Annotated in this window: 84 protein-coding genes, 7 tRNA genes, 1 rRNA gene and 2 pseudogenes (1 of these 94 only partly in view); 33 read left to right on the plus strand and 61 right to left on the minus strand. The window is 42.4% G+C overall.

Translation table 11 applies throughout. The annotated features are described in order from the left end of the window. The 4 genes from gucD to glnK all read right to left on the minus strand — a co-directional run. A protein-coding gene (gene gucD, locus AXI57_RS05525; RefSeq protein ID WP_061669489.1) for an alpha-ketoglutaric semialdehyde dehydrogenase GucD crosses the window boundary here: on the minus strand, nt 1-1,250 show its 5' portion. 217 nt of this gene lie to the left of the window's left edge; 1,250 of the gene's 1,467 nt are visible here — the first part of the coding sequence; its start codon is at nt 1,248-1,250; the stop codon falls past the left edge of the window. Nucleotides 1,251-1,284: 34 nt separating this feature from the next. Then, complete coding sequence (gene kdgD / locus AXI57_RS05530; protein ID WP_003327960.1) at nt 1,285-2,211, minus strand: 5-dehydro-4-deoxyglucarate dehydratase; 927 nt, start codon at nt 2,209-2,211, stop codon at nt 1,285-1,287. 241 nt (nt 2,212-2,452) lie between these two features. Further along, nucleotides 2,453-3,409 (minus strand): glutamine utilization two-component system response regulator GlnL, encoded by a 957-nt coding sequence (gene glnL, locus AXI57_RS05535; protein ID WP_010787522.1) that lies wholly within the window; start codon nt 3,407-3,409, stop codon nt 2,453-2,455. 8 nt (nt 3,410-3,417) lie between these two features. Further along, nucleotides 3,418-4,653, minus strand: a complete 1,236-nt coding sequence (gene glnK, locus AXI57_RS05540) for a two-component system sensor histidine kinase GlnK (RefSeq protein WP_061669542.1) — start codon at nt 4,651-4,653, stop codon at nt 3,418-3,420. Between the two features lie 325 nt (nt 4,654-4,978). Between glnK and AXI57_RS05545 the strand changes: the two genes are divergently transcribed. The 4 genes from AXI57_RS05545 (at nt 4,979) to mmuP (ending at nt 10,050) form a co-directional block, all read left to right on the plus strand. Continuing rightward, nucleotides 4,979-5,962 carry a glutaminase gene (locus AXI57_RS05545; protein ID WP_061669490.1) on the plus strand — a complete coding sequence of 328 codons (984 nt, stop codon included), beginning with the start codon at nt 4,979-4,981 and terminating at the stop codon, nt 5,960-5,962. 24 nt (nt 5,963-5,986) lie between these two features. After that, on the plus strand, nt 5,987-7,429 hold the full coding sequence (locus tag AXI57_RS05550; protein WP_003327954.1) for an alanine/glycine:cation symporter family protein: 1,443 nt from the start codon (nt 5,987-5,989) through the stop codon (nt 7,427-7,429). Nucleotides 7,430-7,573: 144 nt separating this feature from the next. Then, nucleotides 7,574-8,506 (plus strand): homocysteine S-methyltransferase, encoded by a 933-nt coding sequence (gene mmuM, locus AXI57_RS05555; RefSeq protein WP_061669543.1) that lies wholly within the window; start codon nt 7,574-7,576, stop codon nt 8,504-8,506. Between the two features lie 131 nt (nt 8,507-8,637). Next, nucleotides 8,638-10,050, plus strand: coding sequence for an S-methylmethionine permease (mmuP, locus tag AXI57_RS05560; RefSeq protein ID WP_061669491.1), 1,413 nt, complete (start codon nt 8,638-8,640; stop codon nt 10,048-10,050). Between the two features lie 36 nt (nt 10,051-10,086). On the opposite strand, the gene AXI57_RS05565 is transcribed toward mmuP, so the two are convergent. The 3 genes from AXI57_RS05565 to gamR form a co-directional block, all read right to left on the minus strand. Next, entirely contained in the window at nt 10,087-11,154 is a 1,068-nt protein-coding gene (locus AXI57_RS05565) for a branched-chain amino acid aminotransferase (protein WP_061669492.1), read from the minus strand. A 271-nt stretch (nt 11,155-11,425) separates the two neighbouring features. Further along, nucleotides 11,426-11,701, minus strand: coding sequence for a DUF1648 domain-containing protein (locus AXI57_RS05570; RefSeq protein WP_003327949.1), 276 nt, complete (start codon nt 11,699-11,701; stop codon nt 11,426-11,428). 158 nt (nt 11,702-11,859) lie between these two features. Then, nucleotides 11,860-12,567, minus strand: a complete 708-nt coding sequence (gene gamR / locus AXI57_RS05575; RefSeq protein ID WP_013390735.1) for a transcriptional regulator GamR — start codon at nt 12,565-12,567, stop codon at nt 11,860-11,862. Between the two features lie 219 nt (nt 12,568-12,786). On the opposite strand from gamR, the gene nagB reads away from it, so the two are divergent. The 3 genes and pseudogenes from nagB to gltP all read left to right on the plus strand — a co-directional run bounded on the left by nagB (nt 12,787) and on the right by gltP (nt 15,213). After that, nucleotides 12,787-13,542, plus strand: a complete 756-nt coding sequence (gene nagB, locus AXI57_RS05580; RefSeq protein WP_061669493.1) for a glucosamine-6-phosphate deaminase — start codon at nt 12,787-12,789, stop codon at nt 13,540-13,542. Nucleotides 13,543-13,625: 83 nt separating this feature from the next. Continuing rightward, nucleotides 13,626-13,766: pseudogene (locus AXI57_RS20665) on the plus strand (PTS glucose transporter subunit IIA); the annotation flags it as partial. 196 nt (nt 13,767-13,962) lie between these two features. Beyond that, nucleotides 13,963-15,213, plus strand: a complete 1,251-nt coding sequence (gltP, locus tag AXI57_RS05585) for a glutamate-aspartate/proton symporter GltP (protein WP_010787512.1) — start codon at nt 13,963-13,965, stop codon at nt 15,211-15,213. A 58-nt stretch (nt 15,214-15,271) separates the two neighbouring features. Here gltP and trhO read toward each other — a convergent pair whose 3' ends face one another. From trhO to AXI57_RS05610, 5 genes are all read right to left on the minus strand, one after another. Then, nucleotides 15,272-16,240, minus strand: coding sequence for an oxygen-dependent tRNA uridine(34) hydroxylase TrhO (gene trhO, locus AXI57_RS05590; RefSeq protein ID WP_061669494.1), 969 nt, complete (start codon nt 16,238-16,240; stop codon nt 15,272-15,274). Nucleotides 16,241-16,439: 199 nt separating this feature from the next. After that, complete coding sequence (locus AXI57_RS05595; protein WP_061669495.1) at nt 16,440-17,324, minus strand: helix-turn-helix domain-containing protein; 885 nt, start codon at nt 17,322-17,324, stop codon at nt 16,440-16,442. A gap of 130 nt (nt 17,325-17,454) precedes the next feature. Continuing rightward, nucleotides 17,455-18,795, minus strand: coding sequence for an erythromycin esterase family protein (locus AXI57_RS05600; RefSeq protein ID WP_061669544.1), 1,341 nt, complete (start codon nt 18,793-18,795; stop codon nt 17,455-17,457). Nucleotides 18,796-18,936: 141 nt separating this feature from the next. After that, nucleotides 18,937-21,618, minus strand: a complete 2,682-nt coding sequence (locus tag AXI57_RS05605; RefSeq protein WP_061669496.1) for a S8 family peptidase — start codon at nt 21,616-21,618, stop codon at nt 18,937-18,939. A gap of 248 nt (nt 21,619-21,866) precedes the next feature. Further along, nucleotides 21,867-22,148 carry a hypothetical protein gene (locus tag AXI57_RS05610; RefSeq protein ID WP_061669497.1) on the minus strand — a complete coding sequence of 94 codons (282 nt, stop codon included), beginning with the start codon at nt 22,146-22,148 and terminating at the stop codon, nt 21,867-21,869. 312 nt (nt 22,149-22,460) lie between these two features. Between AXI57_RS05610 and gdhA the strand changes: the two genes are divergently transcribed. Next, nucleotides 22,461-23,843, plus strand: coding sequence for an NADP-specific glutamate dehydrogenase (gene gdhA, locus AXI57_RS05615; RefSeq protein ID WP_061669498.1), 1,383 nt, complete (start codon nt 22,461-22,463; stop codon nt 23,841-23,843). Nucleotides 23,844-23,887: 44 nt separating this feature from the next. On the opposite strand, the gene AXI57_RS05620 is transcribed toward gdhA, so the two are convergent. From AXI57_RS05620 to AXI57_RS05635, 4 genes are all read right to left on the minus strand, one after another. Next, entirely contained in the window at nt 23,888-24,682 is a 795-nt protein-coding gene (locus tag AXI57_RS05620) for a phosphatidylserine decarboxylase (protein ID WP_061571006.1), read from the minus strand. Continuing rightward, nucleotides 24,675-25,163: a DedA family protein gene (locus AXI57_RS05625; RefSeq protein WP_003327936.1), complete on the minus strand. Its 489-nt coding sequence runs from the start codon at nt 25,161-25,163 to the stop codon at nt 24,675-24,677. Before AXI57_RS05625 ends, AXI57_RS05620 begins: the two co-directional genes overlap by 8 nt. Further along, the gene (pssA, locus tag AXI57_RS05630; RefSeq protein WP_003327934.1) at nt 25,154-25,687 is read right to left on the minus strand and encodes a CDP-diacylglycerol--serine O-phosphatidyltransferase; all 534 of its coding nucleotides are present in this window, start codon (nt 25,685-25,687) and stop codon (nt 25,154-25,156) included. Before pssA ends, AXI57_RS05625 begins: the two co-directional genes overlap by 10 nt. Before the next feature lie 265 nt (nt 25,688-25,952). Continuing rightward, complete coding sequence (locus AXI57_RS05635; protein WP_061669499.1) at nt 25,953-26,825, minus strand: alpha/beta fold hydrolase; 873 nt, start codon at nt 26,823-26,825, stop codon at nt 25,953-25,955. 436 nt (nt 26,826-27,261) lie between these two features. Here AXI57_RS05635 and AXI57_RS05640 point away from each other — a divergent pair, with 436 nt between their 5' ends. Beyond that, nucleotides 27,262-28,035 (plus strand): SurA N-terminal domain-containing protein, encoded by a 774-nt coding sequence (locus tag AXI57_RS05640; RefSeq protein WP_061669500.1) that lies wholly within the window; start codon nt 27,262-27,264, stop codon nt 28,033-28,035. A 39-nt stretch (nt 28,036-28,074) separates the two neighbouring features. Here the strand turns inward: AXI57_RS05640 and purT are convergent, their stop codons facing one another. Both purT and AXI57_RS05650 read right to left on the minus strand, forming a co-directional pair. Beyond that, a complete protein-coding gene (gene purT / locus AXI57_RS05645; protein WP_061669501.1) occupies nt 28,075-29,229 on the minus strand; it encodes a phosphoribosylglycinamide formyltransferase 2 in 1,155 nt (384 codons plus the stop codon). Nucleotides 29,230-29,343: 114 nt separating this feature from the next. Further along, on the minus strand, nt 29,344-30,399 hold the full coding sequence (locus tag AXI57_RS05650; protein WP_061669502.1) for an iron-containing alcohol dehydrogenase family protein: 1,056 nt from the start codon (nt 30,397-30,399) through the stop codon (nt 29,344-29,346). Between the two features lie 182 nt (nt 30,400-30,581). On the opposite strand from AXI57_RS05650, the pseudogene AXI57_RS21920 reads away from it, so the two are divergent. The 3 genes and pseudogenes from AXI57_RS21920 to AXI57_RS05665 all read left to right on the plus strand — a co-directional run. After that, a pseudogene (locus AXI57_RS21920) lies at nt 30,582-30,684 on the plus strand (hypothetical protein); the annotation flags it as partial. A 108-nt stretch (nt 30,685-30,792) separates the two neighbouring features. Continuing rightward, on the plus strand, nt 30,793-32,979 hold the full coding sequence (locus tag AXI57_RS05660) for a glycoside hydrolase domain-containing protein (protein WP_061669503.1): 2,187 nt from the start codon (nt 30,793-30,795) through the stop codon (nt 32,977-32,979). A 67-nt stretch (nt 32,980-33,046) separates the two neighbouring features. Continuing rightward, nucleotides 33,047-33,475 carry a hypothetical protein gene (locus AXI57_RS05665; RefSeq protein WP_061669504.1) on the plus strand — a complete coding sequence of 143 codons (429 nt, stop codon included), beginning with the start codon at nt 33,047-33,049 and terminating at the stop codon, nt 33,473-33,475. Between the two features lie 189 nt (nt 33,476-33,664). Here AXI57_RS05665 and AXI57_RS05670 read toward each other — a convergent pair whose 3' ends face one another. Next, a complete protein-coding gene (locus tag AXI57_RS05670) occupies nt 33,665-33,904 on the minus strand; it encodes a DUF2651 family protein (RefSeq protein ID WP_003327910.1) in 240 nt (79 codons plus the stop codon). Between the two features lie 443 nt (nt 33,905-34,347). Here AXI57_RS05670 and glpT point away from each other — a divergent pair, with 443 nt between their 5' ends. Together glpT and AXI57_RS05680 are read left to right on the plus strand one after the other, a co-directional pair. Then, nucleotides 34,348-35,682 (plus strand): glycerol-3-phosphate transporter, encoded by a 1,335-nt coding sequence (gene glpT, locus AXI57_RS05675; RefSeq protein ID WP_003327909.1) that lies wholly within the window; start codon nt 34,348-34,350, stop codon nt 35,680-35,682. A 166-nt stretch (nt 35,683-35,848) separates the two neighbouring features. Continuing rightward, nucleotides 35,849-36,736 (plus strand): glycerophosphodiester phosphodiesterase, encoded by an 888-nt coding sequence (locus AXI57_RS05680; RefSeq protein WP_061669505.1) that lies wholly within the window; start codon nt 35,849-35,851, stop codon nt 36,734-36,736. A 42-nt stretch (nt 36,737-36,778) separates the two neighbouring features. Here AXI57_RS05680 and AXI57_RS05685 read toward each other — a convergent pair whose 3' ends face one another. Further along, nucleotides 36,779-38,398: an APC family permease gene (locus AXI57_RS05685; RefSeq protein ID WP_061669506.1), complete on the minus strand. Its 1,620-nt coding sequence runs from the start codon at nt 38,396-38,398 to the stop codon at nt 36,779-36,781. A 265-nt stretch (nt 38,399-38,663) separates the two neighbouring features. Here AXI57_RS05685 and AXI57_RS05690 point away from each other — a divergent pair, with 265 nt between their 5' ends. Then, nucleotides 38,664-38,924, plus strand: a complete 261-nt coding sequence (locus tag AXI57_RS05690; protein WP_061669507.1) for a hypothetical protein — start codon at nt 38,664-38,666, stop codon at nt 38,922-38,924. Nucleotides 38,925-39,011: 87 nt separating this feature from the next. Here the strand turns inward: AXI57_RS05690 and AXI57_RS05695 are convergent, their stop codons facing one another. Next, complete coding sequence (locus tag AXI57_RS05695) at nt 39,012-40,262, minus strand: CYP152 family fatty-acid peroxygenase CypC (RefSeq protein WP_061669545.1); 1,251 nt, start codon at nt 40,260-40,262, stop codon at nt 39,012-39,014. A 267-nt stretch (nt 40,263-40,529) separates the two neighbouring features. Here AXI57_RS05695 and blaOXA point away from each other — a divergent pair, with 267 nt between their 5' ends. Further along, nucleotides 40,530-41,333, plus strand: coding sequence for a class D beta-lactamase (gene blaOXA, locus AXI57_RS05700; RefSeq protein ID WP_061669546.1), 804 nt, complete (start codon nt 40,530-40,532; stop codon nt 41,331-41,333). Between the two features lie 49 nt (nt 41,334-41,382). On the opposite strand, the gene AXI57_RS05705 is transcribed toward blaOXA, so the two are convergent. The 4 genes from AXI57_RS05705 to AXI57_RS05720 form a co-directional block, all read right to left on the minus strand. Next, the gene (locus tag AXI57_RS05705) at nt 41,383-41,574 is read right to left on the minus strand and encodes a YbxH family protein (protein WP_061669508.1); all 192 of its coding nucleotides are present in this window, start codon (nt 41,572-41,574) and stop codon (nt 41,383-41,385) included. Nucleotides 41,575-41,601: 27 nt separating this feature from the next. Beyond that, nucleotides 41,602-41,850, minus strand: a complete 249-nt coding sequence (locus AXI57_RS05710; RefSeq protein ID WP_003327902.1) for a sigma-G-dependent sporulation-specific acid-soluble spore protein CsgA — start codon at nt 41,848-41,850, stop codon at nt 41,602-41,604. A 230-nt stretch (nt 41,851-42,080) separates the two neighbouring features. Next, entirely contained in the window at nt 42,081-43,469 is a 1,389-nt protein-coding gene (locus AXI57_RS05715; RefSeq protein WP_003327901.1) for an amino acid permease, read from the minus strand. A 473-nt stretch (nt 43,470-43,942) separates the two neighbouring features. Next, nucleotides 43,943-44,377: a MarR family winged helix-turn-helix transcriptional regulator gene (locus AXI57_RS05720; RefSeq protein WP_061669509.1), complete on the minus strand. Its 435-nt coding sequence runs from the start codon at nt 44,375-44,377 to the stop codon at nt 43,943-43,945. 204 nt (nt 44,378-44,581) lie between these two features. Here AXI57_RS05720 and AXI57_RS05725 point away from each other — a divergent pair, with 204 nt between their 5' ends. The 3 genes from AXI57_RS05725 (at nt 44,582) to AXI57_RS05735 (ending at nt 46,678) form a co-directional block, all read left to right on the plus strand. After that, a complete protein-coding gene (locus tag AXI57_RS05725; RefSeq protein ID WP_003327899.1) occupies nt 44,582-44,986 on the plus strand; it encodes a CidA/LrgA family protein in 405 nt (134 codons plus the stop codon). Continuing rightward, nucleotides 44,956-45,648, plus strand: a complete 693-nt coding sequence (locus AXI57_RS05730; RefSeq protein ID WP_061669510.1) for an LrgB family protein — start codon at nt 44,956-44,958, stop codon at nt 45,646-45,648. The genes AXI57_RS05725 and AXI57_RS05730 overlap by 31 nt, the downstream gene beginning before the upstream one ends. 187 nt (nt 45,649-45,835) lie before the next feature. Then, a complete protein-coding gene (locus AXI57_RS05735) occupies nt 45,836-46,678 on the plus strand; it encodes an aldo/keto reductase (RefSeq protein ID WP_061669511.1) in 843 nt (280 codons plus the stop codon). A 345-nt stretch (nt 46,679-47,023) separates the two neighbouring features. Here the strand turns inward: AXI57_RS05735 and AXI57_RS05740 are convergent, their stop codons facing one another. The 28 genes from AXI57_RS05740 to AXI57_RS05875 form a co-directional block, all read right to left on the minus strand. After that, nucleotides 47,024-48,466: a pyridoxal phosphate-dependent decarboxylase family protein gene (locus AXI57_RS05740; RefSeq protein WP_061669512.1), complete on the minus strand. Its 1,443-nt coding sequence runs from the start codon at nt 48,464-48,466 to the stop codon at nt 47,024-47,026. Between the two features lie 55 nt (nt 48,467-48,521). Further along, nucleotides 48,522-55,532 (minus strand): non-ribosomal peptide synthetase, encoded by a 7,011-nt coding sequence (locus tag AXI57_RS05745; protein WP_061669513.1) that lies wholly within the window; start codon nt 55,530-55,532, stop codon nt 48,522-48,524. A 33-nt stretch (nt 55,533-55,565) separates the two neighbouring features. Then, nucleotides 55,566-56,543 carry a SagB/ThcOx family dehydrogenase gene (locus tag AXI57_RS05750; protein WP_061669514.1) on the minus strand — a complete coding sequence of 326 codons (978 nt, stop codon included), beginning with the start codon at nt 56,541-56,543 and terminating at the stop codon, nt 55,566-55,568. Between the two features lie 442 nt (nt 56,544-56,985). Next, nucleotides 56,986-57,411, minus strand: coding sequence for a TlpA family protein disulfide reductase (locus tag AXI57_RS05755; protein WP_061669515.1), 426 nt, complete (start codon nt 57,409-57,411; stop codon nt 56,986-56,988). A 4-nt stretch (nt 57,412-57,415) separates the two neighbouring features. Continuing rightward, nucleotides 57,416-57,931 carry a HEAT repeat domain-containing protein gene (locus tag AXI57_RS05760; protein WP_061669516.1) on the minus strand — a complete coding sequence of 172 codons (516 nt, stop codon included), beginning with the start codon at nt 57,929-57,931 and terminating at the stop codon, nt 57,416-57,418. Nucleotides 57,932-57,981: 50 nt separating this feature from the next. Then, complete coding sequence (gene skfF / locus AXI57_RS05765; RefSeq protein WP_061669517.1) at nt 57,982-59,397, minus strand: sporulation killing factor system integral membrane protein; 1,416 nt, start codon at nt 59,395-59,397, stop codon at nt 57,982-57,984. Further along, nucleotides 59,390-60,112 carry a sporulation killing factor ABC transporter ATP-binding protein SkfE gene (gene skfE, locus AXI57_RS05770; RefSeq protein WP_061669518.1) on the minus strand — a complete coding sequence of 241 codons (723 nt, stop codon included), beginning with the start codon at nt 60,110-60,112 and terminating at the stop codon, nt 59,390-59,392. The genes skfF and skfE overlap by 8 nt, the downstream gene beginning before the upstream one ends. 18 nt (nt 60,113-60,130) lie before the next feature. Then, a complete protein-coding gene (gene skfC, locus AXI57_RS05775; RefSeq protein ID WP_061669519.1) occupies nt 60,131-61,621 on the minus strand; it encodes a sporulation killing factor biosynthesis protein SkfC in 1,491 nt (496 codons plus the stop codon). Next, nucleotides 61,618-62,850, minus strand: coding sequence for a sporulation killing factor system radical SAM maturase (gene skfB, locus AXI57_RS05780; protein WP_061669520.1), 1,233 nt, complete (start codon nt 62,848-62,850; stop codon nt 61,618-61,620). The genes skfC and skfB overlap by 4 nt, the downstream gene beginning before the upstream one ends. A gap of 66 nt (nt 62,851-62,916) precedes the next feature. Further along, on the minus strand, nt 62,917-63,084 hold the full coding sequence (gene skfA, locus AXI57_RS05785) for a sporulation killing factor (RefSeq protein WP_035174941.1): 168 nt from the start codon (nt 63,082-63,084) through the stop codon (nt 62,917-62,919). A gap of 544 nt (nt 63,085-63,628) precedes the next feature. Further along, a complete protein-coding gene (locus tag AXI57_RS05790) occupies nt 63,629-64,801 on the minus strand; it encodes an MFS transporter (RefSeq protein ID WP_061669521.1) in 1,173 nt (390 codons plus the stop codon). Between the two features lie 131 nt (nt 64,802-64,932). After that, a complete protein-coding gene (locus AXI57_RS05795; protein ID WP_003234907.1) occupies nt 64,933-65,235 on the minus strand; it encodes an ArsR/SmtB family transcription factor in 303 nt (100 codons plus the stop codon). Nucleotides 65,236-65,945: 710 nt separating this feature from the next. Further along, nucleotides 65,946-66,308 (minus strand): Na-translocating system protein MpsC family protein, encoded by a 363-nt coding sequence (locus AXI57_RS05800; RefSeq protein WP_010787469.1) that lies wholly within the window; start codon nt 66,306-66,308, stop codon nt 65,946-65,948. Nucleotides 66,309-66,363: 55 nt separating this feature from the next. Further along, nucleotides 66,364-66,654 carry a DUF6407 family protein gene (locus tag AXI57_RS05805; RefSeq protein ID WP_061669522.1) on the minus strand — a complete coding sequence of 97 codons (291 nt, stop codon included), beginning with the start codon at nt 66,652-66,654 and terminating at the stop codon, nt 66,364-66,366. Nucleotides 66,655-66,721: 67 nt separating this feature from the next. Continuing rightward, on the minus strand, nt 66,722-67,249 hold the full coding sequence (locus AXI57_RS05810; protein WP_003327886.1) for a carbonic anhydrase: 528 nt from the start codon (nt 67,247-67,249) through the stop codon (nt 66,722-66,724). A 75-nt stretch (nt 67,250-67,324) separates the two neighbouring features. Next, nucleotides 67,325-69,943, minus strand: coding sequence for a DUF2309 domain-containing protein (locus AXI57_RS05815; protein ID WP_061669523.1), 2,619 nt, complete (start codon nt 69,941-69,943; stop codon nt 67,325-67,327). A 14-nt stretch (nt 69,944-69,957) separates the two neighbouring features. Then, nucleotides 69,958-71,475 carry an NADH dehydrogenase subunit 5 gene (locus AXI57_RS05820; protein WP_061669524.1) on the minus strand — a complete coding sequence of 506 codons (1,518 nt, stop codon included), beginning with the start codon at nt 71,473-71,475 and terminating at the stop codon, nt 69,958-69,960. An 890-nt stretch (nt 71,476-72,365) separates the two neighbouring features. Beyond that, nucleotides 72,366-74,168 (minus strand): glutamine--fructose-6-phosphate transaminase (isomerizing), encoded by a 1,803-nt coding sequence (glmS, locus tag AXI57_RS05825; RefSeq protein WP_061669525.1) that lies wholly within the window; start codon nt 74,166-74,168, stop codon nt 72,366-72,368. 432 nt (nt 74,169-74,600) lie between these two features. After that, nucleotides 74,601-75,947 carry a phosphoglucosamine mutase gene (gene glmM / locus AXI57_RS05830; protein ID WP_003327882.1) on the minus strand — a complete coding sequence of 449 codons (1,347 nt, stop codon included), beginning with the start codon at nt 75,945-75,947 and terminating at the stop codon, nt 74,601-74,603. A 23-nt stretch (nt 75,948-75,970) separates the two neighbouring features. Next, nucleotides 75,971-77,410: a CdaR family protein gene (locus AXI57_RS05835; RefSeq protein ID WP_010787464.1), complete on the minus strand. Its 1,440-nt coding sequence runs from the start codon at nt 77,408-77,410 to the stop codon at nt 75,971-75,973. Next, nucleotides 77,403-78,224, minus strand: a complete 822-nt coding sequence (gene cdaA / locus AXI57_RS05840; RefSeq protein ID WP_003327879.1) for a diadenylate cyclase CdaA — start codon at nt 78,222-78,224, stop codon at nt 77,403-77,405. The genes AXI57_RS05835 and cdaA overlap by 8 nt, the downstream gene beginning before the upstream one ends. A 176-nt stretch (nt 78,225-78,400) precedes the next feature. Beyond that, nucleotides 78,401-79,027 (minus strand): anti-sigma-W factor RsiW, encoded by a 627-nt coding sequence (rsiW, locus tag AXI57_RS05845; RefSeq protein WP_003327878.1) that lies wholly within the window; start codon nt 79,025-79,027, stop codon nt 78,401-78,403. Between the two features lie 13 nt (nt 79,028-79,040). After that, nucleotides 79,041-79,604: an RNA polymerase sigma factor SigW gene (gene sigW, locus AXI57_RS05850; protein ID WP_003327877.1), complete on the minus strand. Its 564-nt coding sequence runs from the start codon at nt 79,602-79,604 to the stop codon at nt 79,041-79,043. A 229-nt stretch (nt 79,605-79,833) separates the two neighbouring features. Beyond that, a tRNA-Gln gene (locus AXI57_RS05855) sits at nt 79,834-79,905 on the minus strand. Nucleotides 79,906-79,909: 4 nt separating this feature from the next. Continuing rightward, nucleotides 79,910-79,994 (minus strand) — tRNA-Tyr (locus AXI57_RS05860). A gap of 19 nt (nt 79,995-80,013) precedes the next feature. Continuing rightward, nucleotides 80,014-80,086, minus strand: a tRNA-Thr gene (locus AXI57_RS05865). Between the two features lie 3 nt (nt 80,087-80,089). Next, nucleotides 80,090-80,165 (minus strand) — tRNA-Val (locus AXI57_RS05870). Between the two features lie 3 nt (nt 80,166-80,168). Continuing rightward, a tRNA-Glu gene (locus AXI57_RS05875) sits at nt 80,169-80,243 on the minus strand. 183 nt (nt 80,244-80,426) lie between these two features. Here AXI57_RS05875 and AXI57_RS05880 point away from each other — a divergent pair. The 13 genes from AXI57_RS05880 to AXI57_RS05940 all read left to right on the plus strand — a co-directional run bounded on the left by AXI57_RS05880 (nt 80,427) and on the right by AXI57_RS05940 (nt 95,043). Next, a complete protein-coding gene (locus AXI57_RS05880) occupies nt 80,427-80,882 on the plus strand; it encodes a 2-thiouracil desulfurase family protein (protein WP_061669526.1) in 456 nt (151 codons plus the stop codon). A gap of 14 nt (nt 80,883-80,896) precedes the next feature. Next, nucleotides 80,897-81,379 (plus strand): GNAT family N-acetyltransferase, encoded by a 483-nt coding sequence (locus AXI57_RS05885; RefSeq protein WP_061669527.1) that lies wholly within the window; start codon nt 80,897-80,899, stop codon nt 81,377-81,379. Nucleotides 81,380-81,486: 107 nt separating this feature from the next. Continuing rightward, nucleotides 81,487-82,404, plus strand: a complete 918-nt coding sequence (murQ, locus tag AXI57_RS05890; RefSeq protein WP_061669528.1) for an N-acetylmuramic acid 6-phosphate etherase — start codon at nt 81,487-81,489, stop codon at nt 82,402-82,404. 12 nt (nt 82,405-82,416) lie between these two features. Beyond that, complete coding sequence (locus AXI57_RS05895; RefSeq protein ID WP_061669529.1) at nt 82,417-83,268, plus strand: MurR/RpiR family transcriptional regulator; 852 nt, start codon at nt 82,417-82,419, stop codon at nt 83,266-83,268. 27 nt (nt 83,269-83,295) lie between these two features. Continuing rightward, nucleotides 83,296-84,663 carry a PTS transporter subunit EIIC gene (locus AXI57_RS05900; protein ID WP_010787458.1) on the plus strand — a complete coding sequence of 456 codons (1,368 nt, stop codon included), beginning with the start codon at nt 83,296-83,298 and terminating at the stop codon, nt 84,661-84,663. Nucleotides 84,664-84,723: 60 nt separating this feature from the next. Beyond that, on the plus strand, nt 84,724-86,061 hold the full coding sequence (gene pbp4b, locus AXI57_RS05905; protein ID WP_061669530.1) for a penicillin binding protein PBP4B: 1,338 nt from the start codon (nt 84,724-84,726) through the stop codon (nt 86,059-86,061). 45 nt (nt 86,062-86,106) lie between these two features. Beyond that, nucleotides 86,107-88,035, plus strand: coding sequence for a glycoside hydrolase family 3 protein (locus AXI57_RS05910; RefSeq protein WP_061669531.1), 1,929 nt, complete (start codon nt 86,107-86,109; stop codon nt 88,033-88,035). A 15-nt stretch (nt 88,036-88,050) separates the two neighbouring features. Next, nucleotides 88,051-89,295 carry an exo-beta-N-acetylmuramidase NamZ family protein gene (locus tag AXI57_RS05915; RefSeq protein ID WP_061669532.1) on the plus strand — a complete coding sequence of 415 codons (1,245 nt, stop codon included), beginning with the start codon at nt 88,051-88,053 and terminating at the stop codon, nt 89,293-89,295. Between the two features lie 324 nt (nt 89,296-89,619). Continuing rightward, on the plus strand, nt 89,620-91,215 hold the full coding sequence (gene btr, locus AXI57_RS05920; RefSeq protein WP_061669533.1) for a bacillibactin transport transcriptional regulator Btr: 1,596 nt from the start codon (nt 89,620-89,622) through the stop codon (nt 91,213-91,215). A gap of 87 nt (nt 91,216-91,302) precedes the next feature. Beyond that, nucleotides 91,303-92,256 carry an iron-hydroxamate ABC transporter substrate-binding protein gene (locus AXI57_RS05925; RefSeq protein ID WP_010787453.1) on the plus strand — a complete coding sequence of 318 codons (954 nt, stop codon included), beginning with the start codon at nt 91,303-91,305 and terminating at the stop codon, nt 92,254-92,256. Nucleotides 92,257-92,274: 18 nt separating this feature from the next. Beyond that, entirely contained in the window at nt 92,275-93,279 is a 1,005-nt protein-coding gene (locus tag AXI57_RS05930; RefSeq protein WP_010787452.1) for a FecCD family ABC transporter permease, read from the plus strand. A 4-nt stretch (nt 93,280-93,283) separates the two neighbouring features. Next, nucleotides 93,284-94,294 (plus strand): iron ABC transporter permease FeuC, encoded by a 1,011-nt coding sequence (gene feuC / locus AXI57_RS05935; RefSeq protein WP_061669547.1) that lies wholly within the window; start codon nt 93,284-93,286, stop codon nt 94,292-94,294. Continuing rightward, nucleotides 94,291-95,043: an alpha/beta hydrolase gene (locus AXI57_RS05940; RefSeq protein WP_061669534.1), complete on the plus strand. Its 753-nt coding sequence runs from the start codon at nt 94,291-94,293 to the stop codon at nt 95,041-95,043. Before feuC ends, AXI57_RS05940 begins: the two co-directional genes overlap by 4 nt. A 9-nt stretch (nt 95,044-95,052) precedes the next feature. On the opposite strand, the gene AXI57_RS05945 is transcribed toward AXI57_RS05940, so the two are convergent. The 5 genes from AXI57_RS05945 to AXI57_RS05965 all read right to left on the minus strand — a co-directional run bounded on the left by AXI57_RS05945 (nt 95,053) and on the right by AXI57_RS05965 (nt 101,126). Then, nucleotides 95,053-95,973, minus strand: coding sequence for a bile acid:sodium symporter family protein (locus tag AXI57_RS05945; RefSeq protein WP_094233136.1), 921 nt, complete (start codon nt 95,971-95,973; stop codon nt 95,053-95,055). A 181-nt stretch (nt 95,974-96,154) separates the two neighbouring features. Beyond that, nucleotides 96,155-97,588, minus strand: a complete 1,434-nt coding sequence (locus AXI57_RS05950; RefSeq protein ID WP_061669535.1) for a SulP family inorganic anion transporter — start codon at nt 97,586-97,588, stop codon at nt 96,155-96,157. Nucleotides 97,589-97,889: 301 nt separating this feature from the next. Further along, a complete protein-coding gene (locus tag AXI57_RS05955; RefSeq protein ID WP_003327856.1) occupies nt 97,890-98,936 on the minus strand; it encodes a zinc-dependent alcohol dehydrogenase in 1,047 nt (348 codons plus the stop codon). Then, on the minus strand, nt 98,911-99,861 hold the full coding sequence (locus tag AXI57_RS05960; RefSeq protein WP_061669536.1) for an inositol monophosphatase family protein: 951 nt from the start codon (nt 99,859-99,861) through the stop codon (nt 98,911-98,913). Before AXI57_RS05960 ends, AXI57_RS05955 begins: the two co-directional genes overlap by 26 nt. Next, complete coding sequence (locus AXI57_RS05965) at nt 99,858-101,126, minus strand: aspartate aminotransferase family protein (protein ID WP_061669537.1); 1,269 nt, start codon at nt 101,124-101,126, stop codon at nt 99,858-99,860. Before AXI57_RS05965 ends, AXI57_RS05960 begins: the two co-directional genes overlap by 4 nt. Before the next feature lie 345 nt (nt 101,127-101,471). On the opposite strand from AXI57_RS05965, the gene AXI57_RS05970 reads away from it, so the two are divergent. Next, nucleotides 101,472-102,677: an MFS transporter gene (locus AXI57_RS05970; RefSeq protein WP_061669538.1), complete on the plus strand. Its 1,206-nt coding sequence runs from the start codon at nt 101,472-101,474 to the stop codon at nt 102,675-102,677. Between the two features lie 277 nt (nt 102,678-102,954). Here AXI57_RS05970 and AXI57_RS05975 read toward each other — a convergent pair. The 3 genes from AXI57_RS05975 to rrf all read right to left on the minus strand — a co-directional run. Beyond that, a tRNA-Thr gene (locus tag AXI57_RS05975) sits at nt 102,955-103,027 on the minus strand. Between the two features lie 2 nt (nt 103,028-103,029). Further along, nucleotides 103,030-103,104 (minus strand) — tRNA-Asn (locus AXI57_RS05980). 48 nt (nt 103,105-103,152) lie between these two features. After that, nucleotides 103,153-103,255 (minus strand): 5S ribosomal RNA (gene rrf / locus AXI57_RS05985); the annotation flags it as partial.

The raw sequence follows: 103,255 nt of genomic DNA on the forward strand, positions 1-103,255 counted from the left end.
CCAAACTTCACATCATTGGCGATATCTAAAGCCTCTTCCATTGTGTCGACCTTCAATAAGGCGATGACCGGTCCGAAAATCTCTTCCTGGGCAATGGTCATGTCAGAGGTGACGTTGTCAAAAATTGCGGGCTGAACATAGTAACCATTTTGATAGTCTCCGGCCTCCAGCTTTTCTCCCCCGATCAAAAGGGAAGCGCCCTCTTGTATTCCTTTTTCGATATAGGAAAGGCAATGATCAAGCTGATTCTTGCTTGCGATCGGTCCCATCCATACGTCTTCTTTTAAGCTGTTACCGATGGTAATGTCTTTTGTGCGCTGTATTAATTTTTCTTTGAATCTGTCGTAAACCTCACTTTGTACAATGACACGGCTGGTGGCTGTGCACTTTTGGCCGGTCGAACGGAATGCGCCGGTTATCGCTGCTTCAGCGGCGGCATCAAGATCGGCTTCATTTGTTACGATGATCGGGTTTTTCCCGCCCATTTCAAGCTGGTACTTGGCTCCCCGTTCTAAAGCGGCTTGCCCGATGATTTTTCCAACCTGGTTCGATCCGGTGAATGTGATGCCGTTCACTCCATTATGCTCGGCAAGTCCTTGGCCGACGACTGACCCCGGGCCTGTCACCAAATTGATAACGCCCGCCGGAAGCCCCGCTTCTTCAAAGCATGCGATGATTTTCGCACAGGTAATAGCTGTTTCTGTCGCTGGTTTAATGACAACGGTATTGCCGTACACCAATGCCGGAGCCATTTTCCAAATCGGGATTGCGACCGGGAAGTTCCATGGAGAAATAACGCCGACCACCCCGAGAGGAACACGGGTTGTAAACATCAGCGCGTCTTTGTCAGTAGACGGGATGACATCGCCTGTTTTGCGCATGCCTTCTCCGGCGTAATATCGAAGAATGGCAATCCCTCTGGCGGTTTCCCCTTTTGCTTCCGGCAGTGTTTTACCCATCTCGCGTGTAGCGCAGGCTGCAATTTCATCCAGACGCTGTTCCATGATATCCGCTGTTTTGTACAAGTATTGGCCCCGCTCAGCGCCAGACAGCTTTCTCCATGCCGCTTTCGCTTCATTTGCAGCCGCTGCGGCCCGGTCCACATCTTCAGCCGTCGAGTTTTGCACATAGCCCACAAGATCATGGATATCAGCCGGATTCTCGACCTTTACCATATCGCCTGAATGGGATTTGACCCACGCTCCATTAATATAATTAAGGTATGTGTTTTTTTCCGTCATCACAGACATGCCAATTGCCCCTTTCCTGTTTTGAAATTGATCGTTACACCGTTGCGGCTTTTTTGGGAAATCGGTCTGCCGCTCGTTTTAAAATCGTTTCTAATTGTTGATAATGCTCTTTTTCTACCGGTCCGACTGGCGGTCTGGCTGTATTTCTTACATTCATCCCCATGATCTCCATACCGGCTTTAATCAAAGAGACAGCGTATCCATTTCTTTGTTTTCGAATATCGTTGATCGGCAGGATTACATGCTGATAAAGTTCCTTCACCAATTGCTGGTCTCCGTTTTTTAAGGCTTCAAAAAACATTCTTGAAATGTGCGGAATATAATTGGAGATTGCTGAAGAGTAGGAGTGAAAGCCGATCGGCATATAAGCCGGCATCGTCACTTCAGCCATCGGCATCCCGTTGAGCCAACCTAAACGGTCTCCTATCGTATAAGCGAGATTAATATTCAAATCTATATTTCCCAGACCGTCCTTCACGCCCACAAGCTGTTCAAGCTCCGTCAGACGTTTGACCTGCCGGAGAGAAAGCACCGCGTTATCACGCTGATAGAGAATGGCGTTAAGATCCGTGCTTTCAATAATCGTCTTCACATATTGGTATAAGCCTTCCTGCTCGCCATGCACCAGGTAAGGAGGCAGAATCAAATAGCCGTCCGCGCCTTTTTTCTGGGATATTTCCGCCCAATCCAGCGCTGTACTGAGATTGCCTCCCACTCCAGTGTATACGGGGACCTTTCCGCCGGCTGCCGAAACCGCGACTTCCACCATTTGCTCATATTCTTTCTGGCTGAGAGATTGAAATTCACCAGATCCGCAAGCGATAAAAATCGCCTCCAAACCTTCTTCTAACAAAAACTCGATATTTTGAAAAAGAGCTTCCTCCTCTAATTTGCCTTGCGTGTTAAAAGGAGCAACTGGAAAACCTAAAATTCCTGTTGGTGCTTTCCTTATACGGCTCATCATATAACCTCCTATAGTTTGTGGTGATTTGCCCCAGAAATATGAAAGCGCTTTATAAACAAACCTCTGACACTCTCTCCTTTCCTTTTAGGCTTTTGTTTTATTGTAAGACAAATAAACAATATGTCAATATTTTTATTTTCAGATTTCTTTTTTTGTAGGGAAAAGATCAGGAAAATCCTATGCTCCAGGCAAGATTCAGAACAAAAAAAGACAGCCGATCGAGACCGGCTGCCAGTGTTTACATACTTCTTTCTCTTCCGTTTCTGAAATTCTCACTCAAATACTTCGCTTCCAAAAAGAACACGTGAATGAATTTTTTTGTATTCACTCTTGCAGGTGCGACAGGTCTTTTATCGTTGGATTGCATTTCTTTCATTTTCTGGCTGACGACCGGAAAATCAAAGAATTTCGATGCGTAGTTTTCAAACTTTGGATTTGAAAAATCTGTTGTGCCTAAAGAAGCAAAATGGTGTAACGAATGGATAATGGCTCTGCGTATACGTTGTTCCGAAGCTTTCGTTTCCCGATTAATATCGGCTTGTGATGCCGCCGCCCCGAGTTTTCGTTCTGCGACATTTGTGAAGATCTGTTTTAAAGACGGCATGTTTTTTTCAAAAGGCGCGGCTTGTTCATACTCAAATAAATACTGAAGAATCGCCATTAAGTCGTGTGCTCCGCTTTCTCCCATAATGCCCAGCTCTGATAAAAGAAAGGTTCCGGTTTCTTTTACGCTTTTGCCATTCTTATTTTGAGGGCGGGCGTTTGCAGGTTCATTCCGATTAACCAGCCGGCTTAAGGAGTTTTGAATATCTCCAATTGAGTTTTCCAGCTCCACCCGTTCTCTCACCTTTCGCAGAACGCTTATCATTTCAATACGGTTAATAGGCTTATGGATAAAATATTCAATGCCGAGAGAATATGCTTCTCCCACCATTTCCTTTGCTTCCACTTGCGAAATCATCACTATTTTTCCAGAGTAGGAGTCTTTAAGGTGGCGTATCGTCTCAATGCCGTCGCGTACCGGCATTAATAAATCAATTAACAAAATATCGACCTTTTTAAAATGCAGCGTATGCCCTTCCACTTGGCATCCGTCCTCTGCTTCACCCGCCACTTCTCCCAGATCTTCATCTTCTATGATCTGTCTCAGGATGGAACGAACCGCACGGTCATCATCCGCTATAAAAAAACGCATATATGGAATCACCCTTTCTGAATCAAATGCCGGGCCGGCAGCCTGATGGTAAAAACCACACCACCGTTTTGCTTGTTTTGAAACCTGATGTCCCCGTCAAGGTCTGTCACGATTTCCTTTACATATGAGAGTCCGATTCCTGTCGAGGGAGTGCCAAATTCGTCATACTTTGAGGTGAATCCCGGATCAAATACAATTTCTCCGATTTTCTCAGGAATGCCGGGACCATTGTCTTCCACCTGAAATTCTACCATACCTCCTTCAAGCTCACGAAGCCTAAGGACGACCATTCCCTTGCCCCCCATTGCCTCAACTGCATTAGCCGTCAAGTTATTAATAATAGAAAGAATGATAAATACATGATAATCGGTATGCTCTCCCTCTATCGAATGGTGAAATGCAATATCTTTTCCCATAGACTCCGCATACTTTTCATTCATTCGAATGACAAGCTGAATCAAATCGGCGGCATTCATATAATCTCTGAAGCTTTCATTTGAAATCAGTTTTGATAGACCTGCAAATATTCGCTGATTGTCTTTTTTCACTTCATGAATCTCACCGGCCAGCCTTAAGATTCTGCTGCTGAGCAGCTCATCTTTCCCATTCAATTCCCGGTACAGCTGGTACGATTCGTTTGTCACGTGTTCTGTCGTTTTCAGCGTTTTTTTCAATTGAACCGTTTCCTCGTATAAATTCGAGACGATCATCAGCATGTGCTCATTTTGTCTTCGGGTTTGCTTTTCCCTTGATTGTGCCTCATACAGCTTCATCACATTAAAAAAGCTAAGAACGATAAACGTGTGGGAAATGGAGATCACCGCAATATCTGTTATTTTTTCCGGTGTCACAACCGTCCCATAGATGAAAAATTGCACGGCCAGCTCGATGCAATCAGATGCAATTTCGATCATAAACCCAATAAAACCAAGCATAAACGGCCGATCACGAAAACGCTTTACCTTTAAGAAATAAAACAAACATGCATATGTAAAGTAAAAGAAAAAGCTGGACGATTGGTCACTCAAAACGGAAATCAATTCGGCATGTTCTCCGCCGTATAATTCCAGGAACACACGAAATGCGACAACAGCTGTTCCTGTCAAAAGCCCCGGTAACACCGCCGGCACATGTCTTAACAGTAATAAGAAAAAGAAAAAAGCCGGTGCGCCGAAGCTGATTCGGAATTCTTCATTCAGAGGATAAAATTTCAGTTCGCCGGCAAGCGGCACGGTAATCAGCATGAGAGCCAAAATATAACCGTCTTTTTTTAGAAAATACTCAAGTTTTATCGTGATCACTTCCTCCTTTTTTATTTTGGATATTTAACTGGAAACCTGCAAATCTCTTTTGACCCAGTATGGAAGGACGGACCTCCTTTTTATAAATCCATCGGCTTATTTTAAAAATGTTTTTGTCGTATTTTGTATGATTCTGTAGTTGTCATTATACAGTAAATATACCTTTTCCATTTCATGAAAACGTTTAACACCCTTCCGCTGCTGCTTCTCTCACAATTTGATCTGCATCCCTCATGTTAATGAACACGTTATAGATAGGAGGAATTTTATGAAAGAACTCGTAAAGGAGCGTCCTGTAACAACGGACTGGGCTTCACTTCTAAATGACTGGGTAGACCATTACCGCCCCTTTGCCGCCCATGGCCGAAGCGCGAATTATATCCCCGCTTTAGGAAAAATTAATGACTCACAGCTTGGCATTTGTATAACAGAGCCCGACGGAAAGATGATACATGCCGGCGATTGGAAAGTTCCTTTCACGCTGCAAAGCATCTCAAAAGTGGTCAGCTTTATCGCCGCATGTATGAGCCGCGGTATTTCCTATGTGCTCGATCGTGTTGACGTTGAGCCGACCGGTGATGCGTTTAATTCCATCATCCGGCTGGAAATACACAAGCCGGGAAAACCATTTAATCCTATGATCAACGCAGGCGCCATTACCATCGCCTCTCTTCTTCCGGGAGAATCGGCACACGATAAATTAGAGTATCTTTACTCCGTTATCGAGAGAATGATAGGCAAACGGCCCGGGATTCATGAGGAAGTCTTCCGGTCTGAGTGGGAAACCGCCCACCGAAACCGGGCGCTGGCCTACTATTTAAAAGAAACAAACTTTTTGGAAGCGGATGTAGAAGAGACATTAGAGGTGTACCTTAAACAATGCGCCATGGAAGGCACTACGGAAGACATCGCTTTGATCGGATTGATTCTCGCCCATGACGGCTATCACCCGATCCGGCAACAGCAAGTAATTCCGAAAGACGTGGCAAAACTGGCCAAAGCATTAATGCTGACATGCGGCATGTACAATGCCTCAGGCAAATATGCGGCATTTGTCGGCGTGCCCGCCAAAAGCGGTGTATCCGGCGGAATCATGGCCTTGGTTCCCCCAAGCGCGAGAAGAGAGCAGCCCTTTCAAAATGGCTGCGGCATCGGTATTTACGGTCCGGCCATTGATGAGTACGGAAACAGCCTGACAGGCGGAATGCTCCTGAAGCATATCGCACAAGAGTGGGAGCTCAGCATTTTTTAAAAAATCGAAACAAGAGGTGATAGGATGCAGCAAATTCTTCAAGAATTCATTGGGTCAACAAATGATTTTCTTTGGTCGAAACTTTTAATTGTATTGCTTCTTTCCTTAGGGATGTACTTTACGTTCAGGCTGAGATTCTTACAAGTCCGTATGCTGAAAGAAATGGTCCGCGTTTTAAAAGAAGGCGCGGCAGCTCGGTCTAAAACCGATATTTCTCCTTTCCAAGCGTTTTGTATCAGCATGGCGGCCCGTGTCGGAACGGGAAATATCACGGGAATTGCCATTGCGATTGCCTTGGGCGGACCCGGCGCCATCTTCTGGATGTGGATCATTGCAATCATTGGTTCGGCTTCAAGCTTTGTTGAAAGTACGCTGGCGCAGGTTTATAAAGTGAAGGATCAAAACGGTTTCCGCGGCGGCCCGGCTTACTACATGGAAAAAGGGCTGAAAAAACGATGGATGGGCGCACTGTTCGCTATTTTAATCACCTTATCGTTCGGTATCGTATTTAACTCGGTCCAATCCAATACGATCAGTATTGCATTTGAAAACGCGTTCGGAACGGACCGCCTCACCTTGGGAATCATCTTAATCATTGTCTTCGGCGCTATTATTTTTGGCGGTATCAAACGGATTGCAAAACTATCTGAATATATCGTCGTTGTGTTAGCCGTGTTATATATCGGAGTTGCTTTCTTCGTTATTCTCACAAATATTACACAACTGCCCGGAGTGCTGTCACTGATCGTGAAAAATGCATTTGGATTTGAACAGGCGGCAGGCGGTGCTTTGGGCGCTGCGTTAATGCAAGGTGTCAGACGCGGAATATTTTCAAATGAAGCAGGAATGGGAAGCGCGCCGAATGCAGCCGCAACCGCAACAACAAGCCATCCTGTAAAGCAGGGCCTGATTCAGGCATTCGGTGTTCTGACAGATACGTTAATCATTTGTACAAGCACCGCTTTCATCATTTTGTTTTCCGACGCTTATCACCAGCCGGGGCTAAGCGGAATCGCATTGACCCAAGCCGCCCTTAGCTCGCACATCGGGCCGTGGGCATCAGGGTTCCTTGCCATTCTGATATTATTATTTGGATTCTGTGCGTTAATCGGAAACTACTATTACGGAGAAACCAATATTGGATTTTTAAACAAAAATAATAATAAAATGTGGTTATTTATCTATCGAATCGGCGTACTGGCAATGGTCGTATTCGGCTGTGTTTCGAAAGTCCAGCTAGTCTGGGATTTGGCTGATTTATTTATGGGCTTGATGGTGGTTGTGAATTTAATTGCCATTTTCTTATTATCAAAAGTTGTGTTTGCTGCACTGCATGACTATATGCGTCAGAAAAAAGCAGGAAAAGATCCCGTGTTCTATAAAAATGTGCTGAAAGACCATGACGGCATTGAATGCTGGGAGCACTCTGAAGCTATAATAGATCCAAAAAATAAACACATATCATAATATAAAAGGTGTTCAGATATGACCAATCTGAACACCTTTTATTACTTTAACGGGATGAAATCCGTCATTGACAAATAAGAAGCTGTCCATTACCATTTTCATATATTTTTAAAAAGTCAGAAAGGAAGCGTTCAGGTGCATACCATGAATCCTATTACACACATTTTAGATACATTTCCCATGCTCATATTAGACGGCGCAATGGCTACTGAGCTTGAACGCAAGGGCTGTGACTTGAATGACAGCCTCTGGTCTGCAAAAATCCTGATGGAGCAGCCCAATCTTATTAAACAGGTTCATACCGATTATTTCGCGGCTGGGGCGGACTGCGCGATTACCGCCAGTTATCAGTCTACGATTGAAGGCTTTGCAGCACGCGGGGTAAGCAGAGCGGAGGCATTGCGGCTTATTCAGAAGTCTGTCCATATCGCGGCGGAAGCAAGGGACGAGTTTTGGGAACAACACAAAAGCTCAGACCGGCCGAAGCCTATTGTCGCCGCGTCAGTCGGCCCTTATGGCGCCTTTCTTGCTGACGGCTCCGAATATCGAGGAGATTACCAGATGACAGAGGAAGAACTGATGGATTTTCACATGCCGCGGATGAAAGCCCTTATTGAAGCCGGAGCTGATATTTTGGCTTGTGAAACCATTCCATGCCTCTCAGAAGCAAAAGCCATTGTCAGGCTGCTGCAGAAATTTCCCGGAACGTATGCCTGGATCAGCTTCAGCGCAAAAGACGAGAAGCATATCAGCGATGGAACCCCGGTTGCCGAATGTGCAAAATGGCTCGATCAGCACGGCCAAGTGGCAGCGGCGGGTATCAACTGCACCCCGATTCAATACATTCCTTCATTAATTAAAGAATGTAAAAAGAATACAGCAAAACCGATCATCGTCTATCCGAATTCAGGCGAGCAATACGATCCGGACACCAAAACATGGAACGGAGCGGCATGTGCAGAGCCATACGAAAAAAGCGCTCAAAACTGGCATAAATGTGGTGCACAGCTCATCGGAGGCTGCTGCAGAACGACTCCTGAGGACATCAAAGCCATTGCTGACTGGGCGAGATCTTAAAATCCATTTGACTTATCGGAATAGTTTGTATATTCTATGCTAAAAGTTGTTTCACCGAAGTCTCGTGTCACCTGACATGAGATTTTTTATTAGATAGGTATAAAAATCGTTCTAAAGAAAGTTGGAAAAAGATGAAATCCGATAACAACAAGAATGAGACAAACTTTCAGAGAAGTATGAAAAGCAGACATCTCTTTATGCTATCACTGGGAGGCGTCATTGGCACCGGGCTGTTCCTAAGTTCCGGCTATACGATTCATCAAGCAGGCCCCGCGGGAACCATTCTCGCATATTTAGTCGGCGCCGGAATCGTATACCTTGTGATGCTGTGCCTTGGAGAATTATCCGTTGCCATGCCGGTTACGGGCGCATTTCATACCTACGCAGCGAAATACATAGGACCCGGAACGGGGTTCACTGTCGCATGGCTGTACTGGCTGACATGGGCCGTGGCATTAGGCTCTGAGTTCACCGCCTCCGGGTTACTGATGCAGCGATGGTTCCCCCATACCTCAGTCTGGATGTGGAGCGCTGTATTCGGCCTGTTGATCTTTTTATTAAATGCGTTTTCTGTGAAATTTTTTGCTGAATCAGAATTTTGGTTTTCAAGCATTAAGGTGTTAGCCATTTTATTATTTATCATTTTAGGCGGAGCGGCAATGTTTGGCATCATTCCGATCAAAAATTCAGAAACCGCGCCGATGCTTTCAAATTTCATGGGAGAGGGAGGACTCTTCCCGCATGGTTTTCTTCCTATTTTCATGACCATGCTCTCCGTCAATTTTGCATTTTCAGGCACGGAGCTGATCGGCATTGCCGCCGGAGAAAGCGTTGATCCTGAAAAAAACATACCGAGAGCCATTAAAACAACCATTTGGCGGCTCGCGCTTTTCTTTGTCGGAACGATATTTGTTCTTTCAGGAATGATTCCCATTAAAGAAGCGGGCGTCATCCAAAGCCCGTTTGTTGTCGTCTTTGACAGAGTCGGCGTCCCCTATGCCGCTGACATCATGAATATCGTGATTTTGACCGCACTGCTTTCCGCCGCTAATTCCGGGCTGTACGCTTCATCACGTATGCTGTGGTCACTGTCTAAAGAGAAAACACTGCACCCTTCCTTTGCGAAGCTCACCTCCAAAGGAATTCCGTTTAACGCTTTAATCTTCAGTATGATCGGCGGTATTTTATCATTGCTTTCCAGTGTGTTCGCGCCCGGCACCGTCTACCTGGTCCTGGTATCCATCTCAGGGTTTGCGGTCGTTGTGGTCTGGATAGGCATTTCTGCATCCCAATTCATGTTCAGAAAACGTTTTTTGGAAGAAGGCAACAAAGTCACTGATTTAAAATACCGCACACCTTGTTATCCCGCTGTGCCGATCGCCGCGTTCCTATTATGTCTCGCGTCCTGCATCGGCATCGCATTTGATCCGAACCAAAGAATCGCCTTATATTGCGGTGTGCCGTTTATGGCCTTGTGTTATGCGGTTTATTACGCGAAGAACCGAAAAAGCCGTTCGGCTGCCAAACTGACCCATTCAAAATAAATGAAGAACCTGTGCCGTGCAGGTTCTTCTTTTTCATCATACTTCCACTACCCAATGAAATGCGTCTTGCTCTTTGCCAAGCTGGATATCGGTAAGGGTCTGATGCAGCTTTTCTGCGATTCTTCCGAACTGGCCGTCATTGATCGAAAGCTTCTTTCCATGCCAATTCAATTCATTGACAGGCGTAATAACAGCAGCCGTTCCCGTCCCAAAAATCTCTGTTATGTCTCCCCGAACTGATGCATCGTAAATCTCTTCTATTGAGATCCGCTCTTCTCTGACGTGAATGTTCCAGCTTCGCAACAGATCAATAACGGAAGCGCGTGTGATCCCGCTCAAGATGCTCCCGCTTAACGCCGGGGTGACAACTTCCCCGTTGATAACAAAAAAGATGTTCATGCTCCCTACTTCTTCCACGTATTTCTTTTCAATAGCGTCCAGCCACAATACCTGATCGTATCCTAATTCGTTCGCTTTTTGCTGGGCCTGCAAGCTGGCGGCGTAATTTCCGGAAGTTTTGGCATTGCCCACTCCGCCGTTTACTGCTCTGACGTACTCATCTTCCACATAAATCTTAGCCGGCTCTAATTGGGATGAATAATATGAGCCGACAGGAGACAGCACGATCATAAATGTATAACTCTTTGAAGGCCTGACGCCTAAACATGGTTCTGTCGCAATAACAAAAGGCCGAATATATAGAGACGTTCCCCTTTCCCTCGGCACCCATTCTTTTTCCAAATCAATTAACTGAGTCAGCGCCTCCAGCACGACGTCCTCATCCAAAGAAGGCATACTCATTCGCCGGCATGATCTGTTTAATCTTTTTATATTTTGATCGGGCCGAAACAGCAAAATCCGGTCATCCGCCGCTCTATAGGCCTTCAACCCTTCAAAAACCGCCTGGCCGTAATGAAAGACAGAAGCAGACGGGGCTAACGTGACTGGCTCATACGGAGCGATCCTAGGACGATGCCACCCTTTCCCTTCCTCATAATCCATCACAAACATATAATCAGTGAAATACTGCCCGAATCCGAGTGAAGATGGGTCCGGTTTTTCTTTTCTTTCAGTTACCTTAACTCTTTCAATAAGCTTATTCACGACACGCACACCTTTCTGCTCATAGTTGTTTAAATTTTCAGTTAATTTAGATCAGCAGATCCTTACCGCCTCTCCTTTCAACAGGCTGCTTTATCACCCGGCAGTTTCACTAGCCTCAACCGAGAAGATGATCTTATACTGGATTGCAACAAATTATTTTCACAATATTCAGTATGATATTTGTTTATTATACAATACATGATTTGTAAGATGAAGGGCGATTAGGGAAAAGAATAAAGAAAAAACAGCCGGGCTCCCTCCGGCTATTTCATTAACGTAACGCTAACCACAAAACAACAATATGAAGGATTAGCAAAACATACACCACATAGCAAAGCCGGGCAGCCATGTTTCTTAGAAACATAAAAACAATCATAAGAACGGGCAGAACCAAGACACCGATCATCTTATTTATCGACATATCCGGTTGAATTGTTACATCATAATGAATGGGCATATCAGCCGGAAGATACGGATAAAAAGCAATCGACAGGATAAAAGCAATAACAACCGATCCCCACAGCACTCTTTTATTCATTAAAAACATACGCACACCTCTTCGTGTTAAAGATTTTATACCGTTCGTTATTTTACTTATCCACTTTTAAAACCTGCTTTAAATACAAAGCACATACTCAAGTGAGTTAAACGATTAAAAAGCTGTCGAGCACCGGCACTTAATAAGCGGTTTCTTTCTTCTGAAAATTATACGCGATACGTTTGTTCCACCATAAACTTCGTCCGGTCGCCCCTTGTGATAATTTGGGCGTATTCCACGACTTCCTCATTTTCATCATATGTAAGGGACTCTGATAAAAATGCCGGGGCTCCAACGTTGGTTAATAGATGGCCGCTGATCGTTTCATCCGTCAAAATCGGTTCAATAGACTCCGTGCCGCGGCTGATTTGTATATTGTATTTTGTCCTCAGCAAAGCAAACAGCGATCCCGTGCATTCTTCCTGACCCAATCCCGGAGCGGCTTTCCACGGTATATACGACGTGTGATATTGCAAAGGCTCATCTTCCGCATATCTTACTCTGACCAGTTTGTTAACGGGATCATTTACCTCCACTTTCAGAAGCTCCGCGATGGAGTGATCAGCGGGTATCACAACAAGCTCAAGCACCTTTGACTCTGAACGAAGCCCTTTCATTTGTTCTGCAAAACTCGTGATCTTATGCGGAATCGGCGCTTGGATTTTTGCCGCTGACACAAATGTTCCTTTTCCTTGGATTCTCTTAATATACCCCTCCAGCTCCAGCTGCTGTAAAGCCAGTCTCACAGTGGTTCTGCTGACATCATATTGCTCGCAAAACTCACTTTCTGTCGGCAGCTGATCATTTGCCTGGTATTTGCCTGACTTGATCAATTCAATGATTTTAAACTTGATAACTGAATATAGAGCCGTCATAGCGTTCCTCCCTATCCTGAATACATAACGATCTTCTATGGTTGTCCTAATAATATCATCTACAAATGATTTATAAAAGATTGGTATCATCCTTTCATAACAAATTATCTGAAAATGATATTGACAGCTTCCTGTTTAAGGTGCTAAATTCGTAGTAACAAATATTCAATTCACTAATACAAATTTCATATTTGTCTATATCAAAATAGGAGGTGCCACATGAATATTATCATTGCAGACCACTATGATAATCTTTGTGAAGTAAGCGCTGACATTGTAAAGAAGTGCGTTCGAACACAAGAGTCGGCGGTTCTCGGACTGGCAACCGGCAGCACGCCGATCGGCCTGTACAAAAAGCTCATTCTGGATTATCAATCCGGGGATGTTGATTTTTCAAATGTTATTACATTTAATCTGGATGAATATGTTGGGCTCTCTCGATCACATCCTGAAAGTTATAACAAATTTATGAATGATCATTTTTTTCAGCACGTTAATATACACCCGGACAACATTCACATTCCTCAAGGGGATCACCCTCAGCTTGAAGCTGAGTGCAAGCAGTATGAGGATCTCATCCGCCGCACAGGAGGAATTGATCTTCAAATTCTCGGGATCGGCTCTAATGGCCATATCGGCTTTAACGAACCGGGTTCTGATCCGGAAGCCAGAACACGAGTAGTCCGGCTGTCAGAAAGCACAATCGAAGCAAATGCAAGATTTTTTGGCGATACTGCGCTCGTTCCCAGACTCGCGATTTCAATGGGAATCAAAACGATTATGGAATTCAGCAAGCACATTGTCTTATTAGCAAACGGTGAAGAGAAAGCGGACGCGATTCAGCAAATGGCTGAAGGCCCCGTCACTCCGGACATGCCGGCCTCCATTCTGCAAACGCATCACAATGTAACCGTTATCGTCGATAAAAAAGCAGGGCAAAAATTAAAGAATCAATCTTTATACCGCACATCATAATTTCATGTAGAAAAGGAGGCTTCCATGTTAAAAAAGCATTCCAAATCTTACAGCAGCTTGGCCGGGTATTAATGACGCCAGTCGCCGGACAAAAAGTCAAACAAGGACAGCGGCTTTTAACGTTCAATTTGAATGGTATAAAAGAACACGCGGCTTCAGCGATTACACCGATGATCTTTACGAATAGAACCGAAGAAGAGATGAAGCGTATACGCATGAACTAATCCCCCTGTAAACGGGGGATTTTTTGGTTCCTCTGTATTCCCTATCATAATGTAAACGTTATCAAAATAAAATAGTAAAACCTTTCAACTTGTCAGAAAAGTGACACAATTTTAAACAATTAAGGAGGTGATTTCAATCAAATAACGAATGTCCCTACTATGGAAGTTAACACCAGTTTATATGAGGGGGATTGCTTTGAAAAAATTTATTGCTTTTCAGATTTTAATCGCGTTGGCTATCGGAGCAGTTATCGGACATTTTTTTCCTGATTTCGGTATGGCGTTAAGGCCGGTCGGAGACGGTTTTATCCGCCTGATTAAAATGATTGTAGTGCCGATTGTGTTTTCAACGATCGTGATAGGGGCTGCCGGAAGCGGAAGCATGAAAAAAATGGGAAGTCTCGGTGTGAAAACGATTATCTGGTTCGAAGTCATTACCACCATCGTGTTAGGTCTCGGACTTGTTTTGGCCAACGTATTAAAGCCCGGTGTCGGACTTGATCTCTCTCATCTGGCGAAAAAAGATATCGGAGAACTGTCTGGCTATACTGAAAAAGTCGTTGATTTTAAACAAATGGTCCTCGACATCATCCCCACTAACATTATTGATGTCATGGCGAGAAATGATCTGCTGGCAGTCATTTTCTTCGCGATATTATTCGGTGTGGCAGCTGCCGGGATCGGAAAAGCCTCTGAACCTGTGATGAATTTTTTTGAAGCCACAGCCCAAATTATGTTTAAGCTGACTCAAATCGTTATGGTCACAGCGCCGATCGGTGTGCTTGCCCTCATGGCCGCTTCTGTAGGCCAATTCGGAATAGAGCTTTTGCTTCCAATGCTAAAATTGGTCGGTACGGTTTTTCTCGGCCTGTTCATTATCCTCTTTGTGTTATTCCCGCTTGTCGGTCTCATCTTTAAAATCAAATATTTTGAAGTGCTGAAAATGATCTGGGATCTGTTTCTCATCGCCTTCTCCACCACCAGTACGGAAACGATCTTGCCGCAGCTCATGGATCGGATGGAGAAGTACGGATGCCCGAAAAGAGTGGTTTCATTTGTGGTTCCATCAGGATTGTCTTTAAACTGTGACGGTTCCAGTTTATATCTATCAGTTTCCTGTATATTTCTGGCTCAAGCTTTCAATGTGGATATGTCCGTCTCAGAGCAGCTGCTTATGATGCTTGTGCTTGTTATGACAAGTAAAGGCATCGCAGCCGTTCCTTCAGGCTCACTTGTTGTTCTTTTGGCCACAGCCAACGCCGTCGGGCTGCCGGCTGAAGGTGTCGCCATCATTGCGGGTGTGGACCGTATCATGGATATGGCCCGAACCGGTGTCAACGTACCCGGACACGCGGTAGCCTGCATCGTTGTCTCTAAATGGGAAAAAGTCTTCCGCGAAAAGGATTGGACACCGCCAAAAGATTACGGACAAACAGAAAGTCTCTGATACGAACGTATAAAAAAACCTCTGAGACGACCATGTCTCAGAGGTTTTAACATATATTTTATTCAGCAGACGCCTGATCTTCCGTTTCAATCGCTGCCAGTCTGGCGTTGATTTCTTCGGCAGTCATGCCGTGTTCTTTTACATATAAATTTCTCGGATTTGTGCGGCATTCGTGGCTGCAGCTGCGCATATACTTGTATTCATTTTCCGGAGTGCAGATCATTTTCTTATTGCATGACGGGTTAGCGCAGTTTACATACCGTTCGCACGGCTCGCCCGTAAAGCAGTCTTTCCCCACGATCACATGCTCCACACGGTTGACGGGCACGCTGATTCTTTCATCAAAGACGTAGCATTGACCGTCCCATAGCTTCCCTTGTACTTCAGGGTGCTTCCCGTACGTGACGATTCCGCCGTCAAGCTGGGACACATCCTCGTAGCCCTCTTTCATTAACCAGCCAGAGAACTTTTCACAGCGGACTCCGCCTGTGCAGTAGGTCAGAATTTTTTTGCCTTCGAAGATTTCTTTGTTGTCTTGAATCCAATCCGGCAATTCGCGGAAGGCTTCAATATCCGGTCTGATGGCCCCTCTAAAATGGCCTAAGTCATACTCATAATCATTACGGGCATCAATGACAACCGTATCATCTGACTGCATTTGCTCAAAGAATTCCGGCGGGCTCAAATGTTTGCCTGTGATCTCATTCGGGTCAACGTCATCTTCCAAACGAAGGCTGACAAGCTCATCCCGATGGCGGACATGCATTTTTTTGAACGCGTGGCCGCTGGCTTCGTCAATTTTAAACGGCATATCAGCAAACCGCGGGTCCGCTTTCAGCGCCTGCATATATTGCTCAGTTTGTTCGAACGTACCGGAGACTGTCCCATTAATCCCTTCTGCTGAAATAAGGATACGGCCTAACAAACCAAGTTCTTTACAAAACGACAAATGCTGAGCCGTAAATTCCTCCGGCTCTTCTATCGGAACATATTTATAATAAAGTAATACTCTGTATTTATTTTCCATTTCAAACACCCTGTTCAATTATAATTAAGTTCTTTGCATACTCTACTATATCATACAGGAAAACACCATAAAGTTGAACATATCAGCCCACGCTCTATTTTTACGCAGAATGGCTGATACATGGGGGCAGAAAAGGATTTTGACCGTTTTTATACGATTTTTCCCATTAATTTACTAATAGGTTGATTTGCTGTTTCTCTTACTCCATCTCTTCTTCAAACGATAAATTCACGGGTTCTTCCAAAAGTTCAGAAGCCATTTCCATGTTCGTAGACGGCACATGTTCATCCACTTCTTCAAAAGACACTTGATCAATCCAAATCTGGCCCGGACCGGATAATAAAACGCCAAATGAAATTACAGCGCTATTTTCCGGAACATCTAACACAACAGAATAATAATTCCAATTCGTTGTCCCGGTAATCGGCCTATTACTCATATTGTCGAATTGAAGAATATCTCCCGCTGCACTATCCACCCTCATCCAAAGTGAGGAAAATTGCTGAACCTGTTTCGTCTGAATAAACCCCGAGAGCCTGATTCTTTTTCCTATATAACGCCCAGCTTTAAACTGCTGCATCATCGTCGCAAATTCACCGGCATCCTGTACCGTTTTAGACTTTACATACCCCGATGCCTTTCCTTGATGAACATTTTCATGATCAACCCCCATTTCATAATGAAATGGGTGGCTTCCGCTTAATACCCAGCCTTTCACTGTCTTTTCCATCCATGATTCCTCCTTTTTCGATATGATACTCTTCATGATTTTTCGATATTTACCGGGCGGCAGATGATATATTTTCTTAAATGCCCTTGTGAATGCTTCTTGTGATTCAAATTGGTAAAGCAGCGCAATATCTAAGATCCGATGGTCTGTATGCAGCAAGGCAGCCGCTGCGTTTGCGAAGCGTCTTCTCTGAATGTAAGAAGTGACAGACATCCCAACCACAGATTGAAAAATCCTGTGAAAGTGGTATTTCGAAAAACCGGCGACATGCGCTATATCCTCGGCCGACATCTGCTCGTGTAAATGAGATTCAATCCACTCGATCGTCTTTTGGATGATTTGTTCATGAGACATACAGGCTCACGGCTCCTTTCTTTATTAGAATAAATGACAGCCAGAATATTTTTTTGATTATTTTTGCTGACATCATAAAAAAATCCCCTGCTATTAGACAAGGGACTTTAAATTTCTCTAGTATGCGGGACTAGATAATAACAGAAGGAGAAATATGTTCAATCCAAATCACACCGTCATACTGCTCCTTTAATATCATCTCTTCTTCATTGTTCCCCCAGTACAAAGCCGTACGCGGAGTATAGATCCATGATGTGCCTTTGCGGTTTTTCGTATGAAGGAAATCGACGAAGGTGTATGGGTGCCGGGCACTTTTGAGTAAGGCTTCCAAGCTTGTTGGCTGATGCGAGCTATTGACTGGCGCAATGGTGCCGTCATTACCTAAACTCTCACCTGAATACGCATAGATGCCAATGGTATAGGTTTGCTTTTTGATACGTTCCGGCAAATAATCACCCATATTGGGACCACTTATTTGGATCCAGTCTTTGATTACCTTTGTGTTTTGCTTGCGCAGGTGGTAGTTATGCCCCCACACCATGATTTTTTTATCAGGATATAACTCCTCTGCCACCCACTCCAATTGCTCCGCCATCATCTTGTCGCGCAAAAAGAAAGTCAAATTCTCCATCTGGTCTGGCTCTGGATATATCTCCAGCTTTTCTCTCATTTCTTGTAAAAGATACGTCTCCATAATCTCCATCCTTAATTGGAGGCTATGTTTTACGATATCAAGAGACTTTGGGTGGCGGGGATCTTTAAACGCTGAAGAATGGCTGTCAACAAACTTTAATAACTCACTATATTCCTTAACCAACGCTACTTTTTTCTTATGAAATTCTTCAAGGGTGCTGCTGTCGGAGACAAGGCTGAAATACTGGTCTTCCGCTTGAGTCAGTTCCTCTGCTTTCGCAGGATCAACTTTTTTAAACAAATCATGAACAGACTTGTTGAATTTGCCCGGCATATCTTGAATATCAAAACCGGTCAAAATGAGAGGGTCTCCTTTTTCTTTTTGTTCTTTGATATATTGAAATAATTCCAGCACATCTTCAGTGTGCCAAACACCAAAAATAGAATCCTTCATTAGGCCCCTGGCAGATAATTGATCCATATTGCGATAAGAGGCATTGGTGTCGGAAAACCCTGATTCAAATGCAATCACATCATAGCCTAAATGTTCGTGAAGATATTTGATCAGACGGACTTTTGTTTGGTTCATCTCGGCAGCGCCATGTGTGGTTTCTCCCAGTTGAACAATTCGTTTATCTTTTAAAACGTTCTTTAAAAATCGCAAATCTTTCTGTGAAGAATCTGACATTTCTATAGGATGCGCGTTTCGTTTGATCCACCGCTCCCAATGTTTGATATCCTTCTCTCCGGCAGCGGCTTGGACTGAGGCGGTCAAGGGGGTGAACAACAAACAAATACTGAGCAGCAGCATGGTCACTTTCAATAACGTGCTTTTCAATTGAAATCTCTCCTTTTTGATCACTCTATCTTCCTCTTTGTTACGAGATAGATATAACAAAAGTTTCCGTTCCCAAATAAAAAAGCTTGTTGACCTGCCTCAAAAGGCTCGATCAACAAGCTGATTCCAATCAAGCTATCTTTAACTTTCCACTACCACTTTTACCGGTTCACTTTCCTTTTTCGTGGTATCGGTTGCTGTGACGTACAGCACTGTTCCCGCTTTTTGCTTTGCTATCTTCACAGAAAATTTGCCTTTGCTGTCTGCTTTAGCTGATGCCAATCCTTTTTTCGATTTATCCATCACTTTAATATTGGCATTGGCGCTTGCTTTTCCTGTGACAGCCGTGTCATTTACCGTGACTGAGCCGACTTCCGGCTTGGCCGGGGGCTGTCCTTCTTTTACGACTGTCTTTATTGATGTTTCAGCTTTTCCTTTTGTTCCTTTCACATGAAGAACCGCGTTTTTCTTTTGCAGCGGGATTTTGACTTGATAGGTTCCGTCTGCTCCGGCAGTTGCTGTGCCCAATGTCTTGGTCCCGCTCACCACTTCGATTTTTGTGCCTTCTTTTGCAGAACCTTTGACCTTTTGCTGATTATCCTTCACCTGATTGACTGCCATATCTAATTCAACCGCGCTTACCGCATGGAACGCGTTCAGACGCCCGTTGCCTGAGTACCAGTCAATGCCGGGGATTTTCGGATCTGTCATCGGATCACCGTTTTCATCTGTCGGAGCTTCTCCGCCGCCGTCCACACTGTCAAATGTGATATTATCGGCCGTTTCATCAAGGATTTTTTCAACTTCACTTGGTGTTAAGCTTGGATTTTGAGAAAGCAGCAAACCTGCCGCGGCTGTGACATAAGGAGTGGCCATAGAAGTCCCGCTCATGTATGTCACATTTCCGTTTGGAACAAGGCTTGGAATATCTGATCCAGGCGCCGCCAAATCTAATCCTTCGCCATAATTAGAGAATTCTGATATGACATCAAGCTTGTTTGTAGCTCCGACGGAAATGGCATAGCGTGATGAAGCTGGATAACCAACTTCCGGCGCGGCTTCATTTCCGCTCGCTGCAGCCACTGTGACACCGTGAGACGCCGCATAATTCAAGGCATACTCAAGCACGCGGCTGTATCCGCCGCCAAGGCTTAGGTTAATGACTTTCGCACCTTGATCGACCGCATATTTAATTCCCAAAGCAATTTGTTCTGTATCTCCCATTCCTGTAGAATCCAACACTTTTACCGGAATGATCTGTGCATGGGCATTCAATCCTGCCATCGAGTAACCGTTATCCTGCTGTGCCGCAATAATGCCGGATACATGTGTGCCGTGCCCTTGATCGTCGAGCGCGTTATCGTTCCGGCCGACAAAGTTTTTGCCTAAATCTGTACGGACTTTTCCTTTTAAATCAGCTAAAGTGCTGTCGACTCCCGTATCGACAACCGCGATCAGCGTATCTTGTAATGTTTTCTTGCCGAGCAGATTTTGCATCGCCTCAAATTTCACATCAGATCCGCTATTTCCGCCATCTTTTCCCGAGTTATGAAGCGGCCATTGATGCGGATATTGAACATCGTTAGAAAGGCTGCGATAGGTTTGCACAGGCTCCGCAAATTCAACACCCGGCATGTTGGACAGCTTCTCCGCCGTGCTTTCTGCTTGAGCTTTAAATGTGCCGTCAGACTCTTTTTCACCTTTGATATCCAGTGAATACATATCATCAAACAGCTCATCGCTCTTATCCGGGCTGGATACCTCATTTGATTGTATGCCGTAGCCCTTCATGCTTTTTTGCAGAGAGCTCAGTCTTTTTCCATGCTTCATTTTGACAATGACTTTACTCGTTTGGCCGGCGCTTTCCGGCGCGAGCTTTTGTTTGGAAATCAAATAGCCTGACGATTTCCCTTCAAGGCTTGTTAATCCGATCTTTTCAGCCTGTTTTTCCATGTCTTCTTTTATAAAGTCAGGCACAGATTGCAGGGTCATTTTGTAGAGGCTGTTGATCGCTTTTTGTTCTTTTTCTGTTACTGTATGTGAGCTGTTTGCGCCGTTTTCCGCCACGTCTTTAAAGAGCGGCTTTAACGTCACAAGGTTCTGATAAACAGCGTTTCGGTCATCCTTGTTTGCAACCAGATGGGAGACAAGGAATGGTGCTGTTTTATAGTATAGCCCTGACAGCTTCTTGCCCTCCTCCGTCTTGTTCAGCCATTGGTCTCGAATGGTGCGCAGCTGTGACAGGATCGTCTTTCCTGACTTTTTTTGATCCACACTCAGTTCAACCGGGCACTCTTCCTGAGAAGCCGCCTCTTGATCTGATGGCTGAATTGTGATCCCGTCATAGCCGATCGTATATGTCGCTTTTCCCGGTGCTTCGGATTGCACCTCGCCTTCTGGAGGTTCTTCTTCACCGAGATATTCCACTTTTATGTAGTAAGGCCCTTCCCACGCATGGGGAACGTTGACTTCAGCCTTCTGTTCCGCGGCCGTGCTCACTCGATATTGATCAAAAGTGTCATCTTGCTTCGCCTTTTCTTTACTGGAGTAAACAGAAACTGCCAGAAGCTCATTGCTCTTTACTTTCAGCTTCATGTGAGAATCCTTGGAGATTTCCTCTTTTGAAGGAGATATTTTATACCATTGTGACTGCTCAGGTTTTTCTAGTGTTCCCTCTGCTTCTTTGCCTTTGTTCAGGCTGACTGCTTGGTCGATTCCATTTTCCGCAGCGGCTTTGCTTGCTTTAGCAGGCATAAACAAGCCGAATAGCAGCATACCTGTAAGAACCAATACCAAAAGCGGACTGATTTTCTGATTTTTCATTTGATAACCTCCTGAAAAATTGAATCTTTTAGCAGGTTATCATGAATGCAAATACGCCTTAAACAGTAAATAGGACTAGTTTCGAATTGAAGAATAGAGCAGTTTTTTCAAGAGAATCGGGATTCTATGATGGTTTTGTAATCTAATCAGTCTATAATTTATACTGAAAGATAGATAGAAAAAAACACGTTTATAGGACCTGAGAAATCCGAATCTTACATAAAAATTTATGTAAAAAGCGCCTCGTTTTATTTTTCTCGCATAACCTGCTGAAAATAAAAGCGATACGTATTCCGCAAAAACGTCTCGATAGGTAATTGCACCTCTTGCCGGTACTTACCTATGATAAACGGAAAACGTTTCATTCCTTTTTGCCGCAGCTCATCTGCTTTTTCCGGTTCATTTTCTTTTACAAGCTCACCAATGAGAGTCTCTACAACCGGCCAGCACGCTACCCGAAGGTTCAGGAGGGCTTCGTGATCCCCCGTATGCTGAAAATGCTGTATCCAGTTCATCAGTTGTTCTTCCATTATCATCACCCCTTACAATGATACGCCGCCAGAAATCATCTGCCAATCTGTTCGTTTGTCAGATTTTCTACATGCGCTCCTGTTTGCATTTGTTTCTATTCTCCCGCATTTATTGAAGCTTTTTTCCCTGTTTTTTCATTTGAATGGTGATCCATCTCATACCAGCATGAGTTTCATCTATTTTCCATATTGATTAGAGATAGCCAAACTTGTAAAATGTACCACAATATGAAATCTAACAAAACATATCAACTTATTTGTCAGATTATCTCCATTATTTTTTAATACTTGATGGAAAAGGAGAACTGAAACATGCCTACCTTAGAAGATGTAAAACAATCCGACTTACAGGCCGCAGCAGATTATGTGAATAAAGTGTATAAAGCTGTGGAGCAGCGCAACCCTCATGAAGCAGAGTTTCTTCAAGCAGTAAAGGAAATATTCGATTCCCTCCCGCCAGTCTTAGCCAAACATCCAGAATACATCAAACACAATATCCTTGAAAGAATCGCAGAACCTGAACGAATGATTACGTTTCGCGTCCCATGGGTTGATGATCAGGACTGCGTTCAGGTCAACCGCGGGTTCCGTGTACAGTTCAACAGCGCGATCGGCCCTTACAAAGGCGGTTTGCGGTTCCACCCCTCCGTCAATGCCAGCATTACAAAATTTCTGGGATTTGAGCAAATTTTCAAGAACTCCTTAACGGGCCAGCCGATCGGGGGAGGAAAAGGGGGATCAGACTTTGATCCAAAAGGGAAATCAGACGGAGAAGTGATGCGCTTTACCCAAAGCTTCATGACCGAGCTCTGTAAATACATAGGACCGGATCAGGATGTGCCTGCTGGCGATATCGGTGTCGGGGCGAGAGAAATCGGGTACCTGTTCGGACAGTATAAGAAAATAAAAGGCGGCTATGAGGCCGGCGTATTAACAGGGAAAAGCCCCGGCTTTGGCGGAAGCTTAATCCGCACAGAAGCTACCGGCTACGGCACGGTTTACTTTATGCAAGAGCTATTGAAAGACAATGGCCTTACTTTTGAAGGCAGCACAGTTGTTGTTTCCGGCTCTGGAAATGTGGCCATCTACGCGATGGAAAAAGCCGCAGAACTTGGTGCATCCGTTGTGGCATGCAGCGATTCAAACGGCTATATTTATGACGAAAACGGCATCAGCCTCGGTACACTGAAGCGCTTAAAAGAGGTTGAACGCCATCGGCTCAGCGAGTATGTGAAAGAGCATCCGCAAGCGCAGTATGCCGAAGGCGGTTCTGGTATATGGTCCATTCCATGTGACATCGCTTTGCCGTGCGCCACACAAAATGAAATTGACGAGACAGCCGCAAACATCCTCGTGAGAAACGGCGTAAAGGCTGTTGGAGAAGGTGCGAACATGCCATCTACATTGGAAGCCATCGAGGTTTTCAGAAGCAATCAAATTCTTTTCGGCCCTGCGAAAGCAGCCAATGCGGGCGGTGTCTCCGTGTCAGCCCTTGAAATGGCGCAAAACAGCGCCAGATTGTCTTGGCCGGCGGAAGAAGTAGATGCCAAACTGCACGATATTATGATCAATATTTATCGTGACAGTATGACAGCGGCTGAAAAATATGGCCAGCCGGGAGACCTGGTCACAGGCGCGAATATCGCCGGATTCCTAAAAGTAGCAGATGCCATGGTTTCTCAAGGCGTTATATAAAAGCAAAAAAGCGCCGGGCTTATCAAAAGCCGGCGCCTCTTTATTTATTTCACGTAGCCAATTGCCTGTCCCACTTGCACTTCCCGTCCTTCTGTCAGATCAGCGGCCGGCTCAAAAGCATGTTTTTCAAAAATTAAAATGACTGTCGAGCCAAACGAAAAATACCCCAGTTCCTCTCCCAGTTTCAAATGATCCTTGGCACTGGTTTGCACAATGGTATTAATATTCATCGCTCCCACAGGAATCATCAGCATTTTCTGCCTCTCTCCAGTAAGCTCATACACGTACCGATAATTTTTAGAAAGCACATCCTTGCCATACGTCAGACCTAATTGGTTCACCGGATATGATCGCTTCCCAAGCTCCGCTAACTTTTGATAAGTACAGCTGATCGGGGAGTGAAACCGATGATAATGTCTGGGACTCAAATACAGAACCGCAAAATAGCCGCCGTTGTAATTGTGTTCCATACTATTAAATCCGGTCAGCTCAGCGAATGAATAATCCTTCCCTTTCACTCTGTATGTCTGATTCGAATTGATTTTCCCCACCGTCTGAACCACACCGTCAACAGGGCTGACAACGGCGTTTTCCTCTTGAGCAACAGGCCGAAGCTCTAGATTAATATTACGTATAAATAAGGCTGAGAGCGTCTCGTATTCAGCCGCAGACCCATTTACGTCATTCCAGTTAATATGATAATACTTTGAAAATAACGGTATCATCGGTTTGCTCATTTTCGATTCACAAAAACGCTTTAATAGCCTGGAGGTTAAAGGATTATTTGTCAGTTCAATGAATGATCGGTAAAAAATCTTTAAGGCTGCATGTTTAAACATTGATAACTCCTATACACTTTCCGATAGTAATAAAAATAAAACACCACAAAAAAGCGCCAATCGCCGCAAATGAAAGATACGTTTTAAATTCCATTTTGCCAATTCCGGAGAAGTAACAGGTCACATGTCTGACACCCGGAATAAAATAACCCAAAATAATCGAGTACGGACCGTATTTCTTCATCCATCTTTCCACTTTCACCATTCTTTTTTCTTTCAGCCCAACCCATTTCCCATACTTGTCTATGAACGGGCGCCCCGCTTTTTTGCCGATAAAATAACTGATAATCATCCCTGCCAGCGCGCCGAAAAAGCTGCATAACAGGGCAAGTTCATAATTTAATACATCACTGTTCGTAAAATATCCAACGACCGTCATCATCACCTCATCAGGAATCGGCAAGCCGACAATCCCTAACGTCAGCATAAAAAAAATGGCAATGTAGCCATATTGAGATAACAGATCTTGGACTAACTCCATCTTCTTCTCTCCAAATTTTCAGCTGCATGTTTTTTAAAATGAGGGAATTTTACTCTGCTGACCATTAAGTAAGACAGTATGCATGTACCCAGCACCAGCAATATTGAATTGTTAATAAAACTTAAAATCGTTAAACACATTCCCGCAAAGGGAATCGGCATACCAATAAATGTCGGCAATTTACTTTGCTCCACATTAAATTTCGATAGACGAATCATCCCGCAGACGCTGTACGCCAAGGCACAAAAAATGCCGAGAAACGGCAGCGTATACAGTGACACAGAATAGGCCAGCATTGACGGCGCCACTCCAAACGTCACCAGATCGGCAAAGGAATCCAGCTCCCTGCCGACATCCGAAACGGCATTCAGTTTTCGAGCTGCCATACCGTCAAAAAAATCAAGAAACATACCGGTAAAAATGAATATGACTGCTGAATGAATGTTATGAAACAATAGGGAATGAATAGCTAAAAGCCCGCAAATAAAATTTCCAATTGTAATCATACTAGGTATATAATTCACAGTTTATCCACACCTCCGCTAAAAGAAACCGTTTTATATAAAGCCTTTGATCCTGAATATTTCAAAAGAAGGCAATTGGTTCATAAAAAAGCTTAAATTTATGGAATTCAATTACTTTCATAGAGACTCATGAAAATACACACACCAAATTCTTTCATTATACTACATTTATTAGGATTTGGACAAGGGCAGTCTCTCATTCCGCATACCTATTGACCAATCTTTCTTACAATCTATAACACTCTCTGGCGCGTTAAAGGGGAAATCATTCCCCCAAAAACGCTAAAACACGTTTATTGACGTACTCAGGCTGCTCCATTGTTAGTACATGGCCCGCCCCTTTCACCATTTCTGTTTCAATATGGGGAACCAGTGCCGCAGCCCGCCGCAAAGCCAATTCTTGATCAAAAACCACCTCATATTCCCCGGTCATCAACAGCATCGGGACCGTTACCGATTTTAATTCCTGATCAGAAAACACATATGGAAATCCATTTTCTTTCGGCTTCAGTCCTCTTTGCGGATTCTGCCACATGATCCCCGCTTGAAACTGCTTTTCAAAGGCGGGATGCAAATCAAACCGATCCGCCATCATCCATTGTAAAAACGCTTCAACTCCGTCAGGCTGAGCGAGGCCCATTGAATATTTGTAAAAGTCAGGGTGAAACGGTATAAATGCCTCAGCCGGACTCATGATGACAGCGCGCTCTACTCGCTCAGGTGCTTCCATGACAAAATTCACAGCATGAAGCCCGCCTAGCGAAAGCCCCGCAACATGAGCCTTTTCTAATCCGAGACAATCAAACACCTCCGATAACCAGACGGCATAATCTGCCCTTGTATTGCAAGGCTTTTCAGGCATGCTTTTATTCTTATCACCTATGATATCAACCGCATACGTCCGATAGCGGCTGCTCCAATCCGCTATATTCGGATACCACATCACCGAGCTGAACAAAGCGCCGTGCAGCAATATAAGCGGCGGTGCATCCTTTGGACCGCTTGCTATAATATGAGTTTGGCCGAAACTTGTAGAGACATGGAAAGTGTCATATGCCACCGGCCACAAAGAAAGACTCTCATCATAAGCTTGATAAAAACGCGCACCGCTTTTACTTGTGATTTTATTATGTGACATTGAAATTCCCCTTTCATTTATAAAAGAATTCGAAATGCTAATGCAGGAGACACAATGTTACCCGCAGTATGCATGAAAATACTTATGTACATATTTTTCTTCATTGGAAGTAAAACCGGCAGCCCCGAAAATAGGTTTCTTCAATAATAAACGGCTTCCAATTCCCTTAATAAAATAGCTGCTATGTAAAGCGCAAGATTGACCCAGAGCGAGTGCTGCTCTAATCTCTCACGATTTCATATAAGAAAATATACCCAGTTATTATCTCATATTCGCTTTTTCCGGTATATAGTCTTCTAATATAGATTAAAAACATTACGAAACGTTTCAATCTGATTACAAATTGGAAAATTACGCCCAAATGGTTTCTTTTTCACTCAAGATCATTTAGAATGCGCACTAGATCATTTTATTGATTGATGAAAGGAGATACACGATGAAATCATTGATGTCCCCTCTATTAATAGGTGCAATGGCATTGGCTCTAACAGCTTGCGGATCAAATGACGAAGGAAAAAAAGAAGCAAACGCTGCGGATCAAACAAAATCAGCTCAGACTGAACAGCAGCAGGATCAGGCAAAGCAGATGGAAGCCATGCAGAAAAAGCTGGATAAGCAAAAAACAGACGATAAGAAAACCGTTGCCGTTGTCAATAATGAAAAACTGACGGGCAGTGACTATAACAGCGTGCTGACGTCCGCGCAAACGCAATATCAGCAAAGCGGGCAGGACCCGACTTCAAAAGATGCAGCAAAGCAAATCAAGAAACAAACCATCAACAGCCTCGTCGGGCAGACACTTCTGCTTCAAGAGGCCAATAAAAAAGGCTACAAAGCATCTGATAAAGAAGTCGACAAACAACTCGCCGAAAGCAAAAAACAGTACAAAAGCGATAAAGAATTTAACGCTGCCCTTAAAAAGGCAGGTTTGAATACAACGAAACTGAAATCAGAACTGGCGGACAACATTAAATACGAAAAATATGTCGAAAAAGAAGTACCGAAAGATAAAGTAACCGATAAAGAAGTGAAAGACTATTATGATCAATACGCCGCCAAGCAAGGTAGCAGCGAAGGTCAAAAGCTTCCAAAGCTGTCTGAGGTAAAAACGCAGATCAAGCAGCAGCTTGAGCAGCAAAAGCAACAGGAAAAGCTTGTGAAACAAGTGGAAAAACTCAAGAAAAACGCGAAAGTGGAAATTAAAATATAAGAAAAAAGGCGGTTCCCTTGGGAAACCGCCTTTTTTCAATTATTCTACAGTCAAATGATTCAGTGCTTGCTTCGCGTTTTCTCTCGCTTTTTCGACTGTGTCCGCGGCAGAGAGCGCAACCGCCATGCGGCGCCCGATTTTTGTGACAGGTTTTCCAAATACGCGAACCTGGGTATTCGGCACTGCCAAAGCTTGTTCCAGTCCGCTTACTGTGTAATCCGCCAGCTCTTCCGGCGCTTTCAGCGGGCGGCTCGCTCCCGCCGAAAGCTGTGTAATTTCCGGGATCGGAAATCCTAAGATGGCCCGTATGTGCAGCGCAAATTCTGACAGCGGCTGTGTGACGAGCGTGACCAGCCCTGTATCATGCGGACGGGGGGACACTTCGCTGAAATAGACTTTATTTTTCGCTAGGAAAAGCTCTACGCCGAACAAACCGTATCCGCCAAGCTCATCCGTAATCGTCTTCGCAATATGCTTCGCCTCTTCAATTTGCTGTTCTGTCATTTGATGAGGCTGCCATGATTCAATATAGTCTCCGTCCTTTTGGACATGCCCGATCGGCGCGCAAAACGCAGTACCGTTCACCGCACGTACAGTAAGAAGCGTGATTTCTGATTCAAAGGGAATAAATTCCTCCACAATGACTCTGCCGTTTTTCACTCTTCCGCCTTCCATTGCCATTTCCCAGCAGCCTTCCAAATCGTCTTCTGAGCGGCACACACTCTGCCCTTTGCCTGAAGAGCTCATAAGCGGCTTCACAACACAGGGAAAGCCAATCTGACCTGCCGCTTGAGTGAATTCTTCATATGTATCCGCAAACTCATAGCCGGCCGTTGACAGACCCAAGGTTTCAGCCGCCAGCCTTCTGATGCCTTCCCGATCCATCGTAAGCTTTGCCGCACGCGCATTCGGAATGACGCGGAATCCTTCTGCCTCAAGCTTCAACAGCTCGTCCGTGGCGATTGCCTCCACCTCAGGCACAATCAAATCCGGTTTTTCTTTCTCAATCACTTCTCTGATCTGCTCCCGATTCAGCATATCAACAACATAGCTTTTATGCGCAACCTGCATGGCCGGCGCATGCTCATAACTATCAACCGCCACCGTCTCCACCCCAAGACGCTGCGCTTCAATGACTACCTCTTTCCCCAATTCGCCTGAACCCAGTAACAAAACCTTCTTTGATTGATACATGTCTTTAGCCCTCCTCTATTCACCAATCATTATAAACTGAAATATTAGAAAAATGAATTTTCCAATTAAAAAAGGCAAGATAAGAAACTGGTCTTATTTTGCCTTTTTCACTCTTTATTCTAAAGACTCGATCGCCGCAATGACTTCCGCTTCACTAAATGCCCCCATTAAGCATAGAGATTCCTCCGGCTTACAAGCATGTGCGGCGATATCCCGTTTCGCTTGCTCCTGATTTTCCAGTATGCCTAAATCGCTCAGCTTTACCGGGAAGCCAAGCTTTTGATAAAACGGAATGATCTCCTGAATTTCGTTTGTCCGCGCTTCTAGGGCAAGCTGCACCAATATTCCATACGCGACCTTTTGCCCGTGCAGCACATGATGGGTTTCTTGAATAAAGCTAAGCCCGTTATGAATCGCGTGAGCCCCTGCCATTCTGCCATAGCGCCCCGCATAGCCGCCCACAGTGCCCGCAAGTGTAATAATCGTTTCCAAGACATTCGTTAAAGAAGAGGAGGACTCTCCTTTTTCAATGCTTTCCACCGCCTGAAGGCCTTCGTTCAATAAGATATCGCGAATATAGACGGATTGCCTTAAACCCGCTTGGACCATCAAGGAAAGAGAGTCCTTTGTGTTCCTGACAACTGCTTCCGCTTCATACCACTTGGCGAGAGTATCACCGATTCCGCTTTTGACATATTCAATCGGTGAAGAAAGAAGCAATAACGGATCAACGAGCGTCACATAACTTGAGCGCTTATGATAATTCACCCTGATAAAATTACCTTGTTCATCGTAGATCACGCTTAACGGCGTGCTCGCCGCGCATGTTCCGGGAATCGTCGGAATGGTTATCACTTCTATATCTAAACGATCAGCCGCCGCTTTCGCTGTGTCTAAAACCGTTCCACCGCCAATCCCGATCAAGACATCTGCTTCACCTGCTTCCTCAGCAATCCCGCGGATCGCTTCAGGTGAGCTATACCCCTCATGCTGAATCACTTTCCATTCTGAAGGGAGCGCCGTATACGTTGTAAACGCTTCATATGATTTATTTCCGGTGACCACGACAGGATGGTGAAATCCATTCAAAAACTCCTGAAGCTCTTTTACGATTCCTTCCTTACATACGTATTGATTCGGACCGCTTCGCACAATATCTTCAGGCTGCATATGAATCTCTCCTCTTTTTTCTACCCATCATCTCACTCTCATGAAAAAGTTGTCAAACATCTATGACACAAGAATCGCTGATCAGCGCCTGTGGAGGAGTCCCTCCGTTGACGCGCAAATCAAGACAATATCCCGCTTCTTTTTCCGCCGCCTTTTACAGCACACCAGCCATCAATGGCATAAGCGCTGAAATTCTGCAAGAGAATGACTTGGATGGCTCTTCTGGGAGGAGCGCTTACACTGTTGGGACTCTACATTTCAGAGCTGAAACCAAAACCGAAATAGAAGGAGGAACGGATTTACAGGCGGGATGCATAACCAGCATCCTTTTTTCCTTTTGTCCTATGTTTGCCACCTATGAATGAACGCACAAAACAGAATGGAGGAATTACGATGGATGAAATGGTATTACAAACACAGGAATGGCTGAACGAAACATACGGCGGAAAGCATGGGTACAACACCGTGGAAGAGAATGGGAAAACAGGCTGGCAGACGATCTACGGGCTGACACGAGCCCTTCAAATTGAACTGGGAATATCAGAACCGGCCGATAACTTTGGTCCGACGACACAAAAGTTATTTAAGCCATTGAAACGGCAAGCACCTGATTCAGAACCAAACAACATGAATTATATTTTGCAAGGAGCGCTTTGGTGCAAAGGTTTTAGTCCGGGCGGATTTACAGGCGTTTTCTTTGAGCAAACGGAAAACGCTGTAAAGAAATTTCAGAAAGCTGCCGGTCTCACAACACAGGACGGTGTTGTAACAGCATTAATTATGAAAGCCTTATTGGACATGAGCGCTTTTAGACTTGTACCTGGAGGGAATTCAAGAGTCCGTCAGATTCAACAAAACTTAAACCGAGATTATAATGACTACATCGGTTTAATGCCTTGTGATGGATTATATGCCCGTGACACAAATAAAGCGCTCATTTATGCGCTGCAAAAAGAAGAGGGCATGAGTACAAGTGTCGCGAATGGTTTCTTTGGCAACGGCACTACAAACCTATGCCCTACATTGACTCCCGGAGATTCGAGAACAGGGTTTGTTCTGATTGTCCAATATGCCCTTTATTGTAATGGTAAATCATTCGATCCTGGTGAATTTGACGGCAAATATGGTGTCGGTGTAGTTTCAGCAGTCAAAGCGTTTCAAGAGTTCATGTGCCTGCCTCAAACCGGTTATGCGGATATGCCGACAATTAAAGCTTTATTATCAAGTTCAGGCGACACAACACGAACAGCTTCCGCCTGTGATACAGCCACTATATTAACAGCAGAAACAGCTCAAACACTGCGTAACAACGGATATAAGATTGTAGGTAGATATTTGACAGGAAATGTGCGTACAAGCAGCGGCCTCGCATCAAAAGCACTGACGGCAAAAGAGCTTTCAACCATTTTTGACGCAGGCTTAAGAGTCTTTCCTATTTATCAAGACGGCGGCTACGAATCCTCTTACTTTGTAAAAGACCAAGGAACAAGAGATGCGTATAGTGCTGCATCAGCGGCACGCAGACTAGGCTTCCCATCAGGAACGACCATTTATTTTGCAGTCGATTTTGATGCCTACGATTATGAAGTAACAGATAAAATTATTCCTTATTTCCAAGAAATCAAGTCAGCTTTTGCGAAAATGCAGACATTTTCTACTGCGCCTAAATATGAGATCGGAGTGTACGGCCCGCGAAACATCTGTATCCGAACAGCAGAGGCAGAGTTAACAAAATATAGTTTTGTCGCAAATATGTCAACAGGTTTCAGCGGCAACCTCGGCTACCCAATGCCGGATAACTGGGCGTTTGATCAATTTTATGAGGGAACAATCGGGAGCGGAGACGGAAGCATCGCGATTGATAAAGATAGCTTTTCCGGCAGAGATAAGGCTGTTGCAAGCGTTGAACCTCCATCTGACCCCGTTTACGACGCTCGATTACGTACATTAACGAATATCCTGTCCAGCATTCCGGCGTTAGACAATTTAACGGGGCTTGCTAATGCTATGTTTGAATTTGATACGACTGAAACGATTTTCACATCACCGAATTTGGATATCATCTTATCCACTTCACTTTTAGCTACAATACCTAGTGAAGGGTCGCCAAATACGATAAGTGTTACAAATGGGAAACCTGGGGCATATATTACTGGTTTGTTAGGGGATACACAAACGTCATTAACAGCATCACAAATGGATTCTTACCAAAATTTATTAAATAACATCAGTCTATCAGTTAGAAATGGTTTTATAGAAATATATATTCATCCATCCGCTGATTCACTAGATATTCAATTTAAAGTATATACACCAGACATTCCGACAGGGGACGGGGCTACAACTGGACTTACTACTACTATTACATTTAAAATAAAACAAAAGCATTTCCAATTACCAGAAACAGAAACAGTTTTTTCACCAGATTGGGAATCAATTCTTACTGGCACGGCTATAGGAGCGGGTGTGGTATTAGGAGTTATTGTCTTAATAACAGCTGCTCCTGAAGCAGTAGTAGTAGGAGGTGCTACAGCGTTTATAAGTGCATTTTTAGCTTTATTCCCTTCCGCAAATAAATAATAGCTTAGCACTACATGATAACGATACAGTTAATCATGTAGTGCTCTGATTTTTAAGGAGGAACTGTATGAATCTAGATCAACAAACATACAAAGAAACCCAAAAAACAGCAGAATCCATTTTACTACAGTATAGTAAAAATGATAATGAACTACTGGCTTTTTTAAAAAAACAGGACTCTTTCATGCTTAATCAATTAAAAATATTCTTTAGCGAGCCTCAACTGACACTTATCCATAGTATAAAAATCGTAGTCTATGGAACATTGGTTACTTTATTTATGTATTTTGTAACTAATGAAATGCCCCATGTATGGAGTTTATCTTTCAGATTATTTCTTGTCGTGATAGGATTCATCTGGCTCGCCTCTTGCTTTAAAAACGCAAAAGCCATTCAAATTTCCCAAAACTTCAAAAAGAAATCTGAACACGCTAGGATTGTTGGGATGATAGAATTTATTTTAGAAAATAAATATAAAGACAGCATTAATAAATAAATCTGCATTGGTATAAATTCCTTTCTCACATTCTTTGTAAATGAGAAAAGCAGATCCACATCCGATCTGCTTTTCTTTATATTCTTATTAGATACAGATGCAGTTTCCTTTCCAGATCCCTCCATCATCAGAATCAAGCAATAGAACATGCTACATTTATGACAGCTTTTTTTTCATTAACTGCTGAGTTCATAATGATTTTCTTTGTATCACAGCCATCGTAATGTACGAAACAACAAGTGAGGCCAAGCTATAAATAACAGCCCATCCTAAAAAAGAAGCATTAAAAACAGTAAAAGTGAGAACAAGAGAAATAATCAAACTGAACAACGGCATAATGTACTTTTTTTTAAATAAATACGTCCCCACGATGGATAATACAATAATGCCAAGCGGCAAAACGACAAACGCAAGATCTAACTCATCCATAAAAGAACCTCCTCTTATATCACTTCATCATATGTTTGCTTAAGGATATGATCACTAAAAAGATATTTTTTACACAAACATTTCACAAAACCTATAATACTTTAAGTAGATTGTATACGGCCTTCAATCGACATCCCAGTATATTCCTTTACCACTTACCCTTTACAGTCCCTGAAAAAACAGCCTTGCACCGCTGTCTCACATCTCAGACCTTTAATCTAAAAAACTTTAAAATTGAAATGTGACAAACTATTTACATTTTCTGCGGACTGTGATAATTTAAGAAAGCGCTATCACACACAAGTTAATAAGTTGGACGGAGATGAGGAGAGCCAGAAGATACCACCCCTTTTGAAAGGGGGATTTTCTGGCTCTTTTTGTTTTTTGAAGAGAGGAATGTCGTACAGACATACTGAACTATTTCCAATAAAGGGGAGGATTATATGTTTAATATTTTCAAACCGGCTCCGCATATCGAGAGACTGGATGAATCAAAGACGGATGCAGCTTACAAGCGTTTAAGACTGCAAGTGTTTATGGGGATTTTCATAGGCTATGCAGGCTACTATCTGCTTCGGAAAAATTTCGCTTTTGCGATCCCATATCTTCAGGAAGAAGGGTTTTCAAAATCTGAACTGGGATTGGTGCTTGCCGCTGTGTCCATTGCTTACGGATTCAGTAAGTTCATCATGGGGATGGTGTCTGACCGCTGTAACCCGAGGTATTTCCTCGCGACGGGCTTATTTTTATCTGCCATTGTCAATATTTTGTTTGTTTCTATGCCTTGGGTGACCTCAAGCGTCACCATCATGTTTATCTTTATGTTTATCAATGGTTGGTTTCAAGGAATGGGCTGGCCTCCATGCGGAAGGACGATGGCCCATTGGTTTTCCATCAGTGAACGCGGCACCAAAATGTCGATATGGAATGTCGCCCACAATATAGGCGGCGGTATTCTTGCGCCTCTTGTCACTCTTGGAATCGCTATGTTTGTAACTTGGAAAAGCGTGTTCTTCTTTCCGGCTATCATCGCTATTATTATCTCATTTTTGATTGTTCTTCTTGTTCGGGACACACCTCAATCTGTCGGTCTTCCGCCAATTGAAGAGTATCGAAATGATTACCCGAAACACGCTTTTAAAGATCAAGAAAAAGAAATGACCACCAAAGAAATCCTTTTTCAATACGTTCTTAACAACAAATTTCTTTGGTATATCGCATTTGCGAATGTGTTTGTATATTTTGTGCGGTACGGTGTCGTCGACTGGGCGCCTACCTATTTAACCGAAGCAAAAGGATTTTCTCCGGAAGATTCTCGCTGGTCTTATTTCCTTTATGAATATGCAGGAATTCCGGGAACCATCTTATGCGGCTGGATCAGTGACCGCTTTTTCAAAAGCCGCCGCGCACCGGCAGGCGTTTTGTTTATGGCGGGTGTTTTCATCGCCGTATTGGTGTATTGGCTAAATCCTGCGGGCAATCCGTTGGTAGATAACATTGCTCTCATCAGCATCGGCTTCTTAATCTACGGACCTGTTATGCTGATTGGTTTGCAAGCCATTGACCTCGCACCGAAAAAAGCCGCCGGAACAGCTGCGGGTTTGACCGGATTCTTTGGCTATATCGGAGGATCAGCCTTCGCCAATGCGGTAATGGGATTTGTCGTTGACCAGTATGACTGGACTGGCGGCTTTATCATGCTTATCTCTTCTTGTGTGCTGGCTATTGTGTTCTTGTCGCTAACATGGAATACAGGAAAAAGAGCGGAGCATGTTTAAGAAAGTATTATGATTTTAAGCTCGTCCATACAGCAGCAAAAATTGAAAAAATCTTAACGAAAATAAATAAAAAATTAATATTTTCTAAAAACGCTATTCATATCGTTTTTTTATGATGGGGATGGGTCACAATTGCTGCACTGTTTAACTTAAGGGGGATTATAGAATGAGGAAAAATAGATTACTAGTTTTGGTATTGTTGTCTTTTAGCTTGGTGGCATTTATTTGTCCGCCTGTCTCTGCCAAGTCAAAGGGGAACCTGCTGTCTCCTGACCGTATCCTGACTGTCGCTCACCGGGGAGCTTCCGGATATGTGCCGGAGCACACGATATTGTCCTACGAAACGGCCCAAAAAATGAAAGCCGATTATATTGAATTGGATTTACAGATGACAAAAGACGGCAAGTTAATTGTGATGCATGATGAAAAATTAGACCGTACCACAAACGGAGAAGGCTGGGTCAAAGACTACACGCTTGCAGAAATCAAGCAGCTTGACGCGGGATCATGGTTTAATGAAGCCTATCCGGAAAAAGCAAAGGCTCGGTACGTCGGCCTTCAAGTTCCTACATTGGATGAGGTATTAGACCATTTCGGAAAGCATGCCAACTATTACATTGAAACAAAATCGCCTGATACGTATCCTGGTATGGAAGAAAAACTGATCGCTTCCTTACAAAAACATAAACTGATAGGAAAACATAAAAAGCCGGGACAAGTTATCATTCAATCTTTCAGTAAAGAAAGCCTGTTAAAAATTCATCAATTGAATGCTAACTTGCCGACTGTTCAGTTATTAGAAGCAGAACAGATTGCATCTATGACAGATTCTGAGTTAGCAGAAATGAAAACATACGCGGTTGGGGCGGGACCGGATTATAAAGCGCTGAACGCTGAAAATGTCCGAAAAATCCGCAGCCACGGCCTTCTGCTGCACCCTTATACTGTGAACACAGAACCTGATATGCGTCATCTGCTGAACTTGGGAGTTACCGGGGTGTTTACGAATTACCCGGATGTGTTTCATCATGTGAAAAAATCCTATAAAAAGTAACAAAAATGATATAAAAAAACCTNNAGGTTTTTTTATATCATTTTATTCTTTCCCGGCAGCGGCTTCAGCCTGCGCACCTGCCAGCTGATCATTGATCTCTTTCGCATCCTTTAAATACTCTGTCTGGAAGCCGCTCTTAAGCGCCCACACATAGAAACCTAATGATACAACGGCAATAACCGCCATATCCCATCCATAAGTAATGACATTCAGGCCGCCGAATTTTTCACTGCCCAGGTATGAAATCATCATCATACATAACAGATAAAAGACCATCCAGGCGCCGCCTTTGAAGTTTTGCCGAAAGCCTTTCCACTTCGCTTTCGCCTGATAATAGAAGTAAATCGGCAGACCGATCAGGATAATAAATAACACCTGTCCTGTTAACGGCCAGCGCGCCCAGTACAGCACGAGTGACGCAAAGATAAAACCAAGCGGCGCGATCACGCTTAAGCCTTTTAAGCGAAGCGGCCTATACAAATCTTTTCCTGTCCGTCTCAAGGTCATAACGGTAACAGGTCCGGTAATATATGAAATTAACGTTGCCACCGAGATGATTTCAGCTAAGACGCCCCATCCTCTGAACAAGAATAAAAATATGAATGAAACAGCCAAATTAAAGAACATCGCTTGGCGCGGGACGCCGTAAATCGGGTGCAGCTTCCCTAACACGCTCGGCAAGTATTTGTTTTTCTCCATGCCGTAAATCATCCGGGAAGTTGTCGCTGTATACGTAATCCCCGTCCCAGATGGTGATACAAACGCATCCGCATACAAAACAATCACAAGCCAGTTAATATTCAGCGCAATCGCCAAATCGGCAAAAGGAGAATTAAAATTAAGATGGCTCCAGCCATTTGCAATCATCGAAGGGTCAACGGCTCCGATAAACGCGACCTGCAAAAGCACATAAATTACAGTAGCCACTAACAGAGACCCCACAACCGCAATGGGAATCGATCTCCCGGGATTCTTTGCTTCCCCCGCCATATTGATCGGACTCTGGAAACCGTTAAACGCAAACACGATCCCGGAAGTCGCCACAGCCGTCAGCACACTCGCCCATCCATTTGGCGCAATGCTTTGGCCTGAGGTGAAATTCTCTCCATGAAATCCGACAAACACAAGAGCGCCAATTGTAAGTCCCGGTATAATAATTTTAAAAATGGTGATCAGTGAATTTGCTTTTGAAAACAAGTTGACTGTCCAATAGTTCAGCAAAAAATAAATCACAAGCAAAACAGAAGCGAATATCAGCCCCTCCCCAGTCAGCGTGCCATTATGAACTAGATCGCCTGTCCATTTCGCCCATTCCCAAGGCCATGAACTCATATACTGAACAGATGCAACCGCCTCTACCGGAATAACGGATACAATTGCAATCCAGTTGGCCCACCCTGCAATAAATCCGATAAACGAACCGTGTGAGTATTGCGTATATTTCACCATTCCCCCTGCTTCAGGGAACATTGATCCGAGTTCACTATAAGAAAGCGCAATAAATAAAATAACGACCATTCCGATAATCCAAGAAATAATAGCAGCCGGCCCGGCAATCTGCGCTGCCCGCCATGCACCGAATAACCAGCCTGAGCCGATCATCGACCCAAGTCCGACCATCATGAGTGCAAACGTTCCCATTCTCCGATGTAATTGATTCATATAAGAGACACCTTTCATGTAACTGCAATTTTTATTATTTTACTAATAATATTATTATTCTGATTACTTTCCTTTGTCAATATTTATCGAGAAATATCGAATCATAATTTAAAGTCAATGTAAAACATATTCCTTTATAGGAATAAAGGATCATTTATGTCAGATACATTTTCATCTTGAGCTTTACACATGAATAGGTTTAATAAAACAGGGAGCGGGAATGTAATCTGCAACAACAATTTTAAATAGAAAGGAGTTCATCAACATGAAACAAAAACTGTTAATCTCAGGTCTCGCTGTTTCAACTGTCGGCATCACTTCTTATCTATTGAAAGATCAATCAAACCGCCAAAAGGTTAAAAACTTTATTTACGATGTGAAAAGAAAATTTTCCAGTGAGCCAAACATTGATGCTTTCCCCGTAAATAAAGCAGGCAATCCGCACCCCGACGATATTGAAGACAACAAAATGGTGTCCGAAGGCTCTATGTTTCCCGTGCAATACCATGATGAAAAGACAAAATAAAGAGTGATCTTCCACGCTTTATAACTCGCATGTAAACACAAATCGAATTCAACAAAAAATGGCCTGCAAATGATTTGCAGGCCATTTTCATTTCCGTCTAATACGGCTCATAACAAATCCGCTTTCAGGCAAGGACGGCATTCTGACCAAACTGTAACTTAGATCTTGCTCAGGAACTTCATATTCAATGTGGTTAATAAGAAAATCGAGAGTTACTTTCATAACTTCGATCGTAATACCCTCACCCGGACAGCGGTGTCCCTTGGCAGGATCGCCCCCTCCTTGGGGAATTAAATCAAATAACTGGTCCTTCCGATCCTTAAATCGTTCCGGACGGAATTCATTCGGATCTTCCCACAGGCGAGCGTCATGATTCGTACCGTATAGATCAAGCAAAACCAGCATTCCTTCTTTGAATTCGCATTGATTCCAAACAAAATCTTTTCGCGCCTGGGCACCAAGAAAAGGGCCAAACGGATAGAAGCGCCGAACTTCCTGGACAAACATTTCAAGATCATCGCCATTTCCTGACTTCAGCTTTTCTTTATACTCTGGATGATTATGTAATGCTAAAGCAGAAAACGTGATAAAGGTTGAAATCGCCACAATAGGCCGCAACACATTGATGAGTTCAACCGCAGCCATTTGGGTATCCAGCCGGCTTCCATCCAGTTCAGTGTGAAATGCCATTTCATAAAGCGCCGTTCCTTTCTCAGCTTCCGTCTTTCCGGCTCGCACATTTTCAATAATGTCCCGAATCCACTCTTCAGCTCTCGGTCTCGCTCTTCTGCCTTTCCAGTGCCGCGGCCCAACAGCCCCAAATGCATCCACCATCGCACTGAAGTCATCCGCACGCTCTTTGACTTCCGATTCTTCCAGGGGAACCCCGGCCCACTGGCAGGCAATTTTGCATAACACGTTCTTGGCTTCCTCAAAAAGCTCTACCTTCTCTGCACCTTCCCATTTACTGAGAGCGGCCAGCCACTGATCCATGGCAAGCTCGGCTAATCGTTTTTGATGCGGCGGCGTCATTAATGACATAAAAAGAAGCTTTCGATGAGTATGAGCATCACCATCCATCGTCTGAATGGCATCTACGCCAAATAACGTCTTCAGTAATCGCTTCGGCAATGCGCCATTTCGCTTCATTCGCTCAGGATCATAAAATATCTTTGCCGCTTCTTCCCCGCTCATACAAATCGCCTTTTGCCCCAGCAAGCGCGTTTCAAACAGGTCTGACTGATATCGGTCAACCCTATTTTTAATAAACAAATATCCTTCCCGCATCATAGCCAGACTGTTGTCCAGAGCTTTATCATGCGGGACCTGTTTATCCATTGACATCACTATCTACTCCTTTTGTCTTGTCTGGCAGTTTATACAATAAAAGCCTTTCCTTTCTTTTTTTCACGTTATAAAACGAATTAAACATCATCTACCCTTTAAGTATTGAAACACCCAGCCGATTTTATGCGCAGCAGCCCTATCAGTCATTCGGATAAAAAATTCTTACAAATATATTGGCTGAAGCAGTACACTTAGATAAAAGGCAATACAGCAGGATACATAGAAATGTTCAAAGAAAAACAAAGGGAGGGAACGGGTATGAAAAAATGGTTGTATATATTCATTTTATTTTTGATTGCAGGATTAGGAAGCACATCATCAGCTGATGCCAAAATGCCTGGTGAAAAGAGTGTGAATGTAAGCAAACTGAACGTAGACGAATTCTTCAAAGACCGCGACGGAACATTTATACTCCATGACGTGCAGAAGGACAAAACATTTGTATACAATGAATCAAGAGCCAAAGAAAGACAAACTCCGCAGTCCACATTTAAAGTGCCGAACGCTTTAATTGGATTGCAAGTAAAGGCGGTTCGTGATGAATATGATGTGAAACGATGGGACGGGACAGAGCGCGAATTCGAATCATGGAACCGGGATCATACCCTCGGCTCAGCGATGCGCGATTCTGTCATCTGGTATTATCAAGCGATGGCCAGGGATATCGGCGGAGACCGGATGAAGGATTGGCTTCATCGTATCTCTTACGGAAATGAAGACATAAGCGGCGGAATCGACCAATTTTGGTTACAAAGCTCCTTGAAGATTTCTCCATTGGAAGAGAAAGATTTTATAGAACGCCTGTATAAAGAAGATCTACCTTTTGACAAGCCTATTATGAAAACAGTCAAACGAATGATGATCCAAGAAGAAGGCGATCACTATACACTGTACGGCAAAACAGGAACAAGATTAACAGACTATGGATTGGGCTGGTTTGTTGGGTTTATTACAACGGATAACCATTCCTATATATTTGTCACAAATGTAGATGCCTCAGGAACCGCAGCGAAAAACATCACAACCGATATTTTAAAAAAGTATCATCTGATAACAAACTAAAAGACGCCTAAAAGTCCTGTATACGGAATACAGGACTTTTTAAGCTTGGCTATATATTATGTTCAAAACAATAATGGTTCACTAATTCTTCTATCTCATCGTGATCAGGAAATTCACTATTGAATTCAAAACGAATTTCCTCCACAAACTTTCCGTGATGATAGACATGAATGGCCCCATTTTGTCTGATTACACTAAACTCCGGCTCAAACGTATAGCCATTTCGTTCAATGGCACCCATTCCGCTTCCCGCCTTTCCTTACTGCCCTCAGAACAGCAATTCATAAACCTCGTTTAACTCGCTTGCCCGCTGTTGGTCTTGTTCATTTTGAGCGTACTTGATTTCTTTTTCTAATATAGTATTCAGATAAGACATTTCATCATCATTTAAATCCTTTACAAAGTTGCCTTCCCCCGTATAATGCCGAGTTAACATCTTCTTGTAAATTCGCTGGCATATATCGTTTTCAAGATGATTGGAAAGCGATTCCCGTAAATAGCCCAAGGTTTTATCCATTCAATGATCTCCTTTGCTTCAGATCTATATTCTATAGGTTGCTGAAATGATCATAATTCATACAAACAATTTCAAAAACCCAAGACACTTTATTCCAAATTGCACCTTCGTAAACAAAACATACAGCAAGAAATCACCAGACTGGATAAAACCCAAAAAGAAAAACCTGTATATTGAAAACAGGTTTTTGGTTCAGTTTATATTTTTTATCAAAATGAATGATGAGTTCGTCAGTTCGACACTTTATCATCGATTTGTACATCTAGCGGGACACGCTTGCCAATCCCGAATGCATAATAACTAATGACCACGAGGCCAAGAAAAATGATCCCTACAATCAGAGAAATACGTGTATCATCATTAAATCCCATACCGATTAACACCATAATTAAGAATGCAATCGTTAAGTAGTTTGTCACAGGCGCAAAAGGCATCTTGAATGGATGTTTATCTATCTCAGCACCTTTTGCTCTTCTGAATCCAATATGGCTGAACAAAATGATAAACCATGGAATCATACCCGGAAGCACGCTTGCACTGTATACGTACACAAATATCTTTGGCGGCGCAATATAGTTTAAAACAACACCAACTGCCAAACCGATAAGGACAGCAATCGTACCGTATAACGGCACACCATTACGAGAGATTTTCGCAAAGAATTTCGGCGCTTGTCCATTCACTCCCAATGTATAAAGCATACGTCCCGCACTGAAAATACCGCTATTACAGCCGGACATTGCCGCTGTAATCACGACAAAGTTAATAATACCAGCCGCTGCTGTAATCCCAATTTTTGCGAAAGTTGAAACAAACGGGCTTCCAAGTGAATTCAACTGGTCCCAAGGATAAACCGTGACAATCACAAAAATAGCACCGATATAGAATATTAAAATACGCCAAATAATACTGCGAATTGCGCTTGTTAACGTTTTTTGCGGATTTTGCGCTTCGCCGGCCGTAATCCCAATCAGTTCAACACCTTGATAAGCTGCGATTACAAGAGATAAAGCAAAGAAAAATCCAGAGAAACCGCCTGTAAAGAAACCGCCATGTGCCCAAAGATTAGATAATCCGATGGCATGTCCGCCGTTACCAAACCCAAAGAAAATAATACCGAGCCCAGCAATAATCATTAATACAATGGTAACGATTTTAATCATCGCAAACCAAAATTCAAATTCACCGAATGATTTAACTGAAATTAAGTTCGCCGCTCCAAGAATTGCCATCGCGATGATACCGGGTATCCAAGCAGGCAGATCCGGAAACCAGTACTGCATGTATGAACCAACAGCTATAATTTCAGACATCCCGACAATCACCCACTGGAACCAGTTACTCCAAGCAGTCATATAACCGGCTAATGGATGTATATACTTATGGCCAAACGTCGCAAAGGAACCCGTACTTGGCTCTACATACAACATTTCTCCCATCGCACGCATCACAAAAAAGATAAATATTCCGCAGATTGCATAAGCAAGCAGAACAGACGGACCCGTCCATTTAATCGTGCTGGCTGAACCCATAAATAAACCAACACCAATTGTACCGCCCAACGCAATCATCTGAATATGACGCGCTTTTAATCCTCTCTTCAACTCTTTATTTGCCACTCCGCTTCCTCCTCTTAACCGCGCTGATATATTTGAAATAATGAAGCAGAAGGTGCACCTTTTTGAACCTGACTCATTCTTCATTTCTCGTAATATTGGAAATTTTCTATTTTTCTCTTGTTATAAAATCTCCAATTTCCTTTTCTCATCATAATAAATTTCCGTGGAAAATACAATTGTTTTTTTCAGGTAAACACCTTCCGATCTTAAGATGAACACTTCAAATGAAATCGCTTTCATTTTATTAAATTATGAATATTAAGATAATAAATGATAGACAGCCGCAAAAAAATAGTCACTCGCTTTTCATCTCATGCCCCCCATCTAAAAGAAATGTATCAGGAGAACCACGCCAATACGTCCTCGTTATTCCCAATTCAAAATAGGTGAAGCGATTGAAACCTCCTCACCTTCTTTCATTCTCCTTCAGATACACCATAATCCTGCTTGTCCGGCACGAATTCCCATTCTTTTTATGAATCAATAAATCCTTCATTCAGCCGTATTAACAACTTGCCGAACAATTCTTTTTCATCACCTGACCAATCTTCAAGCAAACGATGATACCGTTCAAGCCGCTTCTGTTTATCAGCTTTTAATTTCTGCTTGCCGAGCTTTGTAATCGTAAACAGGCTGACCCGTCCGTCAGAAGGATCGGAGAAGCGATAAATCAGCTCTTTCGCCTCCAAGGCCGCGGCTTGTCTCGAAATCGTGGAAATATCCAGCTTAAAGGAATCTGCCAATTCTTTGACACGCGCGGGCCCAAACTCGTCTAACTGCCTTAATAACAGATAAGCGGCCCTTTCCAGATTCCCGATTTTCCGGTCCGACGTATCCAGATAAACAGCCCGCCTGATAAAAGTGGTAAGCTCATATTCAATTAATTCAATCGGATCTTGTTTTTGCAAATGGAATCTCTCCTTATAATTGACAACAGCATAATTAGTTGTATAATACAAACATATAAACATTCACTCTGCAAACATATAAAACAGGTTTTCCTACATATATTTGTATATTACAAATATACGAACAAAAAGTAAAGAAAATCACCGGGACACCGTCACCAAGAAAGGGGGAAGCTGTTCTTTTTCAAAGAACAGCACCTTGTTGTGAAAGCTATACGCATCATTTTACAAATTTTGATTTTATACGCTTTTTCCATGATCGGAGAGGCCGCCCATCAGCTGTTTCATCTTCCTATTCCGGGAAGCATCATCGGCTTAATCCTCATGCTCATTTGTTTAACGACTAAGATTGTTCCAGTGAAAATCATTGAAGACGGCGCAGGCTTTTTACTGTCTTTTCTTCCATTATTATTTATACCGGCAATGGCGGGCGTGATGAACTATCCCTCACTGTTTTCAGCAAGCGGAGCCGCTCTGCTTGGCATTATTGTGCTGAGCACCGTCGTCACAATGATCGCTGCTGGATACGCCAGCCAGCTGCTGGAACATAAAGCTAATAAACGAAAGGAGAAAAAGAAGTGCAGCAAGCATGTATCGCAATCCTTATAATTGCAGCAACGGCTGCCGCTTATTTGGCAATGGTAAATTTATATATACGCTTTTCCTATCCATTTCTCATTCCGGTACTGACTACGACGATTTTGATTATTGTGCTGCTTCTCGCCTTTCACATTCCGTATAAAGACTATATGATCGGCGGAAAATGGATTAATTCACTGCTCGGCCCCGCTGTCGTCGCATTAGCTTATCCGCTTTATAAGCAGCGCCGCATCTTACTCAAATACAGCTTCCCGATCATAGGAGGCGTATTGGCGGGCTTATTTTCAGGAATGGTGAGCGGCCTGCTATTCGCAGAACTGTTTGGCATCGACCGGAATTTGATATTGTCTATTATTCCAAAATCCATTACGACCCCTGTCGCCATTCAGATCGCCACCGGACTGGGCGGCGTTCCATCCATGACAGTGGTGTTTGTCATGATCGCGGGCTTTTCAGGCGTCATCCTCGGACCGCTGCTTCTCAAATGGATTCGCATCCACAGTTCACTCGGAAAAGGAATCGCATTCGGCAGCGCCTCACATGCGCTCGGAACCTCAAAAGCGATGGAATACGGGGAATTAACAGTGTCCATGAGCTCCGTTTCCATGACGCTGTGTGCAGTATTAGGCTCTGTATTCGGCCCGGTTGTGGCATGGATGTTTCAGATTTAACGGCAAAAAAGCTGACGGCCTATCGTCAGCTTTTTTATATGCGCACGTCCAGCTGCTGCAAAGAGCCATTTTTGCAACTCAAATTTCCCCTTATCACCAACTCATCTATCACATTCGCCTTCATTTCCATAATCATGTTTTAATTGTAAGAATAATGGTAAAGTAGAGTGGAAGGGAGGGATTCTTAATGGATAAAGCAATACCGGAAATGATACTTAATGATGGTACAACCATTCCTGCTGTCGGCTTTGGTACATACGCTCTTAACGGGAATGAAGGAGTTAATGCCATTAACAGCGCCATAGATATTGGCTATCGTTTGATCGACACCGCTTATAACTACGAGAATGAGGGAACTGTTGGAGAAGCCATTCGCCGCAGCTCAGTTCCCCGCGAACAGTTATACATTACATCCAAACTTCCCGGACGCTATCATGAATATGACAAAGCCGTCACAGCTATCCAAGAGTCTTTATACCGGGCTGACTTGGATTACTATGACTTGTACCTTATTCATTGGCCAAATCCAAAACAAGGACACTACACAGAAGCTTGGCAAGCATTAATTGAAGCCAAAAAATGGGGTCTTATTCGTTCCATTGGCGTTTGCAACTTCTTGCCTGAACATATTGAACGGCTTCAACGTGAAACAGGCGTTAAGCCAAGTATTAACCAGATTGAATTGCATCCCGCTTTCAATCAAGAACACCAGCATAAATGGCACGAAGAACAAGGCATTCAAACAGAATCTTGGAGTCCTTTAGCCCGTGCCAGTGAGATATTGAACAATAAGCAGCTTGGGCAAATTGCAGAGAAGTATAATAAAACAATTTCTCAAGTGATCTTACGATGGCACTGCCAGTTAGGTGCTATTCCAATTTCAAAATCAGCATCACCAGAGCGTCAGCTTGAAAACATTTCTATTTTCGATTTCTCACTTGATGAAAAGGATATGAAGGAAATCGCTTCACTTTCTCGTCCGGATGGAAGAATTAACGACCAAGATCCGGCGGTTTATGAGGAGTTTTAAGAAGAGAACGGACAGAAACAGGACCACGGCAGCGATAATGCAAATAAGATTTTTCAAGACGAAAAAAGCCGAATTTCTCATTTATAATGCTGAGAAATCCGGCTTTTAATATTGGAATTTCCTTAACGTTGTAAATCCGCATTTTCCTGAACTCCCCGGCTTGGGAGGGAAGTAATGATATGGATGTCATGAATGAACAGGAAAATAAAAATATTGATCTTTCTTCATAAGAAAGAAGCGCTTGCAAGATTATCTTTTAATGAAAGCAAGCATTTGAATATAGCAAATAACTATCTAATGAATAAAGAGAAAATAAGTCAAAACGTAAGAGAAGAAGTGTCCAGCTTATTCAGTAACGCATGGATACGATATGCTTACTTCCTCTGCCAATGCTTTGATTTTCATCATAATTTGGAGCATTTCTTCTGTTGTTGTCCTCGGGTTGATGGAACAAAGTCGAATAACCACTTTCTCTTTCAATTCGGTCGTACTTAACATGGCAAATCCTCTGTGAGTAATTTCTTTCACCAGTTTTTTGTTTATTTCATTGATTGTATCTGTTGATGCTAATTCACTAGGGATATAACGAAAGGTAACAATTCCTAACTGGGCAGGTGTTACCACCTCCCAATCTTTCGCTTTCCCTAAGAACGCTTCAACTTGTTCAGCCAACATGATGCCATGATCAATTGCCTGGCGAAAAGCTGCGACTCCAAACACTTTAAAAGACAGCCACACCTTTAACGCCCTAAATCTGCGCGAAAGTTCAATTCCACATTCTCCAAAATTGATTTCTCCTTCTACATTTGTTTCCGAATCCTTAATATACTCTGGGATCATACGAAATGTTTTGCTTAAGTACTGGCTGTTTCTAATGAGTACACAGCCTACATCATAAGGCTGAAAAAGCCATTTATGAGGGTCCAGCGTCAAGGAATCGGCCCGATGAATTCCTTGAAGCATAGCACTTCCTTTTTCACTGAGAATTGCCGGGGCACCATAGGATCCATCCGCATGCAGCCATACATCTTCGTCATTACAAAGATCAGCCAACTCATTGAGGGAATCAACCGCTCCGCAATTAGTTGTTCCAGCATTAGCAATGACACAGAATGGGTTTTTCCCTTTTGTTCGATCTTCTTTTATTTGCTTTTTCAAAGCACTGACTGAAATTCGTAAATGTTCATCCGTTTCGATTCGGCAAATTTGATGGTGTTTGAAACCCAATACTTTTAGTGCCCGATCCACAGAAAAATGAGTCTGGTCGGAAAAATAAACAACCGCATTTTCTATGTCATTATTAAGCTTGGCCTGTCTAGCTACAGTAAGCGCGGTCAAATTAGCCATGGAACCTCCGCTTACAAATAGCCCTTCAGCCGAATCAGGGAATCCTAACATCGATTTTAACCAATTGATTGTCGTTAATTCGATTTGCTCAGCACCTGCGCCTGCTATCCAAGCTGTCGGAAATACATTAAATCCACTTGCTAAAAAATCTGCTACTACTCCGACATAATTATTGGGACCGGGCACAAAAGCCAAAAAATGAGGATGATCCACATGGGTAATCTGATTAAACACGTTTCTATTAAGAAAATGAAGGAGCTCTTTCGGATCGGATCCGTTTTCTGGGATCGATTCTGTCAGCTTGTTTCTGAGAATATCACTATCAATCGTTTCGGATACTGGTTTGCTTTTCAAATGATTCATATGATCAATGATCAAATCAACTGCTTGATATCCTAACTGACGCATCTCTTCGGCTGATAACTGCAGGTTTTCCGACACTTGTTTCACTCCTATTCAATTTTAAGAGGCGAGTTGTTGCTCGCCAATTCATTTTTTATAATTGGTAATCGTCGATTGTCTGTGTTGGATGATGAACGATCGTTTTGATTAACGTATGGAGGTGATTCAATATTTCCTGTACTTGCTCCGCTCCATAGATATTTTGATTATATCCAAACTTCATTGTAAGTTTCTCTTCAGGGAAGCATATAATTCCGTACTTCACATGCGGCTCATCAACGACTTGGTAATCTGTGATGGCAAAATTTCTGTTCTCATTTGAAGAGAAAATGGCTGGGTTGGCGGGATAGTTTTCAAATACCCAAAGATGGTCGGTCAACTGATCGTTCAACTCACTTTGTTTTTGGATCTCAACAAATGAAAAGTAAGCATACTCATTACATTTCAATGTTTCTTGCTGAACTTTTTGCAGAAGATCCACAAAAGATTGCGTTTCTGCCCAGGCTATTCGGATAGGCAAAACATTTGTGAACAGACCAAACATATTTTCAATCCCTTCCACTTTGGGAGGTCTGACTGATACCAGATTGGGTAATACTACTTCTTTCGTTCCATTGTATTTGCCAAGCAATATACCCCATACAGCTAGTAAAGCCGAATTCATGGTTACATGGTGTTTGGTTACAAATGTCCGTAACTGATTGGTCAGATCCTCATCCAACGTTAAATCCATAAATGTGAAGCTTAACTCTTTACTTTGAGTTGGTACTTTCTTTTTGGGAATGCTGATTTTCTGATTGTACCCTGATAAATAATCGCGCCAAAAATGGCGTGCTTTCTCATGGTCTTGCGCTAAAGTCCAGTCAATGAATGCTTGAAAAGGTTTTGCTGGAGGTAATTCTACTGTAGTTCCCGCATTTTTTGCTTCATAGAGTTGGAATAATTCGTCTACCAAAATACTGACACTCCAACCATCACACAATAGATGATGGGCACTCCAAACTACCTTATGCTCGTCATTCCCTAGTTGAAATACACAGAGACGGGTCATGAGTTCATCATGATTGAATCCTCGACCTGAATTTTCACTCATCCACTGGTTCAAGTATTTCTGCTGCTCCTGTCTCGTCATTTCAATCAAGCTTTGTACCTCTGAAATCATTTGAACATCATGTAACACAGCTTGCCAAGGCTGTTCTTGTTCATCTTGCACAATAATCGCTCTTAGAGAATCATGACGATCAACTAATTGCTGAAAACACTGAATAAAGAGATCTACATCCAGTTTCCCCTCAAGTGTCCAAATCGTTTGTTCAAAATAAGCATTGGTATCGGGTTCAGCTACAGCATGTTCATAAATAACTTGTTGGAAGGGTGCCAATGGATAGATTCGTTCTATTTTTATATCCGGCATTTTTTCTTGTATTTTGTTAAGCGTATATTGATTAAGCGGTTTATCACTAACATTCAGTGATGTAACTTTATCTTCTTTCTTTTTGTTTATATCATCTGTTTGTGAGTGTGAAGGATGGTCTAGTCTCTTAACAGAATGAACCATATCACCTAATACAGGGAAGTCAAATAGACTTTTAGGGTCTAACTGAAATCCTTGTGCATAAAGTCGTACAGAAACTTGAATGGCCTTAATCGAATCACCGCCCAAGGCGAAGAAATGATCATTTACTCCGATTTGGTCTGCTTTGAGCACTTCTTGCCATACACTGGTCAATACTTTTTCCATTTCAGTTTTTGGAGCAATATATACCTCATTTGATTGTTTCTCCGGAGCAGGAAGCGCCTTTCGATCTAATTTTCCATTAGGGGTCAAGGGCAGTCGCTCCAAATAAACAAAATAAGAAGGGATCATGTACTCTGGCAAGTGGTCTCGCAAATGTTTTCGCAGTTCTGTTGTACTGATATCTTGCTCAGTTACCACATATGCAACTAAAAATTTCATCCCATTCTCATCTGTCTGGTCAATCACTACAGCTTGGTCTACTTGTTTGTAAGTGAGAAGGCAATGGGCGATCTCTTTTAACTCCACTCGATATCCTTGAATTTTGACTTGGTAATCTTGACGTCCTAAAAATTCAATATACCCCTCGGGATGCATCCTGCCACAATCCCCTGTCTTGTAAATTAGACCAAGGTCTGGATGTGACACAAACACTTCGTTCGTTTTCTGTTCATCATTCACATATCCTTGGGCAAGACCCACTCCCCCAATATATAAATCACCGATCACACCAACTGGGCACATTTTCTTATCGTAGTTCAGCACATAATATGTTTGGTTTGCCAAAGGCATCCCATATGGAATGCTGTTCCAGTGTGCTTCCACCTGTTTGACTGGATAATAAATCGACCAAATTGATGCTTCTGTTGCCCCTCCCAGTGAAATGACTTCCGCAACCAGGAAATGTCGTTTTATTTTTTCTGGTAAAGGAAGTGGAATCCAATCCCCGCTATGTAAGACCAAACGCAAGGAAGAATTTTCAAAATGAGAACCTACCTGATCCAATGCCAAATCCATGATTGCAGGTACTGTATTCCAGATCGTAATTCCTCTGCGCTCGACCGTACGGATCAGTTCTTGCATGTCTCTCGGATCACGAATCATCACCAACATTGCACCTGTACTTAACGTTCCAAAAATATCGTATACAGAGAGGTCAAAACACATAGAGGAGATACCAATAATGCGATCGTCTTCATTCACCTGATATTTTTGATTGATATCTTGAATGGTATTTGCAACCGCTTGGTGAGTAATGATCACTCCTTTTGGTTTTCCGGTACTTCCTGAAGTATAGATAATATAGGCAAGATCTTCCGGACCAGCAATGGCAGGCAGATCTTCGGCTGTATATGATGACAAATGTTTCTCTTCATAAAGACCAGATTCCAACAAAAGTTTGCATGAGCTATTTTCTAAGATATATGTTTGTCGATCTGGTGGATGATCGGGATCGATAGGTACATAAGCAGCACCTGCTTTTAAAATCCCCATCATATTAACAATCGTATCAACCCGTCTCTGTGCCAAAAGACCAACTCTGTCACCCAGACCAATCCCTTGTTCTTGCAAATAGTGAGCAACTTGATTGGAGCGTTGATGAAGATCCAAGTAAGTCAACCACTCTTGTTCAAAGACCACTGCCACTTGATCAGGGGTACGTTGTACTTGGTCTGCAAACAATTGATACAGGGTAGCGGAAGGTATTTTTTCTGTTGTCTGATTGTACTGCTCAATTAAAGTCTGATCCGATTTTTTCACTTGCAGAAAGGTTACGTCTCTTTGTTTCACCAATTGTTCCAATAGATCGACAAATTGAGAAAACATTGCTTCCATCACATCAACATCAAACAATTCTTCTACATAGTTCCAGCTAATTAATAACTCTCCATTTTTTTCAATTACCACATTATCCAAATATACTTGCGGCGTCCGAGCGTGAATACGGCGGAGAGAGCCAAGCTGCTCCCAAGCAAAAGCACCTGCGCCTGCCAGCATCGAGGTGAAAACAATTGGCATGACTGCTTTTGGTCTCATTTGGTGATAACGAGTAAAATCTCGAATAAAGTGAACTCCATCATAATGACGATGTTCAAGTCCATCTAACAAAGTCGATTGAGTTTGCTCCACTCTGGTAAAGAAAGATTGCTCTGGATTCATATCCATATCCAACAAGATGAGTGACGTAAAATCTCCCACAATCTGCTCTACTTCTTCATGAACAGGATAACGGTTAAATACAGTCAGATTAATTGCCAATCGACGTTGATTACTCCAATATGCCAACACTTCTCCATATATCGTACAAAGAAGGGCGGAAGGAGTCACTTCTTTCTCTTGTGCCAGCTTTCGTAACTTCGTCCATTTGTCTTTGTCCAAAATCTTAGTAAGTGATTGAAAAGTAGGTGTAGCAATCTCTGCCGGATCCTTTTTTAACAGCAGAGAAGGGGCAAATGGAAAGTCAGGCAGCTTGCTTGTCCAATAATCTTTTGCTTTTTTATATTCTTTGCTTTGTTCCATTTCATCATAGATGAACATGTAATCTTGAAAATCAAAAGAAAGAGGTTCCAATCTTTGATCTGGTTTGTGATAATAATGCAACAAATCATGTCCAACAATGTTCATGCTTGCCCCGTCCATCAATAAAGCATCATATCGAAAACATAACAAATAAGTGTCTTCTTTTAAAAGAAAGGCTTTCAATTCAAACAAAGGCCATTGCCCCAAAGGAAATACATGGTTGGTCATTCGAGAACGTTCTTCTTGCAATCGAACATTTTGTTTCCCATCATCTAAACCAGTGAGATCTTCTATTTCAATCTGATAATCAGGAACGTCTTGTAAGATTTGCTGTTTTCCCTCTGGCAAGATCACAGCTCGTAACATAGGATGGCGCTGAATTACCTTTTGGAAACTTTGCGAAAGCCGATTGATATCCAATTTTGTTTCATATTCAGAATACGTTTGAGGTGAAATGCCGCTTAATTCAAACTGCGGATTACGCCCTAACATGTACGCTGTCTGAACTTCTGTTAAGGAAAATGGCTTGGACAAATCTTTAACACGGGTTGGTATTTTATCTAGGCTTTCTTCTTTCTGCTCCACTTCTACACAAGAACTAAGTTGAGCAATCGTGAGATGTTTAAAAATATCCCTTGTACTTACTTTCAGATGGTCTTTTCCTAATAAGTTGATAATCTGTAGTGCCTTAATTGACTCTCCTCCTAAGGCAAAAAAGTTATCATGAATACCGATCCGCTCGATCTCCATCACTTTTTCCCATGCTTGCACCAATTTCTGTTCGATTTGATTACGCGGGGCGGCATATGGGATGGATATTTGATCTGATTGAGTTAAATCCAACAACCTTTTTCGATCCACTTTCCCATTTGGATTCAGTGGAATCTCTTTTACCTGAATCATTTTTTCGGGAATCATAAACTCAGGCAATTTATTGTTTAGATATTTTCTGAGCTCTTCGAAAGGGATCTTCTTATCCGATACATAGTAAGCAGCTAACAACTTTCTGTTTCCATCTACCTGATCAACAACAACAGCTCGGCTTATCTCTGGATGTCTCTTTAGCTGAGCCTCGATTTCCCCTAATTCGATCCGATACCCCCGTATTTTCACCTGATGATCCATTCGGCCGAGATATTCAAGTTCTCCATTAGGTAACCATCGGACGAGATCACCAGTACGATACATCGTTTCTCCAGCCACAAAAGGATTCGGGACAAATTTTTCATCTGTCAATTTAGATTTGCCAAGATAACCCCGAGCTACCGCCACTCCGGCAACACAGAGCTCTCCCGGCATTCCCCAAGGTTTCATTTGACTATATTTATTCAATACATAAGAACGATAATTCGGATTAGGTTTCCCGATCGTCACTTCTTTGGCGGTACTCAAATCTTTTAATGCTGCACAAAGGGTTGTTTCTGTCGGACCATAGATATTTAAAATTTGCGCTTCGCTGATGCTTCGGATTTTTTCAATCAAATCAATCGAAAATGCTTCTCCTGCTAACAAAATGGCCTTTAAATCTCTTAGAAACTCTGCCCCTTCTGGATCACTCAAAATCAATTCCATTCGCGATGGGGTCGATTCCCATAAATCCACCTTATGTTCTTTGACCAAATGAGCCAATTCTTTTGTTGCAAACTGTCCCTCTGTAGCAATGACTACCTTCGAGCCTTGAGTTAAAGGGATACATATTTCTAACAGAGATATATCAAAAGAAACACTGGCAAGAAACAAGAACGACTGATTATCTTTTAGCTTTTCTCTCATAATGCTTAAGAAATGGACGAGGGATCTCTGTTCCACCATTACGCCTTTTGGATTTCCTGTTGATCCTGATGTGTAAATAATATAAGCCAAATCATTAGGTTCACTTTCTCGATCTAGATTGCTTTCTTCACCTTGAAAGAGATGTTCCTCATCAAGATACAACACCTCACCGGCAAATTGCGGCAATTCTTTCTCTGTTCGCTTGCTCAGTAACCATTTTGCTTGACTATCTTGTAACATATATTCAATTCGTTCAATGGGATAGTGAGGATCGATTGGCAGATAAACCCCTCCGGCTTTTAAAATCCCCATCATCCCAATAATCACTTCCAATGATCGATCTACCATAACTCCAATAATACTTTCTTTGGATACACCCTTACTTTGAAGAACAGAAGCCAATTGATTTGCTTTCTTATTCAATTCTCTATATGTCAAAGATTGATCATTACAAATAACAGCAATTTGATCTGGGGTTTTCAACACTTGCTCCTCAAACAAATCCTGAAATGTTTGAGACAAATCTATGCCCATCTGAACTTGATTAAATCCTTCCAGCAACTCTTTTTCTTCTTCCGAAATGATACAGATGTCTTTCACAGCCAGATCAGGATTTCTCAACACTTGCTTTAAAACATAAAGATAAGATTTAGCAAACTGTTGCAAAGGAAAAAGAGAATGAGACTTGCAAGAAAATTGAAATTCAAATTCATTATGCTTTTCATTCCATTTTCTTCGTATCCAGATGGCTAATTCATTCTCTAAGCATTCTTCTATTGAACTCTTATTATGTAATCCTTCCATCCCCAAAACGATTTGAAATGGAGTTGAATAGAGCTTCGCTAATAATTCAGAGAGTGGATAACGCTGATTTTCATAACCAAGTAAAGTCGTTTGTTGAACCTGCTCCACTACTTGCTTAAAGGAGTGATGGGGATCGATTTCAGTTCCTATAGGAAGCAAATCATTCAGATTCTCTCTTTGTTCGTGATCTTTTCCGATTACAGGAACCCCGATTGTGATCCTTTCTTGGTCTGTATAATGTACCAAGCAAACTCTTAAAGCAGCCTGTAACCAGTTAAATAAAAATAAATCCTGTGACTTACTTACTTTTTGTAAACTTTGACTAAGCTCTGCATCCATTATGACTTGAACATGGCCGCATGGATTGTCTTTATTCATTTGATAACCGCTATTAAATAACGAATAATCGGGTACATCGGAAGATAATTGCTCTTTCCAAAACGATTCTGTCACTTTATACTCATGAATCGAACTCAGATCTTTAATTTGCATTTTTATCTTCAGCCCCTTAACATTAATTTCTATCTATTCGCTGATTTTTAACCCAACTTCAATCCCGTGGAGAAATACTTGATGGTTGTCCAAACTTAAAAAGCGATGAATATCCTCAAATTTCATATGCCCAACGGAACAAATTCCCAAGTTTAATGTCTCAGCCACCATATTTAACGTAGCAGTGATGATGCCTGATTCAATGCAAGCAAATAAATAGCCATCTGAACCATATTTAGGAATGGAGGCGTTTGCATTATAGACTAGATAAACCGAAAAGGCAGACTGGGTAAATAATTCCTGGTTAATCATCTCATGGTCACTCTTGATTACTTGGTCAATGTTGTTTACAAGCAAAAGACTATTCTCTGATGGGCTATAATAATAAAAACCAGCTTTCACACCTTCTACACGTTTCGGTTTTATATAGACAAAAATATCAATGGGATAAACTCCGCCCGCACTGGCGTAATGGTAGTAGATTTTTTCTTCTTTCCTCTGTTTGAAAGTTGAAAACAGTTGCGAAATTTCTGAAAAAGGTACGGGGTTTTTCATATCAAATTGGCGGCAAGATCTGCGCTCCCTGATCATGGCGGGAAGCTCATCTTTTGGTTCGAGCTGAATTCCGGTTGACCGCACAGCAGGATGCATTCGATTTAATTGTTCACTGATATACTTATCTAGATCATCTTTAGAGAAGCGAATCTGATCACTATATGGATTCGGAAAAATTTTTTCTTGTGTGGAGAATACTTCTCTTGGATGTAATATGTTACTTACTAACACCCGATTCTTTATCATAAGTTCTGCTATTTTTTGTGCCTCTTCTTCACTCCCTAACGAAAAGCGCTCTAATAGCTGACTGACCGTCACCCCCTTTTGAGCAAGAAAATAAAACTCGGGAAACCACTCAGACACAACTCCTGTATATCTCGTTTCCCCTATCAAAACTCCATTATCCCACTTTTCCCAATGCTTAATAGGAGACCAATAATAAATTTGCTCGCTCATATTCCCCTCCATAAAAGGTTAATTTATTTTAAAAATGCAATCTTCCAACCCACAAAAAAACAACCTTTATATCGTACATAAAACTATTCTATAAGTATGATTCTATTCCCTGCTAAAAAATAACTCTATCAATCCATGAATTTCTACTTCGTATTTAAGGTTTAATCTTTGCTTACCTATTCGTTTCTCACCCTCTTCATCTCACCTGATACTGAAAGGATACGATATGAAAATAAATAACTGATTAACTTTGGTACAGTTTTATTTTCTTATTTGACTTTGCCCTTACGGAAAGGCGTACATTCGAAGAATAGACAGAATATTTTGTTAATTTAATCCACTAATAGTAAATATTTCTACATTAAAAAACCTTCCTGCTCAGGAAGGATCGTTTTAACATAATATTTCAACCGTTTGTCGCACTTACTTACGACGGAAAGATTTATAAGCCTCTGATCTTTTTCACCATCTTATCCCAACCAACATCTCCCATTGTTTTAGCAACGATCTGACCATATTGACTTAAGAGACAAAAGCTGGGGATGCCTTGTACGTGACAAGCTGTGACGATTTCATAGTTTTGGTCTAATACAATCGGAATAGTCATTCCCTTATCAAAAGCATACGTTGAAACAACCTCCATAGATTTCTCTTCTTCTATATAAGGAACATGCACTCCGATTATTTTCACATTCATATCCTTTATATCATGAAGAACTTTGTCTGTTAATTGGTGACAGTTCGGACAGCTGATCGACCAAAAATAAAGAAGATGATATGTATCACTTGGAAATGTCAAATCATCTTGTGATTGATTCAACCAGGGTAAATGACTTGGCCATTCAGTCAACATTTGTTCAGCTTTCATCCTTTCAGTCCTCCTGATCTTTCAGCTGAAAAGCAATCAGCTTTCCTAATGCCTCTTCAGCCGCAAACGGAGCAACCATTCCTGAAGGATGTTCATGCTCGCGTTTTAGGCACTCATACATCTTCGGTTCAATGTGAGACGGATCGATCCATGCAATACACCAAGATGCCCAAAAGCATGATTGTCCTTCACTATCTTGAGCGATTTTGATGACAAAGGGGAGGCTGGGTTTCCCAATTCTCATGAGTGAAATGGCCGCAGCCATTCTTGTATCTTCTGCATGACTTTTTAATAGACGTGATAGTTCTTCCGCTGCTTCACTCGCATCTTCCCCAAACTCACCTAAAACAGCCGCAGCGATATTACGCAAAGAGCCTTCATCTTTTAAAGCCTCAACCAAAACAGGTATTGCATCTTTTCCTGACTTCTTTAGCTCCCCTATCGCTTGAACAATTGTGATCTCATTTGTATTCGCTAAATTCTGAACAGATAACGACAATTCATCACCATTTGATTTCATAAAAGAACACCTCTCCTCGTTTTCAAACAAACACTCTCCATATCAGTCCACTATCTGAAACGATAAAACAGGCACCAACAAAGGCTTCCTACACAGACAACCACCATTAATGTATACCAACCAGCCGTCAGTAAATGAATGCCATACAAACAAATGCCACTCAACCCTAATGCCATAAAAAATGACTTGTAGTATTGAGGCAATGAAATCTTAAGATCTTTTCGACTTGTATTGGTAAAAGCAAATAGTCTTATTGTCATGAACCATATATATATCCCCAATCCATATACATACCAATAAACTAAATTATCAACTGCCATAAATGCAATAGAGACACAGTAGAGAATAAACAACCAGACTGTATTCGTCAGCTCTAGAATAATGATTTTTTTCCAAAGGGCACCGGGGAATAAATGAAGGGTGCCTGATTGAGAATGTCTGACAATTCCTGAATAATAGGAACTTAACATGACTGCCGAGACGATGAGAAAGAAAAGAAGATAAAACCATTCTGGATACATGAAAATGACGACATAAAAGACGCCACTGAGCATGACCGTATGAATGCTATGAAAAAATAAATATTTTTTAACAAGCAACAGTTCCAACCACAGAAAAGACCAAATGCCATTTAGACCTTGTAAGCCCCACCAAGTCGTTTTTGGTTTCTGTATCATTTGACCTGAACCAAATTGACGTTCTTGAAATTCCTCCCAGAATTCAGCTTCTTTCACCAACGATTCCTTCATTTCTACCTGACTGCTCGTAAAAGCAATTGTCATAAAAGAGACTGTGATGATCCCAATAAATACAACCACATACAACGGTGACAATGTATCAAACACTACTCCCACGCCACTAATAAAACGGCCAATGCCCTCCCATATCTCAGATGAATGTTGGAGAAAGAAGAAGTGATAAAGACATATGGAGTAAATGCCTAACATTAGAAGAAAGACTGAAACGTATACCCTTTTCATTTTCTTCACTGTTCTGGCACAAGAGACCGACATCAACCACACTTCAGCGATAAAAAAGAGCCCTACAAAAATTATGGATCGGCCTAGTAAATTGATATGCTCACCAGACAGAAGCACAATTAATACATCACCGAATATGGCTGAGATGATCCAAAGCAACGCCTTCCAAGTGACGCTGAAAAATAAAACACTATACACAACTTTTGAAAAAGATGTGGCAGTGCCATAAAGCCATATAATATCTGCCATTTGACTTGGTAATCGATTTGAAAAAAGTCCAAATGCCGTATAAAGGATAAAAACACCTGTAAGTACCCAACCAGCAATACTCATATCCCATGTCGTAGATCTAGAAACAAAACTTACTTGAAATCCGATGGCCCCAATAAAAAGGAGCATGATCAAAAAAGGCATTTTTTTTTCCTGACCTTGACTGACAAAACGCCTTTTTGACTGAAGCCATAAAAAAGAAATGATATTATTCATCTGACCATTCCCCCAGAAGACGAATCACTTCTTTTCTCCATTCCGTTTGTTCTTCTTCGAATTGAGGAACATACAAATTCTGCATGAGTTTGCCGTCTCTAATTAATATCACCCTGTCTGCTGTCTCTAAAACAAACTCTAGACTATGAGTTGATACAAATGCTGAGCATCCTTGATCGGTTTTGGTTTTTAACCAGTTAGAGAGCCACTGTTTTGATGGGATATCAAGGCCCACAGTCGGTTCGTCTAATATATACAGCAAAGCGTCTTGAACAATCGCCCCCGCCAAGACAACCCGCTGCTTTTGGCCTCTTGACAGCTGACCACACAATTGGTTTGCTTTTTCCTCCAAGTGCACTTCCTTCAATGCATGATAAACCCTTTCTTTTACATCCTTTTTACCTGGATGATACCCTCTTGCCCTGAACTGAATATGTTCAGCAGCGGTTAAAGCGGGATACAGATATGGCTGATCAGGAATAAGCGCGACTTTTTTTTGAACATTTATATGTCCTGGAGGAGAACCCTCAATGAGGATTTCTCCTTTATCCGGCTTATAGAGACCTGTCAAACATCGAATTGTCGTTGTTTTTCCAGCTCCATTTGGTCCCAATAGCGCCACGATTTCTCCTCGTTGAATTGAGAAAGACAATTGTTCAACTCCATCACCATTCCGATAGCATTTGCTTAAATTTTGCACTTGCATCAATTGCATCAAATCTTCTCCTAATCATTAGAGTGAAGTATGCTTTAGCTGATCATGATGCATATGTTTCTGAAGCTTAAACTGCCACAGCGGCATACAGACGAGTACTAAATTATGAATGAAATGAGCTGCTAATACACAAATAAAACCAAATTTGATAAAGAGAACTCCCAGAAAGCAACCGAATATAAATAGATGCAGCCAACGTATCCACCTTGGGTCATATCCAGTTACTTGGTGCATCACCGCCCATAAAAAGGAAGATACAATAATGGAGATGATGATATTTCCACTCATCCACCAAATGACTGGAATCATTAACAGCCGATAGATGACCTCTTCTCCAATTGAACTTTGTATGCTCATATTCAATCCTTGCCTAAAGGTAAAACCTGATAGAAAGACAGTTCGGTTAGAAAGCTCAGGAGAAATTCGTAAATAATGCTTTTTCTCCAATAAGTTAAACAGCAGAGAAGTCACTCCCAAACTAATGAGCCCTGCTCCTATTCCATAGAAAATCTGAACCATTGGTTGTTCAAACGTTTTCCATCCAAAATCACCAGCAAGCGCATTTCCTGCCAATGAACATATAAATACTACAAATCCTGTTAATAATCCTGTAAGAAGTGTAGACAAAACGCCTAATAAACTGACCGTTTTGACACTCATTCTTGCATCATAAGCATTTACAATTGTCAATTGAATATCTTCTTTCAGCGTCAATGACTGGCATATTATAATCAACAAACCCAGAACAAGACTGAAGATTATGCTTGTTTGAACATCCATAAATACAAGGATGAGAATCGCAAGGATCATCGCTAAAGCTGAACCCAGCATACCAGATACTCCGAATGTCGATTCCACTTGTTCATCTCGAATGACTTTATTCATTTGATCAGTTAGTATTTCTTGTTCAGTACCAATATAAGAAATTCGGCCGCCCTGTAATTCAACAGTCACCTTGAGCCGAATATCTCCCGCTTCCGCTATGTACCAATAAGTACTGACCTCTCGAAAATCCTCCTCTTTTTTACCAGTACCAGTCATATTTGCTTTAGACCAAAGTCCATCAGGTGAAGCCATTAACCTCTGCTTGAGTGTCTCTGGAGAAACTTGTTCGAACTTCCCCGAAAGGGACTTTTTCGGAACATCCGCATAAAAAAAAGTGATTTCTCGATTGGCATTGACACCAACTACAAATGATTGATTTTGGTGAACGAAACGGACTCTCCATGATTCAACCAATCCAACATCATATAAAACCTTTCTATTTTTCTTAAGTATGCCTAAGTGATGAAGTTTATTCACTGTATCGTGGTCATACCAATATACCGAATAAAAATCCCAGTTCTCTACATCAATCCCAACAAACTCTTTTATAAATTGAATGCTTATTTCTTTTGCCTCATCTTTGCTTAAGAGTAGTGAAGCAATTGTTGGGGGTTTGAATTTAATAAATAACAGTAATCCAACAACCGCTAAAATACTCCAGAACACCAATGATAGACTATTCATTCCTGAATCCCTGCCTTGACTTCTTTTTGAAAAGGCAAGTCCGGTTCAGATAGCTCAATTTTCCCTATACATTTGCAATTTTTAGCTTCACATTTTAACTGAAGCAAACGAGCAGGTGAACCAATGTCCGCCATGCTATCTTCTAAAATATGCCCTAGCGGCAAATCTTCTAATTGGCAAGGAGTTACGTATCCATCTGCTCTTATATACCAAGCAAGATATCCTGGTGTACAAAAATCTGTTGTGAAAGAACTCTCTTCGTGCTCCCAATCAATTATATTCAGGCAATCTCCCCATTTATGACGTGCTTCCCTAAGCTGCATTTGAACCATTTCTTCAAAATCAATATCCAAAGCCTTATAGCCTTCTGTCGCACGTCCAACAGATAACGTTTTTCCTGCACGAAAGATAAAAGCACCCGCATTGGCACATTGCTCCACCACATCTGATACTTCATCAGCATTGGACTCATTAATGGTCATAGCGACAATCACTGGAATGTTTGCTTCTGATAATTTTTTAATGGTATTCATACTTTCTTTAAAGCCGCCTTTTCTGCCTCTTAATTGGTCATGTGTATCATCCATACCATCAATACTAATCTGTACAGAAACATTGCCTAAGTAACTGAGTAATTCAACTTCGTCATCTCGCCAGTTCAATCCATTACTAAATACATTCACATTGGTAAACAACGAACTTGCAGCAACGACTAATTCTTTAAACCCTTTGATCAGCTTTGCTTCACCCCCGGTCAGCGTAATATCAGCAACTCCATGGGCTGCTAGCTTTTGCATAACCAATATCCATTGTTCACTAGATAGTTCCTGAGGATATGGTTTACCTGAGCTGGCATAGCAAAATGAACAGCTTAAATTACAAGCATTTGTCAACTGCAAGGTACAACTAATAGGTAAATATGAATCTAGCGAACCCGAAACGTGTAAAGGCTGATCTAACAGCCCTTCCGTCCAAGCCTCCGTAAATGGATGGGCACTAAGCTCTTCTTTTAATTGTTCAGCACTCATCTCTTCTTTTTTCATAATCTCCCAAATACGTGCCGTTTTATGAAGGTTTTTGTTTTTTGATAACAAAAACGCCAACTGTGCTCCACGGCCACTGAGTCTAAAATAAAACATACTTTTTCTATCAATCATTACAGCACCATGAGGCTGTAAATGAACCGCTAACTCGGGCAAATCAAAATCTTTAACACGATCATTTGACATATAAAATCCCCCTTAAGAGAAAATAAGGAGTATAAGCAAATATGCTCAACTCCCTATTCTCAAATGTTAAATAGCTTTCATTGCAGGATGCGGAAGTGCACAAACACGTGTCATAGCAATACTCTTCGAGGCCCAACAGCCCATACAGCCAGCAGCCTTCACAATCGAAGTACCTCCCGGCTTCATAAGGCCTTTTTTACTCACAGATTCCCATTCTTTTTGGTTTCTTTTCATAAGTAAACCTCCTCTCAATTTTTGCATAGAGTCTATTGGCATAGCTTCCATGCGATACGATAATACCAGATTGCAATTGTCGAAGTAAGGGGAATTTTGTATTTTATCCTAAAATTTTCATTAAATAACTATAATTAGAATTTATTTTATTGATTCTTTATAATAGAAAAATGTCGACAAGAAATTAAAAAAACGCCAAAACGGCGACTCATTTTGATATAAATACCGATGGCTAATAGAATGCCAAACATAGTCTCCATTTTTTCGGATAACCCGAAACTATACACGTAAAATAGTTGTACGTATAGAAAGCTATGTGTTAACGATGGTTATATTTTTTAAAAAAAGCAGCCTCATCGGGGCCTTAAGAAATCTCTTTCAGCTTCAGTGCGCCTTCGACACATACAGAACGATGTCGGCCCTTGGAAGGCTTATGGACGGACTTTGAACAGCTTGTAAAAAACACCCGCTTGTATTTACGAGCGGATGTTAGATCTTTCAAAATGAACCTAGTGAATTTTAAGAAGTAAAACAAAGCAGTGTCTTATTGATTGATATCTTTTAGCGCCTGTTTCGGTTGTGAATTAAATATCATCAATGATGCAATAATTGCAATCATAACCCCTAATGCACCAATCCAAGTAATCGAGGCCAATGATACGTTTTCTACAAAAACCCCTCCTATTCCTGCGCCGACTGCCATGGCTAATTGCATCATTGATTGATTAATGCTAAGCAAAACACCTGACATTTCCGGTTCTATTGTAGCCAGGTGAAATTGCTGTGTCGGACCGGTAGACCATGCGGCAAACGACCATAATATCAGAATCACCAACACTCCGATATAGGAATGGGTGACAAGTGACAGCAGAATCAGTGTGACGATATGCAATGTCATCCCGCCAACGAGTGTAAAGGGCACTCCCCATTTATCGGTGCTATATCCCCCAAACTTTGATCCAACCAAACTGGCAAATCCAAATATAAGCAAAACACCGCTAAGCAGCTTGCCGCTTATTCCTGAAATGTTCAAGAGATACGGTGACAAATAGGTATAAGCAACAGAATATCCCCCGAGCCAGAAGAAAGTGATTGATAATCCCATCGCTACTTTCCGTTTTTTGAAAAGGGCAAGCTGTTGAAGCAAAGGTACGGGCTTATCTCCTTCAGTATGCGGAAGAGTAAAGAATATAACGGCCATTGCGATCAATCCCAACAAAGCAATTGCACCAAATACAGACTTCCAGCCTAATGCTGTTGCTATCAATCTTCCAAGCGGAACACCAATGATTAAAGAAGCGGTAAATCCCATAACGACCGTAGCGATGGCACTGCCCTGCTTCCCTTCCGGCGCAATCTTAGCGGCAATCGTTAATGCGGTGACAACAACAACACCTGCTCCCATCGCCATAATGATCCGTGCTGCAATAAACCATCCATAACCAGGCAGGACAAAGGCCAAGATATTGCCGAACACAAACAAACCGAGAGCATACATCATCAATCTGCGTCTATCCATACTTGCTGTCAATGCCATAAGTACGGGTGTAGAAAGAGCATATACAAGTGAAAAGATTGTAATGAGCTGGCCCGCGGCAGCCAAGGTTATCCCGAGTGTATGAGCAATGTGATCCAAAATTCCGGAAATGATGTACTCTGAAGTTCCGACTAAAAAGCTGACAATGGCTAAAATATATATTTTCCAGGTGTTAGACATAAACGTTCACTCCTTAATCATTAATAAAACTACATATCACGAAATAACGATATGTTAATTTTAAAAAATAAACACATCGTAATATGTCGATATGTTTGATGTAAAAATAAACATCTTTTGATGTTTATTTTTTAAATCTCTGTTTTAAGAAAGTCAGCAAGTTTCCCAATGGCTTCTTCATCTCTTTTGTAATACGTGTACTTTCCGATTCGTTCCGCCTTAATCAGGCCGGCTCTTAAAAGGATGGTGAGATATTGGGAAGCCGTTGATTGCGTCATTTTCAATTTGTCTGTTATTTGACTGACACATACCCCGATTGTATTCATATCAATCCCTTCATGGGGTGCAAAATGACGATCAGGCTCCTTCAGCCATTGTAAAATTTGCAGCCTTGATTCATTTGATAAGGCTTTGAATACTTCAATTGGTTCCATATCGATTATTATATCGTTATATTCCGATATGTCAATTTGTTTTTTCATTTTTGATGACTGACTTCTTTTTAGACATTAAAAATCTGAAACTTATTTCAGTCCCGTTGGTGGTATTACAAAACTTAACTTTCGCATTACTGCTAGATTGACCATTAGAAAGCGTTGCTTTATATATACTTTGCGCTAATACTGCTTTTTTATCTCTCCAATATCCATAACATCATAAATTTTCGCTTCAAAGCCATAATGATGCATGTGTTTGCTCCGCGATCGGCAACTTCCTTGACGTTTCCTCGAATGCTTGTGTTCGGGTATTTAAGAATGTTTTTCATGACTTCCAATTAAAATGAATTTAATATCAAGTGATCCACCAGCATCACATTCATGTATTTTAAATAGACTGTAAAAAACATCCGCTCGTAACAAAAGCGGATGTTAGATCTTTCGAAGTGAACCATTGAATCTTCAGGAAAAACAAGACAGTGTGTTATGAATTGATACCTCTTTGCATCTGCTTAGGTTGTGAATTTAAATCATCAATGATGCAAGAACTGTAAAATTATGTTCAATTAATAATAACTTCCGTCCTGTTCAAAAAAGTAAAATTTTAAACGAATAAACAGAATGTTTCAGCCCTCTACTTAGCTCGAATAGTAATCGCAGACATTTTTTGAGTAGTAGTGTTTAATAAAAGATTTTAATTCTTTATATTATAGATTTTTCTCTAGATCATTAAATAATTTAAATACCATCACTCGTTCACCTGTCCGAGAGCTTAAGTCAGTATGAAAACTTTTCACTTTTTCTCCAGTTATCGTTAGGATGATATCCTTAAGACCTTCTATACCTGATTCAACTAACTCCGAACGAGTTTGTTTTATAGATAACATACCCTCTTTTGTTCGACAAACTGTATATTCAGCTGGTGTTAAAATTCCTTTTAAATTAACGATGATCATATCCCGTAATATATCGGTCTTAACAGATACAGACCCACGCCCAAGATAATCCTTTTCCCAATGAGTAATTGACTTGCTGATCTCTGATTCAAAAGAACCTTTCGATTTTTTCATATATAAAACATCTCCTGAGCAAAAAAATTGGCATATTCTATTTTATTTCGTCACATTAATATTCTCTTACAACATGTCCTTCATATACACCTTCAATATCCAAATCAGTTTTACAGTTTCTAGAGGCCACTATCATTTTGGATAACATATTTTCTTCCATAATAGAGTGTACATGCAAAAATCGAACGCTCCCTAAATGGGTTTCCTCAACTTCTTCATAAGATTTTAAATGATAAAAATCAATTGATTTTCTAATTATTTTTTTCAGACATTCCATATTTTCATGATCAAACTGACTCATTTCCTCTATTGTTTTCGTGACAAAATCAGTTAAATTAGCGCCCATTACATTCTCCTTAGAACTGCTTTCTCCCCCATATATGGGTGCCTAGAAGTTGACTCCTTCCATTTCATCATGACAAGCAATGATCAGGTAAGCTTGACGCCGTTTTAATAGCAGGAACCTCAACAATTGAGGATTTTCCATCCTTATGATTAACAATTAAACCTTTAACTTTAACATATGATGGCACTAGTGGATGATTACGAATGATATCAACACTTTTTTCTATAGCGTCACTACTATTTTCATCCCCATTTAGCCATTCATCGAATGTACCACCTGAAAATTCAGGCCTGCAATTTTGAAAAAGATAATCCAATGTTTGTATTTTATCTTTCATTGTTTCAAGTTGAGTTAGTACATGACCTGTTGAAGTCCTCTTATCTTTTGTTCCTACAACAAAAACCTCCTCAACGTTTTCCTGATAAATTGCAATAATAACAGACCTCATTATTTCTTCATAAGGATGTGAGATAGCGGCACCATAGCTTTGTATAGTCAGCATATTTTCTGCTGGAGTGTTAGTCACTTCTTGTAAAATAGGCTCCAAGCCGTTTTCAATGTCCGTCAAAAATAATACTTTTTTATTTACATTCATATAGCACACCTCTTCTTATGTTTATCATTTTTATATTGAGTAACAAATCCATTTGATAAATGTTTATATTAATAGTTACCAGCTTTCCCAACATCCTTCTGGATCAATACTAGCCAGTCGAACCCATCCATTTTGAACTTTTTGCAGAAATACTGAGTCATTATTTAATAACCGTTCTACATGTTGTCTAGGTGCTTGGATGACGATCAACAAACGTAGAGGAGAATGATAAGCCTCATGATCTGATTGCATGACAGATTGCCAAGGCAGTCCGGATAACAAGTCACTTGCATTCCCCTGCATAACTCCGAGACCTGCAGTAACGGTTTGAGTTGCTTTACTTCCGCTGCCATAATAATGAGGTGCTACCGTTGATGCGTAATATTGTAAATTAATCCATTGGGCCACAGTTCCAGGCCCTGCAATAATATTTGCTAGGAGCTCACCGCTTTCATCCTGCGTCCAATCATAATTATGAAGAAAGGCTCTTCCTTCCAAATCACAATCCTTAGTTAGTTCACGTTTGCCGATAATAAAAGCGGCATTACGAGCCAATCCCCATTCCGGACGTATCTCACTCCAATCTTCCGCAAATCGGTGTGCCTCAGCCTTCGGATTTTTAAGTTTCGATTGGAAATTCGGTAATTGGGCTAGACGTTCTGCATTTACGTTATGTCTCACTTTCGGCATAATAGCTTCGATATGTTCAAATGCTTCCTGTGCAGCTTCGGAAAGTTCTGGTACATAAAGCCAATGTAATTCATCCACCGTTGTATTATGTTCAGCGGCGGCAAAAACCGTATCCTCCGGGATTTTAATTCCTTCAGTTAAAAGAACTTCTCTTACCTCTGAAAGATTACATAAAGCAGCTAAAACTCTTGCATTGAATCCGCCGGCCGCTCCACCGCAGGCACCACAATCAAGAGCCGCGGCATAAGGATTATTGGTACTTTGACTACCATGTCCGCATATCACAACTAATGGTGCGAGATTTTCTGTTAACCCCATCATTTTTAGAGCTTGTCGAGCATAGTTCACTTTTTCTTCTTCAGTAAAACCCACAGGTATCTCTGCCTCTATGTCATTAACATGATGAATCGAGAGTTTTGTATCCGGTTTGCGTAACCAAGTCTCACGAAGATTACGAATGAAACGATCTGCTCTTCTTGGCACAAAGCTGCGTGCCACCATTTGCAGACTAAGCCAAGGTCCGCTTAACTCAGGTAGAAGTAAGCTCGTAAGTACATTCTGTTTCATCGTTTTAAATGTATGGCCTACAGAATTAACTGCCCGCTTGCGTTGGTTGTATTTTTCGAGTACATCTTCATCTACGAACTCTTTAACTTTATGTTGTGGTTTTTGTATGATCGGCAAGGAGGCATGACTGTGTTTACTGCCAAGTTCACAAGTTGCAATCGGCACCCCGAAGAAACCAGCAATACCAATCGTTTCAAACGGACCTTCTTTTTCTAGTTGACGACGAAAAGGTTCTGATCGTACATCGATGCAGAATGCTAATTGAGCTAATGCAGATTTTTTACGGTTGGTTTCACGTTGTTTCGAGATGATCTTCTGACTTAATTGATCAGTGTATGTTTGTTCCCAAGCTTCTAACCAAAGTTTCCTGCGAAGTTTCTCATCAAAGCTGTAGGCAAATGATAAATATTCGTTTTGTTCATCGGCCGGCATCTGTGACCATTCCTCTAATGTAAGGCCCCCCCAATGAATCCAAGCTGCTAAAAGGGGAGTAATCGAAATTTCTTTCCCAGATCGTTCATTATTCAAAGGTAAATATGGCTTTATAAGGGCCCACTCCATGGATATTCGAATCGCTAAATATTCTGTCAGGAGTGCATGTTCATGGCTCAATTGTTGGGAGCGCCAAAGCATCATCCCTGCCCATCCAGGTAAGGAAAGTAAATGACCTTCAAGATAACGCTGTATTTCTGATTCGGGGATTTCTAGTGCGAATAACGCCTCTTGTAAAGCCATATGTGCCTCTTGCGGCCAACCTTTTAACCTTTCACGCTGCTTTTTACTAAGTGCTGGATCATATTGAATGAGATGCTGCCAGGCACGATAGAAACCTTCCTCACGATTGGGCATTGTCCAGCCTGCTTGAGAGTCATCAAGATATAATTTACACCACTTAATGACATGATGATCCAGTATATTGACTAACCTTTCACCATCCTGATTCTCTATATACGAACTGATTGGTTGCATAAAAACATTCTCGATATGATCCAGTCCACTGCATTCATTCACCAATTGCTCCAGCTTATGTGATGATAAAAGGTTGGAAGGCAGTGGATCTAATTTTAATCCAGCATGACAAAATCGTTCTACCACGTCCCGCGGGATATTAAAGGAATGTGAATCAAGCCAACACTGTAGCCCCATTTCCACATAGTCTTTATCAATCTCGCCTTTATTCTTTGCTGAACGGATCATAGAAGCACTAGGGTATATATCAACATCACGAGTATTTTTCAGCCAACTTGCAACCTGATCAAAAGGCTGGTTTTCAAGTCCCATCCACGGATTACGTGCAGCAAAGGTAGAAATAGGCCAAAGTGGCGCAATCACTCGGCTGGCAGATGTAATTAAAACGTGAATGTCACTTTCTTGAACATCAATATCTGTATCTTTCTTTTTTACATTTTCTTTCGTTAATACGGATGTAATGCCCATCTCTGATTAGCTCCTTATGATAAATATTGTTTAAGGTAGTCTGGGTGATTCTCTACTGTCTTTGGTTTTGCTTCACCTAATCGTACTAACCAAAGATAGAGTACTGCGAAGAAAACTGATGAACGATGACGAGCAACCCAAGTACCTAAAGCACTGCCAAATAGTAAGAGACATACGACAATGATGACAGCTGACATTGGAGGTTGAACACTTTGAAAAACGCTTGTATGCAGCCACTTATAGAAGAGGTTATGAATGATAAAATATACAAAGGCTGCTCCTCCTAAAAATGTTAAGCCGGCAATTCGACCCATTCTTCCCTCTCCAAAAGCTACAAGCTGAGTCCAAGAAACGGACAATGACCACCCTAAGATCAGCGCACTAATGAATTGATACCCCTCTCCAGGAGCAGCGAGCCAAAAAGCAACGCCTATACCTAAGGATAAAATCCGACCAGCCATGATCCATAAATAGGATGTTCCTTTATTAGCGCGAGCTGATACTTCATGACTCCGTACTGCCGAACCAGCCTGTAAAAACAACGTAGCTTTGAATAAGCCATGTAAAATAAGATGAATAATGGCTGCTATATAGGCTCCTAATGCACACTGAATGAGCATAAACCCCATTTGTGCAATCGTGGAGCCTACTAACTGGCGTTTATAATCAACCTGGACTAAACTAATGCCAGTTCCAATCAATACTGAGATGCCAGCAAGCAGAAGTAAAATAACCGATGCTATACCACCATTAAATAGAGGTGAAAATCGAGTTAGTATAATCCCTCCTGCATTTACTAAACCTGCGTGCATAATCGCAGAAACAGGAGTTGGAGCAACAATAGACTCAATTAACCATCTTTGGAATGGCCATTGAGCCGCAGGAATCATCACTGCTAGTACAATCAATAAATGAATCCCTGTTCTCTCCCATGCCCCCAATTGAGCTAAGCTTTCATTTGTTAAAACCAATGATAACTGCCATTGACCTGTGACTTGAAAAAGCCAAATCATCGCGAAAAACAAAGAAAACCAGCTTACCAAAAATAATCGGCCAGTAACCTTGGCTGCTTCACTAGCGACTTGCCAAGCACTGTTTAACCTTATAAGCAGGGTTAAACCGACAAGAGTTGCTCCCCAAAATATAACCATCAAGCGGAGATCACCACTTAACCACGCAATTGAAGCGGCACCTGTAGTGAAAGTAAACAGCGTAAAATATTTTCGATAAGATCGGTCTCCCATTAAGTAACGTACAGAAAAACGCTGAATGATTAAACCAATTGTCAAAACAAAGAAAGTCATTAACCAAGCTAAGGAATCGAAGTGCCAAGGGCCAACATTTCCTTCCACACTCCTATTGGCAAGATTCACTAAGGAAACCAAAGGCGGTAAAGCCAAGATACCAATATGAATGCGGACATAACTCAAAGGTACACGTGGATGTAAAAACAATAGTCCACTTATCCCAGAAGCAATAAGCGTAATAAAAAATAATGTTAATAATGATGATAAACTCAGCGAAACTAACATTCTAACTTCTCCCTTTTTTAGATCTCGTTATTGTTCAAAAGACCTTTAAATCAGATCATATTTTTCTATTATTTAATACAATTTTTATCTATCTTCATTTTTCCCCAACAAAAAAGCCGACAACTTCAAAATTTCAATGATTATGTTAGATCATTGAATCTTGAAAATTGTCGGCTTCACTTCAACTAACTTCTGCAAAGTTTTTTGAAGAGCTACCTTATTATTGGTCTTTTACTTTATAAAATGTTTTAACTTCCTTCTAAAGGAATGAAATTATCGTTATTTAATATAGTGCTTGATTATCAAATAAATCGACTTATGTTTCTCTTCCATTTAAATTAGGATTCTTTTTCATCCAGTCAAGATTAGTTGAAAGAATGCTAAAGACCTAATAATTAAACAAACGAAAATAAACATCTGTGCCGTTATTAAGTTAAGTATAAGATATGCTAAATTTTAAACATTGTCAACAAAAACATAATCTAATTCAGTGGAAATCAAATTTGATGTTGGAGTACAGAGAATGTAGTATCAAATCTTCCTCCCTACATGGTAACTACATTTCTCTCTAATAGATTTGGAAAAATGCTTGTAGCTTTTGTTCGATTCGGATGTAAAGTAAAATTTCCTCAACATCTTGGACAGTGAGTACAGCTTCAATGAATTATGGCTTATTCTCCTGACCAATGGCACATATTTTTTTGAATCTTGATGTGATTAAATGTTTCGTTGCTGCATCTTATTATAAGGCACCTGTCCTTATCATTGTTAAATGAGATCCATACAAAATCACCTGTAAAATAAAAATATCCGTTCACTTATAAACGAACAGATGTTAGCCCTTCTATAAAAAACCCCTTTGGCTAATAACCAAAGGGGTTAAACATTTATTACTCCACAGTAACACTCTTCGCAAGGTTACGCGGCTTATCAACATCACATCCGCGATGCAGCGCAGCATAGTAAGCGATCAGCTGCAATGGCACAACAGAAACCAACGGAGCAAGCGCTGGGTTTACTTCCGGTAATACGAATCTGTCATCCGCATCGTCTAAGCCTTTCAGCGAGATGATGCACGTGTTGGCGCCGCGGGCGGCAACTTCTTTTACGTTCCCTCGGATGCTTAGGTTGACGTGTTCTTGTGTCGCCAATGCGAAGACAGGTGTTCCTTCTTCGATCAAGGCAATCGTTCCGTGCTTCAGTTCACCGCCGGCAAAGCCTTCTGCCTGAATGTAAGAAATCTCTTTCAGCTTCAGCGCGCCTTCGACACATACGAAGTAGTCAAGGCCGCGGCCGATGAAGAATGCGTTTCTTGAAACAGTCAGGTATTCACGGGCGATCATTTCCATTTCATCCTTCTGATCGCAAAGGGCTTCCATTGCATTCGCTGCAATTCCCAGCTCTTGAACGAGGTCAAAACCAATGTCAACGCCGTTTCTTTCAGCAGCCACTGATGCAAGGATTGCCAGAACGGCAATTTGTGCAGTGTATGCTTTTGTTGATGCAACGGCAATTTCAGGGCCGGCATGAAGAAGCAATGTGTAATCCGCTTCACGGGAAAGAGTTGATCCCGGTACGTTTGTAATCGTCAGGGCTTTGTGGCCCATTGCTTTTACCTGTACGAGAACTGCTCGGCTGTCCGCTGTTTCTCCGCTTTGAGAAAGGAAGATGAAAAGCGGTTTTTTCGATAGAAGAGGCATATTGTATGAGAATTCGCTCGCAACATGAACTTCCACAGGCACGTTTGCCCACATTTCGATGTATTGTTTTCCGACAAGTCCCGCGTGGTAGCTCGTTCCGCAAGCAACAATGTAAATGCGGTCCGCTTCAGCTACAGCGTCAGCGATATCGCCTGCCACTGAAAGCTTGCCGTTTTCGTCTTGGTACGTTTGGATGATTTTGCGCATGACAAGCGGCTGTTCATCCGTTTCTTTCAACATGTAGTGAGGGTATGTGCCTTTTTCGATATCACTGGCATCAAGCTCTGCGATATAAGACGCACGTGTCATGATCTCACCGTCAAGGTTTTTAATCACAACTTGGTCATCAGTGACGATCACCATTTCTTTATCCATCAGCTCCACATACTCATTCGTTACTTGAAGCATCGCCATCGCATCAGATGCAACAACGTTAAATGTATCTCCAAGTCCGACCAATAGCGGGCTTTTGTTTTTTGCGACAAAAATCGTTTCTTTGTTCTCGTTGTCGAATAAAGCAATTGCATAAGAGCCTTTTAACAGTGTAAGTGTTTTGCGGAACGCTTCTTCTGTCTCAAGTCCTTCGTTTACAAATTGCTCGATTACTTGAACGACAACCTCCGTATCTGTATCGCTTTTTAATTCTGTGTTCTGTAAATACTCGCGCTTCAGCTGAACGTAGTTTTCGATCACGCCGTTATGAACAAGTGTAAAGCGGCCTAATGCGCTTTGATGCGGGTGGGCATTCAGATAACTTGGTTCGCCGTGAGTTGCCCAGCGTGTATGTCCGATACCTGCTTGAGAAGCGACGTTTTGATCTACGACTTCACGAAGATCGGCGATGCGCCCTTTTTCTTTGTACACATGTACGCCCTGTTCATTCGCAACTGCAATACCGGCGGAATCATAGCCGCGATACTCAAGCTTCTCCAACCCTTTTAACAAGATTTCCTTCGCATCAAGCTGACCGATATAACCTACAATACCACACATTTTTTCTTCCTCCTAAGTTATACAAGGAGACGAAGAAAGCCAATTTCATGGGGACTTTCAGTCGTCCCCTCATACATGTTATTTTGGAAGACCATGTGATTTCTCTTTGTTCAAGGAGTCGCCTCCTTGGTTTGAAGAAATCCTTACGGCTGTGATCTTGATAAATCAGCCGGGAGGCATCCGCCGAAATTTCGATAACCTCCATCCTCGTCAACTAAGCCGTTTTTCGGGCGCTTAGTCCGGGCGCTATAATTATAAGTACCTTACTATCCTGCCTTTCCTGTTGAATGAAAAACAAAGACAAGACAAGCTTGATTTTACAACATGTGCCAAGAATGGTCAATTGATTTATGAACCGTCTTTGCAACATGTCTCACAATCATTCTATGCCAATCGCGCTTGTCTCGTTCTCTTCTCTGTTTATACGTTTCGTTACTCGATTCCCATTTCTGACCGGACGACATTAACAATTCTTGTGACATATTCGTCACAAAGTTCTTTTGTCCGAGCTTCAGCCATGACACGAACGAGCGGCTCCGTACCCGACGGGCGCACTAAAATACGGCCGTCACCGTTCATTTCTTTCTCGACTTCAGAAATGACTGCCTTTACTTTTTCGTTTTCTTCCACTTTATACTTATCAGATACTTTTACATTCACTAAAAGCTGCGGGAATTTCTGCATTTCAGCCGCAAGCTCTGACAGCGGTTTGCCGGATGCTTTGAGCGTGTTCATCAGCATGATCGCTGACAGCAGTCCATCGCCGGTTGTATTGTAGTCAAGGAAAATTAAGTGTCCTGACTGCTCGCCTCCGACGTTGTAGCCTTCTTTTCTCATTGCCTCTACGACATAACGATCGCCGACTGCCGTCTGGATACTTTTGATTTCTTCTTTCTCAAGGGCTTTGTAGAAGCCGAGGTTGCTCATTACTGTCGAAACAACTGTTTCTTCCTTCAGGCGCCCTTCAGATTTCAAGTATTTCGCGCATATGTACATGATTTGATCGCCGTCCACGACATTTCCTTTTTCATCAACGGCAATCAGGCGGTCGCCGTCACCGTCAAAAGCCAGGCCGATATCGGCGTTTTTCTCTTTTACGAAAGCACTTAACGCCTCAGGGTGCGTTGAGCCGACTCCGTCGTTAATATTTAAGCCGTTCGGAGAGGTTCCCATTGTCGACACGTCCGCATCCAAATCTGCAAACAGATGTGTCGCGAGCGATGACGTGGCACCGTGTGCACAGTCAAGCGCTACATGAATGCCTGTGAAATCATCGTCCGCTGACTGCTTCAAGAATTGCAGATATTTCTGCCCGCCTTCAAAATAGTCATTAACAAGGCCAAGATCAGCTCCGACCGGTCTTGGCAGCTTATCCTCAGGCTCATCCATCAGACGCTCGATTTCCTCTTCCTGTTCATCTGAAAGCTTAAATCCGTCTCCTCCGAAAAACTTAATGCCGTTGTCCTGTACTGGATTATGAGAGGCGGAGATCATAACGCCCGCCTCGGCATCCATGGCTTTGGTTAAATAAGAAACTCCCGGTGTTGAAATGACACCCAAACGCATCACTTCAGCTCCGATTGATAAAAGTCCGGCGACAAGGGCTCCTTCCAGCATATGTCCGGAAATGCGTGTATCGCGGCCAATCAGCACTTTTGGACGTTGTTTATCTTTTGTCAGCACATACCCGCCAAAACGACCGACTTTAAAGGCCAGCTCAGGTGTAAGTTCACTGTTGGCAACACCTCTTACACCATCTGTTCCAAAATACTTGCCCATTTATAATCGCTCCTTTTTCATTCTCATGAAGATTGTGAATCTGTATCTGATTCATCTTCGTTTTGATCATTGTTTTGATCTTGGTTTTTGTCTTGTTTTTGATCTTTGCTCTTGTCACTGTCCTGATTCTTTTTTTGGTCACTCTCTTTTTCATCTGTCTGGTCACTTTCATTCTGATTGCCGGACGTACTGCTGTCTTTCTTCTCAGTTGAAGAAGTGCTGTTTTTAGATGTAAGCCTTATTTTGGCGTTTTTTTTCGCCAAGGACCACGTTACATTCTGCGGACCGTTTACTTCAAGCTTGACGCTGTGTTCCCCGTCGTCCAGATCTGAGACATTGACATACAGCTCGACGTCTGATTTCTTCAGACTGTCTATAATACTGGGAGAACCTTTTGCAGTGACGTTCATCATTTTGGATTTCGGATCAAGAAATTCAATATTTTGCGTGCTGCTCAGCCCCACCGTTTTAATGGAAACTCCGTCAAAATCCTTATCGGCCTCGCTGTCCACTTTAATATTTAATGTGATTTTTTCAGGCGATATTTTTTTCACTCCGTCTGGAAGCGGAATATCTGCCTCCATCTCTGTGTCCTTACTAATTTTACTTAAATCAACGTTAACTCCGTCGATAAATTCAAGCGAATCCAATACATCCTGAGGGCCGTAGACGGTTACCTCGCTCGGACTTGACTCTATATTAGAAATGCTGACACCATCAGGAAGGCTGCCCGTACGCTCGACTTTAAAGGGTACCTTTTTGCTCGGGCTTGTCACCGGGACCGTGATTTTGATCACTGACGGCTCAACATCGACAGGGAGCGCATTCCCGTCTTTGTCATAGACGGTTACTTTGGCTTCCTTTTCAATCGTCTCATCTGCATTCTCAAGGTTAATTGACGCTTTGACAAGAGAAATATTATCAATTACGTCTTTAGAACCGGTAATCTGAACATTTTTCGGACTGACAATCGGCTGCTGCGGGGAGTAGCCTTCTTTCATTTTATTTTTATTATAATATTCGACTTCAACGGGGAAGCTTTCCGACGTTTTTTCCTGAATCGTCACCGTTGTCACAGATGGATTGATTGAAACCGTCAGCCCTTCGGCAACATTTTTGGCTTTCAGTTCTACTTTATGTGTGCCGGTCTTCAGCTTCTCCATATCGGCGTAAATTTCGAAATTCTTTGTCTGTCTCGCTTTTTTGACAGCGCTTGTTGTGCCTTTTATCGTTACATTCACCGTCTGCGGAACACCTGTGACGACGTAATTTTCTTCATCATAATACGATTTGACGGGTATATCCGTCAGTGTTGCTTCATCAGTTGTCGATGTCGGGAAAAATGATTCCCCTGGTTTTTTTGGAGTCGGCGCTTGTTCGCTGTTCACCGCAACATATAGCAAGAGTGCAAAAAGCAGCGCGATGATCTTCACAGCCCAGCGGTTGTTTAGGAATTTATCCATTTTTCTTCGCCCTCCAATACCAGCGATTCGAAGAAGTGTCTCTGGAATTTTTCTTAAACTCGGCTTCAAGCATTTCTTTCAACTCTTCTTCTGTCAATTCTCTGTGAAGGTCTCCGTTCCTCGCTACACTGATGCCGCCGGTCTCTTCGGACACAATAATCGTTAAACTGTCCGTGACTTCACTGATGCCGACAGCGGCTCTGTGCCGCGTACCCAGTTCCTTAGAAATGAACGGGCTTTCGGAAAGAGGCAAATAACAGGCGGCTGCCGCGATTTCATTATTCTTCATAATGACGGCCCCGTCATGAAGCGGGGTATTCGGAATAAAGATATTGATTAAAAGCTCAGAACTCACTTGAGCCTTTAACGGAATACCCGTTTCAATATAATCCCCCATACCTGTATCCCGTTCAATTGTTAAAAGGGCGCCAATCCGGCGTTTTGCCATATAATTAACCGCTTTTGTAATCGCTTCGATTTTCTTATGCTGTGCTTCCTCCACAGGAGTGCCGCTTCTTGAAAAAAAACGGCCCCGGCCAAGCTGTTCAAGCGCTCTTCTCAGCTCCGGCTGGAATATAATGATGATTGCTAAAAATCCCCATGTTATCGCTTGGTCTGTCAGCCACAATAGTGTGCTGAATCCCAAATATGAACTGGCGGTCCGGACTAACACGATGACAACGATCCCTTTCAAGAGCTGGACCGCTTTCGTGCCCCGTATCACCATAATTAATTTATATATCACATACCAAACAAGGAGAATATCAACGGCATTGCCGAGGTACTGCAAAAAAGGGATATCCTCAAAAGCCATTTCCTCGTCCTCCAAGAATTCAGTCATTTCGTTTCTTATGTCAATTTTCGTTCAACAATGGCATATGTACTTTACATAGCGAGCCCATTATACCACATTTTGTTTTCTCAAGTGAAATCGCACAGCCGCCCAAAACTTGTTATTGCTTTATAAAAAAAGAGTAAAGCAGAAATGCTTTACTCTTCTCCGTTCGGGTTTACGGCGTGTACTACACTTTGTCCCGCTGACTTCATTTTATACCAAACCCAGTCGAATAATTCATCAATCTCCTCGATCTCACCGGTAACTTGTCCTGCAGACGCCATGTATTTCTCACCGTTTACCACTGTCACATTGCCATCTATTTTCCCTTTAATAATAAGCTTGCCGTTTTTTACAGTGACATCGCCTTTCACCGTCTCGCCCTCAGGCACGATGACAGTGCTGTTATGCACCAGGAGATTCGGCTGCTTTGACACGCTGAAATTGTGGTCACTGTGCCAGCTGTTGAAAAACCCTCCGCCCATCAGGATAATGAATACCGCCGCGGCCGCGATAATAGGATGGGATCTGAACCATCTTTTAACTGATGCTCTTTTCTTCTCCTTGGGCAGTTTCGCCATCACATTAGCGGTAAAGTCGGCAGGGGCCTCAACATGCGATGTGCTCCGGACAAGCGCTATGGATTTCTCCATCTCGTAAAAGTGCTTTCTGCACCCTTCGCATAGTCGCAAATGGTCTTTTAATTCTTTTTCATCTTTCGGAAGGATATCTCCATCAAGATGTTTATGCATAAGCTGAACAATTTGTTCCGGACAGCTCATTTCATCACCCCACTTAAAGATCCCTTAATTGTTTTCTGAGAGCCTCTCTGCCTCTGTGAATTCTTGTTTTCACCGTTCCCACAGGAATGTTCAGAATCTCGCCGATTTCAATTAATGAGAGTTCATCAATATATTTTAATACGATGACAGTCCTGTACTTGTCTGGAAGCTTTAATATTTTCTGCTGAATGGTGCTCGACAGCTCAAGCGACAGTACTGCGTCTTCCGGGAGAACACCGTCTGCGGCGATCTGCGAATACATAGTCAGGCCTTCTGTACCCGCCACCTCTGCATCCAGGTAATAATCCGGCTTTTTTTTACGGATACGGTCGATGGTCAAATTGGTTGCGATTCTGTAAAGCCATGTCGAAAATTTCCGGTTAATATCAAAACTGTCGATATTGACGTACGCTCTGATGAAAGCCTCCTGTGCAATATCCTCCGCCTCATGCACATTGCCAAGCATACGGTAGCAAAGCTGATAAATTTTGTCCTTATAAATATCTACGATGTCTGCGAATGCGTTTTGGTCGCCTTTTTTTACTTGCTTAATTCTTTTTTTGATCATTGTTTCCATGTTTTATCTAACCTCTGCCTTCACCGGTCTGTATGTATACGAACTTCGTTTCAAAAGGTTTCATTTTTTATTATAAAAATAGTTTATCAAATTTTTGGCAGGGTGTAGATGGAAAATCGACAATATACTACCTTAATATATGCTTAAAAATAGTATATATGGTTAATAATCAAAAAACGAAAAGATTCAGCAAAGAAAAAGACACCTTTTTAACAAAAGGTGTCTGTGACTGGGCTAGCTGGATTCGAACCAACGCATGACGGAGTCAAAGTCCGTTGCCTTACCGCTTGGCTATAGCCCAAAAATGGTGGAGGGGGGCAGATTCGAACTGCCGAACCCTGAGGGAGCGGATTTACAGTCCGCCGCGTTTAGCCACTTCGCTACCCCTCCATATTCATTTGGAAAACAGTGCCGGCCAGAGGACTTGAACCCCCAACCTACTGATTACAAGTCAGTTGCTCTACCAATTGAGCTAGGCCGGCAAATGGTGGAGGATGACGGGCTCGAACCGCCGACCCTCTGCTTGTAAGGCAGATGCTCTCCCAGCTGAGCTAATCCTCCATTTGGTGACCCGTACGGGATTCGAACCCGTGTTACCGCCGTGAAAGGGCGGTGTCTTAACCGCTTGACCAACGGGCCGTTTTTGTTTCCGTTAAGCTGACAAAAGTTATTATATACAGGTTGTACACCTTTTGTAAAGAGAAAATTTATTTTTTTTATTTTCAAACTTTTTTACCCCTTTTTTAACTGAAAAAGTCCTTCAATCCGCGGACATTTATTTTATGATAGAGCTATAACACGCTATGAGAGGAGACCATTCATATGATATTAGTCAGCTCATGCCTGGCGGGTATTGAATGCCGATATAACGGCTCCCATGCAGCTTCACAAAAAATCCGGCGGCTTATCGAAGAAAATAAGGCGATGATGGCTTGCCCCGAGCTTCTCGGCGGCTTCACGACTCCGCGCGAACCGGCCGAGATCATTGGAGGCACGGGCGAAGACGTACTTTCAGGCAAAGCAAAAATCATCACCGCATCAGGCGAGGATGTAACCGATTTATATGTGGAGGGCGCTGCCAAAACATTGGCCTATGCTGAAGAGATACAGGCTTCTGCTGTCATTTTGAAAGAGAACAGTCCGTCCTGCGGAAGCAGCTTTATTTATAATGGAGATTTCTCAGGCCAAAAAATCGCCGGTAATGGTGTGACCTCCGCTCTTTTAAAGCAGGCAGGCTACCGTGTCATTTCTGAACATCAGCTAGACGACATCATGTAAAAGGGGGCAATCCTATGAACAACGATGTATCTTTATCCTTATACAAGCCGGAACACTTATCAGAGCTTGCTGATTTTGAACTTAAGGAGACCGATAAACGCTTCACGGCACTGCCTAAGGATGTGCTTACACAAGCAATAACGATCCAAGACCGTTATCCGGTCGTTATTTTAAAAGAAGATCTTCCAGTCGGTTTTTTCATTTTACATATATCTAAAGAAACCATCGCTCCCTATTCCAATAATCCGTACGCCATATTACTCAGCGCCTTGTCGATTAATTCTGTTCATCACGGAAAAGGCTATGCAAAACAGGCTATGCTCCAGCTTCCCGCGTTTGTAAGCGCATATTTCCCTTGGTGTGATGAAATTTTGCTTGCGGTCAATCAACTAAACACCCGTGCGAAACACCTTTATATGAAAACAGGTTTTTTGGATAAAGGGCGCAGAAAAATCGGACCGATCGGCGAACAATTAATTCTTCATTATTACCTCTAAAATGCGATGACTGAAATAAAATTTTATAATTACCTAGTCGTTATTGAAATATCATTCCAAAATAACATATACTGAATAGTAAGAATTATTCATAAGGAGGCATGTAAATGTCAGAACAACCGAACATCCATCATCTAACAACCGAATCGCGAAACAAACAAACCTCCAGTATTCATACAGCCAAAACACTGGAGATTTTACAAATGATCAACAATGAAGACTTTAAGGTCGCAGAGGCCGTTCAACAAGTTCTTCCTGATGTAGAAACCGCAGTCGATTTTGCATTTGATTCATTTCAAAATAAGGGCCGGCTCATTTATGCGGGAGCAGGCACGAGCGGCAGACTCGGCGTGTTAGATGCAGTGGAATGCCCTCCCACCTACAGCGTAAGCCCTGAGAAAGTGATCGGATTAATGGCGGGCGGCGCGGACGCATTTTTGCGGGCTTCAGAAGGCATTGAAGATCATGAAGAGGCCGGAGTCGAAGATTTGAAGAAGATAGGGCTCACCGCAAACGACACACTCATCGCAATTGCGGCAAGCGGCAGGACACCATATGCCGCCGGCGCGCTGAAATACGCCCGAAAAATCGGGGCAAAGACAGTATCTCTCACCTGTAATAAAGATTCAGTTATCAGTAAAGAAGCGGACCACAGCATTGAAGTTCTCGTCGGCCCTGAAGTCATTACAGGCTCTACACGCATGAAAGCGGCAACCGCTCATAAAATGATTCTAAACATGATTTCAACTGCCGTGATGATTCGGGTCGGCAAGGTGTATGAAAACCTGATGGTAGATGTCAAAATCAGCAACAAAAAACTAAAAGAACGCGCTATCGGGATTATTCAAAGCGTCACAGGAGTTTCATATGAAATAGCTAAAGAAACACTCGAAAATGCCAATCTTCACGTCAAAACAGCCATTGTCATGCTGAAAACCAATACCGACCAACACCGCGCGACGGCTTTACTTAACAAAGCGGACGGTTTTATCGACAAAGCAATTGAACACTACCATTCAACATAAGGAGAGAGTCATATGGCTACCGGCGGATTGTCTATCATTCAATCAATGAAGCATAAACTCCCTCAATCAGAACGAAAACTTGCAGACTACATATTAAAGCATCCCCATGAAGCCGTAAACAGCACTGTCAATGAAATCAGCACCTCAGCCGACACGAGTGACGCGGCAGTCATCAGACTATGTAAATCACTCGGTTTGAAAGGGTTTCAAGATCTCAAAATGAGAATAGCGGGAGATCTTATGAAGCCCTCTCTTCAAGGCTACAGAGACATCGCTCCCCACGAGCCGCTATACTCGATTGCTGAAAAGACGGCAGGCAATGCCATTCAAGCCATCCAAGATACCTCTGATATGCTCGATTATCAAGAGCTTGAACGCGCGGTTTCTATGCTTTGCCAAGCCTCTACCGTTCATTTTATCGGCGTCGGCGCCTCAGGTATTGTCGCCAAAGACGCTCAGCAAAAATGGCTACGCATTCATAAACAGGCGACAGCTTTTACAGATACACATCTGGTGGCGTCTTTAATCGCGAATGCCGACGAGCGCGACATTGTCTTTGCCATTTCTTTTTCAGGAGAAACACAGGAAATGATTGACCTTCTTTCTATGGCGCGGGAAAAGGGGATTACCACAATGAGCCTTACGCAATTCAGCCAGACCTCTGTATCCTCTTTAGCTGATGTTTCCTTATATACCGCTCATTCAAATGAAGCACCATTTCGCAGTGCCGCCACATCTTCCCGCCTCGCTCAGCTTTTTATGATTGATATGCTATTTTTAGGCATGGCAGCGGAGCGATATGAAGAAACAGTCGGTTATATAGATAAAACAAGAGAAGCCATCCGATCCATGAAAAAGACATAAGCTTTTCAAAATTGGGAGGGGTTTTGCATGAGCAAAGAAGAATATTACAGCACTTTGGCGGAAAAAATCCTAGAGTATTGCGGCGGTAAAGCCAATATCTCATCCTATACCCATTGCATGACACGCTTGCGGATCACGCCTTATGATTCTGACCAAACTGATATTAAGGCTTTAAAACAGCTTGACGGCGTTCTTGGCGTTGTCGAAGCCGAAACCTTGCAAATCATCCTTGGCACAGGAGTCGTCAACCATGTCACTGCCGCATTCTCTAAGCTTCTGTCATCAGGCGAAGATTTCAATTTAAAAGAAGCGGCCGCGAATAAAAAAGCGGCCATTAATAAAAAGAATGCGACTCCGTTTAAACTGTTTTTGCGGAAAATCGCCAGCATCTTTATCCCTCTTATTCCCGCACTCGTCGCATCAGGACTAATCACCGGAATTACCAAAGCCGTCGTTCAGGCGGGGTGGCTCCCTAAAGAATCTCAAATAGCGCTTATTTTAACGGTTATCGGTTCCGGGCTGTTCACATATCTCGGCATTCTTGTCGGCATCAATGCAGCCAAAGAATTTGGCGGGACACCCGCGCTTGGCGCTCTGGCAGGCATTTTGATTATCAATCCAGAGATTGCGAACATCAGTTTATTCGGTGAACACCTGCTTCCAGGCAGGGGAGGTCTGATCGGCGTTTTATTCGCAGCTATATTCATTGCCTATACAGAACAATTCGTTCGCCGTTTTATTCCTCAATCACTTGATATTATCCTTACTCCTACTATCTCGCTGCTTCTAACCGGCATTTTGACATATGTGATCTTTATGCCGGCCGGAGGATTCATTTCCGATCTGATCACTTCGGGTCTGTTAGCCATTTTACAAGTTGGCGGTGTGTTTGCCGGGTTTATACTGGGCGCAGCCTTCCTCCCGCTTGTCGTAACGGGCCTTCATCAAGGATTAACGCCAGTGCATCTTGAATTAATTCAGTCTATCAAGGATGACCCGCTCCTTCCTATACTAGCCATGGGAGGCGCAGGACAGGTCGGCGCAGCCTTTGCCATTTTCATCAAAACAAAAAAGACCGCGTTAAAGAGAGCGATCGCAGGCGGGATTCCGTCAGGTCTGCTCGGTATCGGCGAACCGCTTATTTTCGGTGTGACACTTCCGCTCGGCCGCCCATTTTTGACAGCTTGTTTAGGAGCAGGCGTCGGCGGCGCATTTCAAGCCCAATTTCAAATTGCCACGACATCAATTGGAGTATCAGGACTGCCGCTTACTTTTCTCGTCCATACACACCAAATCGTTCTGTACTTAATAGGACTGTTGATTGCATACGCGGCTGGCTTTTTGTTAACGTACGCATTCGGTTTTAAAGATGAAATGGCGGATGAATTCGATTAAGGCCGGGCTGTTTTGGGATAGTAAACGGCATGGCGACACTTTTATAGCAGGAGCGATCTTATGAAAATCATGACTCTGGCGATACTCAGCTCATTATTGACAGTCTCAGTTTTGATGCCGCATGGGGCATTGGCACAAACATCCCTCCGACAAACAGCCGATCCAGTCTATACAAAACCATTAAATACAGAAAAATCACACTTTTCGTCCAAGAAATTAAGGAAGGTTGATCGAATGATTGAACATGACATTGCAGCAGGCTTTCCGGGAGCCGTTCTTATCGTCGTCAAGGACGGACGCATCATCAAAAAGAAAGCATATGGCTACAGCAAAAAATACGATGGGGACACACTTTTGCGTCATCCAATGAAAATGAAAACCGATACGATGTTTGATTTAGCTTCTAACACCAAAATGTACGCAGCCAACTTTGCTCTTCAGCGATTAGTCAGCCAAGGGAAACTGGACATTTATCAAAAGGTTTCTGCCTACTTGCCTGAATTCAAAGATCACCAAGAAGATAAAATCAAAGGAAAAAGCCTTGTTCGTGTGATTGATGTCCTTCAGCACCGATCAGGGCTGCCATCCAGCTTTTATTTCTATCGACCGGATTCTGCCGGGGACTATTATTCACAGGACCGTAAAAAAACGATTCAGTACCTTACTCAAATCCCCTTAGAATACGAAACCGGGACAAAACACGTATATAGTGATATCGGGTATATGTTGCTGGGGTGTATCATCGAAAACATTACCGGCAAGCCAATTGATGTCTATACAGAGCAAGAGCTTTACAAGCCGCTCGGACTGACACATACGGTCTATAATCCGCTTCAAAAAGGCTTTAAGCCAAAGAACTTCGCTGCAACCGAGAGGCTGGGCAATACAAGAGACGGCGCTATACACTTCCCCAATATCCGATCCGAAACCCTGCAAGGGGAAGTCCACGATGAAAAAGCATTTTACTCGATGGGCGGCGTTTCAGGCCATGCCGGATTATTTTCACGGGTGGATGATATGGCAGTTCTTCTGCAAGTCATGTTAAACGGCGGAAGCTACAAAAAAGTATCATTATTTAACCGGCAAACCGCAGATCTATTTACGTCTCCATCCGAAACAGATCCGACATTCGGACTTGGCTGGAGAAGAAACGGCAGTAAAGATATGGAGTGGATGTTCGGTCCTTACGCGAGCGAGAAAGCTTACGGCCATACAGGCTGGACCGGCACGGTTACAATCATTGACCCTGAATACAACTTAGGCATCGCGCTTTTAACAAATAAAAAACATTCACCTGTAGTGAATCCCGATATAAATCCGAATGTGTTTGAAGGAGATCGATTTCCGACCGGCAGTTACGGAAGCGTGATTACCGCGATTTATGAAGCAATGGAATGAAATTACAAGTCTTTTGTCTAGACTACAGCGATAGGAGGACGTCTTATGAAGTCGATCATTTCCATTACTCTATCAACCGTTTTATGTCTATCAGCGTGTCTTGTGGCAAGTCCGGCCTCAGCTGCAAAACCTTCCGGGACCACAACAGCTAAACAGCTGACGGCACAAATGACATTAGATGAAAAGCTGGGCCAGATGCTGATGCCTGATTTCAGAAACTGGCAAAAAGAAGGGGCGGCATCTCCTTCTGCACTCACTGAAATGAATGATGAAGTCGCCGGTCTTGTTGAGAAATATCAATTTGGCGGAGTCATTCTCTTTGCAGAAAACGTAAAAACAACCGAACAAACCGTTCGCCTGACAGATGCATTTCAAAAAGCGAGTCCCAATATTCCGCTGTTACTCAGTATTGATCAAGAGGGCGGGATCGTGACAAGACTCGGAGAGGGAACTAATTTCCCAGGCAATATGGCTCTCGGTGCAGCGAGAAGCAGCAACTATGCGTATCTTACGGGGACTGTGATCGGCAAGGAACTCTCAGCCTTGGGCATTAACACTGATTTCGGACCTGTTCTGGACATTAACAACAACCCCAATAACCCAGTCATCGGCGTAAGATCTTTCAGTTCAAATCGAGAGGTAACCGCAAAGCTTGGGATGTACTCAATGAAAGGCTTACAAAAACAAAATGTTGCTTCAGCGGTTAAACATTTCCCGGGACATGGAGACACAGATGTTGATAGCCATTATGGATTGCCGCTCGTCTCTCATAACAAAGAGCGTCTTCGTGAGGTTGAACTCTATCCTTTTCAAAAAGCAATAAATGCTGGTGCGGATATGGTGATGACAGCACATGTTCAATTTCCTGCCTTTGACGACACGACCTATAAAAGCAAGCTGGACGGAAGTGATATCCTTGTCCCCGCAACACTTTCACGTAAAGTCATGACAGGGCTTCTCCGTGAAGAAATGGGATTTAACGGCGTCATCGTCACTGATGCACTCAATATGAAAGCCATTGCGGATCATTTCGGCCAGGAAGAAGCCGTCGTCATGGCAGTTAAGGCGGGCGTCGATATTGCATTAATGCCTGCCGCAGTCACTTCTCTCAAAACAGAAAACCGTTTCGAAAGCGTTCTTCAAGCCTTAAAAAAAGCAGTTACTCAAGGAGACATTCCTTTACAGCAAATTAACCAATCGGTTGAAAGAATCATTTCCCTGAAAATAAAACGCGGTATTTACCCCGCTCAGAACAAAGGCAATATAGATAAAAAAGTTGCAAAAGCCCTCAAAACCGTAGGAAGGAAACAACACCGGAAAGCTGAGAAACAAATAGCTGAAAAAGCAGTGACGATTCTTAAAAACGAGCAGCACACATTGCCATTTAAACCTAAAAAAGGAAGCTCAATTTTAATCGCTGCACCTTACAAAGAACAGACAGAAGCCATCGCGCAAACCATTACCGATCTTGTCCAACGAAAAAAAATCAAACCCGTTTCCCTCAGTAAACTGAACTTTGAGGGCCGAGTATTCGATGCTGAAACTGAGAAACAAATCAAAGAGGCGGATTATGTGATTACCGGCTCTTATGTCGTAAAAAATGATCCTGTCATCAACGATGGCGTCATCGACGACACTGTGACCGATTCAAGCAAATGGGCGACAGTTTTTCCGAGAGCCGTCATGAAGTCAGCACAGCAAAATCATAAGAAATTTGTGCTGATGAGCCTGCGTAATCCATATGATGCGGCCAATTTTGAAGAAGCTCAGGCCCTTATTGCCGTCTACGGCTTCAAAGGATATGCCGACGGCCGTTATCTTCAGCCGAATATCCCAGCAGGCATTGAAGCGATCTTCGGGCAGACTAAACCAAAAGGCACACTCCCAGTTGACATACCATCTGTCACCAGACCGGGAGACATATTGTATCCGTATGGCCATGGGGTAAACCTCAAAACCGGAAAACCGCTGTAACAAGGAGGGCTGAATATGAAAAAAACAGGATTAGCGCTTCTCGCAGGAATGCTTATGATCGGCACCATGACGGCCGCCTCAGCTTCCCAAGACCAAGAAAACCAAGCAGTCAAAAAACCCAAGGTCCAAACGGGCATCGACATCCTTTTATCCGATTATAAAAAACAACTGAAAGGCAAAAAAATCGGGCTGATTACCAATCCGACAGGCGTAAACTCCTCACTCAAAAGCAGTGTCGATGTCCTCAGCCAAGATCCGGACATTCAGCTCACAACATTATATGGACCTGAGCATGGTGTCCGCGGTGATGCTCAGGCCGGAGACGAGGTTGCTTCTTATATTGATGAAAAAACAGGGCTGCCTGTCTACAGCCTATACGGCAAAACAAAAAAACCGACACCTGAGATGCTGAAAAATGTCGATGTCCTCGTATTTGATATCCAAGATGTCGGAACACGCTATTACACGTATATTTACACGATGGCTTATGCGATGGAAGCCGCCAAGGAAAACGGCATTCCCTTTATTGTGTTAGACCGTCCGAACCCGCAAGGAGGACAGCAAGTTGAAGGGCCGGTCCTTGAACCCGGCTACTCTTCCTTCGTCGGTCTTTATCCTATCCCTTTAAAACACGGGATGACGATTGGAGAGTTAGCCTTACTGTTTAACAAAGAGTTTAAGATCAACGCCGACCTCACCGTCATCAAAATGAAACGATGGAAGCGGAAGATGAATTTTGAAGATACAGGACTTCCTTTCGTCCTCCCTTCGCCTAATATACCGACGATTGACAGCACGTTCGTTTACCCTGCAACAGGTTTAATAGAAGGAACAAATATATCCGAAGGCAGAGGCACAACAAAACCGTTCGAATTCATCGGCGCTCCCTACATGAAAAGCACACAACTGGAGGAAAAGTTAAACAGCCTTGGCCTGCCGGGCGTCACGTTCAGAGCAGCATCCTATATCCCAACCTTCTCCAAGCATCAAGGCAAACTATGCCACGGGGTTCAAATGTATGTGACGGACAGAAAAAAATTCGAAGCAGTCAAAACAGGACTCTCGCTCATTAAAACCATACACGACCTCTACCCTGATGACTTTGAATTTCTGGCGACAGGCTCTTTTGACAAATTAATCGGCAACGGCTGGGTCAGAACAAAAATTGAAGAAGGCGCTGACATACAAGAAATTACAGATGCCTATCAGAAGCCCCTCAAGGAATTTAAGAAACTCAGAAAAAAATATCTCATCTACTAGCATAGCAATATAATGTTTCGTAAAAAGCAGATATGTTACACGTGTAACTTTCATGTATGCTATAGCTTTCCAGCCCCTGCCTCACGAGCAGGGGCTTTTTCCTATGATTTAGAAAGAGTTTCTCTGTAATATGAGAAAAGGAGAGTGGTGAAAATGGATTTTTATATCATCGTTGCGGCGGCGGAAGGGACCATCTGTTCGCTAAAGGAACTTGGCTGTAATGTTTTCACCGCTTTTTATAGGAAAACATTCATTTATTTGATACAATTTTATTGATAATGGTTATCATTTAAATGAATGTTTTCAGAAAAGGTGGTCTTTCCATTGCATTCTTCACTTATTTATCAGCCGATACAAATAAAACTTATAAAAAAAACAAGTGAACTTCATACAGAACAACAGCTCGCCGACTCCTTCGTTCTGATTTTTCATTTAAAAGGTGACGGCGCCATTTCCATCGGGACCAGCAGCCTTCCGCTGCAAAAAGAAACACTTTATATCTGTCCTCCCTTTGAAACATTCGGCATTTCCCCCCGTTCCGCAAAAGAAATCAGTATCTGTCTGGTCAGACTGCACACCTATTCTTATGACGCCGATCAAAGGACCTTGATTCCCAACACGGATTGGGATGTTTTTTCTGATCTTCAGATGATGAATGTACAGCCTGTCGAAAATCTTGCAAGCCGGCTGCAACAGCTTGCTGATGTATGGCCCGCTTCTTCACCGCTTCAGCAGATGAAGTGCAGCATAGATGTTCAAAGCCTGGTTTATGACATCTTTTCAGCGAAAACCTACTGCCAAACTGATACAAAATCAGCAATCGTTAAAACAAAAGAATTTATCAAGAATCACGCCGATACAAAAATCACCTTAGACCAGCTCGCTCAAATGGCAGGTATCAGCGCGAAGCATTACAGCGAAACCTTTAAGAAATGGTACGGGCAAAGTGTGACTGAATTCATTACAGAAACCCGAATGACAAAAGCAAAACGGCTGATGGCCAAAGCAAACTACAAACTTAGAGAAATTGCTAACCAAATCGGCTATCAAGATGAATTTTATTTCAGCCGAACATTTAAAAAACATACGGGATGTTCGCCTACAAGCTATATGAAAAAAAGGCGAAAACAAATAGCTGCATACGGAAAGGGGACAATGGGACAGCTTATCCCGCTCCATCTCATTCCGTTTGCGGCACCGCTTCACCCAAAATGGACAGCCCATTATTATAAACATTTTTCATCCGATATCCCGGTTCACCTTAGCGCATACCGTTTTAATGAGCAATGGGAAGAAAATCTCCATACGTTATCGCGCGCGAAACCTGAAGTGATTGTCAGCATGGATTCCATTTCCCAAGAGGAACAAATACGCTTGAAACGAATCGCTAACGTTTTCTATCTTCCTTCACAGGAAAATTGGAGAACCCACCTGATGCTCACCGCTTCATATTTGGAGGAAGAATCTGAAGTCCGCAATTGGCTTGAGACGTATGAGCAGCAGGCCGCAGCGGTCAGAAAATCTTTTCGCCATATGCAGGAGAAACGTTTTCTCTTTGTGCGCCTGCATAAACAACATTTTTACCTGTCGCATAACCGAAGCATTCAAGATGTGTTCTTTGGAGATCTGGATTTTGCATCAGCAAAACCCGAACACACACCTCCGGAACAAAAGATTTCCTTGGAAATGCTGACAAATTACCAACCTGATTGTCTTATGCTTTTGATTTTCAAAGAACCGGAAACATTAGCCTATTATCAGCAAATTCAGGAAACCGAAACATGGCAAAACCTAACAGCGGTGCGCAACAAACAGGTTTATCACATTACACCGGACCCTTGGTGTGAATATTCAGCTTGCGGCCATGAACGGATCATTCAGCAAACCATTTCGTTACTTTCCGGTAATAGTCCATCATAATGCCGGAAATTGTCCATGGTGTTATATCTATTCATTCTCTATAATCTCAATTGATAATAGTTATCAATTGAACAGGGGGCATTATAGATGAAAAAAATGTACATTGCGATATTGATTTTGCTTCTCGCATTGACTGCTGCGGCGTGCGGCAGTAAAGAGGAAACCAACGGCAGCAGCGCCGCTGGAACAAAATCAGAAAAAAAGAAAATAGAATATCTCGACAAAACGTATGAAGTGAAAGTACCAACAGACAAGATCGCCATTACAGGAAGCGTCGAATCTATGGAAGATGCGAAATTGCTCGATGTCCACCCAGCCGGTGCCATCTCATTCTCAGGCAAATTCCCGGATATGTTTAAAGACATTACAGACAAAGCGACCTCTACCGGTGAAAAAATGGAACCGAACATAGAAAAGATTCTTGAGCTTCAGCCTGACGTCATTTTGGCATCTACGAAGTTTCCGGAAAACACAATAAAAAAACTAAGTAATACAGCGACCACCATTCCCGTTTCTCACATTTCTTCTAACTGGAAGGAAAACATGATGCTGCTTGCCCAGCTTACAGGGAAAGAGAAAAAAGCAAAAGAAATCATTGCTGACTACGAACAGGATCTCAAAGACACAAAAACGAAAATAAACGGCAAAGCGAAAGATTCAAATGCTCTTGTCATCAGAATCAGACAAGGTAATATTTATATCTACCCGGAACAAGTATATTTCAACTCAACTCTTTACGGAGATTTAGGCCTCACCGCTCCTGATGAAGTCAAAGCGGCAAAAGCTCAAGAACTCATCTCGTTAGAAAAACTAAGTGAAATGAATCCTGACCATATTTTCGTCCAATTTTCTGATGATGAAAACGCAGATAAGCCTGATGCTTTAAAAGACTTAGAAAAAAACCCGATCTGGTCAAGCCTCACTGCGGTTAAAGAAGATCATGTTTATGTCAATTCAGTAGATCCTCTTGCACAAGGCGGCACAGCTTGGAGCAAAGTCCGTTTCCTGAAAGCAGCAACTGAAAAATTGACACAAGACTAACTTAGAGTAGGTTTTTATATGTATTCAAAACAGTGGACACGTATCATTATGATCAGTTCTCCATTTGCCATTGCTCTATCTCTGCTGTTCTCTGTTCTTTATGGCGCGAAACATCTTCATGCAGATATCATTTTCACATCGATTCTGCATTTTGATCCGCAAAATACAGACCATCAGATTATATGGCATTCACGTATTCCCAGGGCTGCCGGCGCTCTTTTGATCGGGGCGGCCCTAGCTGTTTCAGGAGCGCTCATGCAGGGTATTACACGCAACTACTTAGCTTCGCCCTCTATCATGGGCGTATCTGACGGCTCTGCATTTATCATCACGCTTTGCATGGTGCTGCTCCCTCAATCATCTTCAATCGAGATGATCATATACTCATTTATCGGCTCGGCGTTAGGCGCCGCGCTTGTTTTCGGCCTGGCCTCCATGCTGCCTAACGGTTTTACTCCCGTGCAGCTTGCGATCATCGGCACTGTCACGAGCATGCTGTTAAGCAGTTTGTCGGCTGCCATGTCGATTTACTTTCAAATTTCGCAAGATCTAACCTTTTGGTACAGTGCAAGACTTCACCAAATGAACCCAGACATATTAAAGCTCGCCGTCCCTTTTTTCGTTATAGGAATAGTGATCGCCGCTTCACTCAGCAAAAAGGTCACGGCGGTCTCATTAGGAGACGATATTTCAAAAAGTCTGGGGCAAAAGAAAAAGGCAATTAAACTCATGGCGATGATTTCAGTGGTCATCCTGACTGGCAGCGCTGTAGCCCTCGCCGGAAAAATCGCTTTCGTGGGATTAGTCGTTCCCCACATAACAAGATTTCTCGTTGGTTCTGATTACAGCAGGCTGATTCCTTGTTCCTGTGTCATAGGGGGCGTTTTTTTAACACTATGCGATCTCGCCAGCAGATTTATCAATTATCCGTTTGAAACACCGATCGAAGTCGTCACATCCATCATCGGCGTGCCTTTCTTCCTTTATTTGATCAAAAGAAAAGGGGGAGAGCAACATGGTTAAAAAAATGACGGGAATGTATATCATCTTAGCTGTACTGATCCTTACTGTCGCTTATTTCAGCCTGACGAGCGGGTCATTCGCTGTACGTCCGGGAGAGCTGCTCTCCACTTTTTTTCAAATTAACCCCAATCCTCAATATGAAATTTTGCTGTTTGATTTAAGATTGCCCCGTATCGTACTGGCTGCTATCGTTGGACTCGGGCTCGGAATAGCCGGCGCCGTTATACAGGCCGTTACGAAAAATGGATTGGCTGACTCGGGGATTCTCGGGATTAACGCTGGAGCGGGAGCAGGTATTGTCGGATTCATGCTGATCTTTCAAGGACAAGCGAAAACAACGACTCTTGCAGCCGCAATGGGAACACCTTTTTTCGGATTGATAGGCGGCCTGTTAGCAGCAGCGCTGATCTATATGTTTGCTTGGCACAGGGGAAATCTGGATTCAGGCAGAATCATTCTCGTGGGAATTGCGATTAATTCAGGTTTTAGTGCGCTTACTTTATTCTTGTCCTTAAAAATGGACCCTCAAGACTATGAAATGGCCATGGTATGGAAAAACGGCAGCATTTGGTCGGCGAATTGGACGTACATCACAGCCATTCTTCCATGGCTTTTGGTGTTTATTCCTGCTCTCTTTGCTAAATCCAGACTGCTGGATACCATCCGATTTAACGAAGATACGGTCAAAAGCCTAGGCATCTCTTCTAATAAAGAAAAAACAATTTTATTGATTTCTTGCATCGCCATTATCAGCGCCTGCGTATCAGTAGCAGGCAGTATGGGATTCGTCGGTCTGATCGCACCGCATATTGCACGCAGACTGGCCGGCGTTGAACACCGCTATATTTTGCCATTAAGCGGTTTGATAGGCATGCTGCTTGTGTTATGTGCTGATTTTGCGGGTAAACTGTTTTTCCAGCCGGCAGAGGTCCCGGCAGGAATCATTCTCGCTATACTCGGTGTACCTTATTTCTTATACTTGCTTTTCAAGCAAAAAAGGGCGGCTAACAAATGAACGGCTCTATCAACGAACACATCTTCCGCACAAGAGCATTCAAGCTTTACCTCCCGCCTTCATACCACCGCCGCCGCACATCATTTCCGTGCGTATACGTGCAGGATGGCGGATCGCTGTTTGAAGAACAAATCGAGTGTTTGGAGGAGAAATTTCACCATGGAAAGCTGCCCGAACTGATTATTGCCGGCATTGAACCCAAAAACAGACTAAATGAGTACACGCCTTGGCCTGCGGCATCACTGCATGAAGCCTTTGATGATTTTGGCGGAAAAGGGGATCAATATCTGTCCGAAATCATAGATCAACTGATTCCTTATATTGAGGAAAACTGGAACATAGACGGAAGCCCACAAACAAGAGGATTTATCGGCTCCTCCTTGGGCGGGCTGATCTCCATGTTTGCTCTCTTGAAACATCCGCACATGTTTGGAAACATCGGCTCTATTTCCGGTTCTTTCTGGTATGAGAATGCGGCGGATATCATCAACCAATCCGCCATACAGCCTGCAAAACAGCGGATTTATATGTCTGTCGGAAGTAAAGAAGGCCTCGGAAAGCAAACCATTCAAAAAGAAATGCTCTCCAAAACAGAACAAGTGTATAACAGCCTTAAAAATAAAGGCTTCACACCTGATCATTTGCTATTCACAATTGAAGAGGACGCAGATCATCATCTCAAGTTTTTTATCCGGCAATTTGCAAACGCGTTAGAATGGCTTTACGAAAAAAACCGCTCATCCCTTTGAGCGGTTTTTTTACGCTTTTTGCAATACAGGCTTTAATTCATAGCGCTTGAGCAAATGGCCGAACAAAGCGGCCAATATCTGTTGGAACAGCATACCGATCACAACAGGGACCGCGACTTGCGAAGGAAAAAAGCCAACAGCAAGAACAGCTCCCGCGCTGATGTTCCTCATGCCTCCGGTATAAATGAGAGCCACGATTTCTTCCTGTCTTCTTTTCATTACTTTTCCTATCATCCAAGCAACCGCATATCCGGTCAAAGCAATGCAAAATACCATCACAGCAATCCCTGCGAATCTCAAATCAATCACTTGAAAATATGGGGCAATCACAGAACTGTTAATCGCAATGACTGCCATCAAGCATATTTTAGAAAAAGGAGAAAACGTCCGGCTTAAAACGGCTGTTCGTTCTGCAGGAGAAAACTGGTTGACAAGCATTCCCAGAAATGAAGGAATCACTACCATAATGATAAGCCCTTTCATCATACCCCATACATCCATATGGACCTGGGCGCCTGCTAATAGAGAAAGGCTCACAGGTACAATCAAAGGCGACAAAATCGTATCCACAAGTATAATGGAAAGCGTCAAACCGACATTCCCTTTATACATCGAGGCCCAAATCAGGCTCGTAATCCCAGTCGGTATCACAACCGCCAATATAAGTCCGGTAATAGTCAAGGGGTCGCCTTTAAAAATGAGATGACCGCTGCCCCAAGCAAAAACCGGCATGAAGATATGGAGAACAAACAAAGCAAGAATCATAGGCAGGGGATGAGCCAGAGCATGTCTAAGCGATTGAAAATTGGCACTCAGGCTGCCTGCAAACGTGATAAAAGCAAATATCCAAGGCACCGCGCCGTTCCATCCGCTTATATACTGAGACAGAAGCACACCGATCACCACACTAGACGGTGTTAATAACGGCATAATCCGGCCCAGCACTTGATTCAACTTCTGTAGCATCATATATAAGTCTCCTATTAATGTGTTTTCATTCTATTATATCAATGACAATCAACAGTTTTAACCAATATCTTATATTCTTATGTCCGGATCAATTTTTATAAACAGTGAAAAGCCCAGACATTTATAATCTGGACTTTCATTCTTACGCCATCTGTTTCAAAAGAGCCTGACTCGCTTCGTTTAAGCCCTTCAGTTCTGCTTCAATTCCTTGTTCTTTAAACTTCGCAACGATTTTACCAAGCGCAGCTACACCGGAATCATCCCATACATGGGCTTCACTTAAGTCAATCACAACCCGTTCGATATCCTCTCGATACATAAACGCATTCATCAGATCAGATACCGAAGCAAAAAAGATCTGTCCTTTTACTTTATATGTTCTCAGCTTTTGATCATCTGCATGAGAAATGATTTTCAATTTCGATATTTTTGCTACAAAAAACACCGCGCTTAATAAGACACCGGCAAAAACGCCTTTTGATAAATCATCAGTCAGAACGACTGTAATGACGGTAACAACCATAACAATCGAATCAGTAAGCGGCGATTTCCGTAAACCCTTCAGCGAAGACCAGTCGAACGTACCAATAGAAACCATAATCATTACGGCAACAAGCGCCGCCATTGGGATTTTTACAACCACATCGCTTAACACCACAATTAAAAACATCAGAAAAGCCCCGGCGACAAATGCAGATAGCCTGCCGCGGCCGCCTGCTTTCGTGTTAATCACGGATTGGCCGATCATAGCACAGCCCGCCATGCCGCCAAAAAACCCAGTCACGATATTGGCAATCCCTTGACCGCGGCTTTCTTTGTTTTTATCACTATCCGTATCCGTCATTTCATCAATAATCTGTGCTGTGAGCAGTGATTCAAGCAGCCCGACAAGCGCCAATGCAATGGAATATGGGAATATGATTTGAAGTGTTTCAAACGTCCACGGAACGTCGGGGATCAAAAATCCCGGCAATGAGCTTGTTAACTCACCCATATCACCAACCGTCCGCACATCCACGTGAAGGGTAATAGCGATAATGGTCATTACAATAATCGCTATAAGCGGTGAAGGAACGGCATTTGTAAACCTAGGAAGGATATATATAATCACTAAAGAACCTGCAACCATGGCATACATCATCCAAGAAGCTCCTGCAAACTGCGGAAGCTGGGCTGAAAAAATAAGAATAGCCAGTGCATTCACAAATCCTATCATGACTGATCTAGGTATAAACTTCATTAGTTTCGCAATCTTACTTATGCCTAATATGACTTGTATAATGCCTGTCAGTATAGTGGCCGCAAACAAGTACTGCAGTCCGTAATCTGCAACCAAGGACACCATAACAAGCGCCATAGACCCTGTGGCAGCGGAAATCATTCCCGGTCTGCCGCCAAAAATAGAAATAATAATAGCAATACAAAATGACGCATAAAGACCGACCATCGGATCGACACCGGCAATAATGGAAAAACCAATCGCTTCAGGAATTAAAGCCAATGCAACCAATATGCCGGCCAGAACATCTTTACGGACATTCCCGAACCATTGCTGTTTTAATGAAAAACCTTTCAAATATAACGACTCCTTTTTTAAACGTGAAATTCCGCATCATGTCAGTTGGGAGCTTTAATTGTTAATAGACGGGAAAGCAAGAAGCAACTTCTTCCGGAGAAACAGGGGAAACGTTCAGAGTATAGGATATAGGGGAAAGGAGTTATATACAAAGAGTATCATAATAAATTTATTTAGGATATGCAAGGTCAAATTGTGGCCACAAAACAATTGGATTATATTCCCTCGGTCCAGACCAATCACATGCATCATCATACAAAAACGGCTCAAATCAAGGGTAACATGAGCCGTTCATTCTTGCTTACACCAGCTTCGGATCAGATACAAGGATCGTTTTTATAGCTGTTATATCTTTTCTTTCCTTTGAATTCGGATCTATGCCCATGAGGTTCTGAACAGCTTGTTCAAAATTCTCTAATTCTACTTTCTCTGTGATCAAATCAGAGAGCTGAGGAAGATCAATCGCACATGACAACGCAGTCTCCATGATCTGCCTTGCCTCTCCGGTTCCTACAATGGTCACTCCATTGGAGAGTAATTGATAAGGTCTGATTTTCATTTCATACGTATCGTCAAAACCCATAGGCACAAGTCTTCCGCCTTTTTCTATTAACGGATAAGCCCAATCCAGCTGATTGCCGATCGCATCAAAAATAACATCAAATTTTCTTCCTTGATTGATTCGCTCAACCTCTTCAACAGTCAATGTTTCAGGATGATAAACATAGTCGGATATATGTTGCGCCGCTTCCGATCTGAATTTTCCAATCTCGGTCGCAACAGTCAGCCTTGCTGATTTTTTTACCATCATCTGAACAAGGAGCCCGATCGGACCCGATCCTAAAACCAATACGGAATCATCCGGTTTTATCGCGGCCTTTTCCACAACATTCAAGACGCAGGAAAGGGGCTCAATTAAAGTTGCTCGTTCCCATTCCATAGATTCCGGTATTTTGTACATGAATCGATCCTCGCCCACATAGTAATCCGCAAAAGTTCCGTGTGCTCCGAGGCCTAACTGCCAATCTTCAAAGGACTCGCAATAACAGGTTAAACCCTTTCTGCAATAGTAACATTTTCCGCAGAATTGGGTAGGATCAATGACAACTCGGTCGCCCACCCTTACATCTCTGACATCTTCACCAATTTCCACTACCTCACCAACTGACTCATGTCCCATGATCATGTTGTGAGTGGCATTCATTTTTCCTTTCAGTACATTAAGATCGGTACCGCATATACCGGTACCATATATTTTCACTTTTACATCATTCAGTTTCCGTATCTGAGGCTCGTCCACCTCTACATATTCAAGTTTGTCGTTAGGAGTCCAGACCAACGCCTTCATAGCTCCCTTCCTTTCTGTCCCAGCGGATTTGGTCTAACAACATTTGATGGAGTTCCTTTGTTGACGCTGCAATGCAAGATTGCTGGTTATCGTAGCTGAGATCCGTAAGAAGCATGCTATCCAAAGAATTTCCATAGGCGTCTGTTATCATAACGCCGGCTTTTTTAGCCAAAAATACGCTGGCCGCAATATCGTATGGAAACAAATGCAAAACTTGTCCGTTCCCTACATTCTGAAAATCGGATAGTAACCCAGGATTGTCTTTGAGTAAACGATTGCCAATATCCACATAAGCGTCCATCTGTCCCGTGATGATTCTGGAAATGGAGTAGGAGGCGCTATTAAAAACGAAGACTCCTCCATTATTTGCTGACTGGTCAATCAAATGGCCGTATGCATCAATCATAAGGTGAGCGGGGTGTCCATTGAACTCAAGGCTCCAGAACATATTTTTTATTTCTTTTACCTCGCTTAAATTTGGCAGTTCTCGCTGAAACCCTTCATAGTGAATACAATCAGAGTAGATATCGCCGTACATGTAAGCACCGGTTTTTAGCTCCAACAGAAAAGCAAATTCAATATCCTTAATTTGCGCATTCGGTTTGTACGCAGCTAATGCTATGGAGATACATGACATTTCAAGACCGGCAGCAGCCGGGCGGGTTCCATCAATAGGATCAACGATTAAAATGTATTGCGGATTCTCCCCAAACAACTTTAATCCGCCATCCTCCGTATAGAACGCGATTGGCACTTCTTGCTTTTGTATATATTCAAGTACGGCATCTTCAGCGGCTGCATCAATATTAAACTGTGCATCTCCACCCGGAGAATAACCGTTGACCAGCCGATTTTTCAATGTCCCTTTTTGATCTTTCACCTTTTGATAAACAAACTTCCCCATTCCAATAATATAGTCTCTCACTTTATATCCTCCAATAACTTACGGAGTTTGAAGCAAAGCACTTCAGCCTCACTGAGTGTAATCGTCAATGGCGGACGGATTTTGAACACATTTCCGAATCCATATCGAGAAGTACGAAGGATCAGTCCATGCTCCATTGCTTTATCCGCAATGTAATTTGTCAGTTCTACATCCGGCACATTGTTTTCTTTTACAATCTCAACGCCGATCATCAGACCGACACCTCTTACATCTGCAATAAATGTAAAGTCTTCTTTCATTTTTTCTAGTGAATCCATAATATAATTTCCAACAACTGTAACATTCTCTAAAAATCCAGGTCGTTGCATGATGTCAATGGTTTTACATGCAGCAGCAGATGCCAACACATTGGAACCGTAAGTGAAGGAGTGGGTGTAGCCTGGCAATCCTGTATACTTTTCTTCCGTCAGGGTGGCGGCGACTTGGAATCCTGTACCTCCTAACCCCTTTGCGACAGTCATCATATTCGGTTTTACATCAAAGTGGTCGGCAGCAAACATCTTTCCGGTTCTTCCAAATCCAGTCTGGATCTCGTCAAAAATGAGGGCAATATCATGCTCATCACATAATTTTCTCAACTGTTTAAAGTAATCTTTAGGCGGAACGACATTTCCTCCGTTCCCGGAGATCGGTTCAACAATCATTGCGGCAACTTTCCCATTGCTGGCGTATTCAATAAAGTCATTGATTCTTTCTACGCACAGCATACCGCACGAACCTGGTTTCTGGTTATAAAAACAACGATTACAATAAGGATCGGGAACTTGCAAGCCAAAAGAGAATTGTGGAGGGAATGGTTCTTTTCGAAATGAATTTCCGGATAAAGCTGACATCATATAAGTTTGTCCGAGGTGGCTTCGAAATAGTGAGATGACATCCGTTTTTCCGGAGTAGTACTGAGCCATTTTTATGGCTCCTTCGTTTGCAGCGGAACCGCTGCTGACTTTAGGGTGTACTTTTGTGAGATTGTCGGGGGAAATTTCTACAAGTTTTTCAGCTAGTTTATTTACGGCGTCTGTTTGATAAGAAGAAGTGACATGAATAAGCTTGTCCGCTTGATCTTTAACTGTGTCTATCACTTCCTTGTTGCTATATCCCAAATTCAAGTTGAACGTGGCGGATGCACAATCAATATATTCATTTCCTTCTTGATCGTATAAATAGATTCCTTCTCCTCTTTCCATCACCACATCGTCCACTTTGTAATACAAACTGTCTGGATTTGTAATTTCCTTCGTCCCCACATTACCACCCCTAATTTTTAATAGAAACATGTGAAACTGTTAACTATCGTATTCAGTATTGAAAATAATGTCAACGATATTTTTGTTAAATATGTTAAATATCTGTTAACTCTGCGATTAGAGATGCGCTGATAAAAATTGTATGATACGATAACAATAATTGTCTATAATGTAAAAAAAAACTGTATGCAATAGGTTTTCGAAACTGATACAGGACAATATTTACTATTTTTAAAAAGGTTCTTCTGAACTAATCATTTCAGCCCTCCAATAAAATAGTGCTCCCGCCAACTAAAATTAGCAGGTAGAAAATGGTGCTTATTTGACTAATAAGGAGATTAAATGATGAAAACTCGTCTGCTGTGGATCGGTTGTGTTTCCTACGGATTAATTGCTTTTACACTCGTTATACTAGGAGCCGTATTGCCTGAATTACTTTCACATTACTCCCAAAGTTATAGTAATGGCGGGGTGTTAGTATTTTCTCAATTTATGGGGTTTTTAATAGGCGTACTGGGAATGCCATTACTCGTTAAGAAACTGGGCAGAAAAAATGTGGTTGTAGTCGGCTTGGCCATGATTAGCTGTGAACTGGTCATTTTCTTTTTACCGCCGTGGCCGTTACTCTTTTTGTTTGTAAGTATGGCGGGGCTTGGAGCTGGATTAGTTGAATCATGTGTAGGGACGATTATCCTTACAGCGATTAAAGAGAAACAAGCCGTTGCCATGAGTAAGATGGAAGTTGCTTATGGTCTGGGAGCGCTTTTTATGCCGCTATTATCAAGTTTCTTAATCAGCAACGGCCTATGGGCATTGGCATTTCTTGTGTTAGGAGTAAGCTCATTTCTGCTTATGATCGTTTGGAGACAAATGAGTTTTGGCAGTTTAGACCACTTACTTATTCGCAAAGAAAGCAGTCCGGATATTAAAACACAAGGCCATACAAGCTATCGCAGCAAGGGTTTCCTATTTATTGCTTTAGCAGCAGCCTATTTCTTCTTTTATGGCGGCAGTGAAGTATCCATTGTACACTTTATACCTTCCATTTTCGCTGAAAAATGGGATATTCCCAATTCATTAGCGACGATAACGGTAACGATTTATTGGTCCGGAATGATCATTGGACGGTTACTGACAGGACCAGTTTCTGAAAAAATAACATACCATCGCTTTCTCCGTTTCATAAACATAGGCGGTCTGATTGCACTGGCCATATTAGCAGTCAGCCAAACCGTTTGGGTCGGATTTGCTCTTTGTTTCTTTTTAGGCCTGTTTATGGCCGGTATGTTCGCCATTGCCTTGATCATTACAAATCAGTTTTTCCCGGGGAAAACAGAACAAACGACAAGCATTTTGCTCGCTTCCAACGGACTCGGCGGTTCACTCTTGCCAATAGCAGTTGGCTGGAGTTTAGACGAATTCCCAGTACAGACAGCCTTTTGGTTATTTACTATTTTAATGGCATTCATGCTGATTCTTGTTATTGCGTTAAAGATATTGGAATCAGTTAAAATGCGTACACATGGACAATCCAAAACCGAATCCATATAGAAGTAAAAAAAGCTAATGACCATGTATAGGGTCATTAGCTTTTTGAATTTGAGCTGTTGATGCTGATTCAGTAAGATGATTCTCCCCGAATACAAAGGGCTTTTAATCAGAAACATGAGAGACTGGTTTGCCGATATAAAAACCGACAACACTGCACATATGATTGTGGAAAGAATCTGTTGAAGGAATAAAGCACTGTATTTGTTTGCAGTTTTTATATAAACAAAAAAAGCTTTCTCATTCTTGAGAAACCTCGTCAGATCAGTATATTCAGATAAGCTTCCAAGCGGGCTCGAACCGCTGACCTCTTCCTTACCATGGAAGTGCTCTACCTGCTGAGCTATGGAAGCAATGGCTCCGCAGGTAGGACTCGAACCTACGACCGATCGGTTAACAGCCGATAGCTCTACCACTGAGCTACTGCGGAATGATATAGGCTTCATATACAAACATGGTAGAAAATAAAACAAAAACTGCTTGGCGGCGTCCTACTCTCACAGGGGGAAGCCCCCGACTACCATCGGCGCTGAAGAGCTTAACTACCGTGTTCGGTATGGAAACGGGTGTGACCTCTTCGC

It is taken from the genome of Bacillus atrophaeus, from assembly GCF_001584335.1.
In the GTDB taxonomy this organism is placed as follows: domain Bacteria; phylum Bacillota; class Bacilli; order Bacillales; family Bacillaceae; genus Bacillus; species Bacillus atrophaeus.

Coding starts and splice junctions, on each gene's coding strand:
- kdgD (WP_003327960.1), bottom strand. CDS start 2,211: ATGAGCCGTATAAGGAAAGCACCAACAGGAATTTTAGGTTTTCCAGTT.
- glnL (WP_010787522.1), bottom strand. CDS start 3,409: ATGCGTTTTTTTATAGCGGATGATGACCGTGCGGTTCGTTCCATCCTG.
- glnK (WP_061669542.1), bottom strand. CDS start 4,653: ATGCTGATTACCGTGCCGCTTGCCGGCGAACTGAAATTTTATCCTCTG.
- AXI57_RS05545 (WP_061669490.1), top strand. CDS start 4,979: ATGAAAGAACTCGTAAAGGAGCGTCCTGTAACAACGGACTGGGCTTCA.
- AXI57_RS05550 (WP_003327954.1), top strand. CDS start 5,987: ATGCAGCAAATTCTTCAAGAATTCATTGGGTCAACAAATGATTTTCTT.
- mmuM (WP_061669543.1), top strand. CDS start 7,574: ATGAATCCTATTACACACATTTTAGATACATTTCCCATGCTCATATTA.
- mmuP (WP_061669491.1), top strand. CDS start 8,638: ATGAAATCCGATAACAACAAGAATGAGACAAACTTTCAGAGAAGTATG.
- AXI57_RS05570 (WP_003327949.1), bottom strand. CDS start 11,701: ATGTTTTTAATGAATAAAAGAGTGCTGTGGGGATCGGTTGTTATTGCT.
- gamR (WP_013390735.1), bottom strand. CDS start 12,567: ATGACGGCTCTATATTCAGTTATCAAGTTTAAAATCATTGAATTGATC.
- nagB (WP_061669493.1), top strand. CDS start 12,787: ATGAATATTATCATTGCAGACCACTATGATAATCTTTGTGAAGTAAGC.
- trhO (WP_061669494.1), bottom strand. CDS start 16,240: ATGGAAAATAAATACAGAGTATTACTTTATTATAAATATGTTCCGATA.
- AXI57_RS05595 (WP_061669495.1), bottom strand. CDS start 17,324: ATGTCTCATGAACAAATCATCCAAAAGACGATCGAGTGGATTGAATCT.
- AXI57_RS05605 (WP_061669496.1), bottom strand. CDS start 21,618: ATGAAAAATCAGAAAATCAGTCCGCTTTTGGTATTGGTTCTTACAGGT.
- AXI57_RS05610 (WP_061669497.1), bottom strand. CDS start 22,148: ATGGAAGAACAACTGATGAACTGGATACAGCATTTTCAGCATACGGGG.
- gdhA (WP_061669498.1), top strand. CDS start 22,461: ATGCCTACCTTAGAAGATGTAAAACAATCCGACTTACAGGCCGCAGCA.
- AXI57_RS05620 (WP_061571006.1), bottom strand. CDS start 24,682: ATGTTTAAACATGCAGCCTTAAAGATTTTTTACCGATCATTCATTGAA.
- AXI57_RS05625 (WP_003327936.1), bottom strand. CDS start 25,163: ATGGAGTTAGTCCAAGATCTGTTATCTCAATATGGCTACATTGCCATT.
- AXI57_RS05635 (WP_061669499.1), bottom strand. CDS start 26,825: ATGTCACATAATAAAATCACAAGTAAAAGCGGTGCGCGTTTTTATCAA.
- AXI57_RS05640 (WP_061669500.1), top strand. CDS start 27,262: ATGAAATCATTGATGTCCCCTCTATTAATAGGTGCAATGGCATTGGCT.
- purT (WP_061669501.1), bottom strand. CDS start 29,229: ATGTATCAATCAAAGAAGGTTTTGTTACTGGGTTCAGGCGAATTGGGG.
- AXI57_RS05650 (WP_061669502.1), bottom strand. CDS start 30,399: ATGCAGCCTGAAGATATTGTGCGAAGCGGTCCGAATCAATACGTATGT.
- AXI57_RS05660 (WP_061669503.1), top strand. CDS start 30,793: ATGGATGAAATGGTATTACAAACACAGGAATGGCTGAACGAAACATAC.
- AXI57_RS05665 (WP_061669504.1), top strand. CDS start 33,047: ATGAATCTAGATCAACAAACATACAAAGAAACCCAAAAAACAGCAGAA.
- AXI57_RS05670 (WP_003327910.1), bottom strand. CDS start 33,904: ATGGATGAGTTAGATCTTGCGTTTGTCGTTTTGCCGCTTGGCATTATT.
- glpT (WP_003327909.1), top strand. CDS start 34,348: ATGTTTAATATTTTCAAACCGGCTCCGCATATCGAGAGACTGGATGAA.
- AXI57_RS05680 (WP_061669505.1), top strand. CDS start 35,849: ATGAGGAAAAATAGATTACTAGTTTTGGTATTGTTGTCTTTTAGCTTG.
- AXI57_RS05685 (WP_061669506.1), bottom strand. CDS start 38,398: ATGAATCAATTACATCGGAGAATGGGAACGTTTGCACTCATGATGGTC.
- AXI57_RS05690 (WP_061669507.1), top strand. CDS start 38,664: ATGAAACAAAAACTGTTAATCTCAGGTCTCGCTGTTTCAACTGTCGGC.
- AXI57_RS05695 (WP_061669545.1), bottom strand. CDS start 40,262: ATGGATAAACAGGTCCCGCATGATAAAGCTCTGGACAACAGTCTGGCT.
- blaOXA (WP_061669546.1), top strand. CDS start 40,530: ATGAAAAAATGGTTGTATATATTCATTTTATTTTTGATTGCAGGATTA.
- AXI57_RS05705 (WP_061669508.1), bottom strand. CDS start 41,574: ATGGGTGCCATTGAACGAAATGGCTATACGTTTGAGCCGGAGTTTAGT.
- AXI57_RS05710 (WP_003327902.1), bottom strand. CDS start 41,850: ATGGATAAAACCTTGGGCTATTTACGGGAATCGCTTTCCAATCATCTT.
- AXI57_RS05735 (WP_061669511.1), top strand. CDS start 45,836: ATGGATAAAGCAATACCGGAAATGATACTTAATGATGGTACAACCATT.
- AXI57_RS05745 (WP_061669513.1), bottom strand. CDS start 55,532: ATGCAAATTAAAGATCTGAGTTCGATTCATGAGTATAAAGTGACAGAA.
- AXI57_RS05750 (WP_061669514.1), bottom strand. CDS start 56,543: ATGAGCGAGCAAATTTATTATTGGTCTCCTATTAAGCATTGGGAAAAG.
- AXI57_RS05755 (WP_061669515.1), bottom strand. CDS start 57,411: ATGAAAGCTGAACAAATGTTGACTGAATGGCCAAGTCATTTACCCTGG.
- AXI57_RS05760 (WP_061669516.1), bottom strand. CDS start 57,931: ATGAAATCAAATGGTGATGAATTGTCGTTATCTGTTCAGAATTTAGCG.
- skfF (WP_061669517.1), bottom strand. CDS start 59,397: ATGAATAATATCATTTCTTTTTTATGGCTTCAGTCAAAAAGGCGTTTT.
- skfE (WP_061669518.1), bottom strand. CDS start 60,112: ATGCAATTGATGCAAGTGCAAAATTTAAGCAAATGCTATCGGAATGGT.
- skfC (WP_061669519.1), bottom strand. CDS start 61,621: ATGAATAGTCTATCATTGGTGTTCTGGAGTATTTTAGCGGTTGTTGGA.
- skfB (WP_061669520.1), bottom strand. CDS start 62,850: ATGTCAAATGATCGTGTTAAAGATTTTGATTTGCCCGAGTTAGCGGTT.
- skfA (WP_035174941.1), bottom strand. CDS start 63,084: ATGAAAAGAAACCAAAAAGAATGGGAATCTGTGAGTAAAAAAGGCCTT.
- AXI57_RS05790 (WP_061669521.1), bottom strand. CDS start 64,801: ATGTCTAACACCTGGAAAATATATATTTTAGCCATTGTCAGCTTTTTA.
- AXI57_RS05795 (WP_003234907.1), bottom strand. CDS start 65,235: ATGGAACCAATTGAAGTATTCAAAGCCTTATCAAATGAATCAAGGCTG.
- AXI57_RS05800 (WP_010787469.1), bottom strand. CDS start 66,308: ATGAAAAAATCGAAAGGTTCTTTTGAATCAGAGATCAGCAAGTCAATT.
- AXI57_RS05805 (WP_061669522.1), bottom strand. CDS start 66,654: ATGGGCGCTAATTTAACTGATTTTGTCACGAAAACAATAGAGGAAATG.
- AXI57_RS05810 (WP_003327886.1), bottom strand. CDS start 67,249: ATGAATGTAAATAAAAAAGTATTATTTTTGACGGACATTGAAAACGGC.
- AXI57_RS05815 (WP_061669523.1), bottom strand. CDS start 69,943: ATGGGCATTACATCCGTATTAACGAAAGAAAATGTAAAAAAGAAAGAT.
- AXI57_RS05820 (WP_061669524.1), bottom strand. CDS start 71,475: ATGTTAGTTTCGCTGAGTTTATCATCATTATTAACATTATTTTTTATT.
- glmS (WP_061669525.1), bottom strand. CDS start 74,168: ATGTGTGGTATTGTAGGTTATATCGGTCAGCTTGATGCGAAGGAAATC.
- glmM (WP_003327882.1), bottom strand. CDS start 75,947: ATGGGCAAGTATTTTGGAACAGATGGTGTAAGAGGTGTTGCCAACAGT.
- AXI57_RS05835 (WP_010787464.1), bottom strand. CDS start 77,410: ATGGATAAATTCCTAAACAACCGCTGGGCTGTGAAGATCATCGCGCTG.
- cdaA (WP_003327879.1), bottom strand. CDS start 78,224: ATGGCTTTTGAGGATATCCCTTTTTTGCAGTACCTCGGCAATGCCGTT.
- rsiW (WP_003327878.1), bottom strand. CDS start 79,027: ATGAGCTGTCCGGAACAAATTGTTCAGCTTATGCATAAACATCTTGAT.
- sigW (WP_003327877.1), bottom strand. CDS start 79,604: ATGGAAACAATGATCAAAAAAAGAATTAAGCAAGTAAAAAAAGGCGAC.
- AXI57_RS05880 (WP_061669526.1), top strand. CDS start 80,427: ATGATATTAGTCAGCTCATGCCTGGCGGGTATTGAATGCCGATATAAC.
- AXI57_RS05885 (WP_061669527.1), top strand. CDS start 80,897: ATGAACAACGATGTATCTTTATCCTTATACAAGCCGGAACACTTATCA.
- murQ (WP_061669528.1), top strand. CDS start 81,487: ATGTCAGAACAACCGAACATCCATCATCTAACAACCGAATCGCGAAAC.
- AXI57_RS05895 (WP_061669529.1), top strand. CDS start 82,417: ATGGCTACCGGCGGATTGTCTATCATTCAATCAATGAAGCATAAACTC.
- AXI57_RS05900 (WP_010787458.1), top strand. CDS start 83,296: ATGAGCAAAGAAGAATATTACAGCACTTTGGCGGAAAAAATCCTAGAG.
- pbp4b (WP_061669530.1), top strand. CDS start 84,724: ATGAAAATCATGACTCTGGCGATACTCAGCTCATTATTGACAGTCTCA.
- AXI57_RS05910 (WP_061669531.1), top strand. CDS start 86,107: ATGAAGTCGATCATTTCCATTACTCTATCAACCGTTTTATGTCTATCA.
- AXI57_RS05915 (WP_061669532.1), top strand. CDS start 88,051: ATGAAAAAAACAGGATTAGCGCTTCTCGCAGGAATGCTTATGATCGGC.
- AXI57_RS05925 (WP_010787453.1), top strand. CDS start 91,303: ATGAAAAAAATGTACATTGCGATATTGATTTTGCTTCTCGCATTGACT.
- AXI57_RS05930 (WP_010787452.1), top strand. CDS start 92,275: ATGTATTCAAAACAGTGGACACGTATCATTATGATCAGTTCTCCATTT.
- feuC (WP_061669547.1), top strand. CDS start 93,284: ATGACGGGAATGTATATCATCTTAGCTGTACTGATCCTTACTGTCGCT.
- AXI57_RS05940 (WP_061669534.1), top strand. CDS start 94,291: ATGAACGGCTCTATCAACGAACACATCTTCCGCACAAGAGCATTCAAG.
- AXI57_RS05945 (WP_094233136.1), bottom strand. CDS start 95,973: ATGCCGTTATTAACACCGTCTAGTGTGGTGATCGGTGTGCTTCTGTCT.
- AXI57_RS05955 (WP_003327856.1), bottom strand. CDS start 98,936: ATGAAGGCGTTGGTCTGGACTCCTAACGACAAACTTGAATATGTAGAG.
- AXI57_RS05970 (WP_061669538.1), top strand. CDS start 101,472: ATGAAAACTCGTCTGCTGTGGATCGGTTGTGTTTCCTACGGATTAATT.